This window comes from Streptomyces sp. NPDC005303 (genome assembly GCF_040607335.1).
GTDB lineage: Bacteria > Actinomycetota > Actinomycetes > Streptomycetales > Streptomycetaceae > Streptomyces.
The window spans coordinates 748,632-829,975 of record NZ_JBEXGM010000001.1; the positions used below are offsets into that span (position 1 = coordinate 748,632).

General features: G+C 71.1%; 70 protein-coding genes and 1 tRNA gene (1 of these 71 only partly in view). 46 read left to right on the forward strand and 25 right to left on the reverse strand.

Annotation, left to right across the window (positions count from 1 at the left end; translation table 11 throughout):
- Window positions 1-452, reverse strand: the 5' portion of a protein-coding gene (locus ABZT93_RS03565; protein WP_356098189.1) for an enoyl-CoA hydratase-related protein. It extends 340 nt beyond the left edge of the window; the window shows 452 of its 792 coding nt (coding positions 1-452); the start codon lies at window positions 450-452; the stop codon falls past the left edge of the window.
- Between the two features lie 357 nt (window positions 453-809).
- Between ABZT93_RS03565 and ABZT93_RS03570 the strand changes: the two genes are divergently transcribed.
- Window positions 810-977, forward strand: a complete 168-nt coding sequence (locus ABZT93_RS03570; protein ID WP_003966491.1) for a DUF3117 domain-containing protein — start codon at window positions 810-812, stop codon at window positions 975-977.
- 131 nt (window positions 978-1,108) lie between these two features.
- On the opposite strand, the gene ABZT93_RS03575 is transcribed toward ABZT93_RS03570, so the two are convergent.
- Entirely contained in the window at window positions 1,109-1,807 is a 699-nt protein-coding gene (locus tag ABZT93_RS03575; protein ID WP_356098476.1) for an O-methyltransferase, read from the reverse strand.
- A gap of 235 nt (window positions 1,808-2,042) precedes the next feature.
- Between ABZT93_RS03575 and sigE the strand changes: the two genes are divergently transcribed.
- The 5 genes from sigE to ABZT93_RS03600 all read left to right on the forward strand — a co-directional run bounded on the left by sigE (window position 2,043) and on the right by ABZT93_RS03600 (window position 7,101).
- Window positions 2,043-2,741 (forward strand): RNA polymerase sigma factor SigE, encoded by a 699-nt coding sequence (gene sigE, locus ABZT93_RS03580; RefSeq protein WP_356098192.1) that lies wholly within the window; start codon window positions 2,043-2,045, stop codon window positions 2,739-2,741.
- Window positions 2,738-3,697: a zf-HC2 domain-containing protein gene (locus ABZT93_RS03585; RefSeq protein ID WP_356098195.1), complete on the forward strand. Its 960-nt coding sequence runs from the start codon at window positions 2,738-2,740 to the stop codon at window positions 3,695-3,697. Before sigE ends, ABZT93_RS03585 begins: the two co-directional genes overlap by 4 nt.
- A gap of 91 nt (window positions 3,698-3,788) precedes the next feature.
- Window positions 3,789-5,447 (forward strand): trypsin-like peptidase domain-containing protein, encoded by a 1,659-nt coding sequence (locus ABZT93_RS03590; protein WP_356098198.1) that lies wholly within the window; start codon window positions 3,789-3,791, stop codon window positions 5,445-5,447.
- A 266-nt stretch (window positions 5,448-5,713) separates the two neighbouring features.
- The gene (locus ABZT93_RS03595) at window positions 5,714-6,142 is read left to right on the forward strand and encodes a sec-independent translocase (protein ID WP_356098201.1); all 429 of its coding nucleotides are present in this window, start codon (window positions 5,714-5,716) and stop codon (window positions 6,140-6,142) included.
- Window positions 6,143-6,435: 293 nt separating this feature from the next.
- Window positions 6,436-7,101 (forward strand): hypothetical protein, encoded by a 666-nt coding sequence (locus tag ABZT93_RS03600; RefSeq protein WP_356098203.1) that lies wholly within the window; start codon window positions 6,436-6,438, stop codon window positions 7,099-7,101.
- 48 nt (window positions 7,102-7,149) lie between these two features.
- Here ABZT93_RS03600 and ABZT93_RS03605 read toward each other — a convergent pair whose 3' ends face one another.
- Genes ABZT93_RS03605 through ABZT93_RS03620 form a run of 4 tightly spaced genes read right to left on the reverse strand, consistent with a single transcriptional unit; the run spans window position 7,150 to window position 12,193 of the window.
- Window positions 7,150-9,075, reverse strand: a complete 1,926-nt coding sequence (locus ABZT93_RS03605; protein ID WP_356098206.1) for a glycosyltransferase family 2 protein — start codon at window positions 9,073-9,075, stop codon at window positions 7,150-7,152.
- A gap of 50 nt (window positions 9,076-9,125) precedes the next feature.
- Window positions 9,126-10,259 carry an Mrp/NBP35 family ATP-binding protein gene (locus ABZT93_RS03610; RefSeq protein ID WP_037719829.1) on the reverse strand — a complete coding sequence of 378 codons (1,134 nt, stop codon included), beginning with the start codon at window positions 10,257-10,259 and terminating at the stop codon, window positions 9,126-9,128.
- A 43-nt stretch (window positions 10,260-10,302) separates the two neighbouring features.
- Window positions 10,303-10,917 carry a DUF1003 domain-containing protein gene (locus ABZT93_RS03615; RefSeq protein WP_356098209.1) on the reverse strand — a complete coding sequence of 205 codons (615 nt, stop codon included), beginning with the start codon at window positions 10,915-10,917 and terminating at the stop codon, window positions 10,303-10,305.
- Window positions 10,907-12,193 (reverse strand): CBS domain-containing protein, encoded by a 1,287-nt coding sequence (locus ABZT93_RS03620; protein ID WP_356098212.1) that lies wholly within the window; start codon window positions 12,191-12,193, stop codon window positions 10,907-10,909. Before ABZT93_RS03620 ends, ABZT93_RS03615 begins: the two co-directional genes overlap by 11 nt.
- Before the next feature lie 187 nt (window positions 12,194-12,380).
- Between ABZT93_RS03620 and ABZT93_RS03625 the strand changes: the two genes are divergently transcribed.
- Window positions 12,381-13,124, forward strand: a complete 744-nt coding sequence (locus tag ABZT93_RS03625; RefSeq protein ID WP_356098215.1) for a hypothetical protein — start codon at window positions 12,381-12,383, stop codon at window positions 13,122-13,124.
- Here the strand turns inward: ABZT93_RS03625 and ABZT93_RS03630 are convergent.
- Window positions 13,121-13,633: a hypothetical protein gene (locus ABZT93_RS03630; protein WP_356098218.1), complete on the reverse strand. Its 513-nt coding sequence runs from the start codon at window positions 13,631-13,633 to the stop codon at window positions 13,121-13,123. The two genes, ABZT93_RS03625 and ABZT93_RS03630, sit on opposite strands and share 4 nt — an antisense overlap.
- A gap of 10 nt (window positions 13,634-13,643) precedes the next feature.
- The gene (locus ABZT93_RS03635; RefSeq protein WP_356098221.1) at window positions 13,644-14,762 is read right to left on the reverse strand and encodes a magnesium and cobalt transport protein CorA; all 1,119 of its coding nucleotides are present in this window, start codon (window positions 14,760-14,762) and stop codon (window positions 13,644-13,646) included.
- Window positions 14,763-15,281: 519 nt separating this feature from the next.
- On the opposite strand from ABZT93_RS03635, the gene ABZT93_RS03640 reads away from it, so the two are divergent.
- The gene (locus tag ABZT93_RS03640) at window positions 15,282-15,866 is read left to right on the forward strand and encodes a suppressor of fused domain protein (RefSeq protein WP_356098222.1); all 585 of its coding nucleotides are present in this window, start codon (window positions 15,282-15,284) and stop codon (window positions 15,864-15,866) included.
- 41 nt (window positions 15,867-15,907) lie between these two features.
- Here the strand turns inward: ABZT93_RS03640 and ABZT93_RS03645 are convergent, their stop codons facing one another.
- On the reverse strand, window positions 15,908-17,131 hold the full coding sequence (locus ABZT93_RS03645; protein ID WP_356098225.1) for an MFS transporter: 1,224 nt from the start codon (window positions 17,129-17,131) through the stop codon (window positions 15,908-15,910).
- A gap of 171 nt (window positions 17,132-17,302) precedes the next feature.
- On the opposite strand from ABZT93_RS03645, the gene ABZT93_RS03650 reads away from it, so the two are divergent.
- The 3 genes from ABZT93_RS03650 to ABZT93_RS03660 all read left to right on the forward strand — a co-directional run bounded on the left by ABZT93_RS03650 (window position 17,303) and on the right by ABZT93_RS03660 (window position 19,617).
- Window positions 17,303-17,944, forward strand: a complete 642-nt coding sequence (locus ABZT93_RS03650) for a DUF6758 family protein (RefSeq protein ID WP_356098228.1) — start codon at window positions 17,303-17,305, stop codon at window positions 17,942-17,944.
- Window positions 17,945-18,057: 113 nt separating this feature from the next.
- Entirely contained in the window at window positions 18,058-18,915 is an 858-nt protein-coding gene (locus tag ABZT93_RS03655) for a PHP domain-containing protein (protein ID WP_356098231.1), read from the forward strand.
- A gap of 96 nt (window positions 18,916-19,011) precedes the next feature.
- A complete protein-coding gene (locus tag ABZT93_RS03660; RefSeq protein WP_356098234.1) occupies window positions 19,012-19,617 on the forward strand; it encodes a MarC family protein in 606 nt (201 codons plus the stop codon).
- Between the two features lie 91 nt (window positions 19,618-19,708).
- On the opposite strand, the gene ABZT93_RS03665 is transcribed toward ABZT93_RS03660, so the two are convergent.
- Window positions 19,709-19,861: a hypothetical protein gene (locus ABZT93_RS03665; RefSeq protein WP_007384531.1), complete on the reverse strand. Its 153-nt coding sequence runs from the start codon at window positions 19,859-19,861 to the stop codon at window positions 19,709-19,711.
- A gap of 194 nt (window positions 19,862-20,055) precedes the next feature.
- On the opposite strand from ABZT93_RS03665, the gene ABZT93_RS03670 reads away from it, so the two are divergent.
- Complete coding sequence (locus ABZT93_RS03670) at window positions 20,056-20,949, forward strand: NYN domain-containing protein (RefSeq protein WP_356098237.1); 894 nt, start codon at window positions 20,056-20,058, stop codon at window positions 20,947-20,949.
- Window positions 20,950-20,952: 3 nt separating this feature from the next.
- On the opposite strand, the gene ABZT93_RS03675 is transcribed toward ABZT93_RS03670, so the two are convergent.
- Together ABZT93_RS03675 and ABZT93_RS03680 are read right to left on the reverse strand one after the other, a co-directional pair.
- Complete coding sequence (locus ABZT93_RS03675) at window positions 20,953-21,822, reverse strand: alpha/beta hydrolase (RefSeq protein WP_356098240.1); 870 nt, start codon at window positions 21,820-21,822, stop codon at window positions 20,953-20,955.
- Window positions 21,823-22,065: 243 nt separating this feature from the next.
- On the reverse strand, window positions 22,066-24,675 hold the full coding sequence (locus ABZT93_RS03680) for a DEAD/DEAH box helicase (RefSeq protein ID WP_356098243.1): 2,610 nt from the start codon (window positions 24,673-24,675) through the stop codon (window positions 22,066-22,068).
- Between the two features lie 502 nt (window positions 24,676-25,177).
- On the opposite strand from ABZT93_RS03680, the gene ABZT93_RS03685 reads away from it, so the two are divergent.
- Window positions 25,178-25,933 (forward strand): ferritin-like fold-containing protein, encoded by a 756-nt coding sequence (locus ABZT93_RS03685; RefSeq protein WP_356098246.1) that lies wholly within the window; start codon window positions 25,178-25,180, stop codon window positions 25,931-25,933.
- Window positions 25,934-26,028: 95 nt separating this feature from the next.
- Here the strand turns inward: ABZT93_RS03685 and ABZT93_RS03690 are convergent, their stop codons facing one another.
- The 4 genes from ABZT93_RS03690 to ABZT93_RS03705 form a co-directional block, all read right to left on the reverse strand.
- Entirely contained in the window at window positions 26,029-26,295 is a 267-nt protein-coding gene (locus ABZT93_RS03690; protein WP_037720124.1) for a hypothetical protein, read from the reverse strand.
- 185 nt (window positions 26,296-26,480) lie between these two features.
- A complete protein-coding gene (locus ABZT93_RS03695) occupies window positions 26,481-26,708 on the reverse strand; it encodes a DUF3107 domain-containing protein (RefSeq protein WP_020136741.1) in 228 nt (75 codons plus the stop codon).
- Window positions 26,709-26,911: 203 nt separating this feature from the next.
- A complete protein-coding gene (locus tag ABZT93_RS03700) occupies window positions 26,912-27,553 on the reverse strand; it encodes a TetR/AcrR family transcriptional regulator (RefSeq protein WP_356098250.1) in 642 nt (213 codons plus the stop codon).
- A 220-nt stretch (window positions 27,554-27,773) separates the two neighbouring features.
- Window positions 27,774-28,010 (reverse strand): hypothetical protein, encoded by a 237-nt coding sequence (locus tag ABZT93_RS03705; RefSeq protein ID WP_356098253.1) that lies wholly within the window; start codon window positions 28,008-28,010, stop codon window positions 27,774-27,776.
- A gap of 214 nt (window positions 28,011-28,224) precedes the next feature.
- Here ABZT93_RS03705 and ABZT93_RS03710 point away from each other — a divergent pair, with 214 nt between their 5' ends.
- The 12 genes from ABZT93_RS03710 to moeZ all read left to right on the forward strand — a co-directional run bounded on the left by ABZT93_RS03710 (window position 28,225) and on the right by moeZ (window position 43,575).
- The gene (locus tag ABZT93_RS03710; RefSeq protein ID WP_356098256.1) at window positions 28,225-29,331 is read left to right on the forward strand and encodes an alpha/beta hydrolase; all 1,107 of its coding nucleotides are present in this window, start codon (window positions 28,225-28,227) and stop codon (window positions 29,329-29,331) included.
- A gap of 539 nt (window positions 29,332-29,870) precedes the next feature.
- Window positions 29,871-31,253, forward strand: coding sequence for a DUF3152 domain-containing protein (locus ABZT93_RS03715; RefSeq protein ID WP_356098480.1), 1,383 nt, complete (start codon window positions 29,871-29,873; stop codon window positions 31,251-31,253).
- A gap of 56 nt (window positions 31,254-31,309) precedes the next feature.
- On the forward strand, window positions 31,310-31,405 hold the full coding sequence (locus ABZT93_RS03720; RefSeq protein ID WP_356098259.1) for an Ms4533A family Cys-rich leader peptide: 96 nt from the start codon (window positions 31,310-31,312) through the stop codon (window positions 31,403-31,405).
- A gap of 166 nt (window positions 31,406-31,571) precedes the next feature.
- Window positions 31,572-33,290: an ABC transporter substrate-binding protein gene (locus tag ABZT93_RS03725; protein ID WP_356098262.1), complete on the forward strand. Its 1,719-nt coding sequence runs from the start codon at window positions 31,572-31,574 to the stop codon at window positions 33,288-33,290.
- Window positions 33,291-33,293: 3 nt separating this feature from the next.
- Window positions 33,294-34,373 carry an ABC transporter permease gene (locus tag ABZT93_RS03730; RefSeq protein WP_356098265.1) on the forward strand — a complete coding sequence of 360 codons (1,080 nt, stop codon included), beginning with the start codon at window positions 33,294-33,296 and terminating at the stop codon, window positions 34,371-34,373.
- Window positions 34,370-35,368 carry an ABC transporter permease gene (locus tag ABZT93_RS03735; RefSeq protein ID WP_356098268.1) on the forward strand — a complete coding sequence of 333 codons (999 nt, stop codon included), beginning with the start codon at window positions 34,370-34,372 and terminating at the stop codon, window positions 35,366-35,368. The genes ABZT93_RS03730 and ABZT93_RS03735 overlap by 4 nt, the downstream gene beginning before the upstream one ends.
- The gene (locus ABZT93_RS03740; RefSeq protein ID WP_356098270.1) at window positions 35,365-36,957 is read left to right on the forward strand and encodes an ABC transporter ATP-binding protein; all 1,593 of its coding nucleotides are present in this window, start codon (window positions 35,365-35,367) and stop codon (window positions 36,955-36,957) included. Before ABZT93_RS03735 ends, ABZT93_RS03740 begins: the two co-directional genes overlap by 4 nt.
- A gap of 190 nt (window positions 36,958-37,147) precedes the next feature.
- Window positions 37,148-38,854, forward strand: a complete 1,707-nt coding sequence (locus ABZT93_RS03745; protein WP_356098272.1) for a DUF3492 domain-containing protein — start codon at window positions 37,148-37,150, stop codon at window positions 38,852-38,854.
- A complete protein-coding gene (locus ABZT93_RS03750; RefSeq protein ID WP_356098275.1) occupies window positions 38,851-40,365 on the forward strand; it encodes a hypothetical protein in 1,515 nt (504 codons plus the stop codon). Before ABZT93_RS03745 ends, ABZT93_RS03750 begins: the two co-directional genes overlap by 4 nt.
- A gap of 271 nt (window positions 40,366-40,636) precedes the next feature.
- Entirely contained in the window at window positions 40,637-41,596 is a 960-nt protein-coding gene (locus ABZT93_RS03755) for an NAD-dependent epimerase/dehydratase family protein (protein ID WP_356098278.1), read from the forward strand.
- Window positions 41,584-42,333, forward strand: coding sequence for a spherulation-specific family 4 protein (locus tag ABZT93_RS03760; protein WP_356098282.1), 750 nt, complete (start codon window positions 41,584-41,586; stop codon window positions 42,331-42,333). Before ABZT93_RS03755 ends, ABZT93_RS03760 begins: the two co-directional genes overlap by 13 nt.
- A 63-nt stretch (window positions 42,334-42,396) precedes the next feature.
- Complete coding sequence (gene moeZ, locus ABZT93_RS03765) at window positions 42,397-43,575, forward strand: adenylyltransferase/sulfurtransferase MoeZ (RefSeq protein ID WP_356098284.1); 1,179 nt, start codon at window positions 42,397-42,399, stop codon at window positions 43,573-43,575.
- 53 nt (window positions 43,576-43,628) lie between these two features.
- Here the strand turns inward: moeZ and ABZT93_RS03770 are convergent, their stop codons facing one another.
- The 3 genes from ABZT93_RS03770 to ABZT93_RS03780 form a co-directional block, all read right to left on the reverse strand.
- Complete coding sequence (locus ABZT93_RS03770; RefSeq protein WP_356098287.1) at window positions 43,629-45,173, reverse strand: alpha/beta hydrolase; 1,545 nt, start codon at window positions 45,171-45,173, stop codon at window positions 43,629-43,631.
- Window positions 45,174-45,315: 142 nt separating this feature from the next.
- Complete coding sequence (locus ABZT93_RS03775; RefSeq protein WP_356098290.1) at window positions 45,316-46,860, reverse strand: alpha/beta hydrolase; 1,545 nt, start codon at window positions 46,858-46,860, stop codon at window positions 45,316-45,318.
- A gap of 82 nt (window positions 46,861-46,942) precedes the next feature.
- On the reverse strand, window positions 46,943-49,624 hold the full coding sequence (locus tag ABZT93_RS03780) for a lysylphosphatidylglycerol synthase domain-containing protein (RefSeq protein WP_356098293.1): 2,682 nt from the start codon (window positions 49,622-49,624) through the stop codon (window positions 46,943-46,945).
- Between the two features lie 186 nt (window positions 49,625-49,810).
- Here ABZT93_RS03780 and ABZT93_RS03785 point away from each other — a divergent pair, with 186 nt between their 5' ends.
- The 6 genes from ABZT93_RS03785 to ABZT93_RS03810 all read left to right on the forward strand — a co-directional run bounded on the left by ABZT93_RS03785 (window position 49,811) and on the right by ABZT93_RS03810 (window position 61,069).
- On the forward strand, window positions 49,811-50,218 hold the full coding sequence (locus ABZT93_RS03785) for an MGMT family protein (protein ID WP_356098297.1): 408 nt from the start codon (window positions 49,811-49,813) through the stop codon (window positions 50,216-50,218).
- Window positions 50,219-50,494: 276 nt separating this feature from the next.
- On the forward strand, window positions 50,495-54,310 hold the full coding sequence (locus tag ABZT93_RS03790; RefSeq protein ID WP_356098300.1) for a UvrD-helicase domain-containing protein: 3,816 nt from the start codon (window positions 50,495-50,497) through the stop codon (window positions 54,308-54,310).
- A 105-nt stretch (window positions 54,311-54,415) separates the two neighbouring features.
- A complete protein-coding gene (locus ABZT93_RS03795; RefSeq protein WP_356098303.1) occupies window positions 54,416-57,931 on the forward strand; it encodes an ATP-dependent DNA helicase in 3,516 nt (1,171 codons plus the stop codon).
- A gap of 4 nt (window positions 57,932-57,935) precedes the next feature.
- Entirely contained in the window at window positions 57,936-59,354 is a 1,419-nt protein-coding gene (locus ABZT93_RS03800) for a dipeptidase (RefSeq protein WP_356098305.1), read from the forward strand.
- 153 nt (window positions 59,355-59,507) lie between these two features.
- Entirely contained in the window at window positions 59,508-60,452 is a 945-nt protein-coding gene (gene nudC, locus ABZT93_RS03805; RefSeq protein ID WP_356098308.1) for an NAD(+) diphosphatase, read from the forward strand.
- A gap of 5 nt (window positions 60,453-60,457) precedes the next feature.
- Window positions 60,458-61,069: a class I SAM-dependent methyltransferase gene (locus ABZT93_RS03810; RefSeq protein WP_356098311.1), complete on the forward strand. Its 612-nt coding sequence runs from the start codon at window positions 60,458-60,460 to the stop codon at window positions 61,067-61,069.
- A gap of 34 nt (window positions 61,070-61,103) precedes the next feature.
- On the opposite strand, the gene ABZT93_RS03815 is transcribed toward ABZT93_RS03810, so the two are convergent.
- The gene (locus tag ABZT93_RS03815; RefSeq protein ID WP_355743206.1) at window positions 61,104-61,346 is read right to left on the reverse strand and encodes a mycoredoxin; all 243 of its coding nucleotides are present in this window, start codon (window positions 61,344-61,346) and stop codon (window positions 61,104-61,106) included.
- A 182-nt stretch (window positions 61,347-61,528) separates the two neighbouring features.
- Between ABZT93_RS03815 and ABZT93_RS03820 the strand changes: the two genes are divergently transcribed.
- From ABZT93_RS03820 to ABZT93_RS03840, 5 genes are all read left to right on the forward strand, one after another.
- Window positions 61,529-63,724, forward strand: a complete 2,196-nt coding sequence (locus tag ABZT93_RS03820) for an ATP-dependent DNA helicase UvrD2 (RefSeq protein ID WP_356098314.1) — start codon at window positions 61,529-61,531, stop codon at window positions 63,722-63,724.
- A gap of 169 nt (window positions 63,725-63,893) precedes the next feature.
- Entirely contained in the window at window positions 63,894-64,214 is a 321-nt protein-coding gene (locus ABZT93_RS03825; protein WP_356098317.1) for a hypothetical protein, read from the forward strand.
- 175 nt (window positions 64,215-64,389) lie between these two features.
- Window positions 64,390-64,758: a WhiB family transcriptional regulator gene (locus tag ABZT93_RS03830; RefSeq protein ID WP_356020746.1), complete on the forward strand. Its 369-nt coding sequence runs from the start codon at window positions 64,390-64,392 to the stop codon at window positions 64,756-64,758.
- Complete coding sequence (locus ABZT93_RS03835) at window positions 64,755-65,078, forward strand: hypothetical protein (RefSeq protein ID WP_007384564.1); 324 nt, start codon at window positions 64,755-64,757, stop codon at window positions 65,076-65,078. Before ABZT93_RS03830 ends, ABZT93_RS03835 begins: the two co-directional genes overlap by 4 nt.
- A gap of 100 nt (window positions 65,079-65,178) precedes the next feature.
- On the forward strand, window positions 65,179-65,376 hold the full coding sequence (locus ABZT93_RS03840; protein WP_356098321.1) for a hypothetical protein: 198 nt from the start codon (window positions 65,179-65,181) through the stop codon (window positions 65,374-65,376).
- Between the two features lie 12 nt (window positions 65,377-65,388).
- Here ABZT93_RS03840 and ABZT93_RS03845 read toward each other — a convergent pair whose 3' ends face one another.
- Both ABZT93_RS03845 and ABZT93_RS03850 read right to left on the reverse strand, forming a co-directional pair.
- Window positions 65,389-66,759 (reverse strand): AarF/ABC1/UbiB kinase family protein, encoded by a 1,371-nt coding sequence (locus ABZT93_RS03845; protein ID WP_356098324.1) that lies wholly within the window; start codon window positions 66,757-66,759, stop codon window positions 65,389-65,391.
- Window positions 66,752-67,969 (reverse strand): TOMM precursor leader peptide-binding protein, encoded by a 1,218-nt coding sequence (locus ABZT93_RS03850; protein ID WP_356098327.1) that lies wholly within the window; start codon window positions 67,967-67,969, stop codon window positions 66,752-66,754. The genes ABZT93_RS03845 and ABZT93_RS03850 overlap by 8 nt, the downstream gene beginning before the upstream one ends.
- Window positions 67,970-68,230: 261 nt before the next feature.
- Here ABZT93_RS03850 and ABZT93_RS03855 point away from each other — a divergent pair, with 261 nt between their 5' ends.
- The 4 genes from ABZT93_RS03855 (at window position 68,231) to ABZT93_RS03870 (ending at window position 71,966) form a co-directional block, all read left to right on the forward strand.
- Window positions 68,231-68,827 carry a M48 family metallopeptidase gene (locus ABZT93_RS03855; protein WP_356098330.1) on the forward strand — a complete coding sequence of 199 codons (597 nt, stop codon included), beginning with the start codon at window positions 68,231-68,233 and terminating at the stop codon, window positions 68,825-68,827.
- Window positions 68,828-68,942: 115 nt separating this feature from the next.
- Complete coding sequence (locus ABZT93_RS03860) at window positions 68,943-70,529, forward strand: TerD family protein (protein WP_356098333.1); 1,587 nt, start codon at window positions 68,943-68,945, stop codon at window positions 70,527-70,529.
- A gap of 4 nt (window positions 70,530-70,533) precedes the next feature.
- The gene (locus tag ABZT93_RS03865) at window positions 70,534-71,211 is read left to right on the forward strand and encodes an AIM24 family protein (protein WP_057612239.1); all 678 of its coding nucleotides are present in this window, start codon (window positions 70,534-70,536) and stop codon (window positions 71,209-71,211) included.
- A 17-nt stretch (window positions 71,212-71,228) separates the two neighbouring features.
- On the forward strand, window positions 71,229-71,966 hold the full coding sequence (locus tag ABZT93_RS03870) for an AIM24 family protein (RefSeq protein ID WP_356098336.1): 738 nt from the start codon (window positions 71,229-71,231) through the stop codon (window positions 71,964-71,966).
- A gap of 61 nt (window positions 71,967-72,027) precedes the next feature.
- Here ABZT93_RS03870 and ABZT93_RS03875 read toward each other — a convergent pair whose 3' ends face one another.
- Window positions 72,028-72,549, reverse strand: a complete 522-nt coding sequence (locus tag ABZT93_RS03875) for an NUDIX hydrolase (protein WP_356098339.1) — start codon at window positions 72,547-72,549, stop codon at window positions 72,028-72,030.
- Window positions 72,546-73,997, reverse strand: a complete 1,452-nt coding sequence (locus ABZT93_RS03880) for a zinc-dependent metalloprotease (protein WP_356098340.1) — start codon at window positions 73,995-73,997, stop codon at window positions 72,546-72,548. The genes ABZT93_RS03875 and ABZT93_RS03880 overlap by 4 nt, the downstream gene beginning before the upstream one ends.
- A gap of 192 nt (window positions 73,998-74,189) precedes the next feature.
- Between ABZT93_RS03880 and ABZT93_RS03885 the strand changes: the two genes are divergently transcribed.
- The 4 genes from ABZT93_RS03885 (at window position 74,190) to ABZT93_RS03900 (ending at window position 77,393) form a co-directional block, all read left to right on the forward strand.
- Entirely contained in the window at window positions 74,190-75,305 is a 1,116-nt protein-coding gene (locus tag ABZT93_RS03885; RefSeq protein WP_356098343.1) for an SDR family oxidoreductase, read from the forward strand.
- 179 nt (window positions 75,306-75,484) lie between these two features.
- Window positions 75,485-75,946 carry a molybdenum cofactor biosynthesis protein MoaE gene (locus ABZT93_RS03890; protein ID WP_356098344.1) on the forward strand — a complete coding sequence of 154 codons (462 nt, stop codon included), beginning with the start codon at window positions 75,485-75,487 and terminating at the stop codon, window positions 75,944-75,946.
- A 123-nt stretch (window positions 75,947-76,069) separates the two neighbouring features.
- On the forward strand, window positions 76,070-76,234 hold the full coding sequence (locus ABZT93_RS03895) for a hypothetical protein (RefSeq protein WP_356098347.1): 165 nt from the start codon (window positions 76,070-76,072) through the stop codon (window positions 76,232-76,234).
- 61 nt (window positions 76,235-76,295) lie between these two features.
- Entirely contained in the window at window positions 76,296-77,393 is a 1,098-nt protein-coding gene (locus tag ABZT93_RS03900; protein ID WP_356098349.1) for a PDZ domain-containing protein, read from the forward strand.
- A 137-nt stretch (window positions 77,394-77,530) separates the two neighbouring features.
- Here the strand turns inward: ABZT93_RS03900 and ABZT93_RS03905 are convergent, their stop codons facing one another.
- Window positions 77,531-78,073: a PPA1309 family protein gene (locus ABZT93_RS03905; protein WP_356098352.1), complete on the reverse strand. Its 543-nt coding sequence runs from the start codon at window positions 78,071-78,073 to the stop codon at window positions 77,531-77,533.
- Window positions 78,074-78,238: 165 nt separating this feature from the next.
- Between ABZT93_RS03905 and ABZT93_RS03910 the strand changes: the two genes are divergently transcribed.
- Window positions 78,239-81,190, forward strand: a complete 2,952-nt coding sequence (locus tag ABZT93_RS03910) for a UPF0182 family protein (protein WP_356098483.1) — start codon at window positions 78,239-78,241, stop codon at window positions 81,188-81,190.
- Window positions 81,191-81,245: 55 nt separating this feature from the next.
- Window positions 81,246-81,319 (forward strand) — tRNA-Met (locus tag ABZT93_RS03915).
- Window positions 81,320-81,344: the final 25 nt, after the last annotated feature.

The window sequence follows — 81,344 nt, forward strand, 5'->3', positions numbered from 1 at the left end:
GTCCATGAGATCCCGGAGTCCGCGGTCAGCGCCACGCCCGCGAACGAGGTGTTGAACGCGGCCGTGTCCGCCGCCACCCGGTAGTCCGCCGCGAGCGCGATCCCGAACCCGGCGCCCGCCGCGACCCCGTTCACCCCGGCCACCACCGGCTTCGGCATCTCCGTCAGCGCCCGCACGACCGGGTTGTAGTGCTCCCTGACCGTGCTCATGACCTCCGTCGAGCCCTCGGCGAGCAGCCCGATGTGCTCCTTGAGGTCCTGCCCCACGCAGAACGCCCGCTCCCCGGCGGCGGTGAGCAGCACGGCCCGCACGGCGTCGTCCGAGGCCGCCGACTCCACGGCCTCCCGCAGCGCGACCTTCGTGGCGATGTTCAGCGCGTTCATCGCCTCCGGCCGGTTCAGCGTGATCGTCGCGAGCCCGTCGTGCACCTCGTAGAGCACGGTGTCGGCCATGGCGTATCCCCTCCGGTGTGTCCGCTGCATCCGATGTCGAAGGACAGCATGGCGGAGATCGCCGTCCGAGGACCGGACCGGACGTGTGACCTGCGTCAAACAAATCCTGAGCGCTCATCACCGCCTGGGATCCGCGCGGTGGCGGAGTATCGCAGCCACATCGCCGAATTGAGTGGTTTTGCTCGCGCGCGTTGCCCAAGCGATGCCGACTGATGTTGGTCATCGGGTCCTGAGATGCGGGATAATGGCTTGGAAGCAATGTGTTCGATGCCGGTGGCGCGTGTCCCACTTTGACGCGCGTGCCCTCCCGGGGCCGTCGGCTTTGACGATGAGCTGGTTTCAGGAAGGGGAACGAGCATGGCGGCCATGAAGCCGCGGACGGGCGATGGCCCGCTCGAGGTGACCAAGGAGGGGCGGGGCATTGTCATGCGCGTTCCGCTCGAAGGCGGCGGTCGACTCGTCGTCGAGCTGACCCCTGACGAGGCCGACGCGCTCGGTGACGCCCTCAAGAAGGTCGTCGGCTGACGCGGAAGCGACCATACCCTTTCGGTTGCCCCGGCATCTCATGAGGTGCCGGGGCAGCGGTTTGCCCGGGCGGTTCCACGAATGGCCGTACGGCCCTCACCGGGTCCCGGGCCCGGTTCCGGGCCACCGGCTCAGCGCTTGACGGCGCAGAGCAGTCCGTCACCCACCGGCAGCAGCGACGGCACCAGATCCTGGCTCTCGCGTACGGCCCGCAGCAGCTCCCTGAGGCGCAGCACCTCCGTGGGCTGCGGTCCCGAGTCCATGGTGCGGCCGTTGGCGAAGACGCCCTCGAAGACCACCAGGCCGCCAGGACGCAGCAGGCGCAACGATTCAGCGAGGTAGTCCATGACCTCCTGCCGGTCGCCGTCGCAGAAGACGAGGTCGTAGCCGACGTCGGCGAGACGGGGCAGCACGTCCAGGGCCCGGCCCGGGATGAAGCGGGCCCGGTTGCTGGCGAAGCCGCAGGCGCGGAAGGCCTGGCGGGCGAACTGCTGGTGCTCCGGCTCGGGGTCGACGGTGGTCAGCACCCCGTCCGGGCGCATGCCGTGCAGCAGGTGGATTCCGGAGACACCGGTCCCGGTGCCGATCTCGGCGACCGCCTTGGCGTCCACGGAGGCGGCCAGCAACCGCAACGCCGCGCCCGCGCCGGGCGACACCGAGCGCAGCCCCGCCTCACGGGCCCTGTCGCGGGCCCAGCGCAGGACTTCGTCCTCGGCGACGTAGGCGTCGGCGAACGCCCAGCTCGTCTGCCGGTTGCCGGTAATGGCCCTCTCCTTGCCCCGTGGTTGCCTGGGCGTGACTGTATCCGTTGGTGCCGGGAACCCGCAGATGGGACCGGGCGTTTAGAGGGGTGGAGACGCACCCGGGGGGACACAGTTGGATCACGAAGCCGAGCAGGCCCTCGAGCAACTGCTGACGCAGGGGACCGAGTGGTATCAGCCCAGATCAAATTCTCGTAAAACCGCTTATCCGGAGCTAACGGGCGAGGTGGCTATGGTAGGGGCTCCACTGGAGACAACCAGAGCCGACAGGGGAGGTGCGGCCGCGCCTGGGGATCGTGGGGGAATGCTGCGGCGCTTCCTCGGATCGGCGGGCAGGCCGAAATCCGTGAACGACACCGCTGACCGCAGCCACGCCGGCGACTACGCCCAGACCGCGACCTTTTCCACCGACGCGGACGGGCAGGCGTGGACTCCGCCCACCTGGGAGGAGATCGTCAGCACGCACAGCGGCCGCGTCTACCGCCTCGCGTACCGCCTCACCGGTAACCAGCACGACGCCGAGGACCTCACGCAGGAGGTCTTCGTCCGCGTCTTCCGCTCGCTGTCCACCTACACACCGGGCACCTTCGAGGGCTGGCTGCACCGCATCACCACCAACCTCTTCCTGGACATGGTCCGCCGCAAGCAGCGCATCCGCTTCGACGCCCTCGGCGAGGACGCGGCCGAGCGACTGCCCAGCCGCGAGCCGTCACCCCAGCAGGTCTTCAACGACGCCCACTTCGACGCGGACGTCCAGCAGGCCCTCGACACCCTCGCGCCGGAGTTCCGCGCCGCGGTCGTCCTGTGCGACATCGAGGGACTGTCGTACGAGGAGATCGCCGCGACCCTCGGGGTCAAGCTCGGCACCGTCCGCTCGCGGATCCACCGCGGCCGTTCCCAGCTGCGCAAGGCCCTCGCCCATCGCTCACCCGAGGCCCGTGCCGAGCGCCGCTCGTTCATGGCCCGGGTCCCCGCGCTGGGGGGAGGGGGCGCGTCCGCGTGAGTGGATCACTGCCCAAACCCGGCGAGGGGAGCCTCGCGGAACAGCACCTGGGAGACCGGCTCGCCGCCCTGGTGGACGGTGAGCTCGGTCATGCCACGCGGGAGCGTGTTCTCGCGCATCTCGCCACCTGCCCGAAATGCAAGGCGGAGGCGGACGCCCAGCGCCGCCTGAAGAACGTCTTCGCGGAGGCCGCGCCGCCCCCGCCCTCCGAGAGCTTCCTGGCCCGCCTCCAAGGGCTGCCGGGAGGTGATCCGGAGGACGGCGACGGCTCGCCGTTCGGCGGGGGGTTCGGAGGACTGTCGGGACGATCCGGCACCACCGGGGCCTTCGGCGTGAGACGTGGCGAGCGCTTCGAGTTCGACTACGTCCCCGCCCGCCCGCACCCGGGGGCGCTCCCGCCCTCCGCGGGCCGGGGGTTCCGCATCCATGACGTCAGCCGTCACGAGACCGACCGTTCGGCCTCGCGCGGCATGCGGTTCGCGGTCGTCGCCGCCGGGGCGGTGTCGCTGGCCGCGATCGCGCTGGGCGGCGTCACCACGGGCATGTCGGGTGACACCGACGCCCGCGGGGCCGGCAGCAACGTGACTCCGGCGCGCACACCGGGCACGGGAGCCGCGGTGCCGGAGAACCAGCGCCGCCGTGGCGTGGGGCCGCTGCTCGCGCAGGAACAGGGGCAGCGGACGCAGGACGACATCCCGGTCTCCCCGACCACGGCGTCCGCACCGCTGCTGCCGGGTATCCCCGCCCAGGTGCAGGAGGCGGCGCTGCACACCCTCACGGCGCCCGTGGTCGCCGGTGCCGCAGCGATGTCCCCTCTCATACGTCCGCTCAGCGCCACCCCGCCGCTCACCCTGACGTCCCTGTCCACCACCCCGGACCTCTCGGCCTCCGGTTTCCTCACCGCACCCGCCCCCCACACCGCATCAGCGCCCACGCCCCCCGGCACCACACGCTGACCGGCGCCCTGCTCCGCGGCGCCCGAACCTGGTTGAATCCACAGACAGGTCGACGCGCCGCGCACCGCGGCCGGTCAGCTGTGGGGAGAGCATGGACGAGGGCAAGCCCACAAAGAGCGATACGCCGACGACCGACACGGCACGTTCCGACGGCGACTTCCTGCTGAGGGCTCCGCGCGGCGGGACCGACTCGGAGGGCGACCACGAGCTCACGGCCCCCCGGGACTCGTCCGACGCGGAGGGGGACTTCACACTGGCACAGCCTGTGCCGACGGCTGCCCTGCCGATGGAGGCTCCTGCGACGCACGCTCCCGTCGGCGAGCACTCCACCGAGCCGGTCGCTCCTGCCGAGCCCGTCGCAGACCGTCCCGCGCCTGTGCCCGCCCCCGACTCCACCAGCACCCCGCCCTACGGCGTACCGGGCCCCTGGGCCCCCGCCCCACCGGTCCAGCACCCGGCGACCACACCCGCACACGGCACGGCGACACCGGCACCGCCCGGGGCCGCGCCGACCATCCCCTCGACCCCCACGCCCACCCCTGCCCCCACGCCCTGGCGGAACTACGACCCCTGGGCCCCGGTCCCCGCCCCCCTCCAGCAGACCGGTGCCGTAGTGGACACCGAGGACACCCGGCGTCGCCGGGCCCGGCGGGCGCTTGTCGTCGGCGCTCTCCTGCTCGCGCTCGCGGCCGGCGGGATCGGTGGGGCCGTAGGGGCGTATCTCGAGCGCAACGGCGTAGGGGGTGACGTCGTGGAGTTGCCGCAGGCCGGGGAGGAGCCCGTCCGGCGTGCTCCTGACAGTGTCGCCGGAATCGCCGCGAGGGCCCTGCCCAGTGTCGTGACCCTGCATGTGAGCGGGGCCGAGGAGTCAGGGACCGGGACCGGTTTCGTGCTGGACGATCACGGCCACATCCTCACCAACAACCACGTCGTGGAGCCGGCCGGCCCCGACGGCAGGATATCGGTGACCTTCCGCGGCGGGGACACCGCAGAGGCCACCGTCGTGGGGCGGGACAGCGGGTACGACCTCGCCGTCGTCAAGGTGAGCGGTGTCCGCGGTCTGCGGCCCATGGCGCTCGGCAACTCCGACAACGTCCAGGTCGGCGACCCCGTGGTGGCCATCGGAGCCCCCTTCGACCTGGAGGGCACCGTCACCTCCGGGATCATCAGCGCGAAGGAACGGCCCATCACCGCCGGGGACGAGAGCGGGGATGGGAGCGACGTGTCGTACGTCGACGCCCTGCAGACCGACGCACCCATCAACCCCGGCAACTCCGGCGGCCCTCTCCTCGACTCCCGCGCCCGTGTCATCGGCATCAACTCCGCCATCCGTTCCGCCGCCGACGACTCCGGTTCCGGGAGCGGACAGGCCGGTTCGATAGGTCTCGGTTTCGCCATTCCCGTCAACCAGGCCAAGCGGGTCGCGGAGGAACTGATCAACACCGGCAAGGCGACCCATCCGGTCATCGGTGTCACCCTCGACATGGACTACACCGGCGACGGCGCCCGCGTCGGGGCGAGGGGCGGCGACGGCGGACCCGCCGTGACCGAGGGCGGTCCGGGCGACCGGGCCGGGCTGCGGGCGGGCGATGTCATCACCGAGGTCGACGGCCGCCGTATCCACTCCGGCGACGAGCTCATCGTGAAGACCCGCGCCCACCGCCCCGGCGACCACCTGGAACTCACCCTGGAGCGCGACGGCAGGGAAAGGAACGTCTCGCTGGTCCTCGGATCCTCGGACGGCGACTAAGAGAATCGACAGAGAACCGCAAGAGGATCGGCAGAGAACCGACGGCGGACCAGCGCGGGACCGATTGACAGAAACCCCACAGACACGGCCCGAACCCCGCTCCACAAGGCAAACAACCCGGAAAACCGCCCACCCGCCCGCACTCGGAGTCCCCGGGACAGTACCGGTCGTACGGGATCCCCAGGTACCGTGGACCCGGCCCGGACCACGGAAGACCGCACAGACCCCCGAGGGCCGAGGACCGAGGACATCGCAAGGAGCTTCAGGTGTTCAATGACATAGGACCGCTCGAGCTGATCACGCTCGTTGTCCTCGCCGTGCTCGTCTTCGGTCCGGACAAGCTTCCGAAGGTCATCCAGGACGTCATGCGGACGGTGCGCAAGATCCGCGAGTTCTCGGAGAGCGCCAAGCAGGACATCCGCTCGGAGCTGGGCCCGGAGTTCAAGGACTTCGAGTTCGAGGACCTCAACCCCAAGACGTTCATCCGCAAGCACCTGGACAACGACGAGCTGGGGCTCAAGGAGATCCGCAACGGCTTCGACCTGAAGAAGGAGATGGCCGAGGTCACCGACGCGGTGCACAGCACGGACACCTCGCCGTCCTCGTCCTCCTCCGGCGGCCGGATCGACATGACCAAGAAGCCCGAGGAGCTCGGCAAGGACGACCGCCCGCCCTTCGACGCGGACGCCACCTGAGCCGTACGCCCCACCGGAAGGCGCCTGCCGAGCAGTTCAGCTCGCGGGCGCCTTTCCCGTCGTACGTGACGCGTTTCATACCCCGCTCTCACTCCGTACGGCGCTCGTATGCACTCGTACGGCCTGAAGGCGCGCCCCGTGAGCCCCGCGCGCGCCGGGCGGTTTCCCCGCAGCTCGGAGCGGTGTGGCTATGCTGCCGAGTTGTTGTGCGGGCCGTACGCGAACCAGCGACGCCGCCCGAAGGGGGGCGGGCCGGTCCGGTCCGACGAGCACTAGTAGGAGGCGTCCGGCACATGGAGACGACGAGTGGGGCGGTCGCGCAGGCGCCGACCGCGGAGGGTGGCCAGCAGGTTCCCTCCGCCCGGCGCACGGTCGACGGCTACCTTCAGGCGCCCTTCCCCTGGTACGGCCTCGACGAGGCCTTCACCGGGCCGCGCTGGCTGATGCAGGTCGGCACGTCGGCCGACGGGGCCGTCGAACACGGGTCGATCGGCCACGGTGACGAGCCCTCCGTGAAGAACGAGGCGGGCTCCACGGGAGAGCCGAAGGAGAAGTTCGCGGTCGTCGTGACCGTCGCCGCGAACCCGTCCCGCAGGAGCGCGGACGGCACGGGACTGCTGGAGGCCACGTCGGTCTCCTCCGCCGCCTGGCTGGCCGGGGTGGGCCTGCTGTCGTTCACCTGGCCCGGGCAGATGGACCACTCCCTGCGCGACGACTGGCTGGACCAGCAGACCGAGACGGCCTGGGTCCTGGCGGACGACCTCCAAGGCCCCGACTGGTCCACCCTGTCCCTCCCGGTGGACGGCGTGCCCACGACGTTCCACTACCGGGAGTCGGAGTTCGGCTGGGTCCTCGCGGGCTCCACCCAGGAGGGGGTGCACGTGGGGGCGTACGGGAGAGGCATGAGCGCGTACGGGCTGGGGTTCGCGATGATCAAGGACATCTCCGCGTACGCCTAGTGCGAGCGGGGCACCGAGGACCGGTCCGCGCGGTGCCCGACGACTGCCCTATCCGCCCAGCCGTCGCCGTACCCGCCGGACCTGACGGTTGTCGGTGACCGCGTCGAGCAGCCGGCGTCCGATGCCGGCCTCGTGGGCCGGGCCCTCGAGGCGCAGCAGGGCGCCGTCACGGACGACGGCGTGGGCGAGCGGGGCGTCGGTCTTCGGCAGGCTGACCGGGTGGCGTCCGGCCGGGAGCCCGAGACGGGCGGGGAGCCGCAGTACGGCGGTCGTCCCGCCCTCGCCGGGGACCAGCTCGGCGTCCACCGTCAGGGCGGACACGGTGACCCTGAGGCGAGCCCGGCCACCGGCCGCCGTCGCCGCCACGTAGGGCAGCGGGAGCGAACGCTCCCCGCGCCCGGAGTTCGCCGCGGCGGCACCGGCCGTGTCCGGACCGAGTCCGCGCAGGCGCTGGTCCACGTCGAGGGCGAGCTGGCCGCTGCCCGTCCAGTACGGCAGCGCGAGCCGCCCGCCGGTGAGCGCCGGGCCCGTGGCCGGTGCCCCCGGGACGCCGTCGCCGGTCAGACGGACCATGCGTTCGACGCCCAGCAGCTGGACGTACGCCCACACGTCGTGCACCCCGCGCTCCAACGGCCGCCCGCCCGCGAGCCGTTCCGGGTCGAGGAGCAGCCGCCCGGACGCGACGAGCCGCGACCGCCCTTCCCCGTGGGACTCGAGCCGCAGCTCCAGGTCACCCTCCGGGTACCACCAGTCCTCACGGTCGCGGTCCTTGACGACCAGTTCGGCGTACGCCAGCCGGAACGGATCGCTGACCTCCCAGCCGTCCCGCGTCCCCGGCACCCCGGCCAGCAGCCCCGGGTCCAGCAGGCGCTTCCCGTCCCGCTCGACGAGCACCAGCGGCTCGCCGTCCCCGCGCAACAGGTCCAGCGTGACGTCGGCGGCCAGCCGGCCGTCCTCCCACCGCAGTCCGGTGACGGCGCTGCGGGCCCTGACCTCACGGACCCGCTCGGCGAGCGCCACGGCGCCGTCGAAGTCACCGCGTCCGAGGAGTTCGGCGCGCAACCGGGACACCGCGGGCAGACCCTCTCGAACGGCGCTGGGGAACTCCTCCGACGCCAGCCGGCGGGCCGCCTCGAAGCGCTCCCGCTGCTGGGCGGGGGCCTCGCGGAGGATCTCGGGCTCACGGGCGCGGGAGAGGATCTCGACGTGGTACAGGCGGTGCAGGAGACGGTTGCGCAGCGCGTTGACGTCGTCGGAGGGGGGCGTGCCGTCCTTGATCTGGCGCACGACGGTGCGGCAGTTGGACCAGAACCCGTGGCGCGGATCGAAGCGGTGCCGGGTGTTGTTGCCGCCGTCGTCCCGCTTCATCCAGTAGTAGCAGGGGTAGTCGGCCAGGACCGCGATCCGCTCGGCCCTCAGATAGGCGGCGCTGACGAAGGCCAGGTCCTCCAGGATCCAGGGCCCCTCGCGGAACCGCAGACCGTGCTCCTCGACGAAGGCACGCCGGAACATCTTGTGCGGCGACATGCTCTGCATGAGCTCGTCGTTCTCGATCGTGCAGGCGTCCACCGTGTGCCGGAACAGCCGCCGGGGCCGCACCATCGTGCTGGACATCTTGCCGAGGACCACGTCGGCGTCGTTCCGCCTGGCGTGCTCGTACAGCCGCTCCAGGGCCTCGGGGCCGAGCCTGTCGTCGTGGTCGACGAACTGGATGTACTCGCCCTTCGCGTGCCGCATGCCGAGATTGCGGGGCGCACCCGGCCAGCCGGAGTTGGGCCGGGTGCGCAGCTGGACGTTGGGGTGCAGGGCGGCGAGCTTCTCCACCCGGGCCGGCGTGTCGTCCGTCGATCCGTCGTCGACGTAGATGACCTCGTACTCGTCGGCGGGCAGGCTCTGGCCGAGCAGCGACGGCGCGCACTCGTCGACGTACTTCCCGGTGTTGTGGAGGGGAACGACGACGCTGACTTTCAGCATTCCACGGACCTTATACGCGGCCCGTGGAATCCCGCTTCATCCCCTACGTCTCAGAACTTGTTCCTGGGCGTGATGCCCAGGGACAGTCCCGAAAGCCCGCGCTGCCGCCCCCCGAGCTTCCCCGCGATCCCCCGCAGAGCCGCGCCCGCCGGAGAGTCGGGGTCGGTCAGTACCACCGGCTTGCCCTCGTCGCCCCCCTCGCGCAGGCGGACGTCGATCGGGATCGAGCCGAGGACCGGGACCGTCGCACCCGTGGTCCGGGTCAGCCCGTCCGCCACCGTCTGGCCGCCACCCGTGCCGAAGACGTCCACCATCTCGCCGCAGTGCGGGCAGGGGAGGCCGGACATGTTCTCGACCACGCCGACGATCTTCTGGTGGGTCTGGACGGCGATGGAGCCGGCCCGCTCGGCGACCTCCGCGGCGGCCTGCTGCGGGGTCGTCACCACCAGGATCTCCGCGTTCGGGACCAGCTGGGCCACCGAGATCGCGATGTCGCCGGTGCCCGGGGGGAGGTCCAGGAGCAGGACGTCCAGGTCGCCCCAGTACACGTCCGCCAGGAACTGCTGCAAGGCCCTGTGCAGCATCGGGCCGCGCCACACCACCGGTGCGTTGCCCGGGGTGAACATGCCGATGGAGATGACCTTCACGCCGTTCGCGGACGGCGGCATGATCATGTTCTCGACCTGGGTCGGACGGCCGTCGGCGCCCAGCATGCGCGGCACCGAGTGGCCGTAGATGTCGGCGTCGACCACGCCCACCTTGAGGCCGTCGGCCGCCATCGCCGCCGCCAGGTTGACCGTCACCGAGGACTTGCCGACGCCGCCCTTGCCGGAGGCGACCGCGTAGACACGGGTCAGGGAGCCGGGCTTGGCGAAGGGCACCTCGCGCTCGGTCTGGCCGCCCCGCAGCGCGGTCGCGAGCTCCTTGCGCTGCTCGTCGCTCATCACGTCGAGCGTGACGTCGACACGCGTGACGCCCTCGACGGCCGCGACCGCGTCCGTCACGCGCTGCGTGATCGTCTCGCGCATCGGACAGCCGGAGACTGTCAGGTACACGGTGACCGCGACCGCCCCGTCCGCGCCGATGTCGACCGACTTGACCATCCCGAGTTCCGTGATGGGGCGGTTGATCTCGGGGTCGTTCACCGTCGCCAGTGCCTCGCGCACCGCGTCTTCGCTAGCCATACAGACGATGGTACGGCGGCCGTGGGCGCCCCCCGCACCCCCGTCAGTGGTCGTCTACGTCACGCCCGTGCGGCCGTTCTGCCGGGAATACGACATGCCCGTCGTGCTGCCGTGCCTCCAGTTCCTTCATCAGGTCCTGGAGTTCCGAGCGGATCCAGTCGCGGGTGGCCACCTCCCCGAGGCCGATCCTGAGCGCGGCGATCTCACGGGTCAGGTACTCGGTGTCCGCGATCGACCGCTCGTTCTGCTTGCGGTCCTGTTCGAGGTTGACCCGGTCCCGGTCGTCCTGCCGGTTCTGCGCGAGCAGGATCAGCGGGGCGGCGTAGGAGGCCTGGAGGGACAGCATCAGTGTGAGGAAGATGAACGGGTAGTTGTCGAAGCGCAGGTCGACGGGCGCGAAGATGTTCCACAGCACCCACGCGATGATGACGACCGTCATCCAGACGATGAACCGCCCGGTGCCCAGGAAGCGGGCGATCCGTTCGGAGAGTCGCCCGAAGGCCTCCGGGTCCCATTCGGGGAGCAGCCTGCGCCGCGGCGAGCGCGGCTGGTCGAGGCGGGTGCGGGGACGGCCCGTCGCCGTGGCGCCGGAAGGGACGCGTTCGCGGGTACCGGACGGGGTGCGCTCGCGGTTCGGGGTCTCGCGCTCAGGCGTCATGGTGGGCCACCCCCTCCGCCCCCTCCGCGTCGAACTCCGTCTCACGCCAGTCCTCGGGCAGCATGTGGTCCAGTACGTCGTCCACGGTCACCGCGCCGAGCAGCGCCCCCGCCTCGTCGACCACGGGCGCCGCCACCATGTCGTACGTCGCGAAGAAACCGGCGATGACCGGCAGAGTCGCGTCCGGGGCGAGGGCCTGGAGGTCGTCGTCGACGAGTGCGCTGACGAGGGTGTACGGAGGGTCGCGCAGCAGCCGCTGGAAGTGGACCGTGCCGAGGTACTTGCCGGTCGGCGTCTCGTCGGGCGGGCGGCACACGTAGACCTGGGCGGCGAGGGCCGGGGAGAGGTCGGGGTTGCGGACGCGGGCGAGCGCGTCGGCGACGGTCGCGTCCGGCCGCAGGACGATCGGTTCCGTCGTCATCAGACCGCCGGCCGTGTGCTCCTCGTACGCCATCAGGCGCCGCATGTCGGCCGCGTCGCCCGGCTGCATCAGGCTCAGCAGCCGCTCCTGCTCCTCGGTGGGGAGCTCGGAGAGCAGGTCGGCCGCGTCGTCCGGGTCCATGGCCTCCAGGACGTCGGCGGCCCGCTCCTCCTTCAGCTTGCCGAGGATCTCGATCTGGTCGTCCTCCGGAAGCTCTTCCAGTACGTCGGCCAGGCGGTCGTCGTCGAGAGCGGCGGCCACCTCGGCACGCCGCTTGGGGGAGAGGTGGTGCAGGACGTTGGCGAGGTCGGCCGCGCGCAGCTGCTCGAAGGTGGCCAGGAGGCTCTCGGCGCCCTGTCCGTGCTCCTCCAGCGTGAAGCCGGTGACGGCGGACCACTCGACGGTCAGCGCCTCGCCCTTGCGCCGGAACGCCCCGCCCTTGCCGCCCTTGCGGACGAAGACGCGGTCGATCTCCCAGTCCCGGCGGGCCGGCAGGTGGTGCACCGACGCGTCGAGGACGGTGACCTGTTCGCCGCTCTCCACGAGCGTGACGCGCCGGTCGAGGAGCTCGCCGAAGACCAGGCGCTCGGTGGGCCGTTGCTCGAAGCGGCGGACGTTGAGCACACCGGTGGTGATGACCTGTCCGGACTCGATGCTCGTGACCCGGGTCATGGGCAGGAAGATGCGGCGCCGCGTGGACAGTTCGACGACCAGGCCGAGCACCCGGGGCGGCCTGCGCCCCACGCGCAGTACGACGACCAGATCCCGCACGCGGCCCACCTGGTCGCCGTTGGGATCGAAGACGGCGACACCGGCGAGGTGCGAGACGAAGATCCGGGGGGCTCCCGCTGCCATGACTGTGCTTCCTTCGGTTCGTCGTTCGTTGTCCGGATTGCCCGCTCGGGAGGGCTTAAGGCTAGCCCGTACCGTTCGGATACGCCCTGGTGAGGGGGCCGGACGGTCTGGCTCCGCCCGGGCCCCGGGGCCCCGGTACGCTGCCGTACGCCGCTGAAGGTCCCTCGTCGGAAAGGCAGCCCCACCTGTGACCGCGATTGCCCAGGGCCGTGCCCGCAGGACCGTTGTGGTGGGCGCGATGTGCGCCCTGGTCGTGACAGGTACGGGCCTGACAGGCTGCAGCGAGGACCCCGACGCGGGCACCAACGGGGTCGGCAAACTGCCCGCCGCCCAGATCCAGTCGAAGACGCGGGCGGCCGCCGAGTCCGCAGGCGCGCTGCGCCTGGCGGGGAACGTGGTCACCAGTGGGCGCACGTACCGGCTCGACATGCGCCTGAGTTCCGACGGCGGCTCCGGGTCGGTCACCGCGGAGGGGGCCACCTTCCAGCTGCTGCGGATCGGCAAGGAGCTGTATCTGAAGGCCGACGCGGGCTTCTGGACCAAGGCCGACGGAAAGGGCGACTCGGACGCGGCCGCCGACAAGCTCGACGGCAAGTACGTGAAGGTGCCGTCGGGCGACCCGGCGTACAAAAAGTTCAGCGGTTTCACGGACAAGGACGTTCTCCTCGACGGACTTCTGACGCTGCACGGCAGCCTGGACACCGACGGCCACCACGAGCAGGCGGGTACCCGCACGATCCGGATCACGGGTGACAAGGGCGACGGCGGCACCCTGGACGTCTCCCTGGAGGGTCAGCCCTACCCCCTGCGCCTTGCCCGGGCGGGCGGCGCGGGCACCCTGACCTTCTCGGCCTGGGGCAAGAACTTCCCCCTGACCGAGCCGAAGAAGGACGAGACCGTGGACTACGGCAAGCAGCTGCCGGCTTCCTAGCCGTGTTTGCGGCGCTTCAGCAGCAGCCGGGGAAGCCCGGCGGGGATCGGCTCACGTGTGGTCGCCGGTGTCGGCAGCGGCGGTTCGGCCAGGTCGCCGTCGGGGAGCGCTGTCGTGATCGCGGTCGGTTCGAGCCGCAGCACCCGGCACTCGCGGGACCAGCGCTCCGTCATGGCCTCGCCGTCGGGGGCGTTCAGCCGTTTCCCCTTGAGTTCGGCGACAGCCGCTGCCCACGCCTCGGACCCGGGCGCGAGCTCCACGACCCTCGCCGTCCAGGAGACCAGCCGGCCCCCCTTGTCCTTGCTGCGGACGGTCACCTCGGCGGCGCCCCCGTCGGTCAGGCCCGGCAGCGGCTGTTCCCCTGGCCCGTCACCGACCAGGCACGCGGCGCCTTCGTGCCACACGTGCCACAGGGCGCGGGCCGGGCTCCCGGGTCCCTTGACCCAGACGAGGCCGGACTTCTTCATGGCCTCCTCGACGAGGGCCCGGTCGAGCAGCTCACTTGTCATGAGGCCCACCCTAGAGCCAGCCGTTGCGCTTGAGGGTGCGGTGGATGCCGAGGCAGATGACACCGGTGATCGCCATGATCACGGGATAGCCGAGCTTCCAGTGCGTCTCCGGCATGTAGTCGAAGTTCATGCCGTAGACCCCGCACACCATCGTCGGTACGGCGATGATCGCGGCCCAGGACGTGATCTTGCGCATGTCCTCGTTCTGCGCGACGGACGCCTGCGCGAGGTTGGCCTGGAGGATCGAGTTGAGCAGCTCGTCGAAGCCGAGGACCTGCTCCTGGACGCGGGCGAGGTGGTCGGCGACGTCCCGGAAGTACTTCTGGATGTCGGGGTCGACGAGCCGCATCGGCCGCTCGCTGAGCAGCTGCATGGGCCGCAGCAGCGGGGCGACGGCCCGCTTGAACTCCAGCACCTCGCGCTTGAGCTGGTAGATCCGCGCCGAGTCGACACCGCGCGAGACCTTGCCGCCGCGTCCCGGGGTGAACACCTCGGTCTCCACCTCGTCGATGTCGTCCTGCACCGCGTCGGCGACCGCGACATAGCCGTCGACGACATGGTCGGCGATGGAGTGCAGCACCGCCGACGGGCCCTTGGCGAGCAGCTCGGGGTCGTCCTGGAGGCGGTGGCGCAGTGCCCGGAGCGAGCCCTGGCCGCCGTGCCGGACGGTGATGAAGAAGTCCCGGCCGGTGAAGCACATGACCTCGCCGGTCTCGACGATCTCGCTGTTGGCGGTGAGTTCGTCGTGCTCGACGTAGTGGATGGTCTTGAAGACGGTGAACAGGGAGTCGTCGTAGCGCTCCAGCTTGGGCCGCTGGTGGGCCTGCACGGCGTCCTCGACGGCGAGCGGGTGCAGCCCGAACTCCCCGGCGATACCGGAGAATTCGGCCTCGCTCGGCTCGTGCAGACCGATCCACACGAAGCCGCCGTCGCGGCGCACCTGGCGCATCGCCTCGTGCGGGCTCAGCTGGTGGTCGCTCTGCAGACGCCGGCCGTCGCGGTAGACGGCGCAGTCGACGACGGCCGAGGGCGTCGAGGGGTCGCGTGTCGCGTCGTACGCGCCGGTGTCCTTGCGCAGCGAGGGACGCGACGGGCGCACGGCGGCACGCAGGTCACGGATCATCGACATGGCAGGCTCCTTCGTGACGGGCAACAAAGGGCCCCGGCGACGGGTGGAACTACCCGGAATGAGGACGTCCTGCAAGGGGTATCCCCGCCCTTGAGGCAGGGGAAGGGTGTTTGGCACGTCCACAAAGCGGGGAGCACCGCACCATCGCGGTGGCGAACTTCGTTGCTGAAGTACTGATTCAGCTACTGCTACAGATCAGACAGATCAGGCAAAACGACGAAGTGCTCTTCCGCACGAAGACGCGAACGTGAAAGGCGGCGGTTGCCGAAAGTCACAGAGCTGCATCAGCGGCCGGAAGAACGAGTGGTACTACCAGGTCGACTTCGATCCATGACAGCCCCACCTCCTCCGGCCGGTCCCTCGTAAGGGACGATCCATTCCCGCAAGGGAGTCTCACAGGCGTCGGGACTCGATACGCGACGCTTCAGCGTGCTGCCCCGACGACCGGGCCAGAGTACCAGCAGGCCGAAGTGTCAAGGCGCTGCTTTGCCCGGTACTGACGAGTTCTATGCTCGCGGCATGGCAGATGTTCTTCCTCTGGTCGAGGCCCGGTTGCGCAGCGCGCTGGGCGAGCCGGACGCGCGCGCGGCGGTCACCTTCCTCGGCACGGACCGCATCGAGGTGCTCCGCTTCACCGACGGGGACATCGTCCGCTACGCCACCCTCGGCATGTCGGCGCAGCCGATGGGCGACCCCACCGCGATGCTCGCCGACCCCGTCAAGGGCCCGCGCGCCGAGCTGCTCATCTCGGTGAGGGGAGGGCTCGCCGACACCGACAAGGTGCTCCGCCCGCTTTCCGTGCTCGCCGCGTCCCCGCAGGTCGAGGGCGTGGTCGTGGCTCCGGGCGCCTCCCTCGACGTGGGTGAACCCCTGTGGCCCGGCGCCCCGTTCACCTCGGTCCTGGTCGCCGAGCCGGGCGGCCTGGTCGAGGACCTGGAACTCGACGAGCCCCTCGACCCGGTCCACTTCCTGCCGTTGCTCCCCATGACCCCGAACGAGGCGGCCTGGAAGCGGGTCCACGGAGCCCAGGCTCTGCAGGAGCGCTGGCTGACGAACGGGACGGACCTGCGGGATCCGTCCCGCAAGTCCGTCCCGCTGGAGTGAGCCTCGCGTGAGCAAGGTCACCAAGTGGTGGCCGGAAGACGTCAGTTGGCGAAGACGGCGACGCTGTCCTCGGTCGCGTGCCTCGGCTCCAGCTCCGCCGCCTCGTGCGTGAGCGCCTTGCGCCGTACGACGACCACCAGCGCGCCGAGCAGCGCGGTCACCGCCGCCACCACGAACGGGACGTGGATGTTGCTCCACTCCTCGATCTTCGGCGCGAAGAACGGCGCCGCGGCCGCCGCGAACCAGCGCACGAAGTTGTAGCCCGCGCTCGCCACGGGCCGCGGGGCGTCCGACACGCCGAGCGCCAGCTCCGTGTAGACCGTGTTGTTCACGCCGATGAAGGCGCCGGACAGGATCGTGCAGACGATGGCCGCGGTGTGGTTGCCGTAGCCGAGGACGAGCACGTCGAGCGCGAGCAGGACGAGCGAACCGCCGAGCACCTTCAGGGAACCGAACCGCTCCTGCAGACGCGGCGCGGCGAACACCGAGAAGACGGCGAGCAGCACGCCCCAGGCGAAGAACACGGCGCCCGACTTGTACGGGGTCATGTCCAGCACGAACGGCGTGAAGGCCAGCACGGTGAAGAACGTGTAGTTGTAGAAGAAGGACGAGATCGCGGCCGAGGCGAGCCCGCCGTGGCCGAGGGCCTTGATCGGGTCGAGCAGGGACGTCCTGCGGGCGGGCTTCGGCTGCTCCCTCAGGAACACCGTGATGCACAGGAAGCCGATCGCCATCAGGAAGGCCGTGCCGAAGAACGGGTAGCGCCAGCTGGCGTCACCGAGCAGGGCGCCGAGCAGCGGGCCGCACGCCATGCCGAGGCCGAGGGCGGACTCGTACAGCAGGATCGCCGCCGCGCTGCCCCCGGCCGCCGCGCCGACGATGACGGCGAGGGCCGTGGAGACGAACAGGGCGTTGCCGAGGCCCCAGCCGGCCCGGAAGCCGACCAGTTCCTGGACCGAGCCCGAGGTGCCTGCGAGCCCCGCGAAGACCACGACGAGGGCGAGGCCGAGCAGCAGGGTCTTCTTGCCGCCGATGCGGCTGGAGACGAAGCCGGTGACCAGCATCGCGATCGCGGTGATCAAGAAGTACGAGGTGAACAGGAGGGAGACCTGACTCGCCGTGGCGTCCAGGCCCTGGGCGATCGACGGCAGGATCGGGTCCACGAGTCCGATGCCCATGAAGGCGACGACGGATGCGCCCGCCGTCGCCCACACGGCCTTCGGCTGGCGCAGGATGCCGCCGGCTCCCGCATCGAAGGGGTCCATGGTCGTTCCTCCACTCCTCAGAGATAGTTGGTATATGCACATAGTAAGTTAGGTCGGCTAATTAATGCAAGCTACACCTAGTTCTTCCTGGTGGGGCGGGGGTGAACCCGTTCCGTCCGGACGGGTGATCGTCCTTGACGTGGCGGAGTGAGGGTAGGACCGTGGGGCCCTATGAGGGGCGAACCCAGTTGCCCGAAGTGTGGTGGCCGGGTCAGGGCTCCCGGACTCTTCGCCGATTCCTGGCAGTGCGACGTGCACGGGACGGTGCATCCGCTGCAGCCCGTGATCCCGCCCAGCGTCGAGGCCCTCGATGTCGTGGTGCACCGCACACAGGTGCCGGTGTGGATGCCGTGGCCGCTGCCGGTCGGCTGGCTGTTCACAGGTGTGGCCTGTGCGGGTGACGATCGCAGCGGCGGTCGCGCCACCGCCGTGGCGTGCACGGGACCCGGACCGCTCGGGGGTGTCGGCGAGCTGATCCTCGTGGCCGAGGAGCTCGGCGTCGGACTCGGAGCACGCTACGCGGGGATCGACGGGCCGGATCCGGGGCCGTACATGAGCGTCGAGAAGCCGGCGCAGGCGAAGGTGCTCGCCGCCGGCCGGCCGACTCCGCTGTGGCATGTCGCCGGGGCGCCGGAGGACCGGGCGGTGTTCGCGGGGGAGGCGCTGGGGCTGTGGTTGTGGGCGGTCGTATGGCCCGAGCAGTCCGGGCTGCTGATGTACGACGAACTGGTGCTGACGGATCTGCGGGATGCCGGGGCGGAAGTCGAACTGGTGCCCTGTGGGGCGCTGTCGCCCCGACTGTTGAAGCCCTGACTGTAGGGGTTGTACCCCGGCTACGGGTGTGACAGGGGAGTCGGAAAATCCGGTTATCCTTGAGCGTCCCTCTCTGTTACGTGTCTGTTCCGTCAGCGTCTGGAGTCCGTGTCGTGCGTATCGATCTGCACTGCCACTCCACCGCGTCCGACGGCACCGACACGCCCGCCGAGCTGGTGCGCAACGCCGCCGCTGCCGGGCTGGACGTCGTCGCCCTCACCGACCACGACACGACCCGCGGGTACGGCGAGGCCATGGCCGCGCTGCCCGCCGGGCTGACCCTCGTCACCGGGGCCGAGCTGTCCTGCCGCATCGACGGGGTGTCCATGCACATGCTGGCCTACCTGTTCGACCCCGAGGAGCCGGAGCTGCTCGCCGAGCGGGAGCTCGTGCGGGACGACCGGGTGCCCCGGGCGCGGGCGATGGTGGCCAGGCTCCAGGAGCTGGGTGTGCCGGTCACCTGGGAGCAGGTGGCGCGGATCGCCGGAGACGGGTCCGTCGGGCGGCCGCACGTCGCCACCGCGCTCGTCGAGCTCGGAGTCGTACCGAGCGTGAACGACGCCTTCACCACCGACTGGCTGGCCGACGGCGGCCGGGCCCACGTGCAGAAGCACGAGACCGACCCCTTCGAGGCGATCCGGCTGGTCAAGGGGGCCGGCGGGGTCACCGTGTTCGCCCACCCCGGCGCCAGTAAGCGCGGCCGCACCGTCCCGGAGTCCGCGATCGCCGAGATGGCCGCCGTCGGCCTCGACGGCATCGAGGTCGACCACATGGACCACGACGAGGACACGCGCGTACGGCTGCGCGGGCTCGCCGCCGACCTGGGGCTGCTCGTCACCGGCTCCAGCGACTACCACGGCAGCCGCAAGACGGTCGCCCTCGGCGAGTACACGACGGACCCCGAGGTCTACGGGGAGATCACGCGGCGGGCGACGGGTGCGTTCCCGGTCCCCGGCACCGGCGGAATCTGAGCCCCGGCCCCGCTGTCCATCACCCGGCGCCGCAGGCCGTGACTGTGTCCGTGCCCGGCTCCGTGTTCCACCCCTTTCTGTAAGGCCAGTTCCGTCATGTTCGACGTCGCCGTCTTCGGCTCGCTCTTCCTCACCCTGTTCGTCATCATGGATCCCCCCGGGATCACCCCGATCTTCCTCGCGCTCACCGCCGGCCGGCCCGGCAAGGTGCAGAAGCGGATGGCCTTCCAGGCCGTCTGTGTGGCGGGCGGTGTCATCGCCGTCTTCGGGCTCCTGGGCCACCAGATCCTCGACTACCTGCACGTCTCCGTGCCCGCGCTGATGATCGCGGGCGGGCTGCTGCTCCTGCTGATCGCGCTCGACCTGCTCACCGGCAAGACCGACGAGCCGAAGCAGACCAAGGACGTCAACGTGGCGCTCGTACCCCTGGGCATGCCGTTGCTGGCGGGGCCGGGTGCGATCGTCTCCGTCATCCTCGCCGTGCAGAAGGCCCACAGCGTCGCCACGCAGGTCTCCGTGTGGACGGCGATCCTCGCCATCCACGTCGTGCTGTGGCTGGTGATGCGGTACTCCCTGCTGATCATCCGCGTCATCAAGGACGGCGGGGTCGTGCTGGTGACCCGGCTCGCGGGCATGATGCTCTCCGCGATCGCCGTGCAGCAGATCATCAACGGCATCACCCAGGTGATCCAGCAGAGCTGAGCCCGCGGACATGCGCAGAGCCCCCGCCCGGCGTCGGTGCCGGGCGGGGGCTCTGAAGCTTCAGCGGTGATCCGCGTCTGTACTGGTCCGGTTATGAGGCCGAGGTGTCGGCCGGACGGATCCAGAGCCGCTGTCCTATGGCGGCGGCCTGCTGAACGATCCGGTTGACGGAGGCGGCGTCCACGACAGTGCTGTCCACGGGCGTGCCGTCGACGTCGTCGAGTCGCATGATTTCGAAGCGCATGGCTTCTCCCTTCGTCTGGTCATCCTCCTGCGGAGAATTACTGCGTACGTAGGTAGTCAACGGGGTGCGTGTTACAAACATTCCCTACGCTAAAGAAATTTTTCGAACAGCTAACTACTGACCGGTAAGCGAGTCTTCTGAGACTCCTTGGGACCGGTTGTGTTCGCAGCGTGACCGCCGGGACAATGGAAGCGATGAACGACGACCTGGCGTCCCTGAGCGCCCGCATCGACCGCACCAACGAGCTGCTCACGCGCATGCTCGCCGAGGTGGCGAAGACACCCTCGACGCATGCGATCTTCGTCGACGCGGGATATCTCTACGCGGCCGCGGGACGCCTCGTCGCCGGCACGGAGGACCGTCGCGCCTTCGACCTCGACGCCGAGGGCCTGATCGAGGCCCTCATCGACCGGGCGCGGACCATCTTCGCGGACAGCAGACTCCTGAGGGTCTACTGGTACGACGGCGCGAGACGCCGTATCCACACGGCGGAGCAGCAGACCATCGCCGAACTCCCGGACGTGAAGGTCCGGTTGGGCAACCTCAACGCCAACAACCAGCAGAAGGGCGTCGACTCGCTGATCCGCTCCGACCTGGAGTCCCTGGCCCGGCACCGCGCCATCAGCGACGCGGCGCTCCTGGGCGGGGACGAGGACCTGGTCTCGGCGGTCGAGGCGGCCCAAGGCTACGGCGCCCGCGTCCACCTGTGGGGCATCGAGGCACCGGAGGGCCGCAACCAGGCGGAACCGCTCCTGTGGGAGGTCGACAGCCAGCGCACCCTCGACCTCGACTTCTTCAAGCCGTACGTCTCCCGGCGGGCCGCCGTCCCCTACGAGGCGACGACCACCCGTCCCACCCGCGACGACGTCCGGTTCGTGGGCGCGCGGATCGCCGCGAAGTGGCTCGCGGAGCGCGGGCGGGCGGCGCTGCAGGAGCTCCTGCCCGGGCATCCCTATCTGCCGGGCTCGGTGGACCAGGACCTGCTGGTGGAGGCGGAGGGGCTGCTCCAGTACTCCCTGCGGGGGCAGGCGGATCTGCGGCGGGCGCTGCGGGACGGGTTCTGGGAGCACTTGCAGGGGCAGTACTGACCGCTATCCGTCGAGGGTGTCCCAGAAGTCGGCCAGGGCGTGGGCCGTGGGGAGGGGCTCGTCGGCGTTGGGGGAGTGGTCGGCTCCCGGGATCACCGTGCGGCGGGCGCGCAGTCGTACGGCCATGTCGTCGAGGAGAGGGATCGGCCAGGTGTCGTCCTGCGAGCCGGACAGGACGTGGAACGGCAGCGGGACGGCGGCGAGTTCGCCGACCAGGTCCGGCTCCGTGCACAACTGGCTTCCTGTGGCGAGGAGTTGGGCGGGCTTGTTGCCGAGCCAGCGGCGGCGCAGCTGCGCGGCGTCCCCGATGCCCTTGGCGGGGCCGCCGACCTCCTCGGGCGGGCCCATGGCCAGGATCGCGTCCCACACCTCCTCCATCGTCATCACCCCGAGCGCGTCGCGCAGCAGCTTCACCCGCTGCTGCTGGGAGTCGGAGATCTGGGCTGGGCCCGAGGAGAGGAGGGTGAAGGAGAGGAAGGGGGAGTCGTCGAGCAGTACGGCGGCGCGCGCGATCTGGCCGCCCAGGGAATGTCCGACCAGGTGCACGGGTGTGCCGAGCGCGGCGGCCTGGGCGAGCACGTCACGCGCCAACTCGCCCCGCGCGTAAGCGGATTCGTCGGTCTCCGGCCCGTCCGACTCGAACTGCCCCCGCCCGTCCACGGCCACGACACGGTATCCGCGCGCGTTGAGCGGCCCATGGAGCAGCGTGAAGTCCTCCTTGCTCCCCGTGAACCCGGGCAGCAGCAGCGCGGTGCCCTTGCGGGCGACACCGGGGGCCACCGCCGAATCCACCACCGCGAACGCACCGCGAGCGGTGTGCAGGGGGTAGGCGCGGGCGCCGGGCGGCGGGGTGAAGACGGCTCGGGTGCTCACGGGGTGAGGGTATCGGCCGGGGTGGCAGGGAGGTGTCGTAGGGGGTGCCGCGTGGGGTGCCACCGGGGGAGACAGGACGGCTGCGGGATCGTCGTGGCTTGTCGCGCCCACGCGGCGGAGCCGCACATCGATACGGCCCCGCGCCCCTGCGTGGGTGTCGTCAACGCCCGCTGCCCAGGGCCGGTTCCGGATACGACGACGGCCCGGCCCCCTTGGTGAAGGGACCGGGCCGTCGGTGTCGGATCAGCTGTCCGCGGGCTCCGCGGCGGCCGTCTTGCGGGTCCGGCGGCGCGGTGCGGTGGCCTTCGGCTCCTGGTCCGCCTGGGCCGGGATGTCGGCGGTCACCGCGGGCTCGGCTGCCTTGCGGGTGGTACGCCGACGGGGCTGGGCCTCGGCCGGGTCCGCGGCGACCTCGGCCGTGGCGGCGGTCTTGCGGGTGCGGCGCGGCTTGGCCTCCGCGGTCTCCGCCGTGTCGGCTGCGGTCTCCGTGGTCGCGGCCGTGGTCTTGCGGGTGCGGCGCGGCTTGGTGACCGTGCCCTCCGCGGTGTCCACCGCCACCTCGGCAGCCTTCGCGGTGCTCGTCGTCTTCCGCGTACGCCGGGGCTTGGCCACCTCGGCCGACTCCGTCTCCGGGACCGTCTGGGCCGGGATCTCGGCGGTCACGGCGGGCTCGGCGACCTTGCGGGTACGGCGACGCGGCTTGGCCTCGGTGGCCTCGGCCGTGTCCAGGGCGGTCTCCGCAGTGGGAGCCGTGGCAGCGGTCTTGCGGGTGCGGCGCGGCTTGGCCTCGGCGGCCTCGGCCGTGTCCACCGCGGTCTCGGCGGTGGCCGTGACGGCGGTCGCGGTGGCGGTCGCAGTCTTGCGGGTGCGACGGGGCTTGGCCTCCGCGGTCTCCGCCGTGTCGGCTGCGGTCTCCGTCGTCGCGGCCGTGGTCTTGCGGGTGCGGCGCGGCTTGGTGACCGTGCCCTCCGCGGTGTCCACGGCGGCTTCGGCGGCGGTCGTGGCGGTGGCCGCGGCCTTCCGCGTGCGCCGCGGCTTGGTCTCCGTGGCCTCGGCCGTGTCCACGGCGGCCTCCGCGGGAGCCGCCGCAGCGGTCTTGCGGGTGCGGCGCGGCTTCGTCACCGGGGCGGCCTGAGCCGGAGCGGTCTCGGTGACCGGAGCGGCCTCCGGGACGGAGGCGGTCTCCGCGACCGGGGCGGCCTCGACGACCGTCTCCGTCGCGGCAGGCGTCTCCGCGGACCTGCGGGTACGGCGGCGGCGCGGCTTGGCCGGGGTCTCGGGGGTGTCGAGGGACGGGCTCTCGGCCGTCGTGACGGCGGACTCCGCGGCCTCGGACACGGCCGGCTCGACCGTCGCCGCTGCCGTGGTCACCGTGGCCGGAGCCGAGTCGGACGCCCCGCCGCGGGTGCGGCGACGGCGGCGCGGGGTGCGGGTCGCGGGGGCGTCCTCGGTCGCGGTGCTCTCCGACGGGGCGAGCGCCTCGGCGGGGGCGATCGCGTCCAGCGGGGTCCCGTTGCGGGTACGACGGCGACGGCGCGGCGTACGGTCCGCCTGCTCGCGCTCGGCGGAGCGGGACTCGTCCCGGCCACCTCGTCCGCGGCCCCGGTCACCGCGGCCCCGGTCACGGTCACGGTCACCTCGGCCGCGCGCACCGCGTCCGCCCGGCTCGCCCAGGTCCTCGAGCTCCTCCGCGTCGAGCCCCGCGCGTGTGCGGTCGGCCCGCGGCAGGACACCCTTGGTGCCCGCGGGGATGCCCAACTCCTCGTAGAAGTGCGGGGAGGTGGAGTACGTCTCCGGCGGGTCGTTGAAGTTGAGCTCCAGCGCCTTGTTGATCAGCTGCCAGCGCGGGATGTCGTCCCAGTCGACGAGGGTGATCGCGATGCCCTTGGCACCCGCGCGGCCGGTACGGCCGATGCGGTGCAGGTACGTCTTCTCCTCTTCGGGGGACTGGTAGTTGATGACGTGCGTGACGCCCTCGACGTCGATGCCGCGGGCGGCGACGTCGGTGCAGACGAGCACGTCCACCTTGCCGTTGCGGAAGGCGCGCAGCGCCTGCTCGCGGGCACCCTGGCCCAGGTCGCCGTGGACCGCGCCGGCGGCGAAGCCGCGCTGCTGGAGCTGATCGGCCAGGTCGGCCGCGGTGCGCTTGGTGCGGCAGAAGACCATGACCAGTCCTCGGCCGTCGGCCTGCAGTATGCGCGCGACCATCTCGGGCTTGTCCATGTTGTGCGCGCGGTACACGTGCTGCTTGGTGTTCGCGACCGTCCTGCCCGCGTCGTCGGGCGAGGTGGCGTTGATGTGCGTGGGCTGCGACATGTAGCGGCGCGCGAGACTGATGACGGCGCCCGGCATGGTCGCCGAGAACAGCATCGTCTGGCGGCGCACCGGCAGCATGTTGATGATCTTCTCGACGTCGGGCAGGAAGCCCAGGTCGAGCATCTCGTCGGCCTCGTCGAGGACGAGCGCCTTGATGTGGCCGAGGTTGAGCTTCTTCTGGCCCGCGAGGTCCAGGAGCCGTCCCGGGGTGCCGACGACGACGTCGACGCCCTTCTTCAGGGCATCGACCTGGGGCTCGTAGGCCCGGCCGCCGTAGATGGCGAGAACGCGTACGTTGCGTACCTTGCCCGCGGTCTGCAGGTCGTTGGTGACCTGCGTGCACAGCTCGCGCGTGGGGACGACGACGAGAGCCTGCGGGGCGTCGGTGAGGTCCTCGGGCCGGGCGCGGCCGGCCTCGACGTCGGCGGGGACGGTGACGCGCTCGAGGAGCGGGAGGCCGAAGCCCAGCGTCTTGCCGGTGCCGGTCTTGGCCTGGCCGATGACGTCGGAGCCGGAGAGGGCGACCGGGAGCGTCATCTCCTGGATGGGGAAGGGATTGATGATGCCGACGGCTTCGAGGGCCTCGGCCGTCTCGGTCAGAATCCCGAGATCGCGGAAAGTCGTAGTCAGGGTGCTGCCTCTTCTGTGTGCGCGGTGCGAGGCGAGCGCGGGGTGTCGTCTACCGTGCTGGGGACGTCGGCTGCCTTACGGGCTAAGCCGTAATGGCGCGGGACCACTGCCGACGCTCTAGCGCTCGTACCGCTGAGGGTCCCCCTCCGAACTCCGTACGCACTGTGCCGTACGGGCGAGGAGGGCTGTCGGGTCGGAGCCGATCGGGCCTCCGACCGGGCATCCTCATACGTGCGGCCTGTCGAGGTACGGCGCACTCATGAAATGGCGCACTCATGAAGGACTGTCGTACCAGCAGGCGCATTACCACCATACCCCGGAATCGCGCACATGTGATGGCCGATTTGGTCACGTAGTCGTCGTCACACTGATTGACCAGGACCTTCCGGCGTCCGGAGAGCGGGCTATTGTGCGCTTCATGACGACCTCTGACAAGCCCGACAACGCCTCCGAGACCCCTGCCGAACCCACCGGAGTCGCCGCCCAGGACTGGACGAAGGCCTCCGCCGACCCTCAGTACCGAGCCGCGGTCGTCGACCTGCTCGGCGCGCTCGCGTACGGCGAACTGGCGGCCTTCGAGCGGCTCGCGGAGGACGCGAAGCTGGCGCCCACGCTGGCGGACAAGGCGGAGCTGGCGAAGATGGCGTCGGCCGAGTTCCACCACTACGAGAAGCTGCGCGACCGGCTGACGGAGATCGGCGAGGAGCCGACGCTGGCGATGGAGCCGTTCGTGGCGGCACTCGACGGCTTCCACCGGCAGACTGCGCCGTCGGACTGGCTGGAAGGGCTCGTCAAGGCGTACGTCGGCGACTCGATCGCCAGTGACTTCTACCGGGAGGTCGCCGCGCGGCTCGACACGAACTCGCGCGAGCTGGTGCTGGCCGTGCTCGACGACACCGGGCACGCCGGGTTCGCCGTCGAGAAGGTGCGGGCGGCGATCGACGCGGATCCGCGGGTGGGCGGGCGACTCGCCCTGTGGGCGCGGCGGTTGATGGGGGAGGCGCTGTCGCAGTCGCAGCGCGTCGTCGCGGACCGGGACGCGCTGTCGACGATGCTCGTCGGAGGCGTCGCGGACGGGTTCGACCTCGCCGAGGTGGGGCGGATGTTCTCCCGGATCACCGAGGCGCACACCAAGCGGATGGCCGCGCTGGGCCTGGCGGCGTAGCGACTGGAGGGCTGGAGCCTTGGGGCGTCGGGCGGCCGCGGGTTGGCCCTTACCGGTCGCCCCGTGCCCCTACAGGGCGTCCTCGTCGTCGTTTCTCACGCCGTCGCCGAGCGGCGGAGTCTTCCCGACGGCCGCAGGAGCAGGGACAGCGACGCCACCGAGACCACCGCCGCGCCCAGCAGGATCAGCAGGATGTTGCCGGGGTCCAGCGCGGTGTGGGTCACGAAGGCGCCGAAGAGGGCTCCCGCGGTGCCCGTCGCGAGGACCAGGGAACGGGTCGGCAGGCGGTGGGCGAGGCGGTGCGCCGCCACCCCCGCCAGTACGAGACCGAGCAGCGCGGAGCCGAGAGCTTCGATCAACATCATGGGGTCCCTCCCACACGGCCACACTGCGCATTACGGTCGTAGCCCGTCATACCCGTGACCTGCGGAATGCAATCCTCCTCGGGGTGCTGTTCGTGCTCCGTACGGGGAGGAAGAAATCGGGCCCGCCACACGGAGAGGGGCCCGGCGATTTGCGGTCGCCGGGCCCCTCTCCGTATGTCTGCCTACAGCGCGCCGAAGCCCACCTTGCGCGGAGCCGGCTCACCGAGCTCGACGTACGCGAGACGGTCGGCCGGGACGAGGACCTTGCGGCCGTGCTCGTCCACCAGGCTCAGCAGCTGAGACTTGCCGGCCAGCGCATCCGCCACCGCCCGCTCGACATCCTCGGCGCTCTGACCGCTCTCCAGAACGATCTCGCGGGGCGCGTGCTGCACGCCGATCTTGACCTCCACGGCTATGTCCCTCCGACGGTCAGTGAAGTGCGCGACCTTCCGCGCCGTACCAGCACACATTAGCCCGGTGAGGGGATGTACACGCTTCGCGCAAGAACGCCAACAGCGAACAACGGACGGGAACAAACGACCCGCACGCGCGCGTGCGGGTGGTCTGCGGTCCCTGCGGGCCTCTGGTGGTGCTCCGCGCCTGCTCCGCGCCCCTAGTGGTGCTCGGTGCCGTGCAGCGGGAATCCGGCGATGCCCCGCCACGCCAGCGACGTCAGCAGCTGGACCGCCTGGTCGCGCGGGACGCTGCGATCGCTGTGCAGCCAGGACCGGGCCACCACCTGGGCCAGACCGCCGAGGCCTGACGCGAGCAGCATCGACTCCGCGCGCGAGAGGCCGGTGTCCTCCGCGATGACCTCGGAGATCGCCTCGGCGCACTCGACGGTGACCTTGTCGACGCGCTCGCGCACGGCGGGTTCGTTCGTCAGGTCCGACTCGAAGACCAGGCGGAAGGCGCCGCCGTCGTCCTCGACGTACGCGAAATAGGCGTCCATGGTCGCCCGTACGCGCTGTTTGTTGTCGCTCGTCGACGCGAGCGCGGTGCGCACCGCCTGGATCAAGGACTCGCAGTGCTGGTCCAGCAGCGCGAGATAGAGGTCGAGCTTGCCCGGGAAGTGCTGGTAGAGCACCGGCTTGCTGACGCCGGCCCGCTCGGCGATGTCGTCCATCGCGGCCGCGTGGTAGCCCTGTGCCACGAAGACTTCCTGTGCGGCGCCCAGCAGCTGGTTCCGTCGGGCACGGCGCGGCAGGCGCGTCCCCCTCGGGCGTGCCGCCTCTGTCTGCTCGATGGCTGTCACGCCGCCTCCCAATGTCGTCCACATGCGGTGTGCGCCGCGCCGCCATCGTACTTTTCGGTAACCGTGCTGTGCGCGGTACGAACGCAGAATTTCACGGACCGGACGGTGACGAAAGCTGCGCAAAGGTTTCAAACGGACATCTCGCGGGCAGTGCCCGTCCCGGTCCTGCCCAGGAATGCCCTGATGAGTGCTTTGCCGGCTGTCTCGCGCCGTGCCGAGGTCACCGATAGTCGTCCTCGTCGATCGAGACGACCCGGGCCTGTTCGACGAGGTCGGCCTCGTTGGCCCGGTCGGGGTCGACGCCGGTCAGCGGGTCGTCGCGGTCGGGCGTGACGTCGGCGCGCTGCTCGGCTGCGTCGCCCTCGGGGGCCTCGACGTCGAGTTCGTCGGCGTCTTCCTCGTTCTCCAGCGCCTCGAGGGCTGCGAGGGCCTCGGGGTCGGTGGGGTCGTAGGCCATGGTGGGCTCCCTTCCTAGAACGTCCCTGATGTACACAGGGGGCCACATCCGGGTGCCCTGCGTACGAGCCTAGGAGACACGCGATCTGGACGCCATGCGATGTGCGTGCCGCAGGGTGCATTCCGCACCGCTCCTGCACCGCACCCGCCTCGCACAGGTGCTCTGTGATGGCGAACACATGAACCACGGTGTGATCATCTCGTAACATTGCCGCATGTCTTCGACCGAGCTGCCCTTCGTGCCGCCCGCCACCGTCCTTCCCAAAGTGGCACCCGTCAGGGTCGGCGAGGGCGAGCGGCTCAGGTCGGTGGGGCTGCCGGGTATCACGCTGACGGTGCGGTCGAGGCCACCCGCGCGCGGGGGGCTGCCGCCCGCGTTGTACGTCCATGGCCTCGGCGGTTCCTCGCAGAACTGGTCTGCGTTGATGGAGCAGCTGGAGGGCGACGTCGACGGCGAGGCCATCGACCTGCCGGGCTTCGGGGACTCCCCGCCGCCGGACGACGGCAACTACTCGATCACCGCTCACGCGCGCGCGGTGATCCGTTTTCTCGACGCGTCCGGCCGCGGGGCCGTCCACCTCTTCGGGAACTCCCTCGGCGGCGCGGTGTCCACGCGCGTCGCGGCGGTGCGGCCCGACCTGGTGCGCACCCTCACCCTCGTCTCGCCGGCCCTCCCGGAGATCCGCGTCCAGCGCAGCGCCGTGCCCACGGGGCTGCTGGCGCTGCCGGGCGTGGCCGGTCTCTTCACTCGCTTCAGCAGGGACTGGACGGCCGAGCAGCGCGTCCGCGGGGTCACGGCGCTCTGCTACGGCGATCCCGGGCGGGTCTCTCCCGAGGGCTTCCAGGATGCTGTCGAGGAGATGGAACGGCGGCTGCAACTACCGTACTTCTGGGACGCGTTGACGCGTTCCGCGCGCGGACTGGTGAACGCGTACACGCTGGGCGGCCAGCACGCGCTGTGGCGCCAGGCCGAGCGTGTCCTCGCCCCCACCTTGCTCGTCTACGGCGGTCGCGACCAGCTCGTCGGCTTCCGCATGGCCCAGAAGGCGGCCCGTACCTTCCGCGATTCCCGACTGCTGACCCTGCCGGAGGCGGGGCACGTGGCGATGATGGAGTACCCGGAGACGGTGGCGGGGGCGTTCCGGGAGTTCGTCGCGGACAAGGGGACCGAGGGGGCCAGGGGAGCTTCTGGCGGTTCTGTGGGAGGCTCTGACCGGCGGGACGGCTCCGTGGGCCCCTCCGGTGAGGGAGCCCCGGGTGACGGAAGAGACGCCGCAACGGCTTCCGGTGACGGGGCCGACACCACCATCGTGGGGAGCTGAGGCGCGGCGTGGGACGCCACAGTCGACGCGGGCCCGCTCCCAAGAAGGGGCCCGACAAGGGCAGTTCCGGCAACGGCGGTACGAGCCAGCCGGGCGCCGAGGCAGTACGGGGCGCCAGGGGCCTCGCCGCGGAGCCGACGGGCCGGGAACGGACGCCGACCTCCCCCGCTCCGGCGCCCCAGGCCGCTCGGCCGGGTGGCCGGGGCCCCGAGCACAGGGCGCCTGCGGGCGGACCGGGCAGCGGTGCGGCCGGTGCCAGGGTGCCCGCGCAGGGCGGTCTGCGGGTTCCGGACGGGACGCCTGCGGGTGGCGTCCTGCCGGTTCCGGATGGGACGCCTGCGCATGGGTTTCCTCGGGTTCCGGATGGGACGCCCGCGCACGGTTTTCCTCGGGTTCCGGATGGGACGCCCGCGCACGGTTTTCCTCGGGTTCCGGATGGGGGGACGCCGGGGTTCGGTTCTTCTGGGGTTTCGGAGGGCACGCCCGCGCGTGGCGTTCCTCGGCTTCCGGACGGGACGCCGGCGCACGGTTTTCCCCGGCTGTCCGACGGGACGCCTGCGCACGGCTTTCCCCGGCTGCCCGATGGGACGCCGGCGCGTGGAGTCGCGCGTGTGACCGACGGCCCGTCCGGCCAGGGTGTGCGGCGGGTTCCGGACGGGACGCCCCCGCGTGGAGTTCCGCGGCTTCCCGACGGCACTCCGGCCCGGGGCGTGCCCCTGGTCCGCGGTGGGCATCCCGAGCAGCGTGAATCCGGGGGCGGCTGGGGCGAGTTGAGCGGTCGGGAGCCGGGCGGACCCGCCGCCGGGCCGGACGTCGCTCTGCCACGGCAGAGGCGGGGGCCCTCGGGAACGCGGTCGGGGCCACGCCAGGACTACGTCGACGCGTTCGCCGACGACGTCGATCTCTTCGCACCCGGCGGACCCCGCGGCCCCGTTCCCGCGAAGGGTCCCCTCCGAGGGGTCGGGACGCCCCCGGCCCGGCACCCGTCCGCCGCGCACCCCTCCGACCCGTACAACTCCGTCACCGACCGGCCCGGCGACGCCGACGTCCACACCGACGAGGACGCCCGCCCCGACTCCGGGGACGCGCCGCCGCACGATCCGCCGTCGCAGGCCAAGGGCGGCAAGGGCCGGGCGTTCACCGGCATCGCGGCCGCCGCCGTCGTCACCGTGCTCGCCGTCGTGGTGGCCGGACAGGTCACCGACGGACGCGGCACCGCCTCGGGCGCGCAGTCCGCGACCGACCAGGCGCGGGACGCCCGCGAAGCCGCCACGGGCACCGCCGGGCAGCCCTCGCCGTCGTCCTCGGCCGCCGTGGTGCCGCTGACGTACGAGCAGAAGATGGCCACGAAGTACCCGCTCAGCGCCAAGCTCCACGGCTCGGGGAAGTTCGACGCGATCCAGGGGGTCGACAAGGCGCCCGGCAAGGGGCAGAAGTACACCTACCGCGTGGACGTGGAACAAGGTCTCGGACTCGACGCCGCACTCTTCGCCGAGGCCGTGCAGAAGACACTCAACGACGACCGCAGCTGGGCTCACGACGGAGCGAGGACATTCGAGCGCATCTACTCCGGCAAGCCCGACTTCGTGATCACGCTCGCCAGCCCCGGTACCACGGCCGACTGGTGCGCCAAATCGGGTCTCGACACGACGGAGGACAACGTCTCGTGCGACTCGGCCGCCACCGAACGCGTGATGATCAATGCGTATCGATGGGCGCAGGGATCAACCACATACGGTGATCAGATCCATGCGTACAGACAGATGTTGATCAATCATGAAGTCGGCCACCGTCTCGGCTACTCCCATGTGACTTGCGACAAGAACGGCGAGCTCGCGCCGGTCATGCAGCAGCAGACCAAGTTCCTCGACCACGACGGGATCCACTGCCGGGCCAACCCCTGGGCCTACCCGGGGAGTTGACGGATGGCGCATATGTCACATTGACATGTGTTGATCGGTCATACATATTGCTGCCCATGTGGTCTAGTCATGTCGTCGAGAACAGCGCCGCCATTCAGCTGGCGCTCATCGGCGTGACCCCGCTCTGCGTGGCCGACATTCTCTGTCGCTGACGCCCGCCCCCAGGCGCGCGCGTCGCGAATCCCGCACATGTACCCGTGACCCGAGTCACGGCCTTTTCGACGACCCGACGCCGGGGCGGACGTCTGTCCACTTTCGTCTCACCCTTCGTCAATCTGTCTCGCCATTCGAGACTCATCATTCGAGAGGTCGTCTCCGATGCGTCAACCGTCCCTCACAGCGCGCCGTGTGGCCGCGGTATCCGTAAGCCTGGTCCTGGCAGCGGGCGCCGCGGCCTGCGGCCCTGAGGACAACGATGCCAAGAGCTCCGGTGGCGACTCCACGCCCCACAAGGGCGGCACCCTGACGGTCCTGAACTCCAACCCGCAGCAGGACTTCGACCCGGCCCGCCTGTACACCTCCGGCGGCGGCAACGTGCCCTCCCTCGTCTTCCGCACCCTCACCACCCGCAACCGCGAGAACGGCGCCGCCGGCGCCAAGGTCGTCCCCGACCTCGCCACCGACACCGGGCGCCCCAGCAAGGACGCGACCGTGTGGACGTACACCCTGAAGAAGGGCCTCAAGTACGAGGACGGCACCGCGATCACCTCGGCCGACATCAAGTACGGCATCGAGCGCTCCTTCGCGCCCGAACTCTCCGGCGGCGCCCCCTACCTGCGGGACTGGCTGGTCGGCGCGGCCGACTACCAGGGGCCGTACAAGGACAAGAAGGGCCTCGCGGCGATCGAGACGCCGGACGACCGCACCCTGGTGTTCCACCTGAACAAGCCCGAGGGCGAGTTCCCGTACCTGGCCACGCAGACGCAGTTCACGCCGGTACCGAAGGCCAAGGACACCGGGACGAAGTACGAGGAGCACCCGGTCTCGTCCGGCCCGTACAAGGTCGTCTCGAACCAGAACGACGGCGAGCATCTCGTCCTGGAGCGCAACACGTACTGGTCCACTTCGACGGACGCCGAGCGCAAGGCGTACCCGGACAGGATCGACGTCAAGTCCGGGCTCGACTCCTCGGTGATCAACCAGCGGCTGTCGTCGTCCCAGGGAGCGGACGCCGCCGCGGTCACCACGGACACCAACCTCGGCCCGGCCGAACTCGCCAAGGTGACGGGCGACAAGGAACTCGCCTCCCGCGTCGGCACCGGCCACTTCGGCTACACCAACTACATAGCGTTCAACCCGACCGTCAAGCCGTTCAACAACGTCAAGGTGCGGCAGGCGATCTCGTACGCCATCGACCGCTCCTCCGTGGTCAACGCGGCCGGCGGCAGCGCACTCGCCGAGTCCGCCACCACCTTCCTGCCGAACCAGAAGTCCTTCGGCTACGAGCCGTACGACCTCTTCCCGGCGGGTACGACGGGCAACGCGGCGAAGGCCAAGGAGCTGCTGAAGGAGGCCGGCTACCCGAACGGGCTCACGGTCACCCTGACGCACTCCAACGCCAAGGACTTCGAGACCAGCCCCGAGATCGCGACCGCGATCCAGGACGCGCTCAAGAAGGCGGGCGTCACGGTCAAGCTCCAGGGGCTGGAAGAGAACGACTACTCGGACACGATCCACAGCGTGAAGACCGAGCCCGGGTTCTTCCTCGCCCACTGGGGTGCCGACTGGCCCTCCGGCGGCCCCTTCCTCGCCCCGATCTTCGACGGCCGGCAGATCGTCAAGGACGGCGCGAACTTCAACACGGGCCTGCTCGACGACAAGACGGTCAATGCCGAGATTGACGCGATCAACAAGTTGACCGATCTTGACGCTGCCGCCAAGCGATGGGGTGCACTGGACAAGAAGATCGGCGAGCAGGCGCTGACCGTGCCGCTGTTCCACCCGGTCTACAAGCGCCTGTACGGCAAGGACATCAAGAACGTCGTGATCAGCGACTGGACCGGTGTTCTGGACATCTCGCAGGTCGCGGTCAAGTAACCGATGAGCGAGGCACTTGTCGCCACCGAGGTCCCCGAGGCATCCGTCCCGGGGGCCTCGGGGGCCCGTCAGTTCTGGCGGCGGCTGCGGGCGCAGCGCGCCGCCATGGTCGCGGCGTCGGTCGTCGCACTGCTCGTCCTGGTCGCCCTCGCGGCGCCCCTGCTCACCGCGCTGGAGGGCCAGGACCCCACCACCTACCACCCCTCCCTGATCGACTCCGCGCGCGGAGGCGTGCCCATCGGGTCGTTCGGGGGCGCCGGCGGGGACCACTGGCTCGGCGTCGAGCCGCAGACGGGGCGTGATCTGTTCGCGCGTCTGGTCTACGGCGCCCGCGTCTCCCTGGGTGTCGCGCTGGCTGCTACCGCCGTGCAGGTCTTCCTCGGGGTCGTCGTGGGAGTCGCGGCCGCGCTCGGCAACCGCTGGGTTGATCAACTGTTGAGCCGGATCACGGACATCATCGTGGCCATGCCGTTGATGATCATGGCGTTGGCGCTGCTGGCCATCGTGCCGAGCAGTTTCCCCCGGCCGGCCCTGGTCGCGCTCGTCATCGGCTTCGTGGCCTGGGGAACGATCGGCAAGATCACGCGCGCCCAGACCCTCACCCTCAAGGAACTCGACTACGTGGCCGCCGCCCGGCTCAGTGGCTGGGGAACCCTGAGGATCGCCCGCCGGGAACTGCTGCCCGGTCTCGCCGCACCCGTCATCACCTACGCGGCGCTCATGGTGCCGGCGAACATCGGCATCGAGGCAGCCCTGTCCTTCCTCGGCGTCGGCGTCAGACCGCCCACCCCGTCCTGGGGACAGATGCTCTCCTCGGCCGACGTCTGGTACCAGGCGGCCCCGCAGTACCTGCTGGTGCCCGCGGCCGCGCTGTTCCTCACCGTCCTCGCCCTCACCGTCCTCGGCGACGGTGTCCGCACCGCCCTCGACCCCCGCGCGGCCTCCCGGCTGCGCATCGGCACGGGCCGCAGACAGGAGTCCAAGGCCGACATGTCCGAGGCCGGTAACCCCGAGGCCGGTGCCCCCGAGGTCGGCGAGCCCAAGGTCCACGAGTCCGAGACCGCCAAGGAGGGCACCGCATGAGTGGCTTCACCGCGTTCGCCCTGCGCCGGGCGGTGAGCGCCGTACTCACCCTGCTCGCCCTCTCGGTCATCATCTACGTCGTCTTCTACGCCACCCCCGGCAACGTCGCCCAGATCACCTGCGGCCCGCGCTGCTCGCCGGAACAGGTGCACCAGGTCGCCCAGCAACTCCGCCTCGACGACCCGCTCTACCTGCGCTACTGGCACTTCCTCCAGGGCATCGTCACGGGCCACGACTACTCCACCGGCACCTCGGTCGAGCACTGCTCGGCGCCCTGCCTCGGGCTGTCGTACCAGAGCGACCAGCAGGTCACGCAGATCATCCTGAACAAGCTGCCCGTCAGCCTGTCCCTGGTGTTCGGCGGCATGGTGCTGTGGCTGCTGTTGGGAGTCGGTACCGGCGCATTGTCCGCCTGGCGGCGCGGCCGCTTCAGCGAGCGCGCGCTGACCGGCATCACCCTCGCCGGCGTCGCCACGCCCGGGTTCGTCATCGGCCTCGTCCTGATGATCGTGGTTTGCGGACAGCTGGAACTGCTGCCCTTCCCGGAGTACGTCCCCCTCTCCGACGATCCCGAGCAGTGGATGTGGGGCCTGCTGCTGCCCTGGGTCACGCTCGCCCTCGGCGAGGCGGCCTACTTCGCGCGGCTGACCCGGGCGTCGATGCTGGAGACGCTTGCCGAGGACCACATCCGCACCTTCCGGGCCTACGGCGTCGGCGAGCGGTCGATCGTCGGACGGCACGCCCTGCGCGGGGCCCTGGCGCCGATCATCGCCCTGAACGCCAACGACTTCGGCAGCGCGGTGGGTGGTGCCGTTCTCGTCGAGTCGCTGTTCGGACTGCCCGGCATCGGCCAGGAACTGGTTCACGCCGTCACCGTCGTCGACCTCCCGGTCGTCGTCGGCATGGTCCTGGTCGTCGGCTTCTTCGTGGTGCTCGCCAACGCCGTCGCGGACGTCCTGTACGCGGTGGCCGACCGACGGGTGGTGCTCGCATGAGTCTCGTCCAAGTCACGGACCTGACCGTCGGGTTCGGCGACCTGCGCGCCGTCGACGGCCTCTCCTTCCGCCTGGAGCAGGGCGCCGCCCTCGCCCTGGTCGGCGAGTCCGGCTCCGGCAAGTCCACCGTCGCCTCCGCCCTGCTCGGGCTGCACCGCGGCACGGGCGCGCGCGTGGCCGGCTCGGTCGAGGTCGCCGGCGTGGACGTACAGCAGGCGTCGGACGACGAACTGCGGCGGCTGCGGGGCGCCAAGGCCGCCATGGTCTTCCAGGACCCACTGTCGTCCCTGGACCCGTACTACGCGATCGGCGACCAGATCGCCGAGGTGTATCGCGTGCACACGCGTGTGTCGCGACGAACGGCACGCGCGCGTGCGGTGGAGGTGCTGGACCGGGTCGGCATCCCGGACGCCGTACGGCGATCCCGGGCCCGCCCGCACGAGTTCAGCGGCGGCATGCGCCAGCGCGCTCTCATCGCGATGGCACTGGCCTGCGAGCCGCACCTGCTGATCGCCGACGAGCCGACGACCGCGCTCGACGTGACCGTCCAGGCCCAGATCCTCGACCTGCTGCACACGCTGCGCCAGGAGACCGGCATGGGCCTGCTGCTCGTCACGCACGACGTGGGCGTCGCCGCAGAGAGCGTCGACGACGTACTCGTCATGCGGCACGGTCGCGCGGTCGAGCAGGGGCCGGTCGGCGCGGTTCTCGGAGCCCCTGGGGAGGCGTACACGCGCGCGCTGCTCGCCGCGGTACCGCGCCTGGACGCGAAGCGGGCGCCGTCCCGGACATCCGACGAGGTGGTCCTTGAGGCGAAGGGCCTGCGGCGCGAGTTCGGCCGTGGCAAGAAGGCCTTCGTCGCCGTCGACGACGTCTCGCTCACCGTCCGCCGGGGCGAGACCCTCGGCGTCGTCGGCGAGAGCGGCAGCGGCAAGACGACGCTGGGACGGATGCTGGTCGGGCTGCTGGAGCCGACGGCGGGGGAGGTCCGTCACGACGGCCACGCGCGTGTGGGCGTGAACCCGGCCGTGCAGATGGTCTTCCAGGACCCCGTCTCCTCCCTGAACCCCCGCCGCAGCGTGGGCGAGTCCATCGCCGACCCACTGCGCGCGCGGGGCGAGCGGGACGAGAAGCGGATCAGGGCGCGCGTGACCGAACTTCTGGAGCGAGTGGGGCTCGAAGGGGCGCACTACGACCGCTACCCGCACGAGTTCAGCGGCGGTCAGCGCCAACGCGTGGGCATCGCCCGGGCACTCGCGGCCGACCCGCGCGTCATCGTCTGCGACGAACCGGTCTCCGCGCTGGATGTCACCACCCAGGCCCAGGTCGTGGCCCTGCTCGGCGAGTTGCAGCGGGAACTCGGACTCGCGCTGGTCTTCGTCGCGCACGACCTCGCCGTGGTACGCCAGGTCAGCGACCGTGTCGCCGTGATGCGACGCGGTCGGATCGTCGAACAGGGGCCGGCCGACGAGGTCTACGACAGCCCGCAGGACCCGTACACCGAGCAGCTCCTGGCCGCCGTACCGGCGCTCGATCCGCGGGTCGCCGCCCAGCGCCGGGCGGAGCGCCGGGAAGTGGCCGTGACCTGACGTTCCGTGTCCGAGTGATCTCTTAGCGCGACCGAACGCGACCCGCACGGGAAAGTTACGAGCGTTCACCCCTTTTGGTGGCGCGATGGACAACCGTCCGTCGCGCCACCACCTTGTCCGCATACGTTCGTCCCGCTGCGAGCCGCCGACCCAACGGCGGCTCCTCATACGGGAGATCGGGGGTGCACTCGTGCGCATAGGACTGCTTACGGAGGGTGGCTATCCGTATGTGAACGGTGACGCCAGGCTCTGGTGCGACCGGCTCGTGCGCGGGCTCGAGCAGCACGAGTTCGACATCTACGCACTCAGCCGCAGCGAGCACCAGGAGGACGAGGGCTGGGTCCAGCTGCCGCCACAGGTCGGCAGGGTCATCACGGCCCCGCTGTGGACCGCCGAGGACGACGGGGTGGTGTACGGGCGCCGCGCGCGCCGTCGGTTCGCCGAGTCCTACGGCGAGTTGGCGGCCGCACTGTGCGAAGGGACGGTCGGCGACGCCTCGGGGGAGTCGTCGGCCGCTGAGGCGGACCGTTTCGCCAACGCCCTGTACGGACTCGCCGAACTCGCCCGCGACGAGGGCGGCCTGGTCGGAGCACTCCGCTCCGAGACCGCCGTACGCGCCCTGGAGCGCGCCTGTCGTGCGCCTGGCGCCCGGCAGCCGGCGCGCGCGGCGCGGGTGCCGGATCTGCTCGCCGTCGCCGCACACCTGGAGCGCGCCCTGCGCCCCCTCTCGCTCGACTGGTACGAGGACGACGGCCTCGGCGCGGTCGACCTGTGCCACGCCACCTCCGGCGGCCCGGCAGCCCTGCCGGGGCTCCTCGCCCACCACTTCACCGGCGTCCCGCTGCTGGTGACCGAGTACGGCGTACGGCTGCGCACGCACTACCTGGCCGACACCGAGTCCCCGCCCGCGGTACGGACCCTGCTTGCCGCCTTCCACGGCCGGCTGGCCACCGAGACCTACCGGCGGGCCGCGGTCGTCACGCCCGGTAACACCCACGCCCGTCGCTGGCAGGAGCGCTGCGGCGCCGACCGCGCGAAGCTGCGCACGGTTTACCCGGGCATGGACGCCGCCCGTTTCACCGAGGTGGGTGAGTCCGCGGGGTCCGTGGCCCCGGACACGCTGGTCTGGGTCGGCCGGGTGGAACCCGCCAAGGACCTGATCTCGCTGCTCCACGCCTTCGCGGAGATCCGCAAGGAGGAACCCAAGACGCGGCTGAGAATCGTCGGCGCGCCCGCCGGCCCCGAGGGCGCGGCCTATCTGGGGCACTGCAAGGCGCTGGCTGCGCAGCTCTTCCCGGACGAGGCGGAGGGACTGCACGCCGTCGGTGACAACCCCGTCTCCTTCGAGGAGATCGGCGGGCCCGAGGTGCCGACGCTCGCCGACGCGTACGCCTCGGGTGCGGTCACCGTCCTGTCCAGCGTCGTCGAGGGCTTCCCGATCAGCCTGGTCGAGGCCATGTTCTGCGGCCGGGCCACCGTGTCCACCGACGTCGGCGCGGTCGTGGAGGTCATCGGTGGCACGGGCCTCGTCGTCCCGCCGCGCAACCCGAAGGCGCTCGCGGAGGCGTGCGTCGCGCTGTTGCGCGACCCCGAGCGCCGTGAGCGCCTGGGTGCCGCCGCGCGCGCCCGTGCGCTCGAACTGTTCACCGTGGAACAGAACATCACGGCATTTCACAGCATTTACCTGGAGATCGTCTCCAGCACCCCGGTCCGCCGGGTCGTCCTGGACGGCGGCGGAGAGCCCCTGCCCTTCGCCGCCCCCGCCGAAGCCCACGTACCCGGCCGCTGGACCGAGCGCAGCACCCGCGTCCTGGTCCGGGGTGGCCCCGGTTGGGCCGCCGGGCCCCCGGTCAGCGCCACGCCTCCCTTCGCCGCCACGGAAGGAGTGACCGGATGAGCGACGTGGGGCTCGACCGCCCCGACACCCCCGGCACTCCCGGCCCTCCGGGCAGCCCCGGCGCGTGGGACACGTCTGCGCGTGACGGGCGGGGGGTCGGCGAGCGCGGCCCGGACGGCGATCCGGGTCGCGTGGGAGCACCGGCAACGACGGCGACGTCGATGCCGCGACCTGTGGAGGACTCCGGCCTGCCCAAGGCGCGCGGCGTGTCCGAGGTGCCCGGCGTGTCCGAGGTGCGCGGCGTGTCCGAGGTGCCCAGTGACTTGGAGGTGCCAGAAGGCGCTGAACCGGACGACGCCGACACGCCGCCGCCGACGGCCACGCCCACGGCCGAGGCGTCCGAGGAGACCACCCCGTCGGGTCCCGCGCCCCGCGCCCCCGAGATCTCCACCGGCCTCAAGCCCACCACTCCCGGCCCCGCCCGCCGTTCCGCCGCGGACCCGGTGAAGGCCCTGATGCACCGTCACCGCGAGCTGTGCGAACGGGCCGTCGATCCTCTGGAGATCGCGGCGGGCCTGGAAGCCCACGGCGTCACCGACCGCACCGCCGTCCGCTTCCGGCACCGGGACGTCTTCTCCCTCGCCGAGGAGATGTACGCCCGTGTCCCGAGAGACGCCGAGACGCCCCCGCCCCCCGCCGTGGAGCAGACACCCCGGGCCCGCGCCGACTGGGTCCTGCTCACCCTCCTCCCCGGCGCCCTCTGCGCGGCCACGGTGGCCGGCATCCGCCTCACCGACGGCCAGGCCCGCCTGGTCGCCGCCCTGGTCGGCTTCCTGGCCGTCTCCCTCGCCGTACGCGCGGCCCTGTCCCGCGGCCCCCTCGGAACTCCTGACCGCGCACCCGCCACCGGCACCTCCACCTGGACCTACTGGCTCCTCGCCTACGCCACCCTCGGCGACGGCCTCCTCGCGGCGGCCGTGACCGGTGGCCCCGACGCCCTGCCCACCGGCGCCGCCGACGCTCCCTGGCCGCTGGCCACGGCCCCCGTCCTCGCTCTCACCCTGTCGTGCGCCCCGGCGGCCTGGTCCGCCCACCTCTTCGCGGCCCGCGCCCGCCGCAAACTCACCGTCAGCCGGGGCCTGGAGGACTTCGCGGCCTCCGTACGCCCCCTGCTGTTCGGCACGTTCGCCCTGTACCTGTGCGCGCTGACGGCTCTGACGGTCCTGTCCGGCGCCGTCATGGACGAACCGGCCGCCCACCCACAAGCCATCGCCCTGGGCGCCCTCCTCTTCCTCGCCCGCCTCCTCACCGTCCACGGCTTCACCCACGCCCCCGCGGTGGTCCTCACCGCCGCCGCCACTGCCCAGGTGACCGCCCTGGCCGCGGCCTTCGCGTCCCGCCTGCCGGGCTGCGGCTTCCTGGCCGTGCCGGTGGACGCCCTCGTGGATCTGTGGGGGGCGGGCGGCATCCAGACCCTTTCCTGCGGCCTCGGCGCCCTGGCTCTGCTGATCCACGGGACCCGCAAGCTGACCAGAGCGTCGGCCCACGCCCACGCGGAGGCCATGTGCTGACCCGCCCCCGAGCCACCCACCCGCCGTAGGCGCAGCACCCGCCCGGCGTGGGCGTGAACACCCGCCCCCGCGGGCGTGACCTTCCACCCGCCGAGGGCGACCGACCCGCCGCGGGCTCGACCGACCCGCCACGGGGGGACCGCCCGCCGACCCCGCACACACCGCCGCAGGCGCCCCGGCCCACCGCCGGAGACCACTCGCAAGCCCCTCCCGAAGGAGAACCCGCAATGACCACCTCCCGACCCGCCCCCGAGGCCCCGGGAGCAGCCCGATGAGAGTCCTGCTGATCGGAGCCAACGGCTACCTCGGGCGCTTTGTCGCCGACCGTCTGCTCGCCGACCCCGCCGTCCAGCTCACCGCCCTCGGCCGCGGCGACGACGCGGACGTCCGCTTCGACCTCGCCTCCGGCAGCCCCGGCGCCCTCACCCGCTTCCTGGACGCGGTCCACCCGGGCGTCGTCGTCAACTGCGCCGGGGCCACCCGCGGCGGTGCCCGCGAACTCACCCGCCACAACACGGTCGCCGTCGCCACCGTCTGCGAGGCCCTGCGTCGCAGCGGCTGCGGGGCCCGTCTGGTGCAGATCGGCTGCGGTGCCGAGTACGGACCCAGCCAGCCGGGCTCCTCCACGGCCGAGGACGCCGTCCCACGCCCCGGCGGCCCGTACGGCGTCAGCAAACTCGCCGCCACCGAACTGGTCCTCGGCTCCGGTCTGGACGCGGTCGTCCTGCGCGTCTTCTCACCGGCCGGCCCCGGCACTCCCGCGGGCTCCCCGCTCGGCCGTCTCGCCGAGGCCATGCGCCGCGCCATGCAGTCCGGCGACGGCGAACTGAAGCTCGGCGGCCTCGGGGTCCAGCGCGACTTCGTCGACGTCCGCGATGTGGCCCGCGCCGTCCACGCGGCCTCGCTCTCCGCCGCACAGGGCGTCATCAACATCGGCTCGGGCCGAGCCGTCCGCCTCCGCGACGCAGCCGCCGTCCTGGCCCGGGTCGCCGGATACGGCGGCGCCCTCCACGAACTCGACGGCCCTCCCGGCCCGCTGAGGGCGACCATCGGGCATCCCCGCTCCGAGCCCGACCACGCGGCGCCGGTCGCGTACCCGTACCCCGACGGCTGCGGCAGCTGGCAGCAGGCCGATGTGCGCACCGCACGCGACCGGCTCGGCTGGCGCCCCCGCATCAACCTCGAAGAGTCCCTCGCGGACATCTGGATGGAGGCGGCATGCCGCATCTGACCAGCACGAAGACCAGCACGTCGAGCACCGAACTGCGCACCGGCCTCGGCGTCCCCGGCTTCGCCCACCCCCTGGTCGCCCCCACCGAATGGGCCGAACTCACCCTCCCCGGCACCCCTGTGCACTGGGCCGTCCTCAACGTCGCCGACGGCCCCGGTGCCCGTCCCGACCCGCACTGCCTCGAAGCGGTCGGCCGGCTGCGCAAAGCGGGCGTCCGCGTCCTCGGTCACCTCGACACCGCCGAGGGGACCCGCACCCACGGCGAGACGGTCTCCGAGGCCCAGCGCTACCTCGACTGGTACCAGGCCGACGGCTTCCTGTTGGACCGCTGCCCCACCGAACGCGCCCTGCTTCCCGAGGTCCGCCGCACCGTCACCACGCTCCGCGCGGTGCGTGACGATGCCCACATCGTCCTCGGTCACGGCAGTCACCCCCACCCCGGCTACGCCGAGAACGCCGACCAGTTGGTCACCTTCTCCGGCTCCTGGAACGACTACCGCTGGTCGCAGGTGGCCGAGTGGACCGCCGACTACCCGCCCGACCGCTTCTGCCACCTCGTCCACGGGGTGCCCGGCCCCCACCTGGAGGAAGCCCTGCGGATCGCCCGCTGGCAGGGAGCCGCCACGATCTGGTTCACCGACCGCACGGCTCGGGGCGGCCGCGTCGACCCCTGGGAGACGCTGCCCGGCTACTGGGACGAAATCGTCTCGCGGATCGGAACGGGAGTCTCGGAATGAAGAAGCCCATGGCAGTGTTACAGGAAGAACAACCGTAGTGATTGACCGACCAACGGAGTCCCCGTGTCGCTGCCACCCCTGGTCGAGCCCGCTGCCGAGCTCACCGTAGACGAGGTCCGCAGGTACTCCCGCCACCTGATCATCCCCGACGTGGGGATGGACGGGCAGAAGCGGCTGAAGAACGCCAAGGTGCTCTGTGTGGGCGCCGGCGGCCTGGGCTCGCCGGCGCTGATGTACCTGGCCGCGGCGGGCGTCGGCACGCTCGGCATCGTGGAGTTCGACGAGGTCGACGAGTCGAACCTGCAGCGCCAGATCATCCACAGCCAGGCCGACATCGGCCGCTCCAAGGCCGAGTCCGCCCGCGACTCCGTCCTCGGCATCAACCCGTACGTGAACGTGATCCTTCACGAAGAGCGGCTCGAGGCCGAGAACGTGATGGACATCTTCAGCCAGTACGACCTGATCGTCGACGGCACCGACAACTTCGCGACCCGCTACCTCGTCAACGACGCGGCCGTGCTGCTGAACAAGCCGTACGTGTGGGGTTCGATCTACCGCTTCGACGGCCAGGCCTCCGTCTTCTGGTCCGAGCACGGTCCCTGCTACCGCTGCCTCTACCCGGAGCCCCCGCCGCCGGGCATGGTCCCCTCCTGCGCCGAGGGCGGCGTGCTGGGCGTGCTGTGCGCGTCCATCGGCTCCATCCAGGTCACCGAGGCCATCAAGGTCCTCACCGGCACCGGCGAGCCTCTCGTCGGCCGGCTGATGATCTACGACGCCCTGGAGATGCAGTACCGCCAGGTCAAGGTCCGCAAGGACCCGAACTGCGCGGTCTGCGGCGAGAACCCGACCGTCACCGAGCTCATCGACTACGAGGCCTTCTGCGGCGTCGTCTCCGAGGAGGCCCAGGAGGCGGCGGCCGGCGCGACGATCACTCCCAAGCAGCTCAAGGAGTGGATCGACGACGGCGAGAACATCGAGATCATCGATGTCCGGGAGATCAACGAGTACGAGATCGTCTCCATCCCGGGCGCCAAGCTGATCCCCAAGAACGAGTTCCTGATGGGCACCGCCCTGGAGGGTCTCCCGCAGGACAAGAAGATCGTCCTGCACTGCAAGACGGGTGTCCGCAGTGCGGAAGTCCTCGCGGTCCTGAAGTCCGCGGGCTTCTCCGACGCCGTGCACGTCGGCGGCGGTGTGATCGGCTGGGTCAACCAGATCGAGCCGGACAAGCCGGTCTACTAGACCCACGTCCTCCCGGGAGGGGCTCGGCACCACGGGTGCCGGGCCCCTTTCCCTTACCGGCGCCGGGCACAGACCTTGCCGTCCTTCGGCACGGTGCCCTTCAGCAGATACGCGTTCACCGTGGAGTCCACACAGTCGCTCCCGTTGCCGTACGCGCCGTGTCCCTCGCCCTTCCAGGTGAGTTCCACCCCGACTCCCTTGCCCAACTCGTCCGCCATCCTTCGGGCACCTTCGTAGGGCGTGGCCGGGTCGCCCGTGTTGCCGATCACCAGCACCGGTGCCGCGCCGGGCGCGCTCACCTCCGGGGTCTCGTACTGCCCGGGCACCGGCCAGTCGTGGCACCAGCCGGCCGCGTCCCAGCCGAGGAAGGGGCCGAACACGGGTGAGATCCGGTCGAACTCGGGCAGCAGCCTTTTCGCCTCCGCGAGCGTGGGCCGCTGCTTGTCGTCCAAGCACGATATGACCCGTTGTGCCTGCGGCAGCAGGCCGTAGCGCCCCGAGCGGTCGCGTTCGTTGTATCCGTCGGCGAGCGCCAGCAGTTCGGAGCCGTCCCCCTGTTCGGCCGTGTCGAGAGCGCTGGTCAGCGAGGGCCAGCTGTCCTGGCGGTACAGCGGCAGGACAATGCCGGTGAACGCGAGCACCTGGGTCAGCTTCCGGCCGGAATACGTGTCCAGCGGGTCCGCGTCGATCCGATCCAGCAGGTCCGCGATCTTCCGGGTGCCCCGCTCGGGGTCCTGGCCGGTGGATGCCAGGTAGTCGTCGAGCGCGCGCTGGAAGCCCCGGGCCTGGTTCCTCCGGTGCGCCACCATGTCGGCGCCGGGGTCGACGACCGCGTCGAGCACCAGCCGCCCCACGTGCTTGGGGAACAGATGGGCGTAGACGCCGCCGAGTTCGGTGCCGTACGAGATGCCGAAGTAATGCAACTCGGTGTCGCCGAGGACCTGGCGCATCAGATCCAGGTCGCGGGCGGTGTCGGTGGTGGAGACGTGGGCCAGCAGGTCGCCCGCGGCCTTCTCGCAGCCCTGGGCGAAGTCGGCGGCGTCACGCAGGTACGCCCGCTCCTCCGCCGGGGTGTCCGGCGTGGGGTCCACCGCTTCGGCCGCCTGGGTCTCCTTGTCGCTGCGGCAACGGACGCCCTCGCTGGCGCCGACCCCGCGCGGGTCCCAGCTCACCAGGTCGTACCGCTCGCGCAGCAGGGAGACGGTGGCGGCGTACCCCGGCATTCCGGCGACACCTGACGCGCCGGGACCGCCGAAGTTGAACAGGAGCGAGCCGATGCGGTCGCCGCCGCGCGCCTTGGAGCGGATCAGCGCGAGGCCGATCGTCTCGCCGCCAGGCTTCGACCAGTCGAGCGGCACCTGCAGCGTCGCGCACTGCCAGTCCCTGCCGGGCGCGGAGGAGTTCGCGGTGGCCTTGCAGCGCTCCCAGTCGAGCTTCTGCGAGGTCAGCGCGGCGGGCAGCGCTTTCGCGCCGGTCGTGGTGGACCTCGCGCTGCCCGACCGCCCGCCCCCCTCGCCGCCGGACGAGCCGCCGCTGCAGCCGGTCGCCAGCAGTGCAGCCGCGGCGGTCACGGCCGCCCACCGTACGAAACGCCCCATCACAGTCCCCCTCCCAAGCCGTCCGTGCCGAGCCACGAACGCCGGTCCGGCCATCGTAGGCCGATCACATGCCCCCCGTCGGGGCCTGTTGATAACCCTTTGACCAGCGGTTTCATCGAGTTTCGGGGCGGCTGGGGCCGCGCTACGAGCAGACGGTCCCGGCCGCCGGCACCTTCCCGGTGAGGAGATAGCCGTTCACCGTGTCCTGGACGCACTTGTTCTTGCTGTCGTACGCCCCGTGACCCTGCCCCTTGTACGTCAGCTCGACGCCGACACCCTGACCGAGCGCCTGCGCCATCTTCCGGGCGCCCTCGTACGGGGTCGCCGGGTCCCCGGTGTTGCCCACGACCAGGATCGGCGCCGAGCCGGCGGCGCTCACGTCGGGACGGTCGGCGGCGCCCGCCACGGCCCAGTCGGTGCAGGTCAGCAGCGACCAGGCCAAGAAGTCGCCGAACAGCGGTGACGCGGCACGGAACTCGGGCAGCTTCCGCTCCACCTCGGCGGTGGTGTACCGGGGCTTGTCGTCGGCGCAGTTGACGGAGATGTTGGCCGCGACGAAGTTGCTGTACTCGCCGTTCTCGCTGCGCCCGTTCATCAAGTCGGACAGCAGCATCAGGACCCTGCCGTCACCGTCGTACGCCTGCTCCAGGCCCTCGGTCAGGTACTCCCAGAAGTCCTTGGAGTACAGGGCCTGCGCGATGCCGTTGGTCGCGGTGGTCTGGGTCAGCACCCGCTGCCCGATGCCGGGGATCGGCTGCTTGTCGAGGTCGGCCAGGAGTTTCGCGATACGGTCCTCGACGTCCTGCGCGGTGTCGCCGACGGGGCAGTCCGTGGGCTGTGAGGTGCAGTCCTCGGCGAAGTTGTCGAGCGCGAGCTGGAAGCCCTGGGCCTGTCCGAGCGAACCCTGCTCGCTGTTCTGCGTCGGGTCGACGACCCCGTCGAAGACCGCGCGCCCCACGTGCTTGGGGAACAGGTGGGCGTAGACGCCGCCGAGTTCGGTGCCGTACGAGATGCCGAAGTAGTGCAGCCTGGAGTCGCCGAGGACCTGGCGCATCAGGTCCATGTCGCGGGCGGCGTCGGTGGTGCGCACATGCGGCAGCATCTTCTTGGAGTTCTCCTCGCAGGCCGCGTTGAACTCCTTGGTGTTGGCCAGCAGCTCGGAGCGTTCGGCCGAGTCGTCCGGGGTCCCGTCCTGCTCGAAGTACGCGTCGAGCTGGGGGTCGTTCAGGCACTCCACGGGGGCGCTGCGGCCGACCCCGCGGGGGTCGAAGCTCACCAGGTCGTAGCGGGTGCGCAGTTTCGCGTAGTCCGAGCCGAAGGCGGGCAGCGTGCTGACGCCCGAGCCGCCGGGGCCGCCGAAGTTGAAGACGAGGGAGCCGATGCGTCTGTCCTCCGGGCCACTGGTCTTGGCCCGGATCAGCGCGATGCCGATCGTGTCGCCCTTGGGCTTCGCCCAGTCGAGCGGGGCCTTGAGGGTGGCGCACTGCCATTCGTCGCCGCCCGGAAGCGGTGAGGGGGCGTCTCCGCCGCCCTCGGTCCGGGAGGGGGCCGGGCAGTCCTTCCAGCTCAGCTCCTGGGTCGGCAGGTCCTCGTCCTGGGAGTCGTCGCCGCAGCCCGCCAGCGCGGAAGCCAGCAGAAGGGCGGTGGCGGTGAGGGCGGCGACGCGCCGTCGAGAGGGGGGCGGCATGAACCCATCCTGCGCCCGCGTGCGCGGGGATGCTCGGGGCGCGAGCCGTAAGAGGTACCTGCCTCGGCCGGGGCGGCAGGGACTACAGGGCGCCCTTCCGGGACAGTTGGTTGAAGGCCAGCCAGCCCGGCAGCACCGGCAGCCACAGCGTCAGCAGACGGAACAGCAGAACGGCCGGTGCGGCGACCTCCTTGGGGAGCCCCACGGCGATCAGACCGACCGTCAAGGTGGCCTCCACGGCGCCCACACCGCCCGGTGTCGGGGCCGCCGAACCGAGCGCGTTGCCGGCGAGGAAGACGACGGCGACGCTGGCGATGCTGAGCGAGGTGCCCTCGCTGCCGAAGGCGCGGATGGAGGCGTCCAGGCACATCACGAAGCAGGCCGTCAGCAGCAGCATGCCGCCGATACCGGTGATCAGCTTCTGCGGCCGCTGGAGCACGTCCAGCATGCGCGGCACGACACCCGCGAACAGCGACCTCACGCGCGTGACGACGAACTTCCTGAGGAACGGCACCGAGGTGACCACGAGCACGAGCACCGCCACCGTCAGCAGACCCGCGATGACGGTTCGAGACGGCGACAGCGACGGCGTCTTCTCGGTACCGGTCAGGTAGCCGAAGGACAGCAGCATCAGGATGTGGCAGCCGAGACCGAACAGCTGCGAGGCGCCGACACTCGCCACCGCGAGCCCCGGCCGCACCCCCTGGCGTTGCAGGAAGCGTGTGTTGAGCGCCACACCGCCCACCGCGGCCGGTGCGACGATCTTCACGAACGAACCGGCGACCTGGGCCGCGACCGTCCGCAGGAACCCCACCCGCTCGGGCACGAAGCCGAGCAGCGCCATGGCCGCGGCGAAGTAACTGCACGCCGAGAACAGCACGGCGGCGGCGACCCAGCCCCACTCGGCGTTGGCGACGAGGGGCCCGAACTCGATGTGGGTGAGCTGCGTCAGCAGGAAGTACGCGCCGATGGCACCCGCGATGAAGCTGATCAGCGTGCGCGGCTTCACCCGTTCCAGGCGGGCCGGCTCGACCGGTGCCTGCGGTCTGATCAGCAGCACCTGGTGGCGGATCTGCGTCAGCAGGTCCTCCTCGCGCGCCTCTTCGATGGCCTCGTCGATGGCCCGCTTCTCCGCGCGGGCCTCCGCCTTGACGGTCTTCTTGTCGGGCTTTTCGAGTACGGGCCTGGCGTCGTCCGGCGCTTCTTCCAGACGGGCCTGCTTGGCCTGCTGGGACGCCTCCAGGACGGCCTCGCGTTCGCGCTGGGCGCGCTCCCGGGCCAGTCTGCGCAGCGTCGCGCGCGTGGAGCGTGTCAGCGCGATGGGCTGGAGCATCGGCAGACAGTCGGCCACGGCGTCGGGGCCGAGGATGCTGACCGCCGATGCCACCGCGCGCTCCGCACCCGCCAGCAGCCCCAGGGTCGTCACCAGCTGGGCGACGTCCATGCGCAGCAGCAGGGTGCTGGCCGCGATCTCACCGCCGCGCAGATCGGTGAGGATCACCGCGCCGGAACGATCCACCAAGATCGCGTCACCCGCGAGCCTGCGGTGCGCGATGCGCCGCGACTGCAGCGCCTGCACCTGACGCCAGGTGTTGCGCAGCAGTTCGTCGGTGATCTCGTCCTCGGCCAGCGACTCGAGCGTGCGCCCGCCGGTGTGCTCGTAGACGAGCATCACGGCGTCGGGACCGAGCTCGGAGGTGGCGATCAGCTTGGGCGCGTTGGCACCGGCCGCGATCGCCGCGTAGGCGAGCAGCGCCTCCTGCTCCAGCGCCTGCCTGAGCGACTGGAGGCTGCTGCGGGTGGCGAATCCGCGCAGGGTGAGGTTGCGCCACACGCGGTAGAAGAAGCCCTGCGCCTGCTGCTCCCGGTCGACCACCGTCACGTCCAGCGGCGGGCCGTCCTCCAGGGTCACGAAGTAGCGCCGGCCGCGGTCGCTGTTCTCCGCGGTCTCCGAGACCTCCTCGCGGGCCGCGCTGACCGGGTGGAATCCGACGGTTCGCAGGCCCGCGATCAGTGTCTGCCCGGTGGGCCGGACATTGGGCGAGCCGACCGCGTACAGCGTCCCGTAGGCGACCGTCCAGCCGATCAGCACCGTCAGGATGATCGAGAACGGGGTGGTGTAGCCGGTGACGAGCATCGAGAACGCGTCGAGCATCAGCACGATCCACAGCACCGCCCGCCAGCGCGGCCTGCGGGACATGCCGACGGCCGTCATGTACGCGATGACGGGCGCCAGATAGCCGTGCACGGGGTCGGTGAGGGCGTGGACGTCGCCGGGGGAGGGCTGGGTGAGCGCCTCCTGGATCGAGCTGGGGGCGCCCTTGGCGACCCACAGGTCGGTGGCGAGGGTCACACCGTGGGCGAGGACCGCGGCGAGCACACCGTCGGCGATCCGCAGTCCGTCGCGCTTGATCAGCCGTTCGATCGCGAACGCGACCGGGACCAGGAGGATCGCGATGCTGGAGGCGAGACCGGCGATCTTGATGAGCAGGTCGGGTGCCTGCCCGGTGCCCTTGTTGATGTCCTGTTCGAGGCCTGAGGTGGTGCCGTGCGCGAACGCGGCGATGGCGAGCAGCACCACGACGGCCAGCACGCCGACCAGCAGTCGCATGAGGTCGGAGGGCCGGTGCACGCGCGCGGGGAGCAGTGGTTCGTCGCTCTCGACCGCGTCGGCGTGCACCTCTTCGGCGTCGACGGTGTCCGGGCGCGACGAGGCGTCAGAGGTGCCCTCGGGGTCCTCCGGGTGCACACCCTGTGGCTTCATCGTCTCTTCTTGATCTCGTATCACCAGTCACCGCCCGCACGATGGTGGCATGCCCCACCGACATACAAGGGTGTCAGGGTGCATATGCGGGGGCGCACAGTCTGCCGGAAGCGCCGTTCCCGGGCGAGGGATACGCACGGTCGCGAGCCCGTCACATTGTCGGTGGGGTGGTGCAGGATGGGACGGATGAGCGAGCAGAGCCTTCCGCGGGACGCCCACCCGGAGTACGGGGACGCCCACCCGGGGTGCGCGGACGCGCTGCCGGAGTACGCCGAGCGGGTCCTCGATGTCGCCGAACGCATTCCACCCGGGCGCGTCATGACGTACGGCGACGTCGCCGAGTGGCTGGAGGAAGGCGGCCCCCGCCAGGTCGGCCGGGTCATGGCCCTGTACGGCGGCGCCGTTCCCTGGTGGCGGGTCGTCCGCGCGGACGGTGCCCTGCTCCCGGGGCACGAGCTGCGGGCGCTCGACCGGTACCACGCCGAGGGCACTCCCCTGAAGGAGGCGAGCAGGGCCGCCGAGGGCCACCTGCCGCGCCTCGACATGAGACGGGCGCGCTGGGACGGCGGCGGCCGTGCGGAGGGTCACACCTGACAGCTTCCGCCATCCCGAGGGCCCGGGAGCACCTGGAGGCCCGTACGGGGGGAAACACGGCACGTCTGTGGCATGCCGTACGTTCGTGGGGTGAGGGACGTACGGGTCGCGAGCGTCGTGTGGGCCCCATGGGGCACGCGGGAAGAAGCGGAAGCCCTGCTTCCACACTCGGCGTCGGCGTAGCGTCGGCGGCACGCGTCCCCCTCACCCCTCGTCCACCGCCCTCCACGCGCGGCGGGCCGCCCGACAGCACACCCACCAGGACCGGCGAACCACGTGAGCTCCTCTTCCTCCACCAGGCGTCTGTCGCACTCCCAGGTGCGCCAGGGGACCCGTGGCGCTTACCGACTGGTGCGTACCCCGCCGACGCGCGTGGATCCCCCTCGTCTGGACGCCGCACAGCGCGCCGTGGTTGAGCACGGAAGCGGCCCTTTGCTCGTTCTCGCAGGTCCGGGCACCGGCAAGACCACCACGCTCGTCGAGTCGGTGGCGTCACGAATCGCCCGTGGAGGGGACCCCGCGCGCGTGCTCGTGCTGACGTTCAGCCGCAAGGCGGCCGTCGAACTGCGCGACCGCATGGCGCTGCGCATAGGAGCGGCGCGTGCCCCGCAGGCGACGACCTTCCACTCGTTCTGCTATGCCCTGGTCCGCGCCCACCAGGACAGCGACCTGTTCGTGGAGCCGCTGCGGCTGCTGTCCGGACCCGAACAGGACGTCACCGTACGAGAACTGCTCGCCGGCCAGCCCGACCTGGAGCGGCTGGGCCTCGCGCACGTGCGCTGGCCGGACGAACTGCGCGCCTGTCTGACCACCCGGGGCTTCGCCGACGAGGTCCGCGCGGTCCTCGCCCGCAGCCGCGAACTCGGACTCGGACCCGGCGCCCTGGACGCCTTCGCCCGCCGTATCGGCCGCCCCGACTGGCGGGCCGCGGCCGCCTTCCTCGCCGAGTACCTCGACGTCCTCGACCTCCAGGGCGTCCTCGACTACGCCGAACTCGTGCACCGCGCGGTGCTCCTCGCCCGCCGCCCCGAGGTCGCCGAGCGACTCGCCGCCCAGTACGACGCCGTGTTCGTCGACGAGTACCAGGACACCGACCCGGCCCAGGTACGGCTGCTGCACGCCCTGGCCGGGGGTGACCGCACCCTCGTCGCCTTCGGCGACCCCGACCAGTCGATCTACGCGTTCCGGGGCGCGGACGTGAACGGCATCCTCGACTTCCCGTACGCCTTCCCGCGCGCGGACGGCCGGCCGGCCCCCGTGGAGGTCCTGCGCACCTCCCGCCGCTCCGGCGCCGACCTGCTGGCCGCGACCCGCCTGGTGACCCAGCGCATGCCCCTGACCCGGCTGCCGGCGGAGAAGGTCCGCGCCCATCGCGAGCTCGCCCCGGTCCGCGAGGGCGGGCGCGTCGAGGTCTTCACCTACCCGACCTCCGGCACGGAACTGGACAACATCGCGGACATCCTGCGCCGGGCACATCTGGAGGACGGCGTTCCCTGGGGCGAGATGGCGGTCCTCGTGCGCGCCGGATCCCGCACCATTCCGACGGTCCGACGCGCTCTCACGGCGGCCGGCGTCCCCCTCGACATCGACGGCGACGACTTGGCGCTGCGACACGAACCGGCGGTGGCGCCGCTGCTGACGGCGTTGCGGGCGGTGGCCGCGGCGGAAGTGGCGGAGGCGGCGGAGGGTGTCGTACGGCTTGAGGAGGGCGGCGTTTCCGCGGAGCCGCAGCCGGTGCTCGATGGCGGGCCGCAGGCGGTGTCGGAGGGTGAGCCGCAGTCGGTGTCGGGCGGTGAGCCGCAGCGGGGGTCCCGCGCCGAGCCGCAGTCCGGGTCCGGCGCCGAGCCGCAGCCGGTGTCCGATGGCGGGCTGCAGCCGGTGTCGGACGGTGAGCCGCAGCGGGGGTCCCGCGCCGAGCCGCAGCCCCTGTCCGGCGCCGAGCCGCAGCCCGGGTCCGGCGCCGAGCCGCAGCCGGTGTCCGATGGCGGGCCGCAGCCGGTGTCGGAGGGTGAGCCGCAGTCGGTGTCGGACGGTGAGCCACAGCGGGGGTCCCGCGCCGAGCCGCAGTCCGGGTCCGGCGCCGAGCCGCAGCCGGTGTCCGATGGCGGGCCGCAGCCGGTGTCGGACGGTGAGGCGCAAGAGGACTCGGACGACCAGCCGCAGCAGGCTCCGGACGCCGAGCCGCAGCCCGCCTCCGAAGAACCGTCGGCGGAGGCCTGTTGGCTCGACACCGAGACCGCCCTCACCCTCCTCACGTCCCCCCTCGCCGGTATGGACGCCGCCGACCTGCGCCGCCTCGGCCGGGCCCTGCGGGACGAGGAGCGGGCCGCGGGCAACGCGCTGCCGCCGCCCTCCGACGTGCTGCTCGCGCGCGCCCTCGCCGAGCCCGAACGCCTGGCCGTGCACGACCCCGCGTACGCGCGCGGCGCCCAGCGGCTCGGGGCGCTGCTCGGCAACGCGCGTGAACGGCTCGCGAACGGCGGCAGCGCCGAGGAGGCGCTGTGGGACCTGTGGGAGGGCACCCCCTGGCCCGGGCGTCTGGAACGGTCCGCCCGGCGCGGCGGCGCCGCGGGGCGCAACGCGGACCGGGACCTCGACGCCGTATGCGCACTATTCGCGACCGCCGCGCGCGCGGAGGAGCGCACCGGAGGCCGCGGCGCCCTGAACTTCCTGGAGGAGATCGACGCCGAGGACATCGCCGCCGACACCCTCACCCGGCGGGCGGTCCGCCCCGACGCCGTCCGTCTGATGACCGCGCACCGCTCCAAGGGCCTGGAGTGGCGGCTGGTCGTCGTCGCGGGCGTCCAGGAGGGCCTGTGGCCGGATCTGCGCCGCCGCGGCTCCCTCCTGGAGGCCGACCGCATCGGCCGCGACGGACTCGCCGAACCGCTCACCCCGGGCGCCCTGCTCGCCGAGGAGCGCCGCCTGTTCTACGTGGCCGCCACACGCGCGCGTGAGCGCCTCGTCGTCACGGCGGTCAAGGCACCGGCCGACGACGGCGACCAGCCCTCCCGCTTCCTGACAGAACTCGGCGTGGAACCCAGGGACGTGACCGGCCGCCCGCGCCGCCCCCTGTCGGTCGCCGCCCTGGTCTCCGAACTCCGCGCCACCACCGTCGACCCACGCGTCTCCGACACTCTGAGGCAGGCCGCCGCCCGCCGTCTTGCCCGGCTCGCCGCCCTCGCCGACGAGGACGGCCGCCCGCTCGTCCCCTCGGCCCACCCCTACCGCTGGTGGGGCATGTTCGAGCCGACCGAGTCCAAGGTGCCGCTGCGCAACCGCGACCAGCCCGTCGTGCTCTCCGGCAGCGCCCTCGACCAACTCGCCAACACCTGCGCCCTGCAGTGGTTCCTGGGCCGCGAGGTGAAGGCCGACGCGCCCGCGACCGTCGCCCAGGGCTTCGGCAACGTCGTGCACGTCCTCGCCGACGAGGTCGCCTCCGGCCACACCCCCGCAGACCTCGACGTCCTCATGGAGCGCCTCGACTCCGTGTGGAACGCGCTCGCCTTCGATGCGCCCTGGAAGTCGGCGCAGGAGAAGGAGAACGCGCGTGTGGCGCTCGAACGCTTCCTGAAGTGGCACGTCATGGACCGCACCGGCCGCACACCGGTGGCCAGCGAGCACGACTTCGACGTCACCCTCGAAGCGGGCGAGGTCGAGGTGCGCATCCGCGGCCAGATGGACCGCGTCGAGACCGACGCCGAGGGACGCGCGTACGTCGTCGACTTCAAGACCGGCAAGCAGCCGGTGAGTTCCGCCGAAGTGGAACGCCACCCCCAGCTCGCCGTCTACCAGCTCGCCGTCCGCGAGGGCGCCGTCGACGAGGCCTTCGACGGCGTACGGCCCGAGCCGGGCGGCGCCGAACTCGTCCAGCTGCGCCAGGGCGCCCCCAAGAGGGACGGCGGCGAGACCCTCCCCAAGGTGCAGGCCCAGGAGCCGCTGGAGGGGGAGTGGGTCGGCGACCTGCTCGCCACAGCCGCCGGGAAGGTTCTCGACGAACGGTTCACGCCGAACGCCGGCCAGCACTGCGCCCACTGCGCGTTCCGGGCCTCGTGCAGCGTGCAGCCGGAGGGACGGCACGTCGTGGAGTGAGCATGCCGGTGTGATCAGTCGCACCACGCGTGCTGACCTGCACATCTTCCGGCCCGAAGGGCGATCCGTCCTCCGCTGTCAGTGCGCGCCGCTAGCCTCTGCGACATGCCCGCCCGTATCACCGATCCCGATCAGCTCAAGGAGCTCCTCGGTATCCCGTTCACCCCGGAGCAGACGGCCTGCATCACCGCGCCGCCCGCCCCGCAGGTGATCGTGGCCGGCGCCGGCTCGGGCAAGACGACGGTGATGGCGGCCCGCGTGGTGTGGCTGGTCGGCACCGGCCAGGTCGCCCCCGAACAGGTCCTCGGCCTCACCTTCACCAACAAGGCCGCCGGTGAACTCGCCGAGCGCGTCCGCAAGGCACTCATCAGGGCGGGCGTCACCGACCCCGACGTCATCGACCCGGACAACCCGCCGGGCGAGCCCGTGATCTCCACCTACCACGCCTTCGCGGGCCGCCTGCTGACCGACCACGGCCTGCGCATCGGCCTGGAGCCGACCTCCCGTCTCCTCGCCGACGCCACCCGCTACCAGCTCGCCGCGCGCGTGCTGCGCGAGGCCCCGGGCCCCTACCCGGCCCTGACCCGCTCCTTCGCCGACCTGGTCAGCGACCTCCTCACCCTCGACGCCGAACTCGCCGAGCACCTGGTCCGCCCCGAGCAGGTGCGGGCCCACGACGCCGAGCTGCTGCTCACCCTTCAGGGCGCCAAGCTCACCAATGACGCCCTGCGCAAGGTCCCCGAGGCGGCCGCCGCCCGCCGTGAACTCGCCGATCTGGTCGTCCGCTACCGCGCTGCCAAACGCGAACGCGACCTGCTCGACTTCGGCGACCAGATCGCCCTGTCCGCCCGCCTCGCGGGGATCCCGGAGGTGGGCCGCGTCCTGCGCGACGAGTTCCGGGTGGTGCTGCTCGACGAGTACCAGGACACCTCGGTCGCCCAGCGCGTCCTTCTGGCAGGCCTGTTCGGCGACGGCACCGGCCACCCGGTCACCGCCGTCGGCGACCCCTGCCAGGCCATCTACGGCTGGCGCGGAGCCTCCGTCGCCAACCTCGACGACTTCCCCGAGCACTTCGCCCACCCCGGTGGCCGCCCCGCCACCCGCCAGTCGCTCAGCGAGAACCGCCGCAGCGGCGGCCGCCTCCTCGACCTCGCCAACGACCTCGCCGAACCCCTGCGCGCCATGCACGCGGGCGTGGAGGCCCTCCGCCCGGCCCCCGGCGCCGAACGCGACGGCATGGTGCGCTGCGCCCTTCTGCCCACCCACGCCGAGGAGATCGACTGGCTCGCGGACTCCATCGCGCATCTCGTACGGACCGGCAAGGAGCCCGGCGAGATCGCCGTCCTGTGCCGCACGGCGACCGACTTCGCCGAGATCCAGGGCGCCCTCGTCGCACGGGACGTCCCGGTGGAGGTGGTCGGCCTCTCGGGCCTGCTGCACCTGCCCGAGGTCGCCGACCTGGTCGCCGTCTGCGAGGTCCTGCAGGACCCCGGCGCCAACGCCGCCCTGGTCCGCCTGCTGACCGGTCCGCGCTGGCGCATCGGCCCTCGCGACCTCGCCCTCCTCGGCAGGCGCGCCCGGCGGCTGGTGTCCCACACGCGCGTGGACGGCGACGACGACCCCGACCGCCGGCTCGCCGAGGCCGTCGAGGGGGTCGACCCGGCCGAGGTGATATCGCTCGCCGACGCCCTGGAGACCTTCCTGGAGACGCCGCTCTACAGCGACCACGAGGACGACGACGGCCTGCCCTTCTCCCCCGACGCGCGCGTGCGGTTCGCGCGCCTGGCCGCCGAACTGCGCGACCTGCGCCGCTCGCTCGCCGACCCCCTGATGGACGTCCTGCACCGCGTCCTCGCCGTCACCGGCCTGGAGGTCGAACTGTCGGCGTCCCCGCACGCGCTGGCCGCCCGCCGCCGCGAGACCCTGTCCAACTTCCTCGACATCGCCGCCTCGTTCGCGGCCGGGGACAACGAGGCGAGCCTCCTCGCCTTCCTCGGCTTCCTGCGCACCGCCGCCCAGTACGAGAAGGGCCTCGACAACGCCCTGCCCGGCGGCGAGAACACCGTCAAGGTGCTCACCGCCCACAAGTCCAAGGGCCTGGAGTGGGACGTCGTCGCCGTCCCCGGCCTGGTCACCGGGACGTTCCCGAGCGCCCAGGGACGCGAGAAGTGGACCTCCCAGGGCAAGGTGCTGCCGCACGCGCTGCGCGGCGACACCGAGACCCTCCCCGACATCGCCTCCTGGGACGCACGAGGCATGAAGGCCTTCCACGAGGCCATGAAGGACCACCAGCACACCGAGGAACTGCGCCTCGGCTACGTCACCTTCACTCGCCCCCGCTCTCTCCTTCTCGGCTCCGGCCACTGGTGGGGGCCCACACAGAAGAAGCCCCGGGGGCCGTCCGACTTCCTCCAGGCCCTGCACGACCACTGCACGGTCGGCCACGGCGAGATCGAGGCGTGGGCCGACGAGCCCGCCGAGGACGAGGAGAATCCCGTGCTGCACAGCCGGACCGAGGACCAGGTCTGGCCCCTCCCCCTGGACGACCAGGCCCTCGCCCGACGCCGGGCGGCCGCCCAGACGGTCCTGGACCACCTGGAGGACCTCGCCGGCCACACGGACTCCCACCCCGCGGCCGTACACGACCCGGACACCTACGACGACCCGGACTGGCCCCCGCCGCCCGACGACGAGCCGCCGTACCCCGAAGAGCCCCCCTTCGACGACGAGATCGTCGAGGCGGACGCCTCCGAGGACTGGGACACCTTCGCGACGGACCGCCCGGCCGTCCCGCACCAGGCCACCGCCCCGGAGATCCCCGCCGCGCCGGCCCGCCCGCACCCCAGGGAACGGGAAAACCTCACCCCCGAGGAAGCCCGCGCCATCGCCTCCTGGGACCGCGACCTCGACGCCCTGACCGGCGAACTCCTGCGCGCGCGGGAAGCCGTCACCGACGTACCCCTGCCCGCATCGCTCACCGCGTCCCAGGTGCTCCGCCTGGCCGCCGACCCCGACGGGCTCGCGCAGGAACTCGCGCGCCCCATGCCGCGCCCTCCACAACCCGCCGCACGTCAAGGCACCCGCTTCCACGCCTGGGTCGAGGCCCGCTTCGAAGCCCTGACCCTGCCCATGCTGGAGCCGGACGACCTGCCCGGCAGCGAGGCCGAGATCGCCGACGAACGCGACCTGGAGGCCCTCAAGGAAGCCTTCGAGCGCAGCGAGTACGCCCACCGCACCCCCTACCGCCTCGAGACGCCCTTCCAGCTCGCGATCGCGGGCCGTGTGATCCGGGGCCGTATCGACGCCGTGTACCGGTTGGGCGAGGGGGACACCACGACGTACGAGATCGTCGACTGGAAGACCGGCCGCACCCGCACCGCCGACCCCCTCCAGCTCGCCGTGTACCGGCTGGCCTGGGCCGAGCGGCAGGGCGTCCCTGTGGAATCGGTCACGGCGGCGTTCCTGTACGTCCGCTCCGGAGACGTCGTGCGCCCCAGGAATCTGCCCGACCGGGCCGCCCTGGAGCGGCTGTTGACTCAGGAACCCGGAGGGCCGTCGAACGGTTCCGCGCAAGCGAACTGTGAGGAACCGCCCAACGAGGATGTCGGTGCGGGCCGATAGGCTCATGACCATGAGCCACCCCGTTGACAGTGTCGTCAGCGCTGTCCGTACGTACATCGAGCAGCACCGCGCCGCCTTCCTCGACGACCTCGCCGAATGGCTGCGCATCCCGTCCGTCTCGGCCCAGCCCGACCACGGACCCGATGTACGCCGCAGCGCCGACTGGCTCGCCGCCAAGCTCAAGGAGACCGGTTTCCCCACGGCCGAGGTCTGGGAGACCCCGGGGGCGCCCGCCGTCTTCGCCGAGTGGCCCGCGGAGGATCCCGCGGCGCCGACGATCCTTGTCTACGGCCACCACGACGTACAGCCCGCCGCCCGCGAGGACGGCTGGGACAGCGACCCCTTCGAGCCGGTCGTCCGCGACAACCGTCTCTACGCGCGCGGGGCGGCCGACGACAAGGGGCAGGTCCTCTTCCACACCCTCGGTGTCCGCGCCCACCTCGCCGCCACCGGCCGCACCACCCCCGCGGCGCACCTGAAGCTGCTGATCGAGGGCGAGGAGGAGTCCGGCTCCCCGCACTTCCGCGCCCTCGTCGAGGAGCACGCGCAAAGGCTCGCGGCCGACGCCGTGATCGTCTCCGACACCGGCATGTGGGCCGAGGACACCCCCACCGTGTGCACCGGGATGCGTGGCCTCGCCGAGTGCGAGATCCGCCTGTACGGCCCGGACCAGGACATCCATTCCGGCTCCTTCGGCGGAGCCGTCCCCAACCCGGCCACGGCCGCCGCCCGCCTGGTCGCCGCCCTGCACGACGAACACGCGCGCGTGGCGGTACCCGGCTTCTACGACGGCATCGTCGAACTGACCGAACGTGAACGGGAGCTCTTCGCCGAGCTGCCCTTCGACGAGGAGCAGTGGCTGCGCACCGCCAAGTCGCACGCCACCCAAGGCGAGGCCGGACACACCACCCTGGAGCGCGTCTGGGCCCGCCCCACCGCCGAGGTCAACGGCATCGGCGGCGGCTACCAGGGCCCGGGCAGCAAGACGATCATCCCGTCCTCCGCGATGGTGAAGCTCTCCTTCCGGCTCGTGGCCGGCCAGGACCCCGGCCACATCGAGAAGGCGGTCCGCGCCTGGGCCGCCGGACAGGTGCCCGCCGGCATCCGGCAGGAGATCACCTTCGGCGCCGCCACGCGCCCGTGCCTGACCCCGCTGGACCACCCGGCCCTGCAGTCCGTCGTCCGGGCCATGGGCCGCGCCTTCGACCAGCCGGTCCGCTTCACCCGCGAGGGCGGCTCGGGCCCCGCCGCCGATCTCCAGGAAGTCCTCGGCGCACCCGTGCTGTTCCTCGGCATCTCCGTCCCCTCCGACGGCTGGCACGCGCCGAACGAGAAGGTCGAGCTCGATCTGCTGCTCAAGGGCGTCGAGACCTCCGCGTACCTGTGGGGTGATCTCGCCGAGCACTGGAGCCATGCGCCCTGACCGTCCCGCGCCGCCGGACCGGCAGCACGCGGGGCACACTGAACGGGCCGCCCCGCACCGCGAAGCCCCGCCGGCCCCGGTCGCCCCGCGTCGTACGTCCCGCCGAACCGCCCGCCGAAACAATCCGCTGCACCGGGGGAGTTGGAAGCACCCGTGACCACCTGGACCGACCACATCGCCGACCGTCCCGTCTCGCTCACCGCCCCCAGCGGCATCGACCGCGCCGCGCACCACCGACTCGACGAGGCCTGGCTCGCGGCGGCGTGGAGCCACCCCACGACCCGCTGCTTCGTGGTCTCCGGCGGTCAGGTCCTCATAGACGAGACGGCGGACGGCCGTACCGAACTCGTCATGACCCCGTCCTTCGAGGCCCCGCTCACCGAGGCGCACCGCTACTTCCTCGGCATCGACGAGGACGGCGTCCGCTACTTCGCCCTCCAGAAGGACGCTCTGCCCGGCCGCATCGACCAGTCCGCGCGCCCCGCCGGTCTGCGCGAGGCCGGCCTGCTGCTGTCCGCCCGCGAGGCCGGCCTGATGGTGCACGCCGTCGGACTGGAGAACTGGCAGCGCACCCACCGCTTCTGCTCGCGCTGCGGCGAGCGCACCGTCATCGCCGCGGCCGGCCACATCCGCCGCTGCCAGGCCTGCGGCGCCGAGCACTACCCGCGCACCGACCCGGCCGTGATCATGGCCGTCACGGACGACGAGGACCGCATCCTGCTGGGCCGCCAGGTGCACTGGCCGGAGGGCCGCTTCTCGACGCTGGCCGGCTTCGTCGAACCGGGCGAGTCCATCGAGCAGTCGGTACGGCGCGAGGTCTTCGAGGAGGCCGGCATCACCGTCGGCCCGGTCGAGTACGTCGCCAGCCAGCCCTGGCCGTTCCCCTCCAGCCTCATGCTCGGCTTCATGGCACGCGCCACCTCGACCGACATCAACGTCGACGGCGACGAGATCCACGAAGCCCGCTGGTTCTCCCGCGCCGAACTCGAGGCAGCCTTCGAGTCGGGCGAGGTCCTCCCGCCGTACGGCATCTCGATCGCGGCCCGTCTGATCGAGCTCTGGTACAGCAAGCCGCTGCCGACCAGGAGTTTCGTCTGAGGGGCGTGGCGGACCCGTACTGGAACCACAACGTCCACTACCACCCCTTGGTGCTCGACGCCGTCCCGGACGGCTGCCGGGAGGCCCTGGACGTCGGGTGCGGGGACGGCCTGCTCGCCCGCAAGCTGGCTCGGAAGGCCGCGTCCGTCACGGGCGTCGACCGCTCACCGGAGATGATCCGGCAGGCGCGCGCGGCCACCCCCGGGAACATCACGTTCCTGGAGGCGGACTACCTCGACGAAACGGCCCTGCCCGAGGGCGTTTACGACTTCGTCAGCGCGGTCGCCGTGGTGCACCACGCGCCCTTCGAGGACGCGGTCGGCGGCCTGGTCCGGCTGCTGGCCCCCGGCGGACGGCTGGTGATCGTCGGGCTGGCGTACAACGAGACCGTCATGGACCGGGTCATCAGCGGCTGCGGCCTGCCCGTGAGCCTGCTCATGAGACGGCTGCGGGGAGGCAAGCGGGCCCCGGCAGGCATGCCGATCGAGGGCTCGGCCATGCACTGGGGCGAGGTTCGGCTCGCGGCACGCCGACTCCTGCCCGGCTGCCACTACCGGCGCCGACTGCTGTGGCGCTACACGGCCGTGTGGGACAAACGACAAGGAGGCGGTTCCTGAGCCGCCTCGGGAACCGCCTCCGTGCCCGCAGTGCTTACGCGCTGATCTTCTGCTTCACCTGCGCCAACGACGGGTTCGTCAGCGTCGAACCGTCGGCGAACAGCACCGTCGGAACTGTCTGATTCCCGCCGTTCGCCTTCTCCACGAACGCCGCGGACGCCGGGTCCTGCTCGATGTTGATCTCGGTGTACGCGATGCCCTCGCGGTCCATCTGCTTCTTCAGCCGCTGGCAGTATCCGCACCACGTGGTGCTGTACATCGTCACAGTGCCCTGCATGTCTCGCGCGCTCCTTCGGTGGCTCGGGGAAGAGGTCGTCCGTTGAGGGAACGTATGCGACCGGGGTGCCATTCCCGACCGGGCCGCCCGGCCAGGTGACGCCTGCCGCATTAGTACGACTGCGGCTACCTCCCTGTGGACAACCGGCTCATCCGTCTCCGCCGACCTGGCAGCATGGCTGTGTGACAGCAGCAACGCACTCCACGCTCTTCCCGCGCACACCGGACTCGGCCGACGCGGTGCTCGATGGGCTCGACCCCGAGCAACGCGAGGTGGCCACCGCGTTGCACGGGCCGGTGTGCGTGCTGGCGGGCGCCGGCACCGGCAAGACCCGGGCGATCACCCACCGCATCGCCTACGGGGTGCGGGCCGGAATTCTCCAGCCCTCCAGCGTGCTCGCCGTCACCTTCACCAACCGCGCCGCCGGGGAGATGCGGGGACGACTGCGCCAGCTAGGTGCCGCGGGCGTCCAGGCTCGTACGTTCCACTCGGCGGCCCTGCGACAGCTCCAGTACTTCTGGCCGAAAGCCGTCGGCGGGTCCATGCCCCGGCTGGTCGACCGTAAGATCCAGCTCGTCGCGGACGCGGCCGCCGCCTGCCGTATCCGCCTCGACCGGGGCGAGCTGCGGGACGTCACCGGCGAGATCGAGTGGTCCAAGGTCACCCAGACAGTGCCGTCCGACTACGCCCTCGCAGCCGCGAAGGCCGGCCGTGAGACCCCTCGCGCCGCGGCCGAGATCGCCCAGCTCTACGCCGCCTACGAGGACCTCAAGCGCGACCGGGCCGTCATCGATTTCGAGGACGTCCTGCTGCTGACCGTCGCCGTCCTCCAGGACCGGCACGACATCGCCGAACAGGTCCGTTCCCAGTACCAGCACTTCGTCGTCGACGAGTACCAGGACGTGAGCCCGCTCCAGCAGCGCCTCCTGGAGCTGTGGCTCGGGCGCCGGGACAGCCTGTGCGTCGTGGGCGACGCCAGCCAGACGATCTATTCGTTCACCGGCGCAACTCCCGACCATCTGCTCGACTTCCGTACCCGCCACCCCGGTGCCACCGTCGTCAAGCTGGTCCGCGACTACCGTTCCACCCCCCAGGTCGTCCATCTCGCCAACGGCCTGCTCGCCCAGGCCCGCGGCCGCGCCGCCGACCACCGGCTGGAACTGATCTCCCAGCGCCGGCCCGGTCCCGAGCCCGTCTACACGGAGTACACCGACGAGCCCGCCGAGGCAGAGGGTGCCGCCCGCCGCATCCGAGAGCTCATGGAAGCGGGCGTCCGGGCCAGCGAGATCGCCATCCTGTTCCGCACCAACTCCCAGTCCGAGACCTATGAGCAGGCCCTCGCCGACGCCGGAGTGCCCTATCAACTGCGTGGCGCCGAGCGGTTCTTCGACCGGCCCGAGGTGCGCAGAGCCATCGTCAACCTCCGGGGCGCGGCCCGTTTCGGCGGCAACGACTCGCGGCTGGACGACGCCGTCGACCTGCCCTCCCAGGTCCGTGCCGTGCTGTCGGGCGAGGGATGGACCACCCAGCCGCCGGCCGGCTCCGGGGCCGTCAGGGAGCGCTGGGAGTCACTGGCCGCCCTGGTGAACCTCGCGCAGGACTTCGCCGCCGCGCGATCCGGCGCAACCCTGAACGACCTCGTGGCCGAACTCGACGAGCGGGCCGGCGTCCAGCACGCCCCGACCGTCGAGGGGGTCACGCTGGCCTCCCTGCACTCGGCCAAGGGCCTGGAATGGGACGCCGTGTTCCTGGTCGGTGTCGCCGAGGGCATGATGCCGATCACCTACGCGAAGACCGACGAGCAGATCGAGGAGGAGCGTCGGCTCCTCTATGTCGGCGTCACCCGCGCCCGCGAGCGCCTCCATGTCTCCTGGTCGCTCTCCCGCTCGCCCGGCGGCCGCCCCAACCGCCGGCCCAGCCGCTTCCTCAACGGGCTGCGTCCCGGCTCCACCGCCACCACGGGGCGGACCGCCGGTGGCGGTCCCGGAGGTGTCGAGCGCGGCTTCACCAGCCCTCTCAGCGCCACCCCGAGACGCACCCAGCGCACCCCGGCGCGCTGCCGGGTGTGCGGGCGCACGCTCACCGACGCGGGTGAGTTGAAGCTGATGCGTTGCGAGGACTGCCCCTCCGACATGGACGAGGGGCTCTATGAGCGGCTGCGTGACTGGCGTGCCGTACAGGCGCAGCGCAGTGGCCAGCCGGCCTTCTGTGTCTTCACGGACAAAACCCTGATGGCGATCGCCGAGGCGGTGCCCGACGGCGAGCATGAGTTGGCGCGCATCCCGGGGGTCGGTATGCGCAAGCTCAACCGGTACGGGGCCGATGTGCTGACCATCTGCGCAGGCCAGGAGGTTACGGAAGCAGAAGATGCGGACTGATCCGAACTCGTCGGAAAAATAGTTTGCGCATGCCCCAGCAATCCCCATAGGTTCTTAACCACGGGGACGGAGGCCTTCTCGGAGGCCCCGATTCCGTGTTCTACTTGCATATCCGTCGGACAGCGGCTCGCGCTGCCGTCCCCAGAGACGCCGAGAGGAGGCGATTGAAGTGATCAGCATCAACAGCACCACGGCCATCAGCACCGCCAAAATGATCGATCTCTCGGTCGTCTCCACGTGCATGCTCGGCGTTTCGAACCTGGGCACCGGTATGTCCGGCATTCCTGCCGTGCGTCCGGCGTCCGCCCTGTCTCTCGCGGTCCTTCCCGTCCGTGAGCGCAATGAGCGACCGACCAAGGCACTGGAAGCAGTAGTGGCACGGGCGCATGCCTATGCCTTTGCGGCCGGTGCCGGATTCCGGAAGCAGACGACGCAGCACCACCTGATGTGGGCCTTCCGTGGGCCAGAACCCTGGAGTGATCCAGCCTGATCGTCGATCAGGCCGGCGCCTTCAGGGCCGCGGAACCCCATCCGGGATCCGCGGCCCTTCTGTTTTCCCCGAACGGGGAGAGCGGAGCGAAGGGGCCTCGGGACAAGAAAAGAACCCGGTACCAAGCGACTACCGGTCCAACAGGGCCGGACCGAACAGACGAGGAAGACGAATCGTGCAACTCGAAGCGCACGCCCCGTCCGTACCGCCTTCCGAAACGATCCCCCCGCCCGGCCCCACGGAGGACTCCGCCTTGATCCCCCTCACCGCGCTCACCGCGCTCGACGACGCCATCGAGAACCTCGGCGTACCCGTCCCCTGCCGTTCCTACGACCCGGAGGTCTTCTTCGCCGAGTCGCCGGCCGACGTCGAGTACGCCAAGTCCCTCTGCCGCACCTGCCCGCTGATGGAGGCCTGCCTCGCCGGCGCCAAGGAGCGGCGCGAGCCCTGGGGCGTCTGGGGTGGGGAGCTGTTCGTCCAGGGTGTCGTCGTCGCCCGGAAGCGGCCGCGTGGCCGCCCGCGCAAGAACCCGGTCACAGCATGAACATCGCAGGAACGATCGACCGCCCCCTCACGAACGACCCCACGAAGCAGGCCCCGATGAAGCCGTCCACCAGCGAGCCCGCAGGCTCCGCGATCCCAGACTTCACCACCACCGACGCGAACGACTCGCGTCAGAACAGGACCCGAGAGATGCAACTCATCCCAGAAGCCCTGGCTCGTGCGCATATGCACGACCGGCTGCACGAGGCCGAGCAGGAACGCCAGGCGATCCGCCTGGCGACCGCCCGCCGGATGCAGCGCCGGGCCGAGCGCGCCTCCATGCGTGCTCGCCGTGCGCTGGCCATGGCTGTCATGCAGTAACGCGACCCGAGTAGTTCCCCGCGGGGGTCGGTCCGACCGGACCGGCCCCCGCGGTGCGTTGGGTGCGCCGAACCGTCGGATCCGGCGTTATCGTCGGCGGGTGACGAGTCTTCCCGGAGACCACGGCGACGGCGAGGCGGGGCACCTCGTGTGCGCCCGCTGCGGCGCGCGGGCCGAGGGCTCTTTGCCCACCTGGACCTGCTCCGTGGAGAACGGCGTCCGCCAGTACTTCTGCGACACCTGCTCCCGGGCGAATCTCAGGGCCATCGAGGGGCGACTCGACTCGGCCTGGTGGTAGCGCCGACCCGGCTCACGCCTCCGCGGCCGCCTCCTGCTCGTCCCCTTCCTCCTCCGGCATGAACCCGGGCAGCCACTCCTCCAGTTCCTCGCGCAGCCGGACCGTCGCGCCCAGCTGGCACAGGACGCCGATGGTGCTCAGGGTGACCCGGTGTATCAGGAGGTACGCAGGGGGCAGATTGAGCTGCTTGCCCAATTGGTGGGCGGGGGAGCGAGGGTCGGCGATCCGGGCCGCCTGGCTGCGCATCCAACCGCGGCTGAAGGTGAACTCGTCGACCTCGGCCGGCTCGATGATCGGCAGCAGGTAGTCGAGGACCGCGTCCGGGTCCAGCTCTATGGACTCCTTGACGAAGCCCTCCGCGCAGAGCAGTTCGTAGACCGCCTCGGCCTCGCCGTCCAGCGTCATGCGCAGGCAGGTGCCGATGGTGTCCGGCAGGCCGCCCTGGAGCCGGTCGACCGTGCCGAAGTCCAGGACGCCCAGGCGCCAGTCCTCCTCACCGCCCGGGCCGCCGGGCAGGAGCCGGAAGTTGCCCGGGTGCGGGTCGGCGTGCAAAAGGCCGGTGCGGGCGGGGCCGGAGAAGAGGAACCGGGCCAGAAGCTGCCCGGCGCGGTCACGCTGCTCCTCGGTGCCGTCCGAGATCACCTCCGACAGGGGGACGCCCTCGATCCACTCCGTGATCAGGACCTGTTCGCTCTGGTGGACCACGGCCGGAACCACCACGTCCGGATCGTCCGCGAACTCCTCGGCATGGGCCTGCTGGGCCTGTGCCTCCAGGCCGTAGTCGAGCTCCTCCGAGACCCGGTCGCGCAGCTCGGCGATGAGGGGCTTGATGTCGATGCCGGGCACCAGGGGCCCCAACAGGCGGGCGAAGCGGCCCAGTTGGTTCAGGTCGGAGAGCAGGGCCTCACCGGCCCCCGGGTACTGGACCTTGACCGCGACCTCGCGCCCGTCATGCCATACGGCCCGGTGCACCTGGCCGATCGACGCCGCCGCGGAGGGCTTGTCGTCGAACTCGGCGAACAGCTCCTGCCAGTCCTCGCCCAGCCGCTTCTCGAGCACCGCGTGCACGGTGCGGGTCGGCATCGGAGGCGCGGCCTCCTGGAGCTTCGTCAGGGCCGCGCGGTAGGGGCCCGCCACCTCCTCGGGGAGCGCCGACTCGAAGACGGACAGGGCCTGGCCGAACTTCATGGCCCCGCCCTTGAGCTCCCCGAGCACCTTGAACAGCTGGTCCGCGGTGCGCTGTTGCAGCTCGCGGCCGACGATCTCCGCGGACTCGCCCACGATCCGCTTGCCGAGTCCCCAGGTGGCCCGCCCGGCGAAGCCGAGCGGGAGCGCGGCGAGCTTGGCGGTCCGGGTGACCGCCTTCCGGGGAAGATCAGACATGCGCCCTCCAGGTGCCAGCAGGCCGTGGCGCGGTTGCCTTACGGCACAACTCCTCCGACGACCGTTGCTCTGTCATTGTCTCGTGCGCAGCCTCCTCCTTGGAGGTGTGTTCTCCCTTACCTTTCTCCGCGGCCCCGCACGGACATGCGGGATGGGGTGGGATCGGCCGCGCGTGCCAGGTCATACCGGGCAGCGAGACCTCCCAGCGGGCACCCGCGCTCGACGGGGCCCGGCCGTCCAGGAAGGCGAGCGCGTGCGCGGCCGCGAGGCCGGCGACCGTGGTGGCCAGTGCCAGGTCACAGGCCCGCGCCGGATGACTTCTGCTGCCCGAACGCCACTGGGCCACCAGTCGGGGCCAGGCCTGGTCGCGGTCGGTGCGCGTCTCGTGAAGGCAGCCCGCACAGCCCGTCTCACCCGGCAGGACCAGAGGACCGACCACTCCTGTCGCCTCCACCACACCGGCGTACAGATGCGGTGTGCCCGACCGGACGAGGGGCTCGCCGACGGCCGGGGCGGGCGCGTGCACGTCCACGTCGTCCCGCGGGGCGAGGACGACCAGACAGAACCCGGGGTCGTCCGCCTCCACCGAGGCCCGGGAGCCATGGCGCGGCGGGCGTCCCGGAGCCGCCGCGGACACCGCCCTTCGTGCTGCGATGTCCCTGCGGTCGCCGACGGAGGCGGCAGGGAGGCCACCCGGGGCGACGTCTCCCGGCTCGACCCTGCCGCCGTCCCGCACATCGACCTCTCCGACGCCGGCCCCCGAGAGCAGAGCGGCCAGTGTCACGCCCACCCGGCCGGCCCCCCTGACCTGCACGCGCAGTGAGCGACGGGCGGCCAGGACTCTCATCGCGTCACCCGGCTCCGAGGTGGTCAGCGAGAGGGACGCGAGGTCGGGTGCCAGCCGGTCGAGGACCTCCTTCTTCTCCCGCAGCGCGTCCGCGGCCGGCCCGCCGCCCCTCGCGTCGTCGACGAGCCCGGCCCGCGCCAGCCGTCCCACCAGCGTGTCGACATGGCCGTCGGGCAGATCCATACGGTGTCCCTCCTCCCGCAGCAGCGCGAGACCTCGCGTGCCGTCGAGGAGGTCGAGGAAGCTGCCCGTCGCCGTGTCGATCGGGCCCAGCGTCAGCGCGTGCGCCGGGGTCATCCCGAACTGCACGGTGTTGAGGTCGCGCCAGCCGCGTCGGAGCGCGGGTTTCATCCGCGGAACCATTGTTTGCCCGAGCGGAACCACTGCTTGCATGACAGGCCCCCGTAGCCCTCGTGGAACATCCCCGTCCGCCGTAGGAGTCCGGCGACGGTCGGGTCGCGGATGCGGCGGCGATGCCAGCATGCCCCGACCCGGAGGGCATGTGCCGAAAGTTGTCCACAGGTGGGGGCCATTCGTCGTACAAATCAGACGCATGGCGGGCGATCGGAACCGAACCGTCCCGGAGTCGGGACTTCCCCCGTGTGCAGCGGGTAACGTCAGGGCGTGCCCGCCGACCCACTGCACAGCGCCGGAAAGCCACAGCGCAGTACGACGAGCCTGCCGCCGAGCGGCTCGGGGGCGAGCGCGATCGAGGTGCGCAGGAGCAGCCGCCGACGCCGGACGGTCTCCGCGTACCGCGAGGGCGATCGCACCGTCGTGCTCATTCCTGCCCGGATGTCCGAGGCGGAGGAGCAGCGCTGGGTGAGCGTCATGCTCGACAAGCTGGCCGCCCAGGAGAGCAAACGGGTGCTCGGCGACACCGAACTCTCCGAGCGCGCGCAGCGGCTGTCGGCCCAGTACTTCGACGGCCGGGCGCTGCCCGCCTCGGTCCGCTGGGTCACCAACCAGAACACCCGCTGGGGCTCGTGCACCCCGTCCGAGGGCAGCATCCGGCTCTCGCACCGCCTCCAGGGCATGCCGGAGTACGTCGTCGACTACGTCCTGCTCCATGAGCTCGCGCATCTGCTCGTGCCCGGACACGGCCCCCGCTTCTGGCGGTTGCTGGAGGCCTACCCGCGCACCGAACGGGCCAAGGGCTACCTCGAAGGGGTGGTCGCCGCCGACCGGTTGCCGCACCTTCCGGGCGTCCGCGAAGACTGACCGACGACCCGAACGGGTTTTTGTACCGGATCTGTACCGACCTCCGCCGGTGTCCGAGTTTGCCGTTAGCCTGTCGCGACGCACTCGCATTCGGGATGGGGGACGGTCGTTACGCATGGCCAGGGAATTCCAGCGCGGCCACAAGGCCAAGATCAGTGACCTGACCGCGGGCACAGACCTGTACGTAGGTGTACAGATCTCCGGCCCCGGACTGACCTTCGACATCAGCTGCTTCGGACTCGACGCCGACGAACGGCTCTCGGACGACCGGTACTTCATCTTCTTCAACCAGCCGAAGTCCCCCGAGGACTCCATCCAGCTCCTGGGCGCGCAGTCGGGTGACACGGAGTCGTTCCGGGTCACGCTCGACCGGATTCCGTCGCAGATCCAGAAGCTGTCGTTCACGGCGACGATCGACGGCGCCGGCCAGATGTCGCAGATCGCCCCCGGCTATCTCCGCATCGTCGCCGGTGGCGAGGAAGTGGCCCGGTACTCGTTCGACGGCAGCGAGTTCTCCACCGAGCGTGCCGTGATGCTGGGCGACCTGTATCTCAAGGACGTCTGGCGGTTCGCCGCGGTCGGCCAGGGATTCGACGGCGGTCTGGACGCGCTGCTGAAGAACTTCGGCGGCGAGGTCGCCGAGGAGGAGCCCGCGTCCGCGCCCCAGCAGCCCGCCGTCCCGGCCCAGTCCCAGGCGCCGGCCTTCGCCCCGCCCGCGCAGGCGCCCGCACCGGCCCCTTCGTTCGGTGCGCCGCCGGCCCCCGCGCCTGCCCCGTCCGTCCACACCGCTCCGACGATCGCCGGAACCCCGCCCGCGCCCGCCGCGCCGACGAGTCCGCAGACGTTCACTCCTCCGGGACAGACGTTCACGCCGCCCGGCGCACCTCCGGCGGGTCAGTACGCGCCCCCAGGCGCACCCGCGGGTCAGTTCACACCTCCGGGTGCTGTCGCCGGTCAGTTCGCACCCCCCGGTGCCCCCGGCGCCTTCCCCGGTCAGGCGCAGCCCTTCGGCGGTGGCACCCAGCTCGCCCCCGTCCCGCCCGAGGCCAACGTCCGGGTCGTCCTGACGAAGTACGCGGAAGCCCCCGTCGGCGACCGCTGGACCGAGCAGAACCAGAACCTGGTGCGGGCCACCCTCACCAAGGACGCCCCCATCCTCGCCAAGCAGGGCAGCATGGTCGCCTACCAGGGCGACATCGACTTCGCCCACAAGGGCTCGGGCCTGCTCGGCAAGCTCACCGGGGCACTCACCGGCCAGGGCATGTCTTTGATGCGTTGCACAGGCAACGGTGAGGTGTTCCTCGCCGACGAGGCCAGCCGGGTCTTCGTCATCCGGCTCCAGGGCGAGCAGCTCTACACCAGCGCCCAGGGTGTGCTCGCCTTCGACGAGACCCTGGAGACCGAGGTCCGCCGCATCGAGGGCGCGGGACTGCCCGGCGGAGGCTTCTTCAGCATGCTCTTCTCCGGCACGGGAGCCGTCGTCGTCAAGACACGCGGCGTACCCGTCGTCCTGCCCGTCGGCGCGGCCACCTATGTCGACGGCAACGCCGTCATCGCCTGGTCCGCCGGTGCCCAGGCGGTCACCACGACCTCGCTCAGGCTGCGCCGCTCCGGGTATGCCCGGCAGACCACCGAGGCCGTGAACCTCCAGTTCCGCGGCGCCCCCGGCAACTTCGTCGTCGTACAGCCCTTCGAGGTGTGAGGCCATGGACTCCCAGACTCTGAGTGCGCACCGCGCCGCCGCGACCGGCGTCCGCATGAGTGTGCACAGCTCCAAGACGCTCAAGGTCACCATGGTCACCGGTCAGGATCTGATCGCCAAGGCCGGCTCGATGATCGCCTACGACGGCTATGTCCAGTTCGACGGGGCGCCCGCGAGCCTGCGCCGCTCGGCGGAGGAGATGGTCTCCGGTGAGGGCGGCAAGCTGATGCTGGCCCGCGGCGACGGCGACCTCTACCTGGCCGACTACGGCGGCGACATCCTCGTCCTGCACCTCAACGGCGAGGCGCTCTCGGTCAACGGCGCCACCCTGCTGGCCTGCGACGCCTCGCTGGAACTGGCCATCGAGCCGGTCAAGGGGCTCGCGAAGCTCTCCGGTTCCGGTCTGACCAACCTCGTGATCAAGGGCACGGGCTGGGTCGCCCTGGTCAGCCGGGGCATCCCGATGGCCCTGGACTGCGCCGAACGCGAGACGTACGTCGACCCGGACGCGCTCGTCGCGTGGACGACCGGCCTGGAGATGAAGGCCCGCCGCACCATCAAGGCGAGCGCCCTCATCGGCCGCGGCAGCGGCGAGGCCTTCCAGATCGGCTTCAAGGGACAGGGCTTCGTGGTCGTCCAGCCGAGCGAGGACACCGGCGACCGATTCAAGATCCGGGGCTGAGGGGAGCACCAGGCACCATGCACAGCACACTCTTCGCACACGTCCCGGTCGAGTCGACCGGGCGCTACACCCTGCAGAACCCACAGCTCCTGAAGACCGACGTCACCCAGGGCAGCAGCCCGGTGCTCGCCCGGCAGGGCGCCATGGTCGCCTTCGAGGGGCAGGTCGAGTTCGACAGCCAGTACCGCAACCGCAGCTGGCGCAACGTCGAGCGGATGACCGGCGAGGGCCTCGACCTCATGCGCTGCAAGGGCCACGGCATCGTCTACCTGGCGAACCTCGCCCAGCACCTGCACATCATGGAGGTCGGCTCCGGCATCACGGTCGACAGCTCCTACGTGCTGGCCTTCGACGGCTCCCTCGGCGTCGGCATCGTCGCCGTGGACAGCGCCGTCGAGGTGGCGGCCGCGGGCGCCTACAACCTGGAGCTGTCCGGCTCCGGCCAGGTCGTGCTGATGACCTCGGGCGAGCCCCTGGTGCTGGAGGTGGGCCCGGACAAGAACGTCTGTGTCGACTCCGACGCCGTCATCGCCTGGTCCACATCCCTGCGCACCCAGCTCCAGGCACCCACCTCCACCTCCGGGGTGTGGCGGCGCAGGGGCACCACCGGCGAGGGCTGGGAGATGCACTTCGGCGGCACCGGCCACGTCCTGGTCCAGCCCAGTGAGCTGCTGCCGCCGCAGGGCATGCGCAACGGTGGGGTGCTCGGCCAGTTCGGCATGCGCGGCAATTCCCTCGGGGGCAGCAACAGCTAGACCCCTCGAATGTCAGATGTAAGGGGCGCCTGTCATTGCCGGGCGCCCCTTACCTGTGCGCTCAAAGCCGCGCGCGCGTCGCGTCCAGCAGCCGTACGACGGACTCGTCGGCGACATCCGCCACCTCGTCGTAGGCGAACCACCGTACGTCGAGCGACTCGTCGCTGATCGTCTCCACGGCGCCGGACGGCGCGAGCGCCGCGTACTGGACGTCGAAGTGGCAGTGACACGGCGGCGGGATCGGATGCCGGTCCAGGCGCACCGGGCCGCCCGGCAGCAGCGTCAGACCCGGGATGCCGGACTCCTCCGTCGCCTCGCGCAGGGCCGCCGCCGCCAGGGAGGTGTCGGCCGGCTCGCAGTGGCCGCCCATCTGGAGCCACATGCGCAGCTTCTTGTGGAGGGTCAGCAGGACCCGGCCGCGCTCCGGGTCGACGACCAGGGCACTCGCCGTGAGGTGGCCCTCCTCGCAGGCCTTCCACATGGCGTCCGGGCGGGCCGCCAGATGGTCCAGATAGGCCTGGCGAAGATCCGCCTGGTCCTCGTACCCCTTGAGGACCAGGACGGCGTCGTCATGGAGGCTCACTCGGTGTCGTCGTCCTTCTTCAGGTCGGGCTTCTTCAGGTCGGGCTTCTTCAGGTCGGGCTTGCCGGAACCGTCCGCCGCCTCGCCGAGCATCTTGTCCAGCTCGGAGAAGTCCAGCTGCTCGCGGTGCACGAAGCCGTCCGGGTCGTCCAGGTCGGACGCGGTCGGCAGCATGTCCGGGTGGGCCCACAGGCCGTCACGGCCGTCGACACCGCGCGCGTCGGTGAGCGAGGCCCACAGCCGGGAGGCGTCCCGCAGACGGCGCGGGCGCAGTTCCAGGCCGATCAGCGTGGCGAAGGTCTGCTCGGCCGGACCGCCCGAGGCACGCCGGCGGCGCAGGGTCTCGCGCAGCGCGTCGGCGGACGACAGACGCGGCTTCGCGGCCGCGTGGACCACCGCGTCCACCCAGCCCTCCACCAGCGCCAGAGCCGTCTCCAGACGGGCCAGGGCCGCCTTCTGCTCCGGGGTGTCCTCCGGCTGGAACATGCCCTGCTGGAGTGCGTCCTGGAGCTGCTCGGGGTTCTGCGGGTCGAACTGGCCGACCACGTCCTCCAGCTTGGCGGTGTCGACCTTGATCCCGCGCGCGTACCCGTCGACCGCGCCGTACAGGTGCGAGCGCAGCCACGGCACATGCGCGAAGAGGCGCTGGTGGGCGGCCTCGCGCAGGGCGAGATACAGCCGCACCTCGTCCTTGGGCACGCCCAGGTCCTTGCCGAAGGCGTCGATGTTCGCCGGCAGCAGCGCGGCCTTGCCGGCCGGGCCCAGCGGCAGGCCGATGTCGGTGGAGCCGACGACCTCGCCCGCGAGCACGCCGACGGCCTGCCCGATCTGGGTGCCGAACATGGCGCCGCCCATCGAGCGCATCATGCCGATCAGCGGGCCCGCCATGGCCTGCATCTCCTCGGGCAGGACATCGCCCATGGCGGTGCCGACCCGCTCGGCGACCGGGTCGACGAGCTCCTTCCACGCGGGCAGGGTCGCCTCGACCCACTCCGCGCGGGACCACGCCACGGCGGAGCCCGCGCCGGACGGCAGCGATGTCGCGTCGTCGAGCCACAGGTCCGCCAGGCGTACGGCCTCCTCGACCGCGGTGCGATCGGCGGGGCCGATGCTCGCGTCCTTGGTGCCGTCCGAGGTGCCCTGAGACACCGTCTGGCGGGCGATCTGCTTGGCCATGTCCCAGTTCACCGGGCCGCCCTCGTACGAGAGCATCTGGCCCAGCTGCTGGAAGGCGGCGCCCAGGTCGGTGGGGTTCAACGACCCGAACATGGCTGCGAGCGGATTGTCCGCACCGGGGCCGCCAAAGCCTCCGGCTCCGGGCAGACCGCCGAAACCGAACGGGTTGGCCGGTCCCTGACCACCACCGCTCTCCTGGTCCTTCTTCTTGCCCTCGTCGCCGTCGTCCGGCTCCTCCGGCGGAAGGCCGAATCCGAATGGGGTGTCACTCACGGGATTCCTCGGCTGGTAAGGCCACCGGTTGCCTCCGGCGGCGCGGCTGCCCGATAACACCCCCCAGCGTAGACACCGACGGCCGTCAGGGCCTCAGTGCTCCGCCGACTCTCCGCCTGCGGCAGGATGGATGCCACCTGGTACGTACGCGTCACTCGCGTTCCTACTGAAGACAACCGCTGGAGACGCCCGGTGAGTTCCCCTGATCCGCAGGTTCGCGCAGCGCGAAACCAGTCAACCAATCCCGCCACGCGCGGGCCAGTCGTCGCGGTCACCGGTGCCGCGTCCGGCATCGGAGCGATGCTCACCGAGCGGCTCGCCGCCTCGGAGGAGATCAAGCAGGTCATCGCGCTCGACGAGCGGCGTGGTGAGTGCGCCGCGGCGCAGTGGCACATCCTGGACGTACGGGATCCGGCCATCGCGGAGAAGCTGCGCGGAGCCGACGTCGTGGTGCATCTGGCACTCGACCTCGACCTGGATTCCGATCCCGCGGCGCGTACGGCGTACAACGTGCGCGGGACGCAGACCGTGCTGACCGCCGCGGCGGCCGCGGGCGTCCACCGGGTCGTGCTGTGCACCTCGGCGATGGTCTACGGGGCGCTTCCGGACAACGAGCTGCCCCTTTCGGAGGACGCCGAACTGCGGGCCACCGCGGAGGCGACCGGCGTCGGCGACCTGCTGGAGATCGAGCGGCTCGCGCGGCGGGCGCCCCGCGCGCACCCCGGGCTCAATGTCACCGTCGTGCGGCCCGCCGTGCTGGTGGGGGGCGGCACCGACACCGCCCTGACCCGGTACTTCGAGTCGCCGCGGCTCCTGGTCGTGGCCGGGTCCCGGCCCGCCTGGCAGTTCTGCCACGTCGAGGACCTGTGCAGCGCGCTGGAGCACGCCGTCCTGGAGAAGGTCGACGGAGAGCTCGCCGTCGGGTGTGACGGGTGGCTGGAGCAGGAGGAGATCGAGGAGCTCAGCGGGATCCGCCGGATGGAGCTGCCGTCGGCCGTCGCGCTGGGGGCGGCGGCCCGGCTGCACCGGATCGGCCTGACACCGTCTCCGGCCGGGGACCTCGCGTACACGATGTACCCCTGGGTGGTGAGCGGGAGCCGGCTGCATGACGCCGGGTGGCGGCCGCGGTGGACCAACGAGGAGGTGCTCGCGGAGCTGCTGGAGGAGGTCGCCGGGCGGCATACTGTCGCCGGGCGGCGACTGGGGCGCAAGGACGCGACGGCGGCGGGGGCTGCTGGAGCGACGGTTGCTCTGCTGGGCGCGGCGGCTGTCGTACGGCGGGCTCGGAAGGCCCGGCGGAGGATCTGAGCGGAGCGCGCTGCGGGGTGCCGCGTGAGGTTGGCCGGCGGCTGACCGCCGGTGGGGCTTGCCGCGCAGTTCCCCGCGCCCCCGGGTGGGCTGCCTGTACGAGTCTCCAACGCCGCACGCGTGTGTGCCGGGTAAAGGCTTCATTCCCCGTTGCCCAGGACGTGCGGCACGATGGACGCATGGCACCTACCTTCGACCACCCCGGTGAGCAGACCGCCGACGAGCCGATCAAGCTCATCGGTATCCGCGAGACCGCCCTCTCCCTCGACGAGGTCTTCCGCGCCGTCGGGGACGACGCGGCCGGGGGGACCGCCCTGTTCGTCGGGACCGTGCGGAATCACGACGGGGGCGCCGACGTCGACAAACTCGGCTACTCGTGCCACCCCAGTGCCGAGGCCGAGATGCGCAGGGTCGCGGAGAAGGTCGTCGCCGAGTTCCCGGTGCGGGCACTTGCCGCCGTGCATCGCGTGGGGGATCTCGGAGTCGGGGACCTCGCCGTCGTCGTCGCGGTTTCCTGCCCGCACCGGGGCGAGGCCTTCGAGGCCTGCCGGAAACTGATCGACGATCTCAAGCACGAGGTGCCGATCTGGAAACACCAGACGTTCTCCGACGGTACGGAGGAATGGGTCGGCGCCTGCTGAACCCTTCCTCCACCTCTCCGGTTGCGTAACCGCACCCCTGGCGTGAGCGTTGTCAGTGCACAGGGTTAATCTGTTGATCAGTCAGTTTTCTGCGGTTGCTCAGCATGGGGTCGGGAGGTCGGCATGGGGGCGCTCGTCTGGTTGTTGATTCCGTTGTTGGCCGCGGTCGTCGCCGGGCTGTGGGGCAGTTGGGCCAACCGGACCCGGAAGGCGCGCGGCGACGGCCCCGAGCTCGACGGGTACGCCCGTTTCCGCGCCGCGATGGAGAAGTCGCACTCCGGCACCTGACGTCCACCTGACGGCGGCGCCCTGACGATGGTCCGACAGGACCGTCCCGTACTGTCGTGCCATGCCACGCCGCACCGCGACGATGCTCGCCTCCACCCTGATGCTGATCGCGCTTCTCTGCGCGGGAGTCTTCATCAAAGTGCCCTACGCCGAGATGTCACCGGGCCCCACGGTGAACACCCTCGGGGACCACGGCGGCGAGCCGGTGCTGCAGATCTCCGGGCGCAAGACGTATCCGACGAACGGTCACCTGAACATGACCACCGTCCGGGTCACCAGCGCCGACTACAAGATGAACCTCGTCGAGGCCGTGTACGGCTGGCTCGCGCACGACAGCAAGGTCGTACCGCACGACACGCTCTACCCGGACGGCAAGACCGAGGAGCAGTCGACCCAGGAGAACGCCGAGGAGTTCAGCCAGTCCCAGGAAAGCGCCAAGGTCGCCGCCCTGGAGGAACTGCGCGTCCCGGTGCAGTCCTGGGTGATCGTCTCGACCGTCGTCAAGGACTCCCCGGCCGAGGGCCGGCTGCACGCCGGTGACGTCGTCAAGGCCGTCGACGGCACGGTCGTGAAGGCGCCGGACGATGTCGCGAAACTGGTGACGAAGCACAAGCCGGGCGAGGACGTCGTCTTCACGGTCGTGCCCGCCAAGGAACAGGCCGCCGCCGAGAAGGCGCACAGGACGGCGACCAGGACCGAGAAGGTCACGATCACCACCCGGGCCTCCGACGACGAGGGTGAGAAGCGCGCCATCGTGGGGATCGCCGCGGGGACCGACCACACCTTCCCGTTCACCATCGACATCAAGCTCGCCGACGTCGGCGGCCCGAGCGCCGGTCTGATGTTCGCGCTCGGCATCTACGACAAGCTGACCCCGGGCAGCCTGACCGGCGGAAAGTTCGTCGCCGGCACCGGGACGATCGACGACGACGGCAAGGTCGGCCCGATCGGCGGCATCGAGATGAAGACGGTCGGCGCGCGCGACAAGGGCGCCCAGTACTTCCTGACGCCCGCCGACAACTGCGCGGCCGCCGCCAAGGACACCCCGGGCGGGCTGACCCTGATCAAGGTGAAGACCATCGACGACGCCCTCGGCGCGCTCAAGGACCTCCGTGACGGCAGGACGTCCGACCTGCCGAAGTGCACGGCCAAGGGCTGACCGGCACGCGCGTGCACGACGAAGGGGGCGCCCCTCACACCGAGGGCGCCCCCTTCGCCGTACCGGAAGACCTCCGCCGTACCGGAAGACCTCCGCCGTACCGGAAGGCCTCGGCAACATCGAAGCCCCGGGAGACCTCAGTCCGCGAACGTCGCCGACAGGGCCTCCGCCAGGCCGGGGACCAGGTCGCGGCCGGTGAGGACCTCGGTGGGGGAGTCCTTCTCGCGCAGCCGCAGGGCCGAGTCGCGGGTGCCGTCGCGCAGGACCGCGACCGTCATGCGGACCTCCTGGCGGTCCGGGTGCTCGGCGACCCACTTCGCCAGCTTGGCCTCGCTCAGCCCCTGCGGGACCGACGCCTCGGCGGACGGCGGCAGCATCAGGCGTTCCACGGTGAGCGCGCAGCCGACGACCGCGTCGGGCCAGGCGATGGTGCCGAGGAACTCGTCGAGCGGCTTGCCCGCGGGAATCTCGTCCTGCTCGATGGGGGTCAGGGCCGCGGCCTCCCGCGCCTCCTGCAGACCGAGCTGGCTCGCGAGGGCGGGTTCCTGGGCCCGCAGCCGGGCGGTGTCTACGAGGGCGAAGAGGCGGGCGGGCTGGTCCCAGCCGAGGCCGGAGGCGTACTCGTCGATCTCGAGTACGGCCCGGGTGAGCGGGCTCGCCGCCATGGGGGTGTTGGACATGGTCACAATCCTGCCTCGTTCGTGACCGGAATCGGGAACCGAGTAAACGGTGAGTAAGTTGCATAGGTGTGGGCCCGCGATCACGGGGGGCCACCCAGGGGCCCGCGAACACGAGGGCCTGACGGATCGACAGCGAACTTCGAGGTGCGCACCTTGGCTTTCCAGATGCCGGACCGCGGCGGAGGCCCGACAGGGCCGCGGATGAGAGTGGGCCGCCCGTCCCGGCGTGCCAGGACCCTGCTCATGACGCTGGGCGTCCTTGCCGTCCTCGGCATGGCGTTCACCATGTTCGCGGGCTTCTGGACGGACTGGCTCTGGTACCGCTCGGTGAACTACTCGTCCGTGTTCACCACCACGCTGTGGACCAAGATCGGGCTGTTCTTCGTCTTCGGTCTGCTGATGGCCCTCGCTGTCGGTGTCAACATCTGGCTGGCCCACCGGCTGCGCCCGCCGCTGAGCGCCATGTCGATGGAGCAGCAGAATCTCGACCGCTACCGGATGGGCATCGCGCCCTACAAGAGGTGGCTGCTGCTCGGGATCGTCTCCCTGGTCGGCCTGATCGCCGGAGCCTCCGCCTCCAGTCAGTGGCGGACCTGGCTGATGTGGGTCAACGGCGTGTCCTTCGGTCAGAAGGACCCGCAGTTCCACCTCGACATCTCCTTCTACACCTTCGACCTGCCCTGGTACCGGTTCCTGCTCGGCTTCGGCTTCGCCGCCGCGATCCTCTCGGTGATCGCCGCCGCGCTCACCCATTACCTGTACGGCGGTCTCAGGGTCACCTCCCCGGGCGCGCGGGCCACCGCCGCCGCGACCGGCCACCTGTCGGTGCTCCTCGGCATCTTCGTGGCCCTGAAGGCGGTCGCGTACTGGCTCGACCGGTACGGCCTCGCCGTCAAGTCCAGCGACTTCAAGGCGACCGACAGCTGGACGGGCCTCAGGTACGTCGACGCGAACGCCTATCTGCCGGCCAAGACGATCCTGTTCTGCATCGCCGTCATCTGCGCTCTGCTGTTCTTCGCCACCCTGTGGCGGCGCACCTGGCAGCTGCCCGTGATCGGCTTCGGCCTGATGGTCCTCTCGGCGATCCTCATCGGCGGGCTCTACCCCGCGATCGTCCAGAAGTTCCAGGTCCAGCCGAACGAGCAGGCCAAGGAAGCGCCGTACGTCGAGAAGAACCTCAAGGCGACGCGTGAGGCCTACGGCATCGACGACGCCTCCGTGAAGGAATACGACGGCAAGTCCACCACCACGGACAAGACCAAGCTGCGCGACGACGTCGACGCCACGGCGAGCATCCGGGTCGTGGACCCCAACGTGGTCTCGCCGACGTTCCAGCAGCTCCAGCAGATGCGGAACTACTACGCGTTCCCGACCAACCTGGACGTGGACCGCTACAGCAAGGACGGCAAGGACCAGGACACGGTCATCGGGCTGCGCGAGCTGAACCTCGCCGGCATCCCGAAGAACAACTGGATCAACGACCACTTCCGCTACACCCACGGTTACGGCGTGGTCGCCGCGAAGGGCACCGAGGCCGACGCCGAGGGCCGCCCGGTCTTCACCGAGTCCAACCTGCCCTCCCAGGGCGACCTCGGGACGTACCAGCAGCGCGTCTACTACGGCGAGAAGACCACCACGTACTCGATCGTCGGCGGTCCCCAGAAGGAGATCGACTACTCCGACGACTCGGGCGAGAAGACGTACAGCTACAAGGACAAGAGCGGGGTCAACCTCTCCAACCCGGTCAACCGGGCCGCGTACGCGGTGGCGTTCAGCGAGCCGCAGATCCTCTACTCCGGAGCGATCGGCGAGGGCTCGCGGATCCTGTACAACCGCACGCCCAAGCAGCGCGTCGAGGCGGTCGCCCCCTGGCTGACCATCGACGGCGACGCCTACCCGGCGGTGGTCAAGGGCAAGATCCAGTGGATCGTCGACGCCTACACGACGACGAACGGCTACCCGTACTCCTCGCGTACGACCCTCGGTGACACCACGGCCGACTCGCTGACCGCGACGAACAACCAGCGCGCGGTGGTGGCCCAGCAGAACCAGGTCAACTACATCCGCAACTCGGTGAAGGCGACCGTCGACGCGTACACCGGCGAGGTCAAGCTCTACCAGTGGGACACCAAGGACCCGGTCCTCAAGACCTGGATGAAGGCGTTCCCGGGCACCGTGGAGTCCAAGAAGGACATCTCCACCGACCTGATGGCCCATCTGCGGTACCCGCAGGACCTGTTCAAGGTCCAGCGTGAACTGCTGGCGCGCTACCACGTCGAGGACGCGGACACCTTCCTCAGCGGCAGTGAGGTGTGGCAGGTCCCGGACGACCCGACCAACAAGTCGGGCGACGCGGTGCCGCCGTACTACCTGAGCATGAAGATGCCGGACCAGTCGGCACAGGCGTTCTCGCTCACGACGACGTTCACGCCCAACGGCCGGGACAACCTCAGCGCGTTCATGTCGGTCGACGCCGAGGCGGGCACCCCTGACTACGGCAAGATCAGAATCCTGAAACTGCCGACCAACACCACGGTCAACGGGCCCAAACAGGTGCAGAGCCAGTTCAACTCCGAACAGGACATCGCCGAGACCATCAGCCTCCTCAACAGAGGCGACTCCAACGTGGAGTACGGCAATCTCCTGACGGTGCCGCTCGACGGCGGACTGCTCTACGTGGAGCCGGTCTACGTACGCGGTGGCGGACTCAAGTACCCGCTGCTGCGGAAGGTGTTGGTCACCTACGGAGGCAACACCGCCTTCGAGGACACCCTCGACGAGGCGCTGAACAAGGTGTTCGGAGCGAACGCTTCGACCACCCAGCCCCCGAACGACGACGGCGGGACCACCAAGCCGCCGCCGGCCTCCAGCAACCCGACGGTCCAACAGGCGCTGGACGACGCCCAGAAGGCCTTCGACGCCGGCCAGGAAGCCCTGAAGAAGGGCGACTGGGAGGCGTACGGCCGGGCCCAGGAAGACCTGAAGGACGCGCTCAAGCGGGCCGAGGACGCGCAGTCCGCGGCGGGCAAGGGCAACGGCACCAGCGCGAAGCCCAGCAGCAGTCCGAGCCCGAGGAGCAGCCCCAGCAGCAGTCCGAGCGGTAGTCCCAGCGGCTGACCAGCCGCTGGTCAGATGCCCACCCCTGCGCCGTGGTACGGTTGCAACACAACGGCGCGGGGTGGAGCAGCTCGGTAGCTCGCTGGGCTCATAACCCAGAGGTCGCAGGTTCAAATCCTGTCCCCGCTACTGAAATCGAAGGCCCGGATCCTCT

Excerpts from the sequence above, each read along its gene's own strand:
- ABZT93_RS03860 (WP_356098333.1), top strand. The coding sequence starts at position 68,943 with ATGGCCAGGGAATTCCAGCGCGGCCACAAGGCCAAGATCAGTGACCTG.
- ABZT93_RS03640 (WP_356098222.1), top strand. The coding sequence starts at position 15,282 with ATGGCAGATGTTCTTCCTCTGGTCGAGGCCCGGTTGCGCAGCGCGCTG.
- ABZT93_RS03690 (WP_037720124.1), bottom strand. The coding sequence starts at position 26,295 with ATGTTGATCGAAGCTCTCGGCTCCGCGCTGCTCGGTCTCGTACTGGCG.
- ABZT93_RS03665 (WP_007384531.1), bottom strand. The coding sequence starts at position 19,861 with ATGCGCTTCGAAATCATGCGACTCGACGACGTCGACGGCACGCCCGTG.
- ABZT93_RS03660 (WP_356098234.1), top strand. The coding sequence starts at position 19,012 with ATGTTCGACGTCGCCGTCTTCGGCTCGCTCTTCCTCACCCTGTTCGTC.
- ABZT93_RS03615 (WP_356098209.1), bottom strand. The coding sequence starts at position 10,917 with ATGACGCCTGAGCGCGAGACCCCGAACCGCGAGCGCACCCCGTCCGGT.
- ABZT93_RS03845 (WP_356098324.1), bottom strand. The coding sequence starts at position 66,759 with ATGTCTGATCTTCCCCGGAAGGCGGTCACCCGGACCGCCAAGCTCGCC.
- ABZT93_RS03590 (WP_356098198.1), top strand. The coding sequence starts at position 3,789 with ATGGACGAGGGCAAGCCCACAAAGAGCGATACGCCGACGACCGACACG.
- ABZT93_RS03720 (WP_356098259.1), top strand. The coding sequence starts at position 31,310 with ATGTGGTCTAGTCATGTCGTCGAGAACAGCGCCGCCATTCAGCTGGCG.
- ABZT93_RS03800 (WP_356098305.1), top strand. The coding sequence starts at position 57,936 with ATGACCATGAGCCACCCCGTTGACAGTGTCGTCAGCGCTGTCCGTACG.
- ABZT93_RS03705 (WP_356098253.1), bottom strand. The coding sequence starts at position 28,010 with ATGGCCTACGACCCCACCGACCCCGAGGCCCTCGCAGCCCTCGAGGCG.
- ABZT93_RS03755 (WP_356098278.1), top strand. The coding sequence starts at position 40,637 with ATGAGAGTCCTGCTGATCGGAGCCAACGGCTACCTCGGGCGCTTTGTC.
- ABZT93_RS03630 (WP_356098218.1), bottom strand. The coding sequence starts at position 13,633 with ATGACAAGTGAGCTGCTCGACCGGGCCCTCGTCGAGGAGGCCATGAAG.
- ABZT93_RS03835 (WP_007384564.1), top strand. The coding sequence starts at position 64,755 with ATGAACATCGCAGGAACGATCGACCGCCCCCTCACGAACGACCCCACG.
- ABZT93_RS03795 (WP_356098303.1), top strand. The coding sequence starts at position 54,416 with ATGCCCGCCCGTATCACCGATCCCGATCAGCTCAAGGAGCTCCTCGGT.
- ABZT93_RS03680 (WP_356098243.1), bottom strand. The coding sequence starts at position 24,675 with ATGACGCTCCCGGTCGCCCTCTCCGGCTCCGACGTCATCGGCCAGGCC.
- ABZT93_RS03905 (WP_356098352.1), bottom strand. The coding sequence starts at position 78,073 with ATGTCCAACACCCCCATGGCGGCGAGCCCGCTCACCCGGGCCGTACTC.
- ABZT93_RS03850 (WP_356098327.1), bottom strand. The coding sequence starts at position 67,969 with ATGGTTCCGCGGATGAAACCCGCGCTCCGACGCGGCTGGCGCGACCTC.
- ABZT93_RS03740 (WP_356098270.1), top strand. The coding sequence starts at position 35,365 with ATGAGTCTCGTCCAAGTCACGGACCTGACCGTCGGGTTCGGCGACCTG.
- ABZT93_RS03910 (WP_356098483.1), top strand. The coding sequence starts at position 78,239 with ATGCCGGACCGCGGCGGAGGCCCGACAGGGCCGCGGATGAGAGTGGGC.
- ABZT93_RS03735 (WP_356098268.1), top strand. The coding sequence starts at position 34,370 with ATGAGTGGCTTCACCGCGTTCGCCCTGCGCCGGGCGGTGAGCGCCGTA.
- ABZT93_RS03710 (WP_356098256.1), top strand. The coding sequence starts at position 28,225 with ATGTCTTCGACCGAGCTGCCCTTCGTGCCGCCCGCCACCGTCCTTCCC.
- ABZT93_RS03730 (WP_356098265.1), top strand. The coding sequence starts at position 33,294 with ATGAGCGAGGCACTTGTCGCCACCGAGGTCCCCGAGGCATCCGTCCCG.
- ABZT93_RS03725 (WP_356098262.1), top strand. The coding sequence starts at position 31,572 with ATGCGTCAACCGTCCCTCACAGCGCGCCGTGTGGCCGCGGTATCCGTA.
- ABZT93_RS03900 (WP_356098349.1), top strand. The coding sequence starts at position 76,296 with ATGCCACGCCGCACCGCGACGATGCTCGCCTCCACCCTGATGCTGATC.
- ABZT93_RS03750 (WP_356098275.1), top strand. The coding sequence starts at position 38,851 with ATGAGCGACGTGGGGCTCGACCGCCCCGACACCCCCGGCACTCCCGGC.
- ABZT93_RS03895 (WP_356098347.1), top strand. The coding sequence starts at position 76,070 with ATGGGGGCGCTCGTCTGGTTGTTGATTCCGTTGTTGGCCGCGGTCGTC.
- ABZT93_RS03570 (WP_003966491.1), top strand. The coding sequence starts at position 810 with ATGGCGGCCATGAAGCCGCGGACGGGCGATGGCCCGCTCGAGGTGACC.
- ABZT93_RS03815 (WP_355743206.1), bottom strand. The coding sequence starts at position 61,346 with ATGCAGGGCACTGTGACGATGTACAGCACCACGTGGTGCGGATACTGC.
- ABZT93_RS03605 (WP_356098206.1), bottom strand. The coding sequence starts at position 9,075 with ATGCTGAAAGTCAGCGTCGTCGTTCCCCTCCACAACACCGGGAAGTAC.
- ABZT93_RS03600 (WP_356098203.1), top strand. The coding sequence starts at position 6,436 with ATGGAGACGACGAGTGGGGCGGTCGCGCAGGCGCCGACCGCGGAGGGT.
- ABZT93_RS03670 (WP_356098237.1), top strand. The coding sequence starts at position 20,056 with ATGAACGACGACCTGGCGTCCCTGAGCGCCCGCATCGACCGCACCAAC.
- ABZT93_RS03650 (WP_356098228.1), top strand. The coding sequence starts at position 17,303 with ATGAGGGGCGAACCCAGTTGCCCGAAGTGTGGTGGCCGGGTCAGGGCT.
- sigE (WP_356098192.1), top strand. The coding sequence starts at position 2,043 with ATGCTGCGGCGCTTCCTCGGATCGGCGGGCAGGCCGAAATCCGTGAAC.
- ABZT93_RS03890 (WP_356098344.1), top strand. The coding sequence starts at position 75,485 with ATGGCACCTACCTTCGACCACCCCGGTGAGCAGACCGCCGACGAGCCG.
- ABZT93_RS03620 (WP_356098212.1), bottom strand. The coding sequence starts at position 12,193 with ATGGCAGCGGGAGCCCCCCGGATCTTCGTCTCGCACCTCGCCGGTGTC.
- ABZT93_RS03610 (WP_037719829.1), bottom strand. The coding sequence starts at position 10,259 with ATGGCTAGCGAAGACGCGGTGCGCGAGGCACTGGCGACGGTGAACGAC.
- ABZT93_RS03775 (WP_356098290.1), bottom strand. The coding sequence starts at position 46,860 with ATGCCGCCCCCCTCTCGACGGCGCGTCGCCGCCCTCACCGCCACCGCC.
- ABZT93_RS03645 (WP_356098225.1), bottom strand. The coding sequence starts at position 17,131 with ATGGACCCCTTCGATGCGGGAGCCGGCGGCATCCTGCGCCAGCCGAAG.
- ABZT93_RS03780 (WP_356098293.1), bottom strand. The coding sequence starts at position 49,624 with ATGAAGCCACAGGGTGTGCACCCGGAGGACCCCGAGGGCACCTCTGAC.
- ABZT93_RS03770 (WP_356098287.1), bottom strand. The coding sequence starts at position 45,173 with ATGGGGCGTTTCGTACGGTGGGCGGCCGTGACCGCCGCGGCTGCACTG.
- ABZT93_RS03635 (WP_356098221.1), bottom strand. The coding sequence starts at position 14,762 with ATGTCGATGATCCGTGACCTGCGTGCCGCCGTGCGCCCGTCGCGTCCC.
- ABZT93_RS03865 (WP_057612239.1), top strand. The coding sequence starts at position 70,534 with ATGGACTCCCAGACTCTGAGTGCGCACCGCGCCGCCGCGACCGGCGTC.
- ABZT93_RS03870 (WP_356098336.1), top strand. The coding sequence starts at position 71,229 with ATGCACAGCACACTCTTCGCACACGTCCCGGTCGAGTCGACCGGGCGC.
- ABZT93_RS03785 (WP_356098297.1), top strand. The coding sequence starts at position 49,811 with ATGAGCGAGCAGAGCCTTCCGCGGGACGCCCACCCGGAGTACGGGGAC.
- ABZT93_RS03760 (WP_356098282.1), top strand. The coding sequence starts at position 41,584 with ATGCCGCATCTGACCAGCACGAAGACCAGCACGTCGAGCACCGAACTG.